This is a genomic window from Rubrivivax rivuli, from assembly GCF_004016505.1.
GTDB classification, from domain to species: Bacteria; Pseudomonadota; Gammaproteobacteria; order Burkholderiales; family Burkholderiaceae_C; genus Rubrivivax; species Rubrivivax rivuli.
The window spans coordinates 456,688-566,894 of sequence record NZ_SACR01000003.1; the positions used below are offsets into that span (position 1 = coordinate 456,688).

Sequence of the window (110,207 nt, forward strand, 5' to 3'; positions counted from 1 at the left end):
GATCGAGACCATCAACAAGATGAACCGCATCTCGCGCCAGCACCTGCAGGAATTCGGCTACGAGCCCGATGCCCCGACGCTGGCCGAGAAGATGGAGATCCCGGAAGACAAGATCCGCAAGATCATGAAGATCGCCAAGGAGCCGATCTCCATGGAAACGCCGATCGGCGACGACGACGATTCGCACCTGGGCGACTTCATCGAGGACACCAACAACACCGCGCCGATCGAGGCCGCGATGCAGGCCGGCCTGCGCGACGTGGTGAAGGACATCCTCGACAGCCTGACCCCGCGTGAAGCCAAGGTGCTGCGCATGCGCTTCGGCATCGAGATGAGCACCGACCACACACTGGAAGAGGTGGGCAAGCAGTTCGACGTGACGCGCGAGCGCATCCGCCAGATCGAGGCCAAGGCCATCCGCAAGCTCAAGCACCCGAGCCGCAGCGACAAGCTCCGCACCTACCTCGACAACCTGTAAACCGCAGCGCAGCGCACGGCCATGACGCGCATCTCGGACCGCACCGTGCTGTTTGCCGACCTGCGCGGCAGCACGGGCCTGTACGAGACCCTGGGCAATGCCGAGGCCACTTCGGTGGTGACGCATTGCGTCAACGCGCTGGGCGGGCCGGTGGCGGGCAATGGCGGCCATGTCGTCAAGACCTTGGGCGACGGCCTGATGGCGGTCTTCGACCACCCACCCGCTGCCGTGCAGGCCGCGCTGCAGATGCACGACGTGCTGGAAGGCATGGTCTCGCGCGGCAGCGAACGCGGCGCGTCGTCGGGCCTGCGCGGTTTGCGCCTGCAGGTGGCGGCGGCGCGCGGCGAAGTGGTGGAGATGGCCGGCGACTGTTTCGGCGACGCCGTGAACGTTGCCGCGCGCCTGCTCGACCACGCGGGTGACAACGAGACCCTCATCACCGCCGAGGTGATGGTGGGCCTGGCTCCCGAAATGAAGCTGCGCTTCCGCAACCTCGATCGCCTGGTCTTGCGCGGACGCGTCGAGCCCGTGCAGGTGCACGTGATGGGCGGCCGCCGCGGCGCGCTGGACGTCGCACCCACGCAGTTCGGTGACGTGACCGAGGTGCGCGAGCCCGACGGCCTGCGCCTGATGTGGGGCGGCCAGCACCGTGTCTTCGGCGCGGCGCAGATGCCCGTGGTGCTAGGCCGCAGCCCGCAGGTGGCCTTCTGCGTGGACGACGCGCGCGTCTCGCGCTCGCACGCGCGGCTTGATTGGCACAGCGGCAGCTTCCAGCTCACCGACCTGTCCTACAACGGCACCTATGTGCGCTTCAATGACGGCGAGATCGTCAGCCTGCGCCGCGGTGGCTGCACGCTGCACGGCAGCGGCAGCATCGGCCTGGGCGGCTCACCGTCCGACCCGGCCTCGGCCTGCGTGAGCTTCGACGTGCTGCGCCTGGCCGACACCCAACCGCAGCCCTTGCTGCCCTTGCGCTAGGCCACCACCGCCCATGCGCGTGCTCTACATCGACGACGACCGCATCAACAGCCTGCTGTTCGTTGAAGCCTGTCGTTTTGCCGGCGGCGTTGAAACCGAAACCGCGGCCAGCGGTGCCGAGGCGCTGGAACTCGTGCAGCGCTGGCGCCCCGACCTGCTGGTGGTCGACCTGCACCTGCCCGACACCAACGGCTACGCCCTGCTGCCCGCGCTGCGCGCGCAGTTGCAGGCGCCCACGCTGCCGGCCTTCCTGTGCACCGCCGACGAAACCGCGGTGGTGGCCGGGCCGGCGCAGGAAGCCGGCTTCGATGGCTGCTGGAGCAAGCCGGTCGACCTGCAATCCATCCTTGCCGAGTTGGCGCGCCGCGGCGGGCACAACGAGCACAGCGGCCTCGACCGGAACTGAGCACAGCCTGCATGAGTTTTCGCGAAGAACCCGGTTTCAGACACGGCCAGACCGCCCGCACCGCGGTGCTGCTGGTCAACCTGGGCACCCCCGACGCCCCCACCGCCCCCGCGCTGCGCCGCTACCTGGCCGAATTCCTCAGCGACCCGCGCGTCGTCGAGATCCCGAAGCTGGTGTGGTGGTTCATCCTGAACGGCTTCATCCTGCCCACGCGGCCGGCGGCCTCGGCCGCCAAGTACGCCAGCGTCTGGACGCCCGAGGGCTCGCCGCTGGCGGTGTGGACGCAGCGCCAGGCTGCGGGCCTGGCCGCCACGCTGCAGCAGGCCGGCCACCAGGTGCTGGTGAAACACGCCATGCGCTACGGCAACCCGTCCGTGGCCAGCGTGATGGACGAATTGCGCGCTGCCGGCGCCACGCGCGTGCTGGTGCTGCCGCTGTACCCGCAGTACGCCGCCGCCACCACCGCCAGCGTGGGCGATGCGGTGATGCGCTGGGCCCTGGCCGCGCGGCGCACGCCCGAGCTGCGCTTCGTCGGCGAGTACCACGCCGAGCCGGGCTACATCGAAGCGCTGGCGCAGCGCATCGAGGCGCACTGGGCCGAGCACGGCCGTGGCGAGAAGCTCGTGCTCAGCTTCCATGGCGTGCCCGAACGCTCGCTGCACCTGGGCGACCCCTACCACTGCCAGTGCCACGTCACGGCGCGCCATCTCGGGCAGCGCCTGGGCCTGGCGAAGGACCAGCTCGTCGTCACCTTCCAGAGCCGCTTCGGCAAGGCCAAGTGGCTGGAGCCCTACACCGAACCCACGCTCGTGGCCATGGCCGAGCAGGGCGTGAAGCGCGTCGACGTGGCCTGCCCCGGCTTCGTGGCCGACTGCCTGGAGACGCTGGAAGAGATCAACCAGGAAGCGCGCGAAGCCTTCCTGCACGCCGGCGGCGAGACCTTCCATTACGTGCCCTGCGTCAACGACTCGCCGGTGTTCGTGCAGGCGCTGGCCGACATCGCGCTGCGTCACCTGCAAGGCTGGCCCACGCGCGCTGCGGCTGGTGAGGCCGAGGCCCTGGCTGCGCAGCGCGAACGCGCGCTGGCCATGGGCGCCAAGCAGTAAGGAAGCCGGCGGCCTCAGGCCGAGAGCAGGCGAGCCCGGCGGAGTGCCCACAGGCGCCAGAGCCGGGGCAACAGCAGCAGCGCCACCACCAGCGCCAGCAGGGCCGCAGACACCGGCCGCTCGACGAAGACCGTCCAGCGCCCTTCCCCGATCGACAGCGCGTTGCGGAACTGCGCCTCGGCCATGGGCCCGAGGATCAGCCCGACGATCACCGGCGCCGTGGGGAAATCAAAGCGCCGCATCAGCACGCCCACCAGTCCCACGGCCAGCATGAGGAAGAGATCGAAGGTGCTCTGCCGCATGCCGTAGACGCCCACGGTGGCGAAGGTCAGGATGCCGGCGTACAGCGGCGCGCGCGGGATCTTCAGCAGCTTCACCCACAGGCCCACCAGCGGCAGGTTCAGCACCAGCAGCATCACGTTGCCGATGTAGAGGCTGGCGATCAGCGCCCACACCAGCGCCGAGCTGGTCTGGAAGAGCTGCGGGCCGGCGTTGATGCCGTAGTTCTGCAGCGCGCTCAGCAGGATGGCGGCCGTCACCGACGTGGGGATGCCCAGCGTGAGCAAGGGCACCAGCGTGGCGGTGACCGCCGCGTTGTTGGCGGCTTCGGGGCCAGCCACACCCTCGATGGCGCCGGTGGTGCCGAACTCCTCGGGGTGGGCGCTGAGCTTGCGCTCGACGCCGTAGCTGAGGAAGGTGGGGATCTCCGCGCCACCGGCCGGCAGCGTGCCGAAGGGAAAGCCGATGGCGGTGCCGCGCAGCCACGCGGGCCACGAGCGTTTCCACTCCAGCCGCGTCATGTGGGCGCGGCCGGCGCTGTTCAGCGAGGTCTGCGTGCGGCCTTCGTAGAGCGCCGTGTACAGGCACTCGCCCACCGCAAACAGGCCCACGGCGACGAGCACCACCTCGATGCCGTCCAGGAACTCGGGCACCCCGCCCGTGTAGCGCACCTGGGCACTGATCTGGTCCAGACCCACCAGGCCCAGCGCCAGGCCGATGAACAGCGCGCACAGGCCGCGCAGCGTGCTGCGGCCGAGCACCGCGCTCACCGCCGTGAAGGCCAGCAGCATCAGCAGGAAGTACTCGGGCGGGCCGAGTTGCACGGCCACGTCGGCCAGCAGCGGCGCGCACACCGTCACCAGCACGGTGGCGATGGTGCCGGCCACGAAGCTGCCGATGGCCGAGGTGGCCAGCGCCGCGCCGGCGCGGCCGCTCTTGGCCATCTTGAAACCTTCCAGCGCCGTGACCATGGTGCCGGTCTCGCCCGGCGTGTTCAGCAGGATGGAGGTGGTGCTGCCGCCGTACATCGCGCCGTAGTAGATGCCGGCGAAGAAGATCATGCTGGCCGTCGGCTCCACCTGTGCGGTGATGGGCAGCAGCATCGCCACCGTCACCGCCGGCCCCAGGCCGGGCAGCACGCCAATGGCCGTGCCCAAGGCACAGCCGACGAAGGCCCAGAGCAGGTTGACGGGCGTGGCGGCCGTGGCGAAGCCGCCGGCGAGCGATGTCCAGATGTCCATCAGAGCCACCCCGTGCCGCTGAGGCCCGGCAGGTTGATGCCCAGGCCCTTGGTGAACAACCAGTAGGCGGGCAGCGCGATGAGCAAGCCGGTGGCCGCGTCACGCACCAGCCCGCGCCCGCCGCCGTGCGGCCGGCCTTCGGCCCCGCGCAGGCCGCGCACGGCCAGCATGAAGCACAAGGTGCAACTCAGCGGAAAACCCAGCGTCGTCAGCAGCGCGGCGTTGGCGGCAATGCCGCCGGCCACCCAGGCCAGCGCCACCCAATCGCCCTGCGGCGCGCCCGAGGGCGGCTCCACATCACGCCAGCCGCCGTGCCGGGCCTCCCACAGCAACCAGGCGCCGCACAGCGCCAGCGCCGCGGCCACCACCCAGGGCAGGAAGTTCGGGCCCACGCCGGCATAGCCGGCCTGGCCCGGAATGCCCGTGGCGCCCCAGGCCAGCAGGCCCGACAGGGCCAGCGTGCCCAGGCCGATCAGGCTCTGGTGGCGGCGTGTGCTGCTCGGCGTGTCGCTCATGCCCGCCCCTGCCTCAGACCATGCCCGCCTTGACCATGGTGGCGCGCAGCGAGGCGAACTCGCGGTCGACGAACTCCTCGAAGGCCGCGCCCACCATCAAGGCCGGGGTCCAGCCGTTCTTGGCCACGGTCTCGGTCCAGGCCTTGCTGCGCGTGGCCTGGGTGACCATGTCGACGAGGCGCTTGCGCTGCTCGGCCGTGATGCCCGGGGCGCCGTACACGCCGCGCCAGTTGCCGATCTCGACGTTGAAGCCCTGCTCCTTCATCGTCGGCACGGCCAGGCCTGGCAGGCGTGCCGGCGAGGTAACGGCGATCGCCCGCATCTTGCCGCTCTCGATGTAGGGCTGGAACTCGCTGTAGCCGCTGCCGCCGACGCTGACGTTGTTGCCCAGGATGGCCGCCGTGGCCTCACCGCCCCCGCGGAAGGGCACGTAGTTGATCTTTGCGGCGTCCACGCCCACCTCGCGCGCCAGCATCGCCGCGGCCACGTGCTCGGTGGAGCCGCGCGAACCGCCGCCCCACTTCACGCTGCCCGGGTCGCGCTTGAGCTGCTCGACCACGTCCTTCATGGTCTTGAAGGGCGAGGCCGCGGGCACGACGAAGACGTTGTATTCGCTGGTCAGCCGCGCAATGGGCGTGGCCTGGCTCAGGCTCACCGGCGGCTTGCCGGTGATGATGCCGCCCAGCATCACCGCGCCCATCACCATCAGCGCGTTGCCGTCGCCCTTGCTGGCGTTGACGAACTGCGCCAGGCCGATGGCGCCGGCCGCGCCGCCCTTGTTCTCGTAGGTGATGGAGGCGGCCACGCCGGCGTCCTGCAGCGCGCGGCCGAGCGCGCGGCCGGTGATGTCCCAGCCGCCGCCGGGGTTGGCCGGCAGCATGATCTTCAGGTTGGCACTGGCCGTGCTGATGCCGGGCAGCGCCGCGCCGGCGCCCAGCGCCAGCAGGCTCTTGAGGAAGGTGTCGCGTTGCATCGAGAGTCTCCGCGTCGTGTTCAGAAGTTGTGCAGGATGCCGAGGTCGTAGCCGGTCTTGGCGCGGGCCGCCTTGCTGTCGTGGCCGGCGTTGGCGTAGATCATCGTGCGCTTGGACAGCGAGTGGTGGTAGCCCACGCCCAGCTTGTTGATCACGGTGCGGCCGTTGGTCTCGGCCTGGCCGTAGGCGGCCTTGATGATGCCGGCGCCGATGGGCAGGTCCAGGCCCAGCATCCAGCCCTTGGCCTTGAGGCCGGCGTTGGTCTTGCCGCTGCTGTAGCCGGCCGTGAGCTTGTGGCCGGCCAGGGTGTAGCCCACGCCCAGGCTCGTCATGGTGTCGCGCGCGCCGGCCGGGTCTTCGATGCCGCCGGCCACGAAGAAGCTGCCGCTGCGCCACGAGGCCGCCACGGAGGTGGCACGCTCCACGCCGCCGTTCTTGTCGCCCTCGGCCACCGAAGCCGCCAGGCTCACGCCGCCGAAGCTGATGTCGTAGCGCAGAGAGCCGTCGATGCGCACCTTGGTGATGCCGCCCACGCGCATCACGCCGTCACGCAGCTGCGCCACGGTGTCGCCGCCGAAGGGGTCGATCTGGTTCTGCACCAGCGAGAAGGCCGCCGTGTACTGGCGGCCCACGCCGACGCGCCCGAAGTCGCCCTGCAGGCCCACGTGCGAGTAGCCCTTCCAGAACTGCGCGCCGTCCTGCGTGCCGGTGTCGGGGAAGAAGCGGTGCTCCATGCCGAAGAAGGCCTTGAGGCCGCCGCCCAGGTCTTCCACGCCGCGGAAGCCCAGCCGGCTGTCGCCGCTGGTGGCCACTTCCTTGACGCTGCTGCCCACGGCCTTGCGCACGCCGGCGTCGAGCTTGCCGTAGACGGTGACGTTGGACTGCGCGTGCGCCAGGGGCATGGCGGCCAGGCAGGCGGTGGCGATGATGATGCGGGCTTTCATGGACTTGTCTCCTCGTGGGGTGGTGGGGCGGGAAGCTTGCGGCCCTCGCCACGGGGGCAGGGCCGTCTTCTGGGCCTTCATGCTCGACAGCGGCGCTGTCAATCGGCTGTCAGCGCGCCCCGTGGAAACCCGCCCACCCCTTGCGGCGCGCGCGCGGGCCACTAAGCTGCGCGCCCGCCCATGAAGATGCTGTTGATCGAGGACAACGCCGCGCTGCAGCTCTCGCTGCAACGCAGCTTCGAGCGCCGCGGCATGCACGTGGTGTGCTGCGGCGATGGCGCGCGCGCGCTCGACCGCTGGCTGGCCAGCGTGCCCGACGTGGTGGTGCTCGACCTCAGCCTGCCCGGCCGCGACGGGCTGCAGATCCTGGAGGCCGCGCGCCAGGCCGGGCTGGCGACGCCGGTGCTCATCCTCACTGCGCGCGGCACCGTGGGCGACCGCGTGCTCGGCCTCAACCTGGGCGCCGACGACTACCTGGCCAAGCCCTTCGACCTCGACGAACTGGAAGCCCGCGTGCGCGCCCTGGCCCGCCGCGCGCGCAGCAGCGAGGCCGCCGCCCCGGCGCCCGAGTTCTGCGGCCTGCGCTGCAGCCCTGACAGCGAGGCAATCACCTGGCACGGCACGCCGATGGAGCTGACCGCACGCGAAGCCGCGCTGCTGCGCGCGCTGCTCTCGCGGCCCGGCCAGGCCGTGGCCAAGGACAAGCTGGCCGAACACGTGTTCGCGGGTGATGCCAGCGTGCAACCCGACGCCATCGAGGTGGTGGTCTACCGGCTGCGCAAGAAGCTGCAGGGCACCGAGGCCGAACTCGTCACGCTGCGCGGCCTGGGCTACCTGCTGCGCCGAGGCGGCGGCCCCTCGACCGGCCCATGAGCGCGCCGCCCGGCCCGATGAAGAACACCGAGCTCTCGCTGCGGCGCTACCTGCTGCTGGGCATCCTGGTGCCGGTGCTGGGCTTCGTGCTGGTGGCCGGCGCGGGCCTGTACCGCGCGGCGCTGCAGGCCGCCGACCTGGCCTACGACCGCACGCTGCTGGCCACGGCCAAGATGATCGGCGAGCACCTGCAGCTGCGCGAAGGCAGCAGCGGCCTGCAGGTGCACGCCGAGGTGCCCTACAGCGCGCTGGAGGCCTTCGAGGCCGACAACCGCAGCCGGCTCTTCTACCGCGTGCTGGGGCCGCGGCAGGACACGGTCTCGGGTTTCGCCGAGATGCCGCTGCCCCGCCCCGACCGCAGCGGCCAGCCTGCGCCTTACGCCGCGCTGGTGCACTTCTACGACGAGATCTTTCAGGGCCAGCGGGTGCGCATGGCCGTGCTGCTGCAGCCGGTGGCCGGGCCGCAGGGCTACGGCATGGCCACCATCCAGGTGGCCGAGACGCTGGAGCTGCGCCACGCGCTGGCGCGCCAGCTGCTGCTCGACATGCTCGGACCGCAGGCCCTGCTGGTGCTGCTGATCGCCGGCGTGGTGGTGCTGGTGGTGCAGCGCGCCACGCGCCCGGTGCGCCAGCTCAGCCAGCAGTTGCAGGCCCGCGCCGAAACCGACCTCAGCCCCCTGCCCTCCACCGGCCTGCCGCGCGAGCTGCGCCCTGTGGTGGAAGCCAGCAACCAGCTGATGCACCGGCTCTCGCAGGTGCTGGAGCACCAGAAGCGCTTCGTGCGCGACGCCTCGCACCAGCTGCGCACGCCGCTGGCGGTGCTGAAGACGCAGCTGCAGTCGGCGCGGCGGGGCGATGTCGAGCCGCAGCAGGCCCTGCAGGAGCTGGAAGCCACGGTGGACGGCGCCACCACGCTGGCCAACCAGATGCTGGCGCTGGCCAAGGTGGAGCAGTTGCGTCAGCAGGGCCTGCGCTCGCCACTGCCGGTGCAGGCCTGGGACGAGATCGTGCGCGCGGTGGCGCTCGACGTCTCGCCGCTGATCGCCGACCGCGGGCTCGATTTCGGCCTGCACACCGAGGCCGCGCCGGTGCGCGCCCACGAGTGGGCGCTGCGGGAGCTGGTGCGCAACCTGCTGCACAACGCCGTGAAGCACAGCCCGGCCGGCGCCACGCTGGACGTGGCGCTTCAGGCCACCGGCGGCCAGGCCGTGCTGACGGTGGCCGATGCCGGTCCGGGGCTGGCGCCCGAGCGGCGCGAGCGCCTCTTCCAGCCCTTCGCGGCCGGCCTGGCGCAAGGCCCGGCGGCCGAAACCCAGGCCGGCTCGGGCCTGGGCCTGGCCATCTGCCAGGAGATCGTGGCCTCGCTGGGCGGCACGCTGGCGCTGAACAACCGGCCCGGCCGCGGCCTGGAGGCCGTGGTGCGCCTGCCGCAGGCCGCCCTGCCCTGAGGCACCGCTGCCCTGACAATGCCGGCCATGCCCGAGAAGCCGCCCCTGGAACGCCTGCGCCTGGACAAGTGGCTGTGGGCGGCCCGCCTCTACAAGACCCGCGCCCAGGCCGCCGAGGAAGCCGGCCTCGGCCGCATCAGCGTCAACGGGCAGCCGGCCAAGCCGGCGCGTGAGCTCAAGCCGGGCGATCTGCTCACCCTTCGTCAGGGCCCGGTGCTGCGCGAGCTGCAGGTGCTGGGGCTGAGCGCCGTGCGCGGCCCGGCGCCGGTGGCGCAGGCCCTCTATGCCGAAACGCCGCAGAGCGTGGCCGCCCGCGAGGCGGCCGCCGCCCGTCGCCGCATGGGCGTGGAGCCGGCCGATACCCTGGCCCACGGCCGCCCCACCAAGCGCGACCGCCGGCAGATCGCCGACTGGCAGCGCTGGAGCGTGAGCCTGGACGAGGGCCCCAGCCGCTCCTGAGCCCCCAACGGGGCCCTGCGGGGCCGTGGCGCTGGCCTTCCGCTGCGCCCATCCCGTACTTCACCGCAGGCCGGGGTCTTGAAACCCCGGCGGCCATCCCCACTGTCTACGCAGGCTTTCTTTCCACACCATGAACGAGACACCGAACCCCGCCGCCCACCCCGATGCCGCCGCCGCGGCCGCGCCTGAGACCCAGGCCGCCGCGCCCGCCCCGGCCCCGACGCTGGAAGAGCAGCTCGCCGCCCTGCAGGCCAAGCTGACCGAGGCCAACGACAGCTTCCTGCGCGCCAAGGCCGAGGCCGAGAACACGCGCCGCCGTGCCGAGGAAGAGGTGAGCAAGGCGCGCAAGTTCGCCGTCGAGGCCTTTGCCGAGAGCCTGCTGCCGGTGAAGGACAGCCTGGAAGCGGCCCTGGCCATCCAGAACGCCACCAACGAACAGCTGCTGGAAGGCACCAACGCCACGCTGCGCCAGCTGAGCGCGGCGCTGGAGCGCAACAAGGTGCTGGCCATCAACCCGCCGGCCGGCACCAAGTTCGACCCCCACCAGCACCAGGCCATCAGCGTGGTGCCGGCCGAGCAAGACGCCAACACGGTGGTGACGGTGCTGCAGCGCGGCTACCTGATCGCCGACCGCGTGCTGCGCCCGGCGCTGGTGACCGTGGCCGCGCCGAAGTAAGCGAATCCACAAGCCGGCCCCCTTGAAAGCCGGCGAGTTATCCACAACTCCAGAACAACCGAATTCCACTCTCTACGGAGCCAAAGACCATGGGCAAGATCATCGGCATCGACCTCGGCACCACGAACTCGTGCGTGGCCGTGATGGAAGGCAACACCACCAAGGTGATCGAGAACAGCGAAGGTGCGCGCACCACGCCGTCGATCATCGCGTACCAGGAAGACGGCGAGATCCTGGTCGGCGCCAGCGCCAAGCGCCAGAGCGTGACCAACCCGCGCAACACGCTGTATGCGGTCAAGCGCCTGATCGGCCGCAAGTTCACCGAGAAGGAAGTGCAGAAGGACATCGACCTGATGCCCTACACCATTGCCGCTGCCGACAACGGCGACGCCTGGGTGGAAGTGCGCGGCAAGAAGCTGGCGCCGCCCCAGGTCAGCGCCGAGATCCTGCGCAAGATGAAGAAGACCGCCGAGGACTACCTCGGTGAAGAGGTGACGGAAGCCGTCATCACGGTGCCGGCCTACTTCAACGACGCGCAGCGCCAGGCGACGAAAGACGCGGGCCGCATCGCGGGCCTGGAAGTCAAGCGCATCATCAACGAGCCCACCGCCGCGGCCCTGGCCTTCGGCCTGGACAAGCACGGCAAGGGCGACCGCAAGATCGCCGTCTTCGACCTGGGCGGCGGCACCTTCGACATCTCGATCATCGAGATCGCCGATGTCGACGGCGAGAAGCAGTTCGAGGTGCTCTCCACCAACGGAGACACCTTCCTGGGCGGCGAAGACTTCGACCAGCGCGTGATCGACTACATCGTCACCGAGTTCAAGAAGGAGCAAGGCGTCGACCTGACCAAGGACGTGCTGGCCCTGCAGCGCCTGAAGGAAGCCGCCGAGAAGGCCAAGATCGAGCTGTCGAATTCGACGCAGACCGACGTCAACCTGCCCTACATCACGGCCGACGCCTCGGGCCCCAAGCACCTGAACATCAAGCTCACGCGCGCCAAGCTGGAAAGCCTGGTGGACGAGTTGATCGCACGCACCATCGAGCCCTGCAAGATCGCCGTGAAGGACGCGGGCGTGAAGCTCAGCGACATCGACGACGTCATCCTGGTCGGCGGCATGACGCGCATGCCCAAGGTGCAGGAGAAGGTCAAGGAGTTCTTCGGGAAAGACCCGCGCAAGGACGTCAACCCCGACGAGGCTGTGGCCGTGGGCGCGGCCATCCAGGGCCAGGTGCTGGGCGGCGAGCGCAAGGACGTGCTGCTGCTCGACGTCACCCCGCTGAGCCTGGGCATTGAAACGCTCGGCGGCGTGATGACGAAGATGATCAAGAAGAACACGACCATCCCGACGAAGTTCAGCCAGACCTTCAGCACCGCCGACGACAACCAGCCGGCCGTGACCATCAAGGTCTTCCAGGGCGAGCGCGAGCTGGCCGCGGGCAACAAGAGCCTCGGCGAGTTCAACCTCGAGGGCATCCCGCCGGCTCCGCGCGGCTTGCCCCAGATCGAGGTGACCTTCGACATCGACGCCAACGGCATCCTGCACGTGGGCGCGAAGGACAAGGCCACCGGCAAGGAAAACAAGATCACCATCAAGGCGAACTCGGGCCTGAGCGAAGCCGAGATCGAGAAGATGGTGAAGGACGCCGAGAGCAACGCGGCCGAAGACGCCAAGAAGCTCGAACTGGTGCAGGCGCGCAACGCCGCCGACGGCATGGTGCACAGCGTCAAGAAGAGCCTGGCCGAGCACGGCGACAAACTCGACGCTGGCGAGAAAGAGAAGATCGAAGCGGCCGTGAAGGACGTGGAAGAGGCGCTCAAGGGCGAGGACAAGGCCGCCATCGAAGCCAAGACCGAGGCCCTGATGACGGCCAGCCAGAAACTGGGCGAGAAGGTCTACGCCGAGAGCCAGGCCGCAGCGGCGGCAGCGGGGGCAGGCGGTGCCGCTCCCGGTGGCGAAGCCCCGCAGCAGCCCGGCGCCAAGGCCGGCAAGCCGTCCGACGACGACGTGGTCGACGCCGACTTCAAGGAAGTCAAGAAGTGATGGCCCGTCAGGCCTGCGGGCCTGACGACCTGCCGCGCCGCGTTCGAGCGCCGGGCTACCGCCCGGCCCTCCACGCGGCGGTTTTGCTTCCACACCGCTGAGAACCTCGATGGCAAAGCGCGATTTCTACGACGTGCTGGGCGTTCCCAAGAACGCCAGCGACGACGACATCAAGAAGGCCTACCGCCGCCTGGCGGCCAAGCACCACCCCGACCGCCACCAGGGCGACGAGGCCAAGGCCGCGGAGGAGAAATTCAAGGAGGCCAAGGAGGCCTACGAGATGCTCTCCGACCCGCAGAAGCGGGCGGCCTACGACCAGCACGGCCACGCCGGCGTCGACCCCAGCATGGGCGGCCGTGGCGGGCCCGAGGGTTTCGGCGGCTTCGCCGAAGCCTTCGGCGACATCTTCGGCGACATCTTCGGCGGCGGCGGCCGGCGCGGCGGCGGGGGCCAGCAGGTCTACCGCGGCAACGACCTCAGCTACGCGATGGAGATCACGCTGGAGGAAGCCGCCTTCGGCAAGGAGACGCAGATCCGCGTGCCCAGCTGGGACACCTGCGACACCTGCAAGGGCAGCGGCGCCAAGCCGGGCACCAGCGCCAAGACCTGCACCACCTGCAACGGCGCCGGCACGGTGCACATGCGCCAGGGCTTCTTCAGCATCCAGCAGACCTGCCCGCATTGCCAGGGCAGCGGCAAGATCATTCCCGAGCCCTGCACCACCTGCAACGGCCAGGGCAAGATCAAGAAGCAGAAGACGCTGGAGGTGAAGATTCCCGCCGGCATCAACGAGGGCATGCGCATCCGCAGCGCCGGCAATGGCGAGCCCGGCACCAACGGCGGCCCGGCGGGCGACCTCTACATCGAGATCCGCGTCAAGCAGCACGAGATCTTCGAACGCGACGGCGACGATCTGCACTGCACCGTGCCCGTGGGCCTGACGACGGCGGCCCTGGGCGGCACCATCGAAGTGCCGGGCCTGGCCGGCAAGGCAGAGATCGAACTGCCCGAGGGCACCCAGCACGGCAAGACCTTCCGCCTGCGCGGCAAGGGCATCAAGGGCCTGCGCAGCAGCTACCCGGGCGACCTGTACTGCCACGTCAGCGTCGAGACACCGGTCAAGCTGACCGAGCACCAACGCAAGCTGCTGAAGGAACTGGACGACAGCTTCAAGAAGAGCGGCGACCGCCATTCGCCCAACTCGAAGAGCTGGACCGACAAGGTCAAGGACCTCTTCAAGTGAACCCGGCCCGGCCGACACGCCGGGCCCCAGCCTTCAGTTCGGAGGCCGCAGCGCCGATACCCAGGGGATGCCGTGTACTGCCCCCTGGATCCCGGCGCTGCGGCGCCTTCGGAGTGAAGCGCCATGATCGACCGCGACATCCACCTCGCGCGCGCCCTGCTCGTCGAGGGCAACCCGCTGCTGCGCAGCGTGGCCTCTTCGCAGCTGCGCGACACCGGCGTGGGGCATGTCACGGCCATCAACCGCGTGAAGGACGCGCGGCTGCTGCTGGAGCGCGAGAAGTTCGACATCGTGCTGTGCAACCGCGAGTTCGAGGACAGCGACTACTCGGGCCAGGACCTGCTGGACGAGCTGCGGCGCGAGAAGCTGCTGCCGCACAGCACGGTCTTCCTGATGGTCACCTCGCAGGCCAGCTACCACCACGTGGTGGAGGCGGCGGAATCGGCGCTGGACGGCTTTCTCATCCGCCCCTACACCGCCGCCGCGCTGGGCAGCAAGCTGCTGGAGGCGCGCAACCGCAAGCGTGAACTGGGCAGTGTGCTGAAGGCGCTGGACGCCGGTGAGTCCCAGGTCGCCCTGGTGCACGCCGTCAAGCGCTTCCAGGAAAAACAGCCCTACTGGACCTACTGCGGGCGCTTGGCCGCCGAACTGATGATGGGCCTGCAGCGGCCCGAAGACGCCAAGACACTGTTCGAGCACCTGGTCAAGGTCAAGCCCAACGCCACCTGGGCGCACCTGGGTGTGGCGCGCGCGCAGTCGACCTTGGGCGATGCCGCCGCGGCGCGCCGCACCGTGCAGGCCGCGCTGGCGCAAGACCCTGGCTCGGCCGACGCGCACGACCTGATGGGCCGGCTGCTGGTGGAGCAGTGCGACTTCGAGGCCGCACTCGGCGAGTACCGTGCGGCTGCCGAGCTGACACCCGGCTGCCTGCTGCGCAACCAGCATGCCGGCGCCCTGGCCTTCTACCAGGGCGAGGCCGAAGAGGCCTTGAAGTTCCTGGAGCGCACGCTGGGCATGGGGGCGCAGAGCAAGCTCTTCGATCCCTTGAGCCTGCTGCTGATCGCGATGCTGCGCTTCGACCGCGGCGACGCCACGCAGGTGGCCGCGATGCGCGAACAGCTGCGCCGCCACCGCGCACGCCAGCCCGAATCCACCCGGCTCGCGCGCTTCGAGAAAGCCGCCGAGGCGCTGACCGGGATGCTGAGCCCCCAGCCCGAGAACACCCTGCCCTTGCTGCGCGAGTTCCTGGCCGCTGCTGGCGAAGACGACTTCGACCTGGAGGCCGCCAACATCGCCTTGTCGCTGTGGGAGCGCGTGCCCGGCAACGTGCGCCCGGCCGCCGACCACGAGGCCCTGGTGGAGCGCGTCTCGCTGCGCTTCTGCGTCAGCAAGGCCGTGGGCGAGGTGCTGTGCGCCGCGGCCCGGCGCAGCGAAGTGGCCGTGCCCATCGTGCGGCGCTGCCAGGCGCAGCTGCTGGCGACCACCGAGCAGGCCATGGAAAAGGCCATGAAGGGCGAGCCCGCCCAGGCCGTGCAGATGCTGCTGGAACAGGGCGAGCAGACGCTCAACGCCAAGCTGCTGGAGATGGCGGCGCTGCTGGCCCGCAAGCACGCCGCCGTGCTGCCCGATGCCGCGGCCCTGGCCGCACGCGCCAGCGAGCTGGTGCGCCGCACCGGGCTCTCGGGCGGGCACATCGCCGGCATCCAGCGCTCGGGCCGCTCGCCCGGCGGGCTGCAGCTGCGCGGCAACACGCCGCAGGAAGCGCCCCCGCTGGTGGCGAGCGACGCCGCGGTCTGATCAGAACAACTGACCCTGCCCTGCCCAGGCTGCCGGCCGGCGGAAGCGGCTGAGATCGAGTTCCACCCGCCTGCGGCTCAGGCCCAGGCGCTGGCAGGCCTTGTGCAAGCGCTGGCGCAGCAGCTCGGCCCACAGGCCCTGCCCCGTCATGCGCGTGCCGAAGCGGGCGTCGTTGTCCTTGCCGCCGCGCATCTCGCGCACGCGGGCCATGATGCGTGCGGCGCGCTCGGGCACGTGCTGCTCCAGCCACTGCTGGAACAGCGGGTTCACCTCCCAGGGCAGGCGCAGCACGATGCTGAAGGCCGAGCTGGCGCCGGCATCGCGCGCGGCCTGCAGCACCTTCTCGAGCTCGGGCTCGTTCAGAAAGGGAATGACCGGCGACACACTCACGCCCACCGGGATGCCGGCGCGCGCCAGGGTTTCGATGGTGCGCAGCCTACGGTGCGGCGCCGCGGCGCGCGGCTCAAGCGCGCGGGCCAGCGCCGGGTCGAGCGTGGTGAGGGACACGTACACGGCCGCTAGCCGCTGCGCCGCCATGGGCCCGATGAGGTCGATGTCGCGCTCGATGAGGCTGCTCTTGGTGATGACGGAGAACGGGTGCTGCGCCTCGGACAGCACCTCGATCAGCGAGCGTGTGATGCGCAGCCGGCGCTCGGCCGGCTGGTAGGCGTCGGTGACCGAGCCGATGTTGAGCTGGCCCGGCGTGTAGCCACGCGCCGAGAGCGCCTCGCGCAGCTTCTCGGCGGCGTTGACCTTGGCGACGATGCGCGTCTCGAAGTCGAGCCCCGGCGAGAGGTTCAGGTAGCTGTGGCTGGGCCGCGCGTAGCAGTAGATGCAGCCGTGTTCACACCCGCGGTAGGGGTTGATGGAGAGGTCGAAGCCGATGTCGGGCGAATCGTTGCCCGAGAGGATGCCGCGCACGTTCTCCTCGATCAGCTGCGTGGCCGGCGCCAGGGTCTCTGCCTGCGCGGCCTGCTGCAGCGTGCCCCAGCCGTCGTCGAAATCGCTGCGGTTCTCGCTGCTGAAGCGGTGCTCCATCGCCCAGGCGGTGCCGCGGCCCTTCTGCACACCGGCGTCGGCGTGGCGGGGCACGAACATCAGGGTGGCGGCGGGGGGTGTGGGGCTGGCGGGCATACTGTCAATTTATACAGTATGCGTTCCCTTGGCAAGTACCCGGCCCGCGCCGGGCCGGCTCAGAACTTGAAAGCCAGGCGCAGACCGCCCCAGTGGCGGCCGCCCACGGTGATGGGCGCCGCGGCTTCCTTCATCACGATGAACTGGCCGCCGCCCATGTCGCGCCGGTAGGTCTGCAACAGGAAGGGCCGTGTGTTGCGGCCCGAGGCCAGGCCCGTGCGGTCGTTGAAGATGCGCCGGTTGCGGCTGTGCGCGGTGTTCCAGGCCACATCGCCGGGGCGCTGAGGCTGGTTGTACTGGCGGTTGTGGCAGGCGATGTAGCCGTTGCGGTCGGCCGCGATGCAGAAGACCACCTTGTCCGACAGGCTCAGCAGCTTCTCCTGCACCTGCGGGAACAGGCGCTCGGCCAGCGGCACGTACTTCGTCAGGTGCTGCTGGGGCTGCGAGCCGGCCACCGGCTGGTAGCGCTCGTCGAACAGGTCGTCCAGCGGCAGCGCACCCGTGCGCACGGCGTCTTCGAGCAACTGGCTGATCTGCGCGGCCGCCTGCTGCACGGCGCGGATGTAGGGCGTGTCTTCGGTCTCCACGCCGGTCTCGGCCGCGCCTTCGGCCAGCTCTTCGGAGATCTTCAGGAAGGTCTCGGTGCGGCCGAGCGCGGCGTCCAGGGCCTTGGTGGTCTGGCGCATCTCGCCTTCGATGCGGCCCATCTGGCCGCCGAGCCCGTCGCAGAGCTGCTGGCTCGCCTGGCTGGCCGCGTGGATGCGGTGCACGCCCTGGGTCACTTCGTCGATGGCGCGGTGCACCGCGCCGCCCTGCCCCTCGCCGCCCCCGGCGGCCGGATCGCGGCTGATCTCGCGCGCCAGCGCGGCAATGCGTGCATCGAGCCGGCCCACGGTGCCGGCGATCTGCTTGGATGAACTCTCCACCTGCGCCGCCAGGTCCTTCACGGCATCGGCCACCACGGCAAAGCCGCGGCCGGCTTCTCCGGCACGCTTGGCCTCCACGCTGGCGTTGAAAGCCACCAGGCGCGTCTGCAGCGCGATGCGGGTGATGTCGCCCGCGGCCTCGGACACCTGGCGCAGCGTGTCGACGATGCCGCCAACCTCGGTGCTCACGCCCTGCACCGCGTCACCCACGCGCGCCACGGCCTGCAGGCCCTGCTGGGTCTCGTGGTCGATGGCGGCCTGCGCCCGCACCACCTCTTGCAGCTGCTGCGCCAGCGCCTGCAGGGCCTGCGCCTGGCTGTTGGCGAGCTTGTGCGTGTCGTCGATGACGCCGCGCACCTCCGCGGCCTCGCGGCCCAGCGATGAAGCCTGGCGACCCAGCTGGCCGATGAAGCGGCCCGCGGCAGCAGCCTGCGCCGTCTCAGGCGCCAACGCGGGCTCGGGTCGGCCCGGGTCGGGCGCTGAGGCGCCCTTGAACGCTGCCTTGAACATCGGCCGGCCTCACCACTCGCGCAGCCGGGTACGCAGCCGGGCGATGCTCTGGCTGTGCAGCTGGCAGACGCGGCTTTCGGTCACGCCCAGCACGGCCGCGATCTCCTTGAGGTTCATGTCGTGCTCGTAGTACATGCTCATCACGTACTGCTCGCGCTCGGGCAGGTTCTTGATGGCCTCCACCAGGGCCTCGCGCATGCGCTGGTCCTGCATGCGCGCCAGCGGGTTGGCGCCGGCGTCGACCACGTGGCGGTCGAGGTAGTCGTCGTCGCCTTCGTCGCCGCTCATGTCTTCCAGGTAGATGAGCTGGGTGCCGCGCACCTTGCCCAGCAGCTCCTGGTACTCGGCCAGGCTCAGGCCCATCTCGCGGGCGATCTCGCCTTCGCTGGGCGCGCGGCCGTGGCGCTGTTCCAGCTTGTGCACGGCGGCTTCGATGCTGCGCTGGTGGCGGCGGTCGCCGCGGCTCATCCAGTCGTTGCCGCGCAGCTCGTCGAGCATGGCGCCGCGGATGCGCTGGGTGGCGAAAGTTTCGAACTGCACGCCCTGCGCGGCGTCGAAACGCGAGAGCGCGTCGCTCAGGCCGATCATGCCGACCTGGATCAGGTCGTCGAGTTCGACGTTCGCCGGCAGCTTGGCGATCATCTGGTGCGCGAGGCGGCGCACGAGGGGCTGGTACTGCTTGAGCAGGGCGCCAGCGTCGAGTTGTCCCTTGGCGGTGTACATGTGCATGCCTCTACGGATGTGCGGGGCGGTTCGGGATCTGTGCGGTGCGGGGCGCGCGCGCGGCCGGCGGCGGCGCCCCCGGCAAGGCCATCGGCGCTGACGGGCCCCAGGCGCCCAGCGCGCTGTCGTCCAGAGCCAGCTGCTCGGCCAGCAGCCGGGCCAGGGCCGCGTCGGCCGGCGCGCCGGGCTCGCCTGCGGGGTCGACCAGCGCGCTGTGGCGCAGCATCGCCCCCAGGAAGTTCTCGGCACAGCCACCCAGGCTGGCCGGGATGGTGGCGGCGCGCGGCGAGTTCGGCGGCGCGGCCAGCAGCAGGTCGTAGGTCATGAGCCCGCAGCGGTGCACCAGCAGCTTGGCGCTGGCGTAGGCGTGCTTCACGCTCTCGGGGTGGTCGGCGCCCAGCAGCACCGGGCGCGCGGCGCGGTGCTTGAGCAGCCGCGCCAGATCGGTGGCCTCGGCGTGCAGCAGCACGATCTCGGCTTGCGGGCAAGCCTGCTGCACCGCCTCGATGAAGGCGCCGGCCGAGCCGCGCGTGTCGACGAAGGCCGGCGGCATGCCGCGGGCGGGCAGGTAGGAAACGCGCGGCGCGATGGGCTCCACGCAGGCTGCGAGGTCCACGCCGGCCAGTTCGTGCGGCGGCGGCGCGGTGGTGGCGGCGTCCACCACCAGCACCTCGTGGCCCTGGGCGGCCAGCACCGCCGCCAGGCGGTCGAGCACCAGGCCGCTGAAAGCCACGTGCGGGTTGGCGGCCAGCGGCAGCACGTGGCGGCGGCGGCCGGCGAAGAGCCGGCGCAGGCCATCGGCCTGATCGAGCGGCATGCGGTCTGAAGGGGCGTAGAAGTCGCGCATCGCGGGGGTCGGCAGCGGCGGGTCTCAGACGTGCAGCGGCGCCACGGCGGCCGCCTTCGAGGCGGGCAGGCCCGCGAAGATCAGGTTGACGTCGTTGTCGTCCAGTTTCCAGGCGGCGCCGGCCTGGCTGCGCAGCGCGCGCTGCACCAGGGCGTTGGCGCTCAGACGGTGCCAGTCTTCGGGCACGCGCTGGCCGTTGGCCACGGCCAGCACCTTGAGCTTGTGGCGGATCATCGAATCGAGCGCCGGGCCGAGCTTCACGGCTTCGTCGAGCTTGCTCAGCACGATGCCGCGGCAGTTGTTGGCGGCGTAGGCGGCGAGCTGGTCTTCGATGGTCTCGCCCTGCGCGCTGGCGTTCACCACCAAGAGGCGCTGGATGGCGCGGTGAGAGAGCATGTCCAGCAGCTCGCGGGTGCGGCTGTCGCGCTGGGCCATGCCGGCGGTGTCGATCAGCACCATCTTCTTGGCGCTCAGCAGGTCGAGCAGGTCTTCCAGGCTGGCACGGTCGTGCGCGGTATGCACCGGCACGCCGAGGATGCGGCCGTAGGTGCGCAGCTGCTCGTGTGCGCCCACCCTGTAGGCGTCCAGCGTGATCAGGCCCAGGTTGGCGGCGCCGTGCCGCGTGGCGAAGGCCGCGGCCAGCTTGGCGGTGCTGGTGGTCTTGCCGACACCGGTGGCGCCGATGAGGGCGTAGATGCCGCCGGCTTCTTCCAGCGCGGGCTCGCGCTCGCCGGTGGGCAGGTTGCGCTCCAGCACCCCCGAGGCCCAGGCGAGTTCGTCGCCTTCGGCCGGCAGGCTCTCGACCAGCTTGCGGATGAGGGCCGGCGAGAAGCCGGTGTCCAGCAGGCGCTGGGCCAGCTGGGCCTGGCGCGGCTGGCGTTGCAGCTTCTCCATGAAGGCCAGGGCACCGAAACGCTGCTCGATGAGGCCGCGCATGCTGCGCAGCTCGTTCATCATGTCGCCGCGGTCGGTGGCCTTGGTGGCCAGCTCGGCGGCGGCCTGCGCCTGCAGCTGGATCTGCTCGCCGCGGGCCATGACACCGGGCATGGCCGGCAGCGGCGGTGTGGCGATGCCGCCCAGGCTGGGCAGGGCCGCGTGCGGCGTGTCGTGCATCGGCACCTCGTCGCGCAGCACCGGCAGTTCGCGGGGTGCTGCGGCGGCTGGGGCTTCCCGGCGCGCGGCGCGGTTGCGGGCGGCTTCGATGGGGGCCACGCTGGGCGGCAGCTGGGCGGGGCGCAGCGGCTCGGCGGCCGCGCTGGCAGCGCGCTCGGCGGCGAGCTCGGCCTCGCGGCGCTTGAGCATGCGCTGGCGCACGTAGTCCTGGAAGGACAGCGTGCTCATCTGCAGCTGTTCCACGTCTTGCTGCACGTCGGCGTCGAAGCTGGGCTCGTGGCGCTCATCTCGGCGCTCTTGCAGCGCGGCGCGCACGGCTTCGGCGCGGGCGTCCAGGCGGGGCTCCATGCGCGGGTCCACGCGGTCACGCAGGCGGCTGGCCGGTGCGGCGGGCTGGGCAGGTGCGCGCTGCACCGGCTGCGCCTGCACGCGTTCGGCCTGCTGCCCGACGCGCTCCAGTTGCTGCAGGCTCTCAGGCGCCATGGCCAGCACCTCCACGCCTTCGGCGCAGGGTTTGGTGGACATCACGACGGCGTCGTCGCCAAAGGCCTGCTTGACCAGGGCCAGGGCCTCGCGGGATGTGCGGGCCGTGAAGCGCTTCAAGTTCATGCCGTGCCTCCGATGATGGAACCGATGCGGATGGAATGCGTTTCAGGAATCTCGCTGTGCCCCAGCACCTTCAGGCGGGGGGCGGCGCGCTTGAGCAGGCGGGCCATGGGCGCGCGGATCAGGTCGGGCACCAGCAGGCAGGCCGGGTGGCCCAGGTCTTCCTGCTTGCGCGCGGTGTCGGCGGCGCTGCGGCTGAGCGTGTCGGCCACGCCGGGGTCGAGCGCCGCGCCGTGCGGGCTGCTCAGGGCCTGCGTGACCAGGCGCTCCAGCTCCGGATCCAGCGCGATGACGTCCAGCTCCTTCGTGGTGCCGTAGATCTGCTGCACGATGGCCGGGGCCAGGTGCACGCGGATGCGGCGGGCCAGTTCGCCTGGGTCGGTGACGGTGCTGGCGTGCTCGGCCAGGCATTCGACGATGGAGCGCATGTCGCGGATGTGCACACCCTCTTCCAGCAGGAGTTGCAGCACACGCTGCAGGGTGGCAATTCCGACCATCTTGGGCACGACATCCTCGATCAGTTTGGGGGCCAGTTTCGTCACGTGATCGACGAGTTGCTGGGTCTCCACCCGGCCCAGCAACTTCGCTGCTTGAACCTGCATCAAGTGTGAGAGATGGGTCGCCACGACGGTCGCGCAATCAACGACCGTAAACCCGGCCATTTGGGCCATCTCCTTGTGGCGCTCTTCGATCCACACCGCGGGCAGGCCGAAGGCCGGATCGGTGGTGCGCGTGCCGGGCAGCTGCTGCGTGGCACCGCCCGGGTTGATGGCCAGCAACATGCCCGGGAAGGCCTCGCCTTCACCCGCCACGGCGCCGCGCAGCGTCACGCGGTACATGCTGGGCTTGAGCTCGACGAGGTTGTCGCGGATGTGCACCGGCGGCGGCAGGAAGCCCACGTCCTGTGCGAACTTCTTGCGCACGCCCTTGATGCGCGCCAGCAGGTCGCCCTGGCGTGCCTTGTCCACCAGCGCGATGAGCCGGTAGCCCACCTCCAGGCCCAGGGTGTCCACGGGCGTGAGGTCGTCCCAGCTGGCCTCGGCGTTGGCCGGGGCCACCTCGGTGCTGGCGCTGCGCTCGGGCGCAGCGGCCGCCTTCTTGCGCTGCCGCATCAGCTGCCAGGCCAGCAGGCCCAGGCCCGCGGCCACGAGCAGGAAGACCAGGTGCGGCATGCCCGGGATCAGGCCCAGCAGCGCCACCACGCCGGCCGCCACGCCCAGGGCCTGCGGCGAATCGAAGACCTGGCCGCGGATCTGCGTGCCGATGTCCTGTTCCTTGCCCACGCGCGAGACCACCATCGCGCTGGCCACGCTGATCAGCAGCGCCGGGATCTGCGCCACCAGCGCGTCGCCCACGGCCAGCGTCACGTAGGCGCTGGCGGCCTGGCCAGCACTCATGTTGTGCATGGCAATGCCGATGACGAAGCCGCCGATCATCGTGATGAACAGGATCAGCAGGCCGGCCATGGCGTCGCCGCGCACGAACTTGCTGGCACCGTCCATGGAGCCGAAGAAGTCGGCTTCCTCGGCCACCTCGGCGCGGCGCTGGCGCGCCATCTTCTCGTCGATGAGGCCGGCGTTGAGGTCGGCGTCGATGGCCATCTGCTTGCCGGGCATGGCGTCCAGGGCGAACCGCGCGCCCACCTCGGCGATGCGCTCGGCGCCCTTGGTGACCACCACGAAGTTGATGACCACCAGGATGGCAAAGACGATCAGGCCGACGGCGAAGTTGCCGCCGATCAAGAAGTGACCGAAGGCCTCGATCACCTTGCCGGCCGCGCCGGTGCCGGTGTGGCCTTCCATCAGCACCACGCGGGTGGAGGCCACGTTCAGGCTCAGGCGCAGCAGCGTCGTCACCAGCAGCACCGTGGGCAGCGCCGCGAAGTCCAGCGGCTTGACCATCTGCGCGCTGACCATCATCACGACGATGGCCAGCGCGATGTTGAAGGTGAACAGCAGGTCCAGCGCGAAGGGCGGCAGCGGCAGCACCATCATGCCCAGCATCATCACGACGAAGGCGGGCAGCACCATGCCCTTGGCCACGGCGCTCTGCGCGGGGCCGAACCAGGTGTTCAGACGGGCCAGCATGGGGCTCACAGCTCAGGCTCCTGCTTGTTGAACTTGCGCGCCTTGGCGGCGGCGTAGGCGGGGTTCAGGGGGTCGAGTTCCGGCGGCACCTCGGGCGTGGGCGCCGCGGCGGCGGCCATGCGGCCGTGGGCGGCGGCGTCGCGCACCTGGTAGACCCAGGCCAGCACCTGCGCCACGGCGCTGAACAGGCGCGCCGGGATCTCCTGGTCGACCTCGGTGTGGGCGTACAGCGCCCGCGCCAGCGGCGGCGCCTGCAGCACGGGCACCTTGTGGTCCTTGGCGATGTCGCGGATCTTGAAGGCCAGCAGGTCGGCACCCTTGGCCACCACGCGCGGGGCGCCCATCTTCGATTCGTCGTACTTCAGCGCCACGGCGAAGTGGGTGGGGTTCATCACCACCAGGTCGGCTTCGGGCACGGCAGCGAGCATGCGGCGGCTGGCCAGCTCGCGCATCTTCATGCGCATGCGGCTCTTGAGCTCGGCATTGCCTTCGGTTTCCTTGTGCTCCTGCTTCAGTTCCTGCACGCTCATGCGCAGGCGGCGCGCCAGCATGAAGCGCTGCAGCGGCACGTCCACGATGGCAAACGCCGCCAACAGACCCACCATCATCAGCAGGCCATTGCGCATCAGCGTGCCGGCCGAGCCCAGCGCGGTGGCCAGCGGCTGCGCCAGCAGCGTGGCGTGCTCGTACCAGTGCATCCACAAGTAGACGCCGCCCAGCACGCCCAGCAGCAGCGAGAGGAAGCTGGCCTTCAGCGTCTGCGTCATCTGGTCGACCGAAAACACGCGTCCCAGGCCGCTGATGGGGTTGATCTTGTCGAACTTGGGCTCCAGCGCCTTCATCGAGAAGTTCCAGCCGCCGGCCAGGAGCCCGCTGGCCAGGGCCACCGCCGCCATCACGCCGAACAGCGGCACCAGCACCACCAGCATGGACAGCGTCTGCTCGCCCAGGCGTTCGAGCATGCGGCTGGGGTTCTGCACGTTGGCGGCATCGAAGCGCAGGCCCTGCGTGACCAGTTCGCTCATCCAGTTGCTGAGCACCGGCGCCAGCGCTGCCAGCAAGGCCACCGCACCGCCCAGGGCCGCGAAGTGGCCCAGATCGCGCGAGCGCGCCACCTGGCCTTCTTCGCGCGCTTTCTTCAGCTTGCGTTCTGTGGCAGGTAACTGGCGGTCTTGGTTGTCGTCGGACATGGCACGGTGCGCTCCACGATGGAGCCCAGCGATGGTGCCGCGCCGCCCCGCCGACTTGAGGGCGATAAGCGGGGGAAAGCCGAAGGTGTTCGCTGCACCGCAGCGCCCTCAATCAAGCCGTCTGCAGGCTGTGTGCAGAGGGCCTGAACCCAGGTGGCGGCGGCCGGCGCCACACTGCAGCCCGAAGACCCGTGAAAGAAAGCACGACCATGACCGAGCACCCTGCCCGCCTGCCCACCTACTTCATCTCGCACGGTGGCGGCCCCTGGCCCTGGATGGCCGAGATGGCCGAGCCCATGGCCACGCTGGCCGCATCGCTGCGCCGGGTGTCCGCCGAGGCCGCCGCCGGCGGCATGCTGCCGCGCGCGGTGCTGTGCATCTCGGGGCACTGGGAGGCGCCGGTCTTCACGGCGCAGGCCGCGGCACGGCCGGGCATGGTGTTCGACTACCACGGCTTCCCGGAGCACACCTACCGCATCCGCTACCCCGCCCCGGGCGCGCCGGCGCTGGCGCAGCGTGTGCAAGACCTGCTGCAGGGCGCCGGCATCGCCGCCGCGCAAGACACCGGGCGTGGCTACGACCACGGCACCTTCGCGCCGCTGGCGGTGATGTACCCGCAGGCCGAGGTGCCGGTGATCCAGTTGTCACTGAAGGCCGGCTACGACCCCGCTGAACACCTGGCGGCAGGCCGCGCCTTGGCACCGCTGCGCGACGAGGGCGTGCTCATCGTCGGCAGCGGCCTGAGCTTCCACAACCTGCGCCTGCGCGGGCCGGGTGCGCAGGCGCCCTCCGCCGCCTTCGACGCCTGGTTGCACGAAACGCTGGAAAGCGGCACGCCGGCCGAGCGCAGCGCGCGGCTGCTGCAATGGAGCCAGGCGCCGGCGGCACGCATCGCGCACCCGCAGGAAGACCACCTGCTGCCACTCATGGTGGCCCTGGGCTCCGCAGAAGGCGAAAAGGCCACCACCGTCTATCACGAGGTGATGGCCTGGACCGGCTGGACGGTCTCCAGCTGGAGGTTTGGGAGCCCCCAAGCTCGCTGACGCTCGCTACCCCCCGAGGGGGCCGTCCGCCTGCGGCCCGGCGAAGCCGGTTCCGTGGCGGGAAGCTTGGTCGCGGAGGGCGGCTGCCGGGGGTCAGAAGCCGAGGCTGGCGAGCAGGTCGTCGACCTCACCCTGGTTGGTGACCACGTCGGTGCGGCCTTCGGCGTTGACCACCGGGCCGTTGAGCACGTTGGGGTCGACCTTCTCGCGCTGATCGGGCGGCACCACGCTCACCAGCAGCTTCACGAGGCTGTCTTCCAGCTCGTTGGCCAGGGCCACCACCTTGGCCACCACCTGGCCGGTGAGGTCGTGGAAGTCCTGCGCCATCATGATGTCGGTGAGGTGGCCGTCGATGCGCGCGGTGCGCGCCTCCACGTCCTTCACGAAGTTCAGCACGGCGCCGCTGGCCACGGCCTTCACCGGGTTGGCCACGATGGCGTCGGCCATCTCGCGGGTGGCGGCACTGATGGCGGCGTGGTCGGCCTTGGCTTCGTCCACCGAATTCAGCACCTTGTCGGCGGCTGCGGCGGTCTTCTGGGCGATGTAGGTCAGGCGGCTGCGCGCGTCGGGGATGCCGTCGGTGGCGATCTGCAGCTTGGGCATCACGCCCAGTTGCTGCATGGTGTCGTGCAGAAGGCGCGTGATCGAGCCGATCTGCTGGAACACCTCGGGCGACACCGCCAGGGGTTCAGCAGCTTTCAGGGCCCCAATGTCTTCCATCTTCATGTGCTTGCTCCGGGCTTGCGGCGGTTGGTCAGGCGGTGGCCGCCAGCTTCTGCAGGATCTTCTGCACCTTCTCTTCCAGCGTCGCCTTCGTGAAAGGCTTGACGATGTAGCCGGCGGCGCCGCTTTGTGCCGCAAGCACGATGTCTTCCTTGCGTGCCTCGGCCGTGACCATCAGCACCGGGATGTGCTTCAGGCTCTCTTCGGCCTTCACGGCCTTCAACAGCTCGAAGCCGTTCATGTTCGGCATGTTGATGTCCGACACGACGAAGTCGTATTTCTGCGCCTTCAGCATGCCCAGGGCGACGGCGCCGTCCTCGGCCTCGTCGGCGTTGTTGCAGCCCATCTCCTTGAGCAGGCCGCGCACGATGCGGCGCATGGTGGAGAAGTCGTCGACGATGAGGAACTTCAGGTCGGTGGGCGTGCTCATGGGGCAGAACCTCGGCAGGGTGGAGTCTTGTGGGTTTATCGGAGGGCCGGCGTGGGACTTGAGGGCCCATTGGCACCGCTGCGCGAGGCATCGGGTTCGGCCGCAGCCGGTGCTTCTTCGGGCAGGCTCGGCGTGGTACGGAACAGCGCGTCTTCGGCCTCGCGCGTCATCACCACGATGCTGATGCGCCGGTTGGCCGGCGATGCCGGGTCTCGGCGGTCGAAGGGGTTGCTGGAGGCCAGGCCCTGCACGCGCAGCACGTGCTCTTCGGGCAGGCCGCCGGTGACGAGCTCGCGCCTTGACGCGTTGGCCCGGTCGGCGCTGAGTTCCCAGTTGCTGTAGCCGCGCTCGCTGCTGCCGAAAGGCAGGGCATCGGTGTGGCCCTCCAGCGTCAGGCGGTTGGGCACCTCGGCGAGGATGCCGCCGAGTTCGCGCAGCAACTCCCGCATCGCAGGCGCGACGCTGGCGCTGCCGCTGGGGAACATCGGCCGCCCCTCGGCGTCGACGATCTGGATGCGCAGGCCGTCGCGCGTCATCTCCAGCAGGATCTGCTTGCCCAGGCCTTCCAGCTTGGGGTTCGCGGCGATCTTCTTCTCGATCTTCTCTTTGAGGTTCTCGAGCCGCGCGATCTCGGCGCGCGTCTGCTCGGCCTTGAGCTGGTGGATGTTGACGGTGGCCCGCGTGGCCTCGATCTCGCCGCGCTTGACCTGGCCGGTGCTGCGCGTGAGGTCTTGCCCGCCGCCCTTGACGACGTGCGATGAGTCGCCCGAGCCGCTGCCACCGTTGAGCAGCGCCAGCTTCAGCGGCGAGCCGAAGTAGTCGGCGATGCCCTTCTTGTCGCCCTCGGTGGTGCTGCCCAGCAGCCACATCAACAGGAAGAAGGCCATCATGGCCGTCACGAAGTCGGCATAAGCGATCTTCCAAGCGCCGCCATGGGCCGCATGCCCACCCTTCTTGATGCGCTTGATGATGATCGGCTGGAGCTTCTTCGCATCACCAGCCATGACGGGCCTCCAGCAGCATCACTTCTTGCCCTTGACGTGGCTTTCCAGTTCCGCGAACGTGGGGCGAACCGTGCTCAGCAACACCTTGCGGCCGAACTCGATGGCCACCTGCGGCGCATAACCCTGCATGCTGGCCAGCAGCGTGGTCTTGATGCACTGCAGTTCTTTGCCGCCTTCCTCGACCTTCTGCTCCAGCAGGCCGGCCACGGGCTCGGCAAAGGCATAGGCCAGCAAGATGCCCAGGAAGGTACCGACCAGGGCCGAGCCGATCATCGCGCCCAGCACCGCGGGCGGCTGGCCCACGCTGCCCATGGTCTTCACCACGCCCAGCACGGCGGCCACGATGCCGAAGGCTGGCAGGCCGCCCGCGATGCGCTGGATGGCGGCCACCGGCGCGTGAGCTTCGTGGTGGTGGGTCTCGATCTCGCTGTCCATCAGCGATTCGATCTCGTGGGCGTTGAGGTTGCCCGAGACCATCATGCGCAGGTAGTCGGTGATGAACTCGGTGACGTGGTGGTCGTTGCCCACGCCGGGGTACTTCTGGAACAGCGGGCTGCTGTGCGGGTCTTCGACGTCCTTTTCGATGGACATCAGGCCTTCCTTGCGCGCCTTCTGCAGGATGTCGAACAGCAGCGCCAGCAGTTCCATGTAGCGCGCCTTGGTGTACTTGCTGCCCTTGAAGCAGCTCAGCGCACCGGCGATGGTGGCCTTGATCACCGTCATCTGGTTGTTCACCAGGAAGGCGCCCAGGGTCGCGCCGCCGATCATGGCCATTTCCCAAGGCAGCGCCTTGAGGATGGGGCCCATGTTGCCGCCGTGCGCGATGAACACGCCGAAGACGCAACCGAGCACGACGACCCAACCGATGATGACGAACATGTGGAGTGATCCGCGTGGCTTGCCGCCCAGGCACCAGGCCCACGGCGGTCTGCTGGTGTTATCGGCCGCCTGACGCCGGGATTGAGGGGGGCCGGCTGGGCGCCGGCACAGCCACCGGTGCCGGCACGGGCTGGTAGACCCAAACCGGCTTGCGGCCTTCGCCCTGCAGGCAGGCCACCGGCACCACACCAGGCACGGCGAACTCCAGGCTGACCAGCCATGCGCCAGGGGCCATTTCCGCCATGGCCTTGGCGTGGGCCCGCGCCATGCTCTCGGGGCGCTGGAAGAGGTAGACGAGATCGAAGTCGCACCACGGCACGGCCCACATGTCACCGCGCCGCACCTGCACACCGCGGCAGCGCCAACGGGTGGCCCAGGCGAGCAAGGGGCTCCATTCCACGCCGCTCAGCGCGGCCTGGGGCCAGAGGCAACGCAGGGCCACCAGGCCGTGGCCCAGGCCGCAGCCGGCGTCGTGCACTTTTCGAGGGGTGCCGACGACGCGCTCCAGGCCCTGCAGCGCGTCGGCTGGGGTGGGGAACAAGGGTGCGTCGCTCCAGGCGCGAAGCGGATAGACGGCAAGCACGGGCAGCAGCAGCAGCAACCACACCCACGACGGCAGGGTGCCGGCAGCCCCCAGCACCCAGGCCGAGAGGGGCAGCCCGGCCGCCGCGATGGCCTGGCGCCAGCGGCCGCCACAGCTCAGCGCCGCGGCGGTGCTGGCAGCCAGCGCCACCGCGAAAGCCAGCGCAGGCGGCAGCCCCACGGCTGCCAGACCCAGCCACAGCGCCCAGGCACCGCCCCACACCGCCACGGCGGGCAGCGGCCAGGGCAAGCGTCGCGCCCAGCCACGCGGCGCGAGCCGGGCCGGGGCCGCCGTTGCAGCGATGGGGGGCGTCGACGCAGGATTCATGCTGCGGACGAGTGTCGGTGGCAGCGCCGAGGGCCGGGCCCGGATAAGCGGGGTGCCGGCCGCCCTACTCTGCCGCCCGGCGAAAAAAAACGGGTCCCGAGGGACCCGTTGAAAGCACAGAAGACTGTGCCAGGAGGAGACGAACGAAAAACTGGGGAGATGCGGGATGGGACACCCAAACCGCCCCGATGGTTCCGGTATCGGCGCGCCGCGCGGGCACTTGACACGACGAGCGTGCACTTGTGCACGCACATGGCGAAGCTTCAGTGCGCGTGAGCGGCCTCGCCGCCCAGGCTGCCCGCCAGCTTGCCCTTGCCGGCACGCGCCGGCGGGTTGCACAGGCCACAGACGTAGTGGCGCGCGATCTCGTGCGGGTGGGTGACGAAGTGGCCGCCGCACTTGCTGCAGGCCGTCATCGTGAGCATGCCGTTGTCGACGAACTTCACCAGGCGCCAGGCGCGCGTGACGCTCAGCAGCGGCTCCAGGCCTTGCGCCTGCATCTGCTCCAGGTAGAGCTGGTAGGCCTTGATGACGGTGTCGATCTCATCGAGCGCGGCCGTCTTGTTCAGGTACTCGTGCATGTTCAGGAACAGGCTCGAGTGGATGTTGGGCTGCCAGGTCATGAACCAGTCGGTGGAAAACGGCAGCTGGCCCTTGCTGGGGCTCTTGCCCGCCACTTCCTTGTACAGGCGCAGCAGGCGCTCGTAGCTCAGGTCGGTTTCGCTCTCCAGCACCTGCAGGCGCGCGCCCAGGTTGATCAGCGTGACCGCACGCTCGATCTGCTTAGCTTCGGTGAGGATGCTCTTGCTGCGGGCCATGGTGTTTTCTCCGTCCTGTGGTGTCTGTCTTGGATCAAGTGCCTTGCACGGAACCGGCTCTGCCGGGCCGTCGCAAGAGCCCCCTCGGGGGGTGGCGAGCGATAGCGAGCCTGGGGGCTCCGTTACGCCGCCTCTTGATGGCGGCCGGCCATCAGGATGCTGGCGTGCAGGCGGCTCATGCCGTCGTTGGCGCTGCCCTTGCCGTGGTTGGTGAGGAGGTTCCACACCATGTCGTCGTCCATGCGGAAGCGGCACAGCAGCGTGTTGCCGGTGGCCACCTTCATCATCTGGGCGGGGGTCAGGCTGCCGATCAGCGCGGCGGTTTCTTCGCTCACGCCCAGGCGGAACAGGGCCTGCTCCTTGTCGGCACGCACCAGGCTCTGGGCGAGCATCAGGTACGAGAGGTTGGCTTCACGGATCTCGGCGAGGATCTGGTCGGTGTTCATGGTGCGGCTCCGGGGTTCGTCTTCGGTTCGTCGTGGTAGCTGGTGGAGGCCAGCCGATGAAACGAACTGTAGGAGTCGGAACTGGGATGCAACATCAGCCCATCTCCGTGGCTGGAGTCCCTGTTTTGCCAGCGGGCGTGTCAGGCAAATTCCTACAAAGCCCCCCGGCCCCGCCCAAAGCGCCGCCGGGCCGTGATGCAGATCACGGCCCGGCGGGCTGGGGGGTGGTTTTCAGCCACCGCGGGGGCGGCGGCTGTAGGGCGAGGAGCCCGCTGCCTACGCGCGCTCGATGGGCGTGGACTTGGATGACGCGCGCTCGATGCGCGTGGACGTGGGTTACGCGCGCTCGATGCGCGCGTAAGCCGAGTGGTTGTGGATGGACTCGAAGTTCTCGACATCCACGCGGTAGCGGCCGATGCGCGCATCGCTGTTCAGGCGCAGCGCGACATCACGCACGAGGTCCTCGACGAACTTCGGGTTCTCGTAGGCGCGCTCGGTGATCCACTTCTCGTCGGGCCGCTTCAGCATCGGCCAGATCTCGCTGCTGGCGCTGTCTTCGGCGAAGCGCACCAGCTCGTGCCAGGGCACGGGCTGCAGCAGTTCCACGCGCAGCGTCACCAGGCTGCGCTGGTTGTGCGCGCCGTAGTCGCTGATCTCCTTGCTGCAGGGGCACAGGCTCTTCACGGGCACGGCCACCTCGGCGTGCACCCGGGTGATGCCAGCACGGGTCTCGCTGATCCAGCGCCCCTGGTAGTCGAGCAGGCTCTGCAAGCCCGACACGGGCGCACGCTTGCGGATGAAGAAGCTGAAGGCCGCCTCGATGCGGCCCTCGTCTGCGCCCAGCTTGTCCAGCATGGCGGCGTGCTTGGCGCGCAGCGAGGCGGCGTCCAGCGGCTCGCCCGAGAGCGCCAGCGCATCCAGCCAGGCCACGAAGCGCGACATGTGCGTGCCCTTCTTCTCGGCCGGCAGCGCCACGTCCAGCGCCCACAGCGCGGCGGTCTGCTGCACGGCGCCGGCCACCTCGATGCTCAGCGGGTAGCGCACGTCCTTCACCCCCACCCGCTGGATGGCGAGGTGGCGGTCGTCACGCTCGCTTTGCGTGTCGGGGATGTGCAGGGCGTCGGTCATGTTCGTCATAAGGGGCGGAAGGATGACAGCTTTTCCGCACCCGCAGCGTCACGCGGTTGATACGCAGCATTCGCCGGCTTCGAAGGCGGCCTGCCCAGGCCGCGGCTGGGCTCGGCCTGGGTCCGCTTCAGGCGTTCACGGCGGCCAGCACCGGGCGCTGGCCATAACGCTGCACGATGGCAGCCTCGATGCCGGCAGCGTCCAGCCCGCACAGGGCCAGCAGCTTGGCGGGGTCGCCGTGTTCGGTGAAGACGTCGGGGATGCCCAGCACCAGCACGGGCACCGCCATGCCGGCAGCAGCCAGGCATTCCAGCACGGCACTGCCGGCGCCACCCATGACGCAGCCCTCTTCCACCGTCACCAGCGCGTCGTGCGTGCGGGCGAGTTCGAGCACGAGTTCGGTGTCCATGGGCTTGACGAAGCGCATGTCGGCCACGGTGGCGCCCAGTTTCTCGGCCACCTGCAGCGCGGGGTGCAGCAGCGTGCCGAAGGCCAGGATGGCCACCCGCTGGCCCAGGCGCGATTCGGCGGCCGTGCCGCCCGTGCGGCGCACCACGCCCTTGCCCCAGGGCCATTCCGCAAAGCCGGGCTGCACCGCCACGCCGGCACCCGCGCCGCGCGGGTAGCGCACGGCCACGGGGTGGTTCTGGCGGTAGGCGGTGGTCAGTGCGGTGCGGCACTCGTTTTCGTCGCTGGGCACGAGCATGCTGCAGTTGGGGATGCAGCGCACGTAGGCGATGTCGTACAGGCCCGCGTGCGTGGGGCCGTCGGCGCCGACGATGCCGGCACGGTCGAGGGCAAAAACCACCGGCAGGTTCTGCAGCGCCACGTCGTGGATCAACTGGTCGTAGCCGCGCTGCAGGAAGGTGCTGTAGATCGCCACCACGGGCTTCAGGCCCTCACAGGCCAGGCCGGCGGCGAAGGTCACGGCGTGCTGCTCGGCGATGCCGACATCGTGGTAACGCGCCGGGAAGCGCTTGTGGAACTCGACCATGCCCGAGCCCTCGCGCATCGCGGGCGTGATGCCCACGAGGCGCGGGTCGGCCTCGGCCATGTCGCAGAGCCAGGTGCCAAAGATGTTGGTGAAGGTGGGCTTGCCGCCGGGCTTGGCCGCGGGAAAACCTTCGTCCACATTGAACTTGGTGGAGGCCGCGTGGTACTTCACCGGGTCGGCTTCGGCCGGCTTGTAGCCGTAGCCCTTCTTGGTGACCACGTGCAGGAACTGCGGGCCCTTCTTGGCGCGAAGGTTCTCCAGCGTGGGGATCAGCGATTCGAGGTCGTGCCCGTCGATGGGACCGACGTAGTTGAAGCCGAACTCCTCGAAGATGGTGCCGGGCACGACCATGCCCTTGGCGTGCTCTTCGAAGCGACGCGCCAGCTCGAACAACGGCGGCGCGTTCTTCAGCACCGCCTTGGCGCCCTGGCGCGCAGCCTCGTAGAAGTTGCCGCTCATCAGGCGCGCGAGGTACTTGTTCAGAGCCCCCACCGGCGGGCTGATCGACATGTCGTTGTCGTTCAGGATCACCAGGATGTCGGCGTTCACGCCCGCGTGGCTGACACCGGCGTTGTTCAGCGCCTCGAAGGCCATGCCGGCGCTCATCGCGCCGTCGCCGATCACGGCCACGGCCTTGCGGTCTTCGCCTTTCAGCTTGCTGGCCAGCGCCATGCCCAGCGCGGCGCTGATGCTGGTGCTGCTGTGCGCGGTGCCGAAGGTGTCGTACTCGCTCTCGTCGCGCTTGGGGAATCCGGCCACACCGCCCAGTTGCCGCAGCGTGTGCATGCGCTCGCGACGGCCCGTCAGCACCTTGTGGGGGTAGGTCTGGTGGCCCACGTCCCAGACGATGCGGTCGTTGGGCGTGTTGAAGACGTAGTGCAGCGCCACGGTGAGCTCCACCGTGCCCAGGTTGCTGCCGAGGTGTCCGTTGCCGGTCTGGCTGACCGTGTGCAACACGAAGCTGCGCAGTTCGCGGGCCAGTTGCGGCAGTTCGGCGCGGCCCAGCCTGCGCACATCGGCCGGCGTGTGGATCTTGTCGAGCAAGGTCGTCATGTCAGTGTTCTCGCTCCACCACCTTGTCGGCCAGCACGGCCAGCAGGCCTGCGGCGGCGCCGAGTTCACTGCGCGCCAGCGCCGCATGCGCCTGCAGGCGCAGGGCCTCGGCGTGCTGGCGCGCGGCGGGCAGGCCCAGCAGCGAGACGTAGGTGGGTTTGTTGTGGTCCTGGTCCTTGCCGGCGGTCTTGCCCAGGGTTTCGGAAGCCTGGGTGACATCGAGGATGTCGTCCACCACCTGGAAGGCCAGGCCGATGGCGGCGCCGTAGTCGTTCAGAGCTGCCCAGGCCTGGGGCGTGCAGGCGCCGCAGGCCGCGCCCATCTGCACGCTGGCCTGCAGAAGCGCACCGGTCTTGCGGCGGTGCATGTCGCGCAGGGTGTCTTCGTCGAGCGCGCGGCCGATGCTGGCCAGGTCGATGGCCTGCCCACCGGCCATTCCGGCGTGCCCGGCCGAGCGGGCCAGCAGCGAGCACAAGCGTGCCTGCAGGGCCGGCGGCACCGCGGGTTCCGAGTCGGGGGTCAGCACCTCGAAGGCCAGCGCCTGCATCGCGTCGCCGGCCAGCATGGCCTGCGCTTCGCCGTACTTCACGTGCACCGTGGGCTTGCCGCGGCGCAGCACGTCGTTGTCCATGCAGGGCATGTCGTCGTGCACCAGGCTGTAGGCATGGATGAGTTCCACCGCCACACCAGCGCGCAAGGCCGCCGCACGTTCGCCGGCCACGGCTTCGCAGGCCGCCAGCACCAGCAGCGGCCGCAAACGCTTGCCGCCGTCGAGCACGCCGTAGCGCATGGCTTCACCCAGGCCGGCCGGGGCGCTGAGCGGCACCCAGGTCTCCAGCGCCGTCTCCACATCGGCCAGCTGGCGCCGGGCCCAGGCGTCGAAGCCGTCGGCTTGCAGCAGGGCGGCGCTCATGCGGCGGCCCATGGCTTGAGCTGGCCGTCTTCGAGCACCTTCACCTGCTCTTCCACGGCCTGCAGGCGGCCGCGGCAGAAGGCCAGCAGTTCGGTACCGCGGCGGTAACCGTCGAGCAACTCGTCCAGTGGCAGCTGCCCGCCTTCCATCTGCACCACCAGGCGATCGAGTTCGGCGAGCGCCAGCTCGTAGGTCGCAGGGGGCGTCTCGACGGACTGGGGGGCGGTGGCAGGGCTGCGCGACATTTCGGGTGATGAAATCAAGCAGAGGATTCTAGTCAAGCGACGGGGGCCGGAAACGCCGGGGTCGCGCCCGAGCAGGGCTGTCATGGGGCACGGCTAGAATCGCGCGCTCTTTGCTGGGTCGGCCCTTCCGCCGGCCCTTGTTGTTTTCGTTGCCGCTCGCGGGGCCACCGGGCGGCAGGGTCGATGTCCTTGACGAGGAGGATCCTTTCGGATCATGTCGGACCTGAGCATCAGTCTCGAAGCTCTTGAGCGCAGTCGCACTCAACTCTCGGTTTCCAGCTATTTCGATGAGAGCCTGTTCCGCCGCGAACTTGAACTCATCTTCCAGCACGCACCTCGCTACCTCGGGCACGAACTTGCCGTGCCGGAGGTCGGCGACCACCTGGCATTGGCCCAGGAAAGCGAAGGCCGGGCGCTGGTGCGCACCAAGGACGGGATCGAGCTGATCTCCAACGTCTGCCGCCACCGCCAGGCCATCATGCTCAAGGGCCGTGGCAACACCGGCCGCAACGTGGTGTGCCCGCTGCACCGTTGGACCTACGACCTGCACGGGGCGCTGGTCGGCGCGCCGCATTTCGACCACGACCCCTGCCTGAACCTGCGCAACTACCCTGTGCAGAGCTGGAACGGGCTGTTGTTCGAACACAACGGCCGCGCCGTCGCCACCGACCTGGCCGAGCTCGCCAGCACCGGCACGGCCGCCAAGCTCGACTTCAGCGGCTATGTCTTCGACCGTGCCCACCTCCACCAGTGCGACTACAACTGGAAGACCTTCATCGAGGTCTACCTGGAGGACTACCACGTCGGCCCCTTCCACCCCGGCTTGGGCCGCTTTGTGAGCTGCGAAGACCTGTCCTGGGAATTCGGCAAGCACCACTCGGTGCAGACCGTGGGCGTGAACAAGGCGCTGGCCAAGGCGGGCTCGCCCACCTACGAGCGCTGGCACCAGGCGGTGCTGAACTACCGCAATGGCGAGCCGCCGGCGCAAGGCGCCATCTGGCTGACCTACTACCCCACCGTGATGGTGGAGTGGTACCCGCACGTGCTGGTGGTGAGCACGCTGTTCCCGCAAGGGCCGCAGAAGACGCTGAACCTGGTGGAGTTCTTCTATCCCGAGGAGATCAGCGCCTTCGAACGCGAGTTCGTCGATGCCCAGCAGGCCGCCTACATGGAAACCTGCGTGGAGGACGACGAGATCGCCCTGCGCATGGACGCCGGCCGCAAGGCGCTGATGGAGCGTGGCGACGACGACGCCGGCCCCTACCAGAGCCCCATGGAAGACGGCATGCAGCACTTCCACGAGTGGTACCGCCGCGAGATGGGCCTGGAGCCGGGCCGCCGTTGAAGCGCCTTCGCGCGGTGCCGCCGGTGCGCGGGGCGCACCGGGCACCCCCGGGAGCCCGGGCATGAAGGTGTCGCCCCCGCTTTGCATGCTCGGGGCCTCGCTGCTGTTCGCGCTGATGGCGGCCTGCGTGAAGCTTGCATCGGTGCACTACGGCACCGGCGAGATCGTGCTCTACCGCTCGCTGATCGGCCTGGTGCTGATGGCGCTGGCGCTGCGCACGCGCGGCCTGACCTTGCGCACGCCCGTGCCGGGCATGCACTTCTGGCGCAGCGTGAGCGGTACGGTGGCGCTGGTGATGTGGTTCTACGCGGTCAGCGTGCTGCCGCTGGGCACGGCGATGACGCTGAACTACACGGCGCCGGTCTGGATCGCGCTGTTTCTCATCGGCGGCAGCGTCATGCTGGGCCAGGCCCAGGTGGACGGCCGGCTCGTTGCCACCGTGCTGGTGGGCTTTGCCGGCGTGGCGCTGGTGCTGCGCCCCACGCTGGAACCGCAGCAACTCTGGGGCGGGCTGGTCGGCCTGTTGTCGGGCGTGCTGTCTGCCGTGGCCTACCTGGGCGTGACGGCGCTGGGCCGTGCCGGCGAACCCAGCGAACGCGTGGTGCTGTACTTCTCGGCCACCGGCGTGCTGGCGGGTGCGGGCCTGGCGCTGCTGGAAGGCCCCTGGCACGCCCACAGCGTGCAGGGGCTGCTGCTGCTGGCGGCCATCGGCGCACTGGCCACCGGCGCGCAGTGGCTGATGACACGCGCCTATGCGGCCGGAGCCACGCTGGGCATCGCCACGTTGCAGTACTTGGGCATTGCCTACGCCTTCGTGCTGGGCGTGTGGCTCTTCGACGATCCGGTCACCACACAGGCACTGGCCGGCATGGCCCTCATCATCGGCGCCGGCGTGGCCGCCACGCTGCTGCGTGCCAGGCCGCAGCGCCCCGACGCCAACCCCACCGAAACCTGAAGCAGGAGCCCACCGCCATGGCGCACACCACGCTGATCTCCGCGACTGAACTGATGGCCTTGACGAACGGCCCAGCACCGCTGGTGCTGCTGGACTGCGGTTTCGACCTGGCCGACCCTGCGGCCGGTGAACGCGCCCACGCTGCAGGCCACCTGCCCGGCGCGCTGTACGTTCACCTCGACCGCGACCTCTCCGGCCCCAAGACCGGCCACAACGGCCGCCACCCGCTGCCGGCGCGCGAGGCGCTGGCCGCGCGCGCCGGCGCCTGGGGCGTGGCGCCGGGCGTGCAGGTGGTGGCCTACGACGCCCAGGGCGGCCCCTATGCCGCACGCGCCTGGTGGCTGCTGCGCTGGCTGGGCCACGCCGAGGTGGCGGTGCTGGATGGCGGCCCGGCCGCCTGGGCGGCTGCCGGCGGGGCCCTCAGCAAGGCGCACGCCGCGCAGCGGGCCGCGGCACCCTACCCTGCGCTCGCACCGGCCATGCCCGCGCTGGACGCCGATGCGCTGCTGGCGCGGCTGCCCGAGGTGGCCGCAGGCGGCCTGCGCCTCTTCGACGCGCGCGCCGCCGAGCGCTACCGCGGCGACGTGGAGCCGCTGGACCCCGTGGCCGGCCACATCCCTGGCGCCACGCTGCGTTTCTTCAAGGACAACCTCGGCCCCGACGGCCGCTTCAAGCCGGCCGCACTGCTGCGCGCCGAGTTCGAGGCCCTGGGCGGCGCCGACAGCAGCGCCGTGGTGCACCAGTGCGGCTCGGGCGTCACGGCCTGCCACAACCTGCTGGCCATGGCGCATGCGGGGCTCGGCACCTCCATGCTCTACCCGGGTTCGTGGAGCGAGTGGTGCAGCGACCCGGCCCGGCCCGTGGCCCGCGGCTGAAAGGGCGCACTGCAGCCGGGTCTTGAGGCGCATCAAGCCCTGTCGGCTCCGCGGGTGCACACTGCCTGCAGCGGCAGCGCCTTTGCTGATGTCCGCGCACAGGAGCACCACCATGTACCAGCGCATCCTCTTCCCCACCGACGGTTCCGACATCACGGCCAAGGCCCTGCAGACGGCTTTGGGCCTGGCCAAGCTCACCGGCGCCGAACTCTGCGTGCTGGCGGTGAAGGAGCCCTTCCCGTACAGCGCCATCTCCGAGATGCAGCCCATCCCGCCGCAGGAGTTCTTCGACACGCAGGAACGCATCGCCAGCGCCCGCGTCAAGACGGTGGCCGATGCCGCCGCGGCAGCGGGCGTCGGCAGCAAGGGCTACACGGTCGAGGCGCTGCACCCCTGGGAGGCCATCCTCGAACACGCCAAGGCCCAGGGCTGCGACCTCATCGTGATGGCCTCGCACGGCCGGCGCGGCATGAGCGCCCTGCTGCTGGGCAGCGAGACGCAGAAGGTGCTGACGCACAGCACGCTGCCGGTGCTGGTGGTCAGGTAGCGCGCTTCAGTGGGCGTGGCCGCTGTGGAGGCCGGCTGTGGCCAGCAGCACCAGACCCAGGCCGGCGCCCAGCCAGCCGATCTGCGTGAAGGTCTCGCCCCAGTTCAGCCGCTTCTGCAGCTGCGGCAGCAGGTCGGCAACGGCCACGTAGATGAAACTGCTGGAGGCCACCACCAGCATGTAGGGCAGGACCTCGTCCCAGGTGCCGACGAGGAAGTAGCCCAGCACCCCGCCCAGCACGGCCGCCAGGCCTGAGAGCGCGTTGAACAGCAGCGCCTTGCGGCGCGAGAAGCCGGCGTTGAGCAGCACGATGTAGTCGCCGGCCTCCTGCGGGATCTCGTGCGCCAGGATGGCCAGCGCCGTCACCACGCCCAGGGCGGGGTCGGCGATGAAGGCCACGGCGATGATCACGCCGTCGCAGAAGTTGTGCACCGAATCGCCCACCAGCACGCTCAGGCCGCCGCGACCGGCGCGTTCGGCATCGGTGTGGTGGTGGTGGTCGTGGCCGTCGCCGTCGTGGTGGTGGTCGTGGCGGTAGAGCTCGGCCTTTTCCAGCAGCCAGAAGAACAGCAGGCCGCCCAGCAGCGTGGCGAAGAGCACCTGCGGGTCGCGGCCCTCGAAGGCCTCGGGCAGCACGTGCAGCAGCGCCGTGCCCAGCAGCACGCCGGCCGACAGGCTGACCAGGCTCTTGACCAGGCGGCCGAGCACGGCCACGGTGAGCGAAGCCGCCACCACCACGGAAAGCAAGCTGCCGAAGGTGGTGGCCAGAACGATGTAGAGAAGCGTCATCAAGAAAACGGGCCGGCGTATGGCCGACCCTGTTGCCAACATCTTAGCCAGCGTGTCAAGCGCCGGCCCCGGCCTTCATGTTCAGCCGGCGGCTCGGCGGCTTCAGGCCACGCCTTGCGCCTCGAACCAGGCCAGTGCGCGCCGCCAGCCGTCGTCGGCCGCTTCCTTGCGGTAGCTGGGGCGGTAGTCGGCATGGAAGGCGTGCGGCGCCTCGGGGTAGACCACGAACCCGCTCTTCTTCGCGGCCGCGCCGCCGGCGGCCAAGGCCTTCTTCATCTGCTCCACGGTGTCCAGCGGGATGCCGGTGTCCTTTTCGCCATAGAGGCCCAGCACCGGGCCGTGCAGGCGCGCGGCCACGTCCACCGGGTGCACGGGCTGCAATGCGCTGGTCTGCCCCACCAGGCGGCCGTACCAGGCCACGCCGGCCTTCACGGTCGGCCGGCGCAGCGCGGTAAGCCGGCATCTTGAAGCCGTTCACGTCGATGGTGACCTGGCCGGCCACCAGGCCCTGGCTGTCGGTCGTCACGACGGTCTGCGCCGTCACCGGCAGCACGGCCGCCGCGAACCCGGTGCCGACGCCTCGGCCCACGAACTGGTGGCGGCCCAGGCCGTCGAGGGCGGTCTGTGCAGGCACGAGGGTGTGGAAGTCTCCCTTGAGCATGCGATGTCTCCTCGGTGGGGTGCGCACACCGGTGCGCTGCACCCCATTGTCCGTGAGGGCCCCGGGTACGATCGACGGCATGGAATCCCAAGTGAACCCGGCCGGCCCGCTGGCCGCCGTGGACATCGGCTCGAACAGCTTCCGCCTCGAGATCGGCCAGCTGCCCCACGGTCGCTACAAGCGCATCGACTACCTCAAGGAAACCGTCCGCCTGGGCGCCGGCCTCGACGGCAGCGGCATGCTCACCGAAGAGGCCCAGCAGCGCGGCCTGGCTTGCCTGCGGCGCTTCTCGGCGCGGCTGGCAGGCTTTGCGCCCGGCCAGGTGCGCGCCGTGGCGACGCAGACGCTGCGCGAGGCGCGCAACCGCAACGCCTTCCTGCTGCGTGCGCAAGAGGCCCTGGGCTTCCCCATCGAGGTCATCTCGGGCCGCGAGGAAGCGCGCCTGATCTACGCCGGCGTGGCGCGGCTGCAGCCCAGCGACGAACGGCGGCTCGTCATCGACATCGGCGGGCGCAGCACCGAGCTCATCCTCGGCCAGGGCAGCCAGCCGCTGGTGGCCGAGAGTTTTGGCGTGGGCTGCGTGAGCCTCTCCTTGCGCTATTTCCAAGACGGCCTGCTCACGCCGGCGGCCTTCCGCGCCGCGCAGGTGGCGGCGGGCGCCGAGCTGGAAGAGGCCCTGCAGCCCTTCGCGCGTGACAAGTGGGTGCAGGCGCTGGGCTCCTCGGGCACGGCGGGCGCGGTGTCGCAGCTGCTGCAGGCCTCGGGGCAGAGCGACGGGCGCATCACGCCGGCCGGGCTGCGCTGGTGCATCGAACGCTGCATCGAGGCCGGCCACATCGACAAGATCGAAGTGCCGGGCCTGAAGCCCGAGCGGCGCGCGGTGCTGCCGGGCGGCCTGGCCATCCTGTACACGCTGGCGGCGCAGTTCCAGATCGAGACGCTGTCGCCGGCCAAGGGCGCGCTGCGACAGGGCGTGGTCTTCGACCTGCACGAACGCCTGCTGGCGGCCCGCGGGCCGGCCGGCGGTGCCGCGCTGCGCGACCCGCGCGAGGCCTCGGTGCTGGAGTTGCAGCAGCGCTTCCGCGTCGACACCGCGCAGACCGCCCGCGTGGCCGCGCTGGCGCTCAAGCTCTTCGACGAGGTGATGCCCGACGTCGAGGTCGAGACCCGGCGCGAGCTCGGCTGGGCCTGCGCGCTGCACGAGATCGGGCTGATGGTTTCGCACCACGACCACCACCGTCACAGCGCCTACCTGCTGTCGAACGTCGACGCGCCGGGCTTCTCGCAGAGCCAGCAGCGTCGCATCGCCGACCTCGTGTTGGCGCAGCGCGGCGGCCTGCGCAAGATCGAGCCGCAGCTGAGCAGCGAGACCTTCGCCTGGCAGGTGCTGTGCCTGCGGCTGGCCGTGATCAAGACGCACGCCCGTGGCCCCATCGACCCGCAGGCCTTGGCGCTGCGCCCCTCAGGCCGCGATGCTCATCTCCACTTCACGCGCAAGTGGGCGGACTCACACCCGCGCACGCAGTTCCTGCTGCTGGAGGAAGCCAACACCTGGGCGCGCACCGGACCTCTGCGGCTGGTGCTGCCCACCTTCATCGACGCGGCCTAGAGAGGCGGGCCCTGCATCGCCAGCGAAGCTTCATTCGAAGTACTGCCAGACTGCCGTTCCCGCATTGCCAACGGGCGGCCCTCCCAGGATCACCAGCGAGCCATTGAAGGACTGCGCCGAGCTGGCATGACGGGGTTGCAGCGGTGGGGGCTCCTGCAGGGCCTTGAAGTTGACTCAGTCTGGAGCGAAGTAGACATCGTTCACGACGTTGACCTGGGTGCCCACGGACCCATCGGAAACATAGCAGCCTTGACTGCTGGCGACGACGGAGGCGTGCGTCCGCCCTGCGAACCCCAGTTGATCTGAGCGGAGCTGCCAGGTGACACCGTCACGCGATGACCACACGTCGGTCGCCTCGAAAACGGTCTCGCTGTAGAGGCTGCCAGCGGGCACGGCCTTCAAGCCGCCGCCCAAGAGGAAGATCTGTCCGTCCCAGACCAAGGAGCCATGGATCAGCCCACGTCCCGCCCACGGGGCCTGTGCCGTCTCGAGCCGCCAGACCCTGCCGTCAGCGCTTGACCAGACGTCGCGCGGCGCCTCGGCTTCGCACGGGGCGCCGATCTGGCACCACTGACCCCCGTTCCATGACTGACCAGCGTAGACGACGATCCTTCCGTTCAGCGATGCTGCGTTGGGCGTGTAGCGGCGGCCGAATGGCGCCGAGGGCTGTTCCAGATCCCAGGTGACGCCATCGCTCGATGACCAGACGTCCGCATACAGGTCTCCCCCGATGACCCAGAGGCGGCCGCCATGCACCAGCCAGGCCGACCCGTGCCGAGCCGGCCAGGGGGCATGGCCGAGAAACTCCCAATGGACCAGATCACGGGTTCGCCAGAATTCGTTGGTGACCGGTCCCCAAAGCCAACCGCCAAGCAGGTACAGCGAGCCGTTCAGCGCAAGAAGCCCGGCGCCGTCACGCGGTTGCCACGTTTGCGAGTTGGGTAGTTCCCGCCACTGGCCCGCGCGGAACAAGCCGACCTGCCGCAAACCCAGCCCCGGAATCAGCACTTCGGCCTTTTCTTCGCCGTATCGCAGATCGACATCGACCGCTTGAGCCAATGCTTCGGAAGGCGCGGCAAGCCCGAGTTTCAAGCCGACGGCTGACGCCGGACAATTGCGGGCAGCAACCACGTAGACCACCGTGCCGCTGTCGTGGACCGACAACTGATCGCAACCCGGGGCCGCGGCCCTCAAGACACGAACGGCAGGCGCGCTGGCAGCGCCAGCGGCTGTATCGATGCTCGACACCTCGTCGGGCCCTCCGCCGCCGCCGCACCCGGTCAACACCGAAGCGATGACCATCAAGCCATGCAGCCATGCGATGCGCACCGAGGTGTTGCTCTGCGGAGAAGCCATGGAGACCCATGCTAGGCAGCAGGCACCGAGATGAAGGTCGCATGTAGCCCTTGAACCGCCCCCAGTTCGCCGCGGACCTTCGGGCCCAGGCAAGACCGGCCCTCAACGGGCAGCGCGAGCATCGCTTGGCAGAGGGTCCGAGAGCCTCTTCCGGGCTCACTCTTCCAGCTCCGCGGCGAAGCCCTGGCCTGGACCCGCAGTGGCCCCCTCAGGCTGGTGCTGCCCGGCTAAAGCCAGGCTAGCGCCGCCACGGCGGCCCGTATCATCGCGCCCCCATGCGTGCCCTGTGGATCCGCGTCCTGCTGCTCGCCGTGTTCTTCAACACGGTGCTGGGCGTGCCCTTGCACGCCGCCGAGCACCTGCACGGCCTGCCAGGGCACGCACACACGCACGGCACTGAGCGCGAAGACGCGACGGTCGCCCATGCGCACACACACGAGCATGCAGACGCGCATGCCCACGGGCATGCCACCGACGGCGAAGCACCGCACGGCGCCCACGGCAGCTGCACCTGGTGCTCCAGCCACGCCCAACTCGCGGCGGCCCTGCTGGGGCCAGCGGGCCTGGCCCTGCCGGCCGCGCCGGCAGCCGCTGCACCCGTCATGCAGGCGGCCGAGGCCGGCCACGCATCAACACCGCGATGGCGCTACGCCGCGCGCGCACCACCCCCGGTGCAGTGACGACACCCGGCCCTTGCGGCCGGGCTTGAACTTCACCTCGAACCCGGCCCGCTGAGGCCGCGTTCGGTCTTGTCGTCCTGTCCCCGCCGCCTCACTTGCCGGCGGGGCCCACCTGGGTTTGCACCTCATGAACACCACCCCCGCGCTGGCCCCTTTGCCAGCCGCCCTGGCCTTTGCCTTTCTCGCCCTGACAGGCACCGCCAAGGCCCAGACCCCTGCGGCCTCAGCCACCCCCGCAGGCACCGCCGCTGTGGCGGGCAGCCCGGCCACGACCACCATCGAGGTGGTGGGGCGCCGCCAGTCGGGCGCGTACCACGCCGCTGAAGCCGCGGGCGCCAAGAGCGAGCTGCCGCTGCGCGAACTGCCGCAGTCGGTGCGCGTGGTCACGCGCCAGGCCATCGACGACCTGGGCGCCACCAAGCTCGACGACGTGCTCGATTACGTGGGCGGCGTCTCGCGCCAGAACAACTTTGGCGGGCTGTGGGACAACATCGCCATCCGCGGCCTGCCCGGCGACCAGAACGTCGGCATGGCCACGCTCTTCAACGGCCTGCCCAGCGGCCGCGGCTTCAACGCCCCGCGCGACCTGGCCGGCATCGAGCGCATCGAATTCCTGAAGGGCACGGCCGCCGCGCTGTACGGCAGCAGCGAGCCGGGCGGCACGCTCAACGTCGTCTCGAAGAAGCCGCTGTGGCAGGCCGGCCATGCCGCCGAGCTCTACCTGGGCAGCTTCAACATGCGCCGCGGCGCGCTGGACAGCAGCGGCCCGCTGGGCGAGAACGTGGCCTACCGGCTGAACGTGGCGGTGGAAAAGCGCGACTCGTTCCGCGATGTCGTCACCGCCTCGCGCGAGGTGGTGGCCCCGGCGCTGACCTGGCGCATCGGCGCCGACACCACGCTCGACTACCGCGGCGAAGCCCTGCGCCACCGCACGCCGCTGGACCGCGGCGTGGTGGCCGTGAACGGCCAGCTGGGCGCCATCCCGCGCAGCCGCTTCCTCGGTGAGCCGGCCGATGGCGATGTGACCGTGCGCAACCAGACGCACCAGCTCGTGCTGGCCCACAGCTTCAGCGAGGCCTGGCGCGGCCGCGTGGCGCTGTCTTACCGCGAGACCGACCTGCTGGGCTTCTCCACCGAGCCCACGGCGCTGCAGGCCAGCGGCCTGCTGACGCGCCAGCGCCGCTTCCGCGACTACAACTCCGACGACACCGCGCTGCAGGCCGAACTGCAGGCCAAACACCGCCTGGGCGGCACGGTGCACGAACTGCTGGTGGGCGTGGAGACCTACCGCTTCGAGATGGACAACGTGATGCTGCGCGCCAACCCCACGGCCACCAGCCCCTACGCCATCAACATCTTCGCGCCGGTCTATGGCCAGGCGCAGCCGGTGCCGCCGCTCAACCTCAGCACGCTGGAAGAACAGCGCAACACGGCCCTGTACCTGCAAGACGCCGTGACCCTGGCGCCGCAATGGCGCCTGGTGGCCGGTGTGCGCATGGACCGCTACCGCCAGAGCCTGCTGAACCGCCGCAACGGCACCATGCAGTTGCAGCAGCCCAGCGCCACCTCGCCGCGCCTGGGCCTGAGCTGGCTGCCGGCGCCGGCCTGGACGGTGTACGCCAACGCCGGACGCTCCTTCCGCGCCAACGTGGGCACCGACCGCAATGGCGCGAGCTTCGAGCCCGAAACCGGCCGCGCGCTGGAACTCGGCGCCAAGTGGGAAAGGCCGGGCCAGCGCCTGGGCGTGACCGCTGCGGTCTTCGACATCCGCAAGCGCAACGTGCTGAGCACCGACCCCGTGAACACCAGCTTCTCGGTGGCCACGGGCGAGATCACCAGCCGCGGCGCGGAGTTCGATCTCAGCGGCCAGCTCACGCCGCAGTGGCGCCTGAATGCCAACCTCGTCTACAACGAGGTGAAGATCTCGCGCGACAACACGGCCGCCCTGGTGGGCACGCGGCTGCTGAACACGCCCCGCGTCAACGGCAGCGTGCTGGCGGTGTACGAGGGCGAGATCAGCGGCCAGCGCTACGGCGTGGGCGGCGGCCTCACGCACGTGGGCAGCCGCGTCGGCCAGGCCGGCGACCCCAGCTTCCTGCTGCCGGCCTACACCACCGCCAAGCTGGTGGCGCACTGGCGGCTGAGCAGCACGCTGCGCCTGACGCTGGATGTCGACAACCTTTTCGACGAGACCTACTACACCAGCAGCTTCAGCCGCGTGTGGGTGACGCCGGGCACGGCGCGCAGCGCCACCTTGGGCGTGCAGGCGCGGTTCTGAGCGGGCCGCAGCGATGAAGCCCGAAGCCCAGAACGATGGCAGCGTGGTGCTGCTGGCCGAGAACGTGGTGGCCGGCTATGGCGCCCAGCCCGTGCTGCAGGGCCTGAACCTGCGGGTGCAGGCCGGCGAGATCTACGCCCTGCTCGGCGCCAACGGCGCCGGCAAGACGACGACGCTGAGCCTCTTCCTGGGTTTCCTGCAGCCCAGCGCCGGCCGCGTGCGTGTGCAGGGCGCCGACCCCGCGGCCGACGCCACCGCGGCCCGGCGCTGCCTGGCCTACATCCCCGAGAACGTGGCCTTGTACGAGCATCTCAGTGCCGAGGAGAACCTGGCCTACCTGCTGCAGCTGGCCGGGCAGGCGGCCCCGGCCGAAGCGCTGGCGCAGGCGCTCGGCGCGGCCGGCCTGGACCCGGCGGCGCACGGCCGCCGCGTGGGCGGCTTCTCCAAGGGCATGCGGCAGAAGGTGGCCATCGCGCTGGCGCTGGCGCGCCAGGTGCCCGCGCTGCTGCTGGACGAGCCCACCTCGGGCCTGGACCCGCAGGCCTGCGCCGAGTTCAACCGACTGCTGCGGCAACTGCGCCAGCGCGGCGTGGCGGTGCTGATGGTCACGCACGACCTGCTGGGCGTGGCCGAGGTGGCCGACCGCATCGGCTTCATCAGCGGCGGCCGGCTGCAGGACGAGGTGGCGGCGGCCGGCGAAACACGCTTCGATGTGCTGGCGCTGCACCGCCGGTACGCGGCACAAGCCACGCAGGCGACCGCGCCCGGAGTTCCTGCATGAACGCCGCCTTACTCATCGCCCGCAACATCGCCCGCGAAGAGCGGCGCTGGCTGCGCCGCGGCCGCGCGGCCCCGCTGGCGCTGGCGTTGTGGCTGCTGCTGGCCGCGGTGGCCGCCTTCACCGCGTGGGAGCAGCGGGCCAGCGCTGCCGCCGAGCGTGAACGGCACCAGCACCAGATGGACGAAGCCTTCGAGGCCCAGCCCGACCGCCACCCGCACCGCATGGTGCACTACGGCCACTTCGCCTTCCGGCCGCTGGAGGCGCTGGCCGCCTTCGACCCCGGCACCGACGCCTACACCGGCCACACGCTCTTCCTCGAAGGTCACCGCCAGAACAGCGCCAACTTCGGCGAGGTGCGGCAGTCGTCGCTGCTGCTGCGTTTCGGCCAGCTCACACCCGCCTTCGTGCTGCAGGTGCTGGCACCGCTGCTGCTGGTGTTCATCGGCCATGCCGCGGTGGCGCGCGAGCGCGAGGCCGGCACGCTGCGCGTGCTGCTGGCGCAAGGCCTCTCGGCGCGCACGCTGGTGGCCGGCAAGGCGCTGGCGCTGGGCAGCGTGGCGGCGCTGATGCTGCTGCCCGCCACCCTGGCGCTGGCGGCGATGGTGGCCTTCGGCGGCGCACCGGCGCTGCCGGCGCTGGGCCTGGCGCTGGGTTATGCGGTGGCGCTGGCGCTTTGGGTGCTGGTGGTGGTGGCCGTGTCGGCGCTGTGCCGGCGCGGGCGCGATGCGCTGCTGGTGCTGCTGGCGCTGTGGGTGGCGGTCGTGGTGGCGGTGCCGCGCGCGGCGTCGGAACTCGCCAGCACGCAGGCGCCCTTGCCCACGCGCGTGGAAACCGACATCACCATCAGCCGCGAACTGGCGGCCCTGGCCGACGCGCACAACGCCGGTGACGTGCGCCACGCGGCCTTCCGCCAGCGCACGCTGGCGCAGTACGGCGTGAGCCGCATCGAAGACCTGCCGCTGAACTACAAGGGCCTGGTGGCGATGGAGAGCGAGCGCCAGACCAGCGAGCTCTTCGTGCGCCATGGCAACGAAAGCTTTGCGCGCCAGGAAGCGCAGCAGGCCTGGGTGGACCGCTTCGCGGTGCTGAGCCCGGTGCTGGCGCTGCGGCGCCTCTCGATGGTGCTGGCCGGCACCGACCTGCAGGCCTACCGGCGCTTCATGGAAGGCGCCGAGGCCCACCGCTACCAGATGGTGCAGGCCCTCAACCGCCTGCAGGCCGAGCAGATGACGCTGGCCACCGACCGCTCCAGCCGCGACGACCGCATCAGCCGCGTGCACTGGCAGGGCATCGCCGGTTTCGAGCACCGGCCCGAGGCCACGGGCTCGAAGCTGCTGCGCGCATGGCCGGCCGCCGCCGCGCTGCTGGTCTGGCTGCTGGGCCTGGGCGGCCTGCTGCTGTGGGCCGCGCGCCGGCTCGGCCAGGGGCAGCCATGACGGCCTGGCACTTCGAGGCGCGGCTGCTGCTGCGCTCGCGCACGGCGGTGGCGGCGCTGCTGGTGCTGCTGCTCTTGTCGGCCCTGGCGGTGCTGGGCGGCCTGCGCGAGCAGGCGCGCCAGCAGGCCACGCTGGCCCGCGTGCTGGCGATGAACGCCGAAGAGCTGGCGACGCAATCGCGCCCGCACGCGCAAAAGGGCGACGCTGGGGCCGCGGCCTACTACAGCTTCCACGCCACCTGGGACCCGCCCGCGCCCGCCAGCTTCCTGGCGCAGGGCCTGCGCGACACCAGCCCGCAGGTGCTGCGCGTGCGCGCACTGGCACTGCAGGCGCAGCTGCACGAAGGCGAGACGCACAACCCCGAACTCGCGCTGCTGGGCCGGCTGGACTACGCCTTCGTGCTCGTCTACCTGGCGCCCTTGCTGCTGATCGTGCTGCTGTACGACCTGGTGAGCGGCGAACGCGCCGCCGGGCGCCTGGCCACGCTGGTGGCGTTGCCCGGCGGTGGCCGCGGCCTGTGGGCGCGCCGCGCCGGCTTGCGCGCCGGGCTGGCTTTCCTGGCGCTGGGGCTGCCCGTGCTGGCCGGTGCGCTGTGGCAAGGGCTGCCGGCTGGCGCGCTGGCGGCGGTGCTCGGCGCCACGGCGGCCTACGTCGCGGTGTGGGCGGGCCTGGCGCTGGCGGTGGCCGCCGGCCGCTGGCGCTCGGCCACCAACGCCGTGCTGCTGGTGAGCGCCTGGGCGCTGCTGACGCTGGTGCTGCCCAGCCTGGTGCAGGCCGCCATCACACGCGCGCTGCCGGTGACGCAGGGCGCCGAGCTGATGCTGGCGCAACGCCAGGCCGTGCATGGCGCCTGGGACGAGCCGCGCGAAGCGACGCTGCAACGCTTCTTCGTGAGCCATCCCGCGTGGCGCGACACCGCGCCGCTGCCCAAGGGCTTCCACTGGAAGTGGTACTACGCCTTCCAGCAGCTGGGCGACGAGAGCGTGGCCCCGCAGGTGGCGGCCTACCGCCAGGGCCTGCTGGCGCGCCAGCGGTGGACCGAACGTGCCGGCTGGCTGCTGCCCTCGGTGGCGCTGCAGACCGTGCTGCACCGCGTGGCGGGCACCGACCTGCCGGCGCAGCTGGCCTACCAAGATGCCGTGGCGCGTTTCCACCAGCGGCTGCGCGAGCAGCTCTACCCCTACCTCTTCACCGAACGACCCTTCGGCCCGCCAGACCTGGCGCAGCAGCCGCGTTTCGAGCCGGTGCTGCACGCGGCCCCCGTGCCGGTGCACCTGCCGCTGCTGGCCTTGCTGGGCGCGGCGCTGCTGGCGCTGGGCGGCTGGGGCCTGGGGCGGGCCACGCGGCCCTGAGAGCGCCTCAGACCAGCTCTGGCGACACCACGGCGTGCAGCACGACCTGCAGCACGCCGTCACGCTCACGCGCGCGCAGCCACCACACGGCGGCCTTGCGCACGGCCCAGGTCTGCGCCTGCCCCGAAAGCAGGTAAGCCGCCGCCAGCCCCAGCACGGGCTGGTGGCCCACCACGAGCACGGGCTCGCGCGCGTCGGGCCAGCGGGTGGCGTGCAGCAGGCCTTCCACGGTGCCGTCAGGTGCCAGTGCGGGCACTGTCTTGATCTTGCGGTCCAGCGCCGCGGCCGTCTGCTGCGCGCGGCGTGCCGGGCTCACCATCACGCGCGTGCTGGCGGGCAGCTGGCGGTTCAACCAGCCGGCCACGCGCTGGGCCTGGCGCTCGCCCTTGCTGGTGAGCGCACGGTCGAGGTCGTCCTGCACCTCGCGCATCTCCAGGGCTTCGGCATGGCGCCAGAGGATGAGGTCCATGCCGAACTTGTGGGGCTTCAACCCAGGCGCTGCATCAGCGCGCGCTGGGCGCTGGCGCCAGTTTCAGACACACGCTTGTAGCGCCCGCTACTGTCCAGCACCCAGGCATCGCGTTTGTCGTGCAGGTAGGGCACCAGGGCCTCGTCGATGATGCGCTGGCGCAGCGCGGCATCACGCACCGGCCAGGCGAGCTCGATGCGGCGGAACATGTTGCGGCTCATCCAGTCGGCGCTGCTGAGGTAGAGCACCTCGTCGTCTTCACCCTCGCCCCAGCGGAAGTACAGCACGCGCGTGTGTTCGAGGAAGCGGCCGATGACCGAACGCACGCGGATGTTCTCGGTGCGCCCGGGCACCCCCGGCGGCAGCATGCAGGCGCCGCGCACGATGAGGTCGATGCTGGCGCCGGCCATGCTGGCCTCGATCAAGGCGTGCATCAGCTGCGGATCGGTGAGCGCGTTGATCTTCACCACCACGCGCGCAGGCTTGCCGGCGCGCGCGGCTTCGGCCACCTGCGCGAGGTGCTTGACCATGCGCTTGTGCAGGCCGAAGGGCGCGGTCACCAGGTGCTTGGGCGGCTTCACCTGCGTCTGGCTGGCCAGTTGCAGGAACACCGCATCGGCATCGGCCGTGAGGCCAGGGTCGGCGGTGAGGTAGCCCAGGTCGGTGTACATGCGCGCGGTGCGCGGGTTGTAGTTGCCGGTGCTCAGGTGGGCGTAGCGGCGCAGGCGAGTCTGTGCCGGCTTGCTGCCACGCGCCGGGGCGGTGGTCTCGCGCCGCGTCACCAGCAGCATCTTGGCGTGCGTCTTCAGGCCCACGATGCCGTAGACCACCTGCGCACCCACGGCCTCCAGGCGCTCGGCCCAGTTGATGTTGGCCTCTTCGTCGAAGCGCGCTTTCAGCTCCACCACGGCCAGCACTTCCTTGCCGCGGCGCGCGGCTTCGATCAGCAGGTCCATCAGCACGCTCTGCGTGCCGGTGCGGTAGATGGTCTGCTTGATGGCCAGCACGTCGGGGTCGTGCACGGCCTCGCGCAGGAACTGCACCACGGGCTCGAAGCTCTCGAAGGGATGGTGCAGCAAAACGTCGCGCTGGCGCAGTTGCTCGAAGATGGGCCGGCCGTGCGGCAGGCGGCCGGCCGGCCAGCGCGGCTCGAACGGAGGGAAACGCAGCGCCGGGGCCTCGGCCTGGTCGATCAGCTGGTTCAGGCGCACCAGGTTCACCGGGCCGTTGACCTTGTAAAGCGCCACCTCGGGCAGGCTGAACTGCTCCAGCAAGAATGCCGTCAGTTCGTCGGGGCAGGTGTTCACCACCTCCAGGCGGATGGCCTGGCCGAAGTGCCGCAGCGTGAGGCCGCTGCGCAGCGCCTGGCGCAGGTTGGTGACGTCGTCTTCATCGACCTCGAGATCGGAATCGCGCGTCACGCGGAACTGCGAGAACGACTGCACCTGCCGCCCCGGGAACAGCGCCCCCAGGTGCGCGCGGATCACGCTGGTCAGCAGCACGAAGCCCTGGTAGCCCGGCGTCAGCGCTGCGGGCAGGCGGATCACGCGCGGCAGCACGCGCGGCACCTTCACGATGGCGATCTGGTTCTCACGCCCGAAAGCATCGCGCCCGCCCACCTTGGCGATGAAGTTCAGGCTCTTGTTGGCCACCAGCGGGAAGGGGTGGCTCGGGTCCAGGCTCAGCGGCACCAGCAGCGGGCGCACCTGCTGCTCGAAGAAGGTTTCCACCCAGGCGCGCTGCGCGGTGCTGCGCTGGGCGTGGTTCAGCACCACGATGCCCTGCGCTTCCAGCGCCGGCATCACCTCGTTGTTGAACAACGTGTACTGCTCGTCGATGAGTTCGTGCGCGGCCTGCGCCACCGCGGCCAGGTCGGCCTGGGTGATGCCGCTGCCGGGCTGGCGCACGGCCTCGATGTAGTCGGCCACGCGGACCTCGAAGAACTCGTCGAGGTTGCTGCTGACGATGGTGACGTAGCGCAGCCGCTCCAGCAGCGGCACGTCGTCGCGGCGCGCCTGCGCCAGCACGCGCCGGTTGAACTGCAGCAGCGAACGCTCGCGGTCCAGCAGGTTCAGCGCAGCGGTCTGCGCGGCCTTCTCGCGCAGCGCGCTGGTGCGGTCTTCGGCCAGCGCCACGGTCGGAGGCCGGCGCTGCGCCTGCGGGGCCTGGGGCTGTTGGGCGGGCGGGGGGCTGGTGTCACTCATGACCGGATAGTCTATGAACTTCCGATGACACGGCCGCGACATGCGGTGCATTCCATGACCATGCTCAAGTCCCTGAAGCCGCGGCGTCTGGCCGCTGCGCTCGCCCTGGCCCCCTTGGCGGCCACGTTGCTGGCCGTGACGACACCGGCCGCCTGGGCCCAGGCCCCCACCCTCACCGTCACCCCCGTGATGGAGAAGCTGCGCGGCCCCTGGGATCTGGCCTTCGCCCCCGGCGGCGCGATGCTGTACACCGAGAAGTGCCACGGCCTGTGGGTGCGCCTGCCCGACGGCAGCACGCGCCACCTCTGGGGCACCGAAGGCGCGGCGCTCGCCGCGCCCGACATCTTCTGCCAGGGCCAGAGCGGGGTGCACGGCGTGGCGGTGGACCCGGCCTTCGCGCAAGGCCAGCGTTTCGTCTACGTCTTCACCGCGAGCAACCTGCAGACCGACCCGCGTATCAACCGCGTCGTGCGCCTGCAGGTGGCCGCCGACTGGAAGACCGTGGGCCAGCGCACCGACATCGTGCCCGACATCGCCTTCAAGGACGCCCGCCGCGTGGGCGGCCCTGGCGCGCACAGCGGCGGCCGCATCCGCTTCGGGCCCGACGGCTACCTCTGGATCACCACCGGCGACAACCACGACCCCGGCCTGCCGCAAGACCCCAAGCGCCTGGGCGGCAAGGTGCTGCGCGTGGACCGCGACGGCAAGGCCGCGCCCGGCAACGGCGCGCCGGCGGGTTTCGATGCGCGCATCTACACCTACGGCCATCGCAACGTGCAGGGCATCGCCTTCCGCCCGGCGGGCCAGCCGAACGCCGGCCAGGCCTACACCTCGGAGCACGGGCCCAACCACAGCGACGAACTCACCGCGCTGGTGGCCGGCGGCAACGCCGGCTGGGACCCGCAGAACCGCCCCGACCTCAAGTGCAGCGACGGCTACTGCGGTTATTCAGGCAACCCCTTCACGATGCCGATGACCGACACGCAGCGTTTCCCGAAAGCCATGCTGCCGGCCTGGAACAACGAGCAGCGCTCGCAGGGCATGGGCCCGCTGGCCTTCCTGGAAGGTGCGCAGTGGAAAGGCTGGAACGGCAAGCTGGCCGTGGCGCTGATGCGCGACCAGCGCCTGGACATCGTCACGCTGGATGGGCCTGGGAAGGCTGCCAGCGTGGAAACCGCGGACCTGCCCAAGCTGCGCCTGCGCAGCATCGTCCCCGGGCCTGACGGCGCGCTGTGGGGCAGCACCGATGACGGACAGATCCTGAAGATCAGCCCGAAGTGAGCAGGCTCACACCGCCGGCAGATGCTGGCGGGATCGCACTCAAACCGCCAGCAGATGCTGGCGGTAGTGGATCAGCTCGTCGATGGACTCGTGGATGTCGGCCAGCGCCGTGTGCGCCTGGGCCTTCTTGAAGCCTTCCATCGCCGCCGGCTTCCAGCGCCGCGCCAGTTCCTTGAGCGTGCTGACGTCGAGGTTGCGGTAGTGGAAAAACGCTTCCAGCGCCGGCATGCCGCGCGCCAGGAAGCGGCGGTCCTGGCAGATGCTGTTGCCGCACATCGGGCTCTTGCCCTTGGGCACGTAGGTCTTCAGGAACTCGATCACTGCGGCTTCGGCTGCGGCTTCGTCGACGGTGGAATTGCGCACGCGCTCGGTCAGGCCGCTCTTGCCGTGCGTGCCTTTGTTCCAGTTGTCCATGCCGTCGAGCACGGCGTCGCTCTGGTGCACCGCGAAGACCGGCCCCTCGACGCGCACCGTCAGGTGCGGGTCGGTCACCACCACCGCGATCTCGATGATGCGGTCGCTGTCGGGCAAGAGGCCGGTCATCTCCAGGTCGATCCAGATCAGGTTCTGGTCGCTGAGCGCGAGGGTGGGAGCCAGGGAGGTCGTTTCGCTCATGGTGTCTTGCCGCGTGCAGGAAAGGCCGGATTCTCGCCCACGCCTACACTCGCGCCCCATGCATTCCGACCAAGTCACCCTGGCCTTCGCGGCGGCCCTGCTGCTCTCGCTGGCCGTCAAGCTGTGGCTGGCCACGCGGCAGATGCGCCACGTGGCCCAGCACCGCAACAGCGTGCCGGCGGCCTTCGTCGGCACCGTCACCTTGCAGGCCCATCAGAAGGCGGCCGACTACACGCTGGCCAAGGGCCGAATGGGGCTCTTCGCGACCGCCTTCTCCACCCTGGTGCTGCTGGGCTGGACGCTGCTGGGCGGGCTGGATGCGCTCAACCTCTGGCTCGTCGACCACCTGCTGCCCGTCAGCAACCCGCTGGTCTACCAACTGGCGCTGCTGGCCGCCTTCACGTTGATCGGCGCCCTGCTCGACCTGCCGCTGGAGGCCTACAGCACCTTCCGCGTCGAGCAGCGCTTCGGCTTCAACCGCATGACGCCCAAGCTCTGGCTGGCCGACCTGGCCAAGGGCGCGGCCGTGGGCGTGCTGATCGGCCTGCCGCTGGCGGCCGTCATCCTGTGGATCATGGGCGCCAGCGGTGGTCTGTGGTGGCTGTACGCGTGGGTCACCTGGGTGGGCTTCAACCTGGTGCTGATGGTGCTCTACCCCACCGTCATCGCGCCGATGTTCAACAAGTTCGAGCCGCTGCCGGATGAAGCCCTCAAGCAGCGCGTGCAGGCGCTGATGCAGCGCTGCGGCTTCGCCGCCAAGGGCCTGTTCGTGATGGACGGCAGCAAACGTTCGGCCCATGCCAACGCCTATTTCACGGGCCTGGGCGCGGCCAAGCGCGTGGTGTTTTTCGACACCCTGCTGCAGCGCCTGACGCCCGGCGAGGTGGAGGCCGTGCTCGCCCACGAGCTGGGCCACTTCAAGCACAAGCACGTGCTCAAGCGCATGGTGGGCATCTTCGCCTTCAGCCTGGCCGGCCTGGCCCTGCTGGGCTGGCTGGCGGGCCAGAGCAGCTTCTACGCCGGCCTGGGCGTGCAGCCCAACATCGCCGCGCCCAACGACGCGCTGGCGCTGCTGCTGTTCATGATGGCTTTGCCGCCCTTCACCTTCTTCATCTCGCCGCTGATGGCGCACTTCTCGCGCCGCGACGAGTTCCAGGCCGATGCCTACGCCACCGCACAGGCCGATGGCGCCCAGCTCGCCAGCGCGCTGCTGAAGCTGCACGAGGACAACGCTGCCACGCTGACGCCCGACCCGCTGTACGTGCGCTTCTACTACTCGCACCCGCCGGCTTCCGAAAGGCTGGCGGCGCTGCCGGCACCCGCGTCCAGCCACTCCCTTCCCGCACCTGCCTGAGCCCGCCATGACCGCCAACGCCACAAACCTGGCCGCCCTGCACTGCCAAGCCCTGGAAGGCCAGCCGCCCATGCCGGCGGCGCAGATCGACACCCACCTCGCCGCAGCCCCTGGCTGGGCCCTGGTGGACGGCGCCATCCAGAAGCGCTACGACTTCGCCGACTACCACCGCACCATGGCCTTCGTGAACGCCGTGGCCTGGGTGGCGCACGTCGAAGACCACCACCCTGACCTGCTGGTCTCGTACAACCGCTGCACGGTGCGCTTCAACACCCACTCGGTGGGCGGCATCTCCATCAACGACTTCATCTGCGCCGCCAAGCTGGACGCGCTGCAGCCTTGACGCAGGCCGCCCACCCACCGGGCCTGGTGGTGGCCGCCCACGGCCGCCAGGTGATGGTGGAAACGCCGGCAGGACAGCGTGTGCTGTGCCTGACGCGCGGCAAGAAGAGCGAGCTGGTGGTGGGCGACCGCGTGCGCTGGTCCACCACCGGCGACGGCGGCGTCATCGACAGCCTGGTCGAGCGCCGCAACCTGCTCTTCCGCCAGGACGAGTGGCGCACCAAGTCCTTCGCGGCCAACCTCGACCTGCTGCTCATCCTGGTGGCGCCCGAGCCGGTGTTCAGCGAATCACAGCTCACGCGCGCGCTCATCGCCGCCGCAGCGGCCGACATCCCGGTGTGCATCGGCCTGAACAAGACCGACCTGCCGGGCGCACCCGTCGCGCGCGAGCGCCTCGCGCCTTACCGTGCGATGGGCACGCCCGTCATCGAGCTGGCCCTCAAGCGCGAGCCCGAGGCCGCGCGCGCCACGCTGGCGCCGCTGCTGGCCGGCCGCACGACGCTGGTGCTGGGCCCCAGTGGCATGGGCAAAAGCACGCTGATCAACCTGCTGGTGCCGCAGGCCGAGGCCCAGGTGGGCGAGATCTCGCAGGCGCTGAACACGGGGCGCCACACGACCACGAGCACACGCTGGTACTGGCTGGATGGCGCCGAAACGGTGGATGAGACCGGCGCCGCCCCTCGCGCCGCGCTCATCGATTCACCCGGCTTCCAGGAATTCGGCCTGCGCCAGGTGGCGCCCGAGCAGTTGGCGGGCCTGATGCCCGACTACGCCGCGGCGCTGGGCCACTGCCGCTTCCACAACTGCAGCCACCTGCACGAACCCGGCTGCGGCGTGCGCGAAGCCGCCGCGCGTGGCGAGATCAGCCCGACGCGGCAGCGCATCTACGCCGAATTGTTCGAAGAGTTGTCTCAGAAGCGCTGGTGAGCGCAGGGCTCACCCGCCTGGGCTCAGCCGACCACGTGCGCCAGCGTCAGCAAGGCCACCAGCAGCATCCACAGCACCACCGAGCGCCACACCAGGCCCACCACGCTGTGCAGGTGGCCCGCCTGGGCGGGCGCGCCCGAGGTGGAGCCTTGTGCATCGGCCATGCGCGCATCGCCGCCGGCGTTGAAGGTCTTGCTGCGGTCGGGCGTGACGCCCGGGGCCGCGGCGCCGCCCAGCTGCACCCCCACCGCGCCAGCGGCGGCAGCCAGGATCACGCCCTCGTTCGGGTGCTGCCAGAGCGTGGCGTCACGCCGCCAGCTGGCCGCGGCTTCCTCGAAGTTGCCGACGACGGCGAAACCGAAGGCCGTCAGCCGTGCCGGCACGTGGTCGATCAGGCCGAAGAGGCGCTGGCTCAGGGCCAGCAGGCCGTCGTTGCCGGGCGCGTCCAGGCTGCGGTGGCGGTAGCTCCAGTAGCGCGTGGAGAACTCGGCCATGCGGTAGAGCACCGCGCCCATGGGCCCGAAACCCAGCGCCGAGAACAGCACGAACCAGAAGAAGACGCCGAAGACATGGCGGTGCGCGGCCAGCAGCGCGTGTTCGATGACGTGGCGCAGCACCTCGGTGCGCGGCAGCTCGCTGGCGTCGAGATGGCGCCACTCGGCCAACAGGCGGCGCGCCTCGTTTTCGTCGCCGCGCTCCAAGGCGTCGCGGATGTCGGTGAAGTAATGGCTGAACTGGCGGAAGCCCAGTGTCAGGTAGAGCAGCGCCACATCGAAGGCCAGCGCCAGCAGCAGGCTGTAGTGGCTGATGAGCAGGTGCACCGCACCCACCAGCACCGCCGGCACCAGCACCGAGACGCACCAGACCACCCAGCGGTGGTGGGGCTGGCCCGCATCGAAGTTGCGGCCGGTCCAGCGCACCCAGCCCATCAGGGTTTCGTGCACCCAGTTGTCGCGCGGCAGCGGCTTGAGCTGTTCGATCAGCAGCGCAAACAGGACGGCGAAGAAACTCATCGCGGCGGATGATAGGGGCAGCTTTGGCGGGTCTGTCCCGGCATGCGATCAGGCGCTGAGAAAGCGGTACAGGTTGCGCAGCATCGCGGCCGTGGCGCCCCAGATGAAGTACTCGCGCGGCTGGCCGTCGGGGCCCACACCGGGCCAGGGCATGGACAGGAACTGGCGCGCCTCTTCCTCATGGGTGAAGAGGTGGCGGCGGTGGTGGGCGGGGTTCATCAGCCAGGCCAGCGGCACCTCGAAAGCCTCAGCCACCTCGAAGCTGTCCAGCGCCACCGTGTAGGGCGCGCGCACCAACGCGATGACGGGCGTGACCACGAAGCTGGTCACCGTGGTGTAGGTGGGCAGGCGGCCGATGACTTCCACCTCGTGGCGGGCCAGGCCCACCTCTTCTTCGGCCTCGCGCAACGCGGTGGCCTCGGGGCTGCCGTCTTCGGGTTCGCTGCGGCCACCGGGGAAGCTGATCTGCCCGGCATGGTCGCGCAGGTGTTCGGTGCGGCGTGTCAGCAGCACGTGCAGGCCGTCGTCGTCGCCCGTGGCCGGGCGCTGCACCAGCGGTACCAGCACCGCCGCGTGGGCCGGTTCGCGGCCGCTGAAGGGGCGGCCATCACCCGTGAACTCGGGCTGCCAGACGGGCTGAGCGGCGAAGTGCTGGCGCAGGGCGGCAGCACGCAGGCGGGCGGCCGGCACGGGCGGCAGGTGGGCGTCGACGCCCACCACGGGCACCGCACGCGGGTCGAGGATGCGCGGGCGGCTCATGCCAGCCCCTGGCGACACGCGCGGGGCGCAGGCCGCACGGCAGCGGCCTGGAATGAAAAAGGCCGCCCGGAGGCGGCCTTCGTCGGCAGCACCCGGGTCCGGGCGCTGGGGCTCATCCGGCGAGCTTTTCCTTGATGCGCGCCGACTTGCCGCTGCGCTGGCGCAGGTAGTACAGCTTGGCACGGCGCACGTCGCCGCGGCGCTTGACTTCGATGCTGGCGATCAGCGGGCTGTAGGTCTGGAAGGTGCGCTCCACGCCTTCACCGCTGGAGATCTTGCGCACGATGAAGCTGCTGTTCAGGCCGCGGTTGCGCTTGGCGATGACCACGCCTTCGTAGGCCTGCACGCGCTTGCGGGTGCCTTCAACGACGTTCACGTTGACGATCACGGTGTCGCCAGGGGCGAAAGCCGGGATGGTCTTGTTCAGGCGAGCAATTTCTTCCTGCTCGAGGACGGCAATCAGGTTCAAGGTTTTCTCCGAAGTGATCGTGTCGCGGGCTGTTGCGGAATTGTTCGCCGGGCTGGTGGCTGTGAGGCCAGGGCCCGGGCGGTGGCCCGGCAGAGGATCGAAAAGCCTTTGATTATAGCCCGAGCTGGGACAGGAAGCGTTCGTCCTGCTTGCTCAGGCGCCCGGCGGCGCGTGCTGCCGTGATCAATTCAGGCCTGCGGCGCGCCGTGGCCTCCAGCGAACGTTCACGCCGCCAGCGCGCGATGTCACCGTGGTGGCCCGAGAGCAGCACCGCCGGCACAGCCTGCGCCTGACCCTCGATCTGCAGCACCTCGGGGCGGCTGAAGTGCGGGCCTTCGAGCAGACCGTCGGAAAAGCTGTCCTGCTGGTGCGAGGGCGCGGCGAGCACGCCCTCCTGCAGGCGCGCCACGGCGTCCAGCAGCGCGAGCGCCGGCAGTTCGCCGCCAGACAGGACGAAGTCGCCCAGGCTGATCTCGTGCGTGACGTGGGCGTCGAGCAGGCGCTGGTCGATGCCCTCGTAACGGCCGCACAGCAGCACGGCGCCAGGGCCCTGTGCGAAGTCCTGCACCAGCGCCTGGTCGAGGCGGCGGCCGGTGGGCGTGAAGTGCACCACCGCGGGCCGTGCCTGTTCGCGGTCAGCCGCCACGGCCTGCAACGCGCGCTGCAGCGGCTCGGCCAGCATGACCATGCCGGGGCCGCCGCCGTAGGGGCGGTCGTCGACACGGCGGTAGTTGTCGTCGGCGAAATCGCGCAGCTGCCACAGGCGCACGTCGACCTGGCGGCTCTCGTAGGCTCGGCGCGTGATGCCGTGCTGGAGGTGGGGTGCGAAGAGCTCCGGGAAGAGCGTGATGACGTCGAAGCGCATCGTGCGGGCCGCAGGCGGCTTCAGGCGCAGTCAGGCGGCGTCGGCGTCGGGCTCGAAATCCCAGTCGACGCCGATGCGCTTGGCGCCGAGGTCGACGCCATCCACGTAGGCCTCGACGAAAGGAATCAGCACTTCCTCGGCCGTGGCATCGGCGGGCTGGATGCGCAGCACGCAGTGCGGGCCGGTCTCGATCAGGCCCACCACCTCGCCCAGGGCGGTGCCCGCGCGGTTGTGCACCTGAAGGCCGATGAGATCGACCCAGTAGAACTCGCCCTCGTCGGGCGTGGGGAAGCTGGAGCGCGCGATCAACACGGTGGCGCCCTTCAGCGCCTCAGCCGCGTTGCGGTCGTCCATGTCGTGCACGGTGGCCACGACACCGTCACCGTGCTCTTTGGCGGTGGCGATGCGCAGCAGCGTCGGGAAGGCGCCGGCCCCGGGCCGCGGCCCCTCGGGCGGGCGCAGGAACCAACGCTTGGAGGAAAACAGCGCCTGGGGATCGGCGGCGAAGGGCTTGACCCGGATGCCGCCCTTGATGCCCCAGGCGCCCATGACACGGCCCACTTCCACCGCATCGGCGGGCACGGACGGCGTGTCCGTGTCGCCCAGCGCGCGGGGGGCCGTGCTCATGGTGCAGGCTGAAGGGCCCTCAGGCCGCCTTCTTGGCCTGGTCGACCAGGCGCGCCACGGTGGGCGACAGCTGGGCACCGACGCCGACCCAGTGGGTCACGCGGTCCATGGCCACACGCAGGGGCTGCTCGGCGCCCGAGGCGACGGGGTTGTAGAAGCCCACGCGCTCGATGAAGCGGCCGTCACGGCGCTCACGGCTGTCGGCCACGACGATGTTGAAGAACGGGCGCTTCTTGGCGCCGCCACGAGCCAGTCGGATCACGACCATGTGATATTTCCTTGGGAACAGTGTTCGGCGAACACGCCACGGGAGACACACCGGGCAGGGCCACCTGGGTGGCCGACAAGCTCTTCGAACCCTGTTCGAGTAGCCGCCGACCGCGGCCGGCACCGTAGATACGCCGCCCGTGTTCCCACGTGCGACCGGCGCCGAAAACCGCGCATTATAAACTGCCCGGCTGCCCTGTTGAGCGATGTTGCCCAGGGCCTGCCCCAACGCCCTGCCCTCCCAGCCTGCCCCATGCCCGCGCGCTACCGTTCCAAGACCCTCGCCACCTGGCTGGCCCTGCTGCTGGGCACGCTGGGCGTGCACCGCTTCTACCTGCACGGCATGAAAGACCTGCTCGGCTGGCTGCACCCCTGGCCCACGCTGCTGGGCCTGGCCGGCCTGGTGCGCCTGCAGAACCTGGGGCAGGACGACCGGACGGCCTGGCTGCTGATCCCGGTGTTCGGGCTGATGTTCTCGGTGGCCATGCTGACGGCCATCGTCTATGCGCTGACGCCCGACGAGCAGTGGGACGCCCGCCGCAACCCGGGCCAGCCCGGCCGCAACACCCGCTGGGGCCCGGTGCTCGCCGCCATCCTGGCGCTGCTGCTGGGGGGCGGTGTGCTGATGGGCACCATCGCCTACGGCGGACAGAAGTTCTTCGAGTGGCAGATGGGGGTCTGAGGTCCAGCCGGCCCGCTCCCCCCTGCCCCCCAGACCCCTCAGAACAGCAGCATGCTCAGGGCGTAGCAAAGCGCCGCGATCAGGGCCGTGGCTGGGATGGTGACGATCCAGGCCATCACGATGTGCCCCGCCAGCCCCCAGCGCACCGCCGACGCGTTGCGCACCGAGCCGACGCCGAAGATGGCGCCGGTGATGGTGTGGGTGGTGCTCACGGGCACGCCCAGGCCCGTGGCCACGAAGAGGGTGATGGCCCCGCCCGTCTCGGCGCAGAAGCCGCCCACGGGCTTGAGCTTGGTGATGCGCTGGCCCATGGTCTTGACGATGCGCCAGCCGCCGAACATCGTGCCCAGGCCGATGGCGATGTAGCAGCTCCAGATCACCCAGGTCGGCGGCAGCTTGTCGCTGGCCTGGCTGTAGCCGGCCGCGATGAGCAGCAGCCAGACGATGCCGATGGTTTTCTGCGCGTCGTTGCCGCCGTGACCCAGCGAGTAGAGCCCCGCCGACACCAACTGCAGCCGTCTGAACACGTTGTCGACCTTGATGGGTGACATTCGCAGGCAGATCCACGACACCGCCACCATCAGCAGCGAGCCGAGCAGGAACCCCATCATCGGCGAGATGAAGATGAAGGCCACCGTCTTCAGCACGCCCGCCCACACCAGCGGCCCGGTGCCGGCCTTGGCCAGCGTCGCGCCGACGATGCCGCCGATCAGCGCGTGCGAGCTGCTCGAAGGAATGCCGTACCACCAGGTGATGAGGTTCCAGGCGATGGCGCCGACCAAGGCGCCGAAGACGACGTGCTGGTCGACGATGCCAGGGTCGACGATGCCTTTGCCCACGGTGGCGGCCACCTTGAGCTGGAAGAAGAAGATGGCGATGACGTTGAAGAAGGCTGCGAAGGCCACCGCCTGCCCCGGCTTGAGCACGCCGGTGGAGACCACGGTCGCAATGGAGTTGGCCGCGTCGTGGAAGCCGTTCATGAAGTCGAACAGCAGCGCCAGCACCACGAGCATCACCACCACCCAGAACGCCATTGGGACGGTCTGCACGGTTTCCATGGCCGAGCCTCAGCTGTTCTCGAGCACGATGCCTTCGACGAGGTTCGCGACGTCTTCGCAGCGGTCGGAAATCGATTCGAGGTGCTCGTACACGGCCTTGAGCTTGATGAGCTGACGGGTGTCGGGCTCCTCGCGGAAGAGGCGCGACATGGCCGCACGCATCACGCGGTCGGCATCGGATTCGAGTTGATCGATCTCCTCGCAGGTCTTCAGCACCGATTCGGCGACCTCGGCTTCCTTCAATCGCGGCAGCAGCGCCAGCACGCCCTGCACACGTTCACAGCAGCGCACCGAGATTTCCGACAAACGCAGCACGTCGTCGCTGAGCGTCTGCAAGTCGTAGAGCGACATCACCTCGCTGGTGTCCTGCAGCAGGTCGAGCACGTCGTCCATGCTGTTGATCAGGCGGTGGATGTGGTCGCGGTCCAGCGGCGTGATGAAGCTGCGGTGCAGCAGGCGGTGCACCTCGGCCGTCACCTTGTCGGCGGCACGTTCGCTGGCTCCCACGGCCTGGGCGTGCTTGTCGCGCTCGGCGGGGTCGCCATACACCTGCACCATGGCCAGGAAAGACCGCGCGCCCTCGGCGATGTGCGTGCCGTGTTCGTTGAAGAGTGCGAAGAAGTTGCCTTCCCGCGGCAAGAACCTGCCAAAGACCATGCTCGCTCCGAAAGGCGCACGGGCCTTCGGCAGGCCTCGTCACGCAATAGTCACAAAATTGTCACGGGCATTCTAGGACGGGGTCCAGAGCGTCTCGGGCAAGCGCTGCAAGGCTTGGTCGGCCACGTGCGGCAGCCAGGCCTGCAAGGCCCCCAGTTGCGGGTGCTGTTGGGCGGGGCAGAGTTCGAGCAAGGGCGCCAGCACGAAGTGGCGCAGGTGCAGCCGCGGGTGGGGCAGCGTGAGCTCAGGGGTGCACAGCACCGTGTCGCCGTGCAGCAGCAGGTCGAGGTCGAGCGTGCGCGGGGCGTTGCGGTAGGGCCGCTCGCGGCCGTGCTGCTGCTCGATGGCCTGCAGCGCCTGCAGCAGCGCGTTGGGCGCCAGCGCAGTCTCCACGCAGGCCACGGCGTTCAGGAAGTCGGGGCCCTGCGCCTCCACGGGCGCGCTGCGGTACAGGCCCGAGACCTGCAGCAGGCGGGTCTCGGGCAGTGCCGCCAAGGCCGTGACGGCCGCACGCAGCGTGGCACGGGCGTCCCCCAGGTTGGCGCCCAGGCCGATGCAGGCCCGAACGCGGGGGCTCATGTCGCGGGCGGGCCGCCCTCACCGCCCCCGGCGGGCCGGCCGCCACCCGGGCGGCGGCGCCGGCGGCGGCGCTTGCGCGGTGCGGCGCTGGCTTCGCCGGGGCAGGGGCTGTCCCCATCGTCGGCGTCGTCGTCGGCGTCGTCTTCGCCGTCACCCGGCTCGGCGGCCGGCGCCGTGCCGGCACGGGGGGCCTCGCCGCCGCGGGCCGGCACGCGCTTGGCCCCCCGCGCGGCGGGCTTCACGTCGCGCAGCAGGGCTTCGCGGTCTTCGTCGTTGCCGAGGTGGAAGTCTTCCCACCAGTCGGCCAGTTCCTGTGGCACCTCGCCGCAGTCGGCGCGCAGGCGCAGGAAGTCGTAGCCCGCGCGGAAGCGTGGCTGGGCCACGAGCGAGGCCGCCCCGCTGGGCGTGCGGCGCTCGAAGCGCGGCTGCATCAGCCAGACCTCGCGCATGTCGGCGGCCAGCTTGCCGCGGCCGGAGATGTCGCCGATGCGCGCGTCGAACACCGCGTCGATGGCCTGCTGCAGCGCCGGCACCGGCGGCTCGCCCGCGGCGCGCAGCGTGGCCCAGCGTTCCTGCACGTCGTGCCACAGCATGCAGGCCAGCATGTAGCTGGGCACCACGCTGCGGTTCTCGGCGACGCGGGTGTCGGTGTCCTGCAGCGCCTGGCGCACGAACTTCTCGCGCACCGGGTTGGGCTGTGCCGGCGCCAGCGCGGCATCGAGCACCGGGAAGATGTTCAGGCTGCCGCCGATCAAGCCGAACTTGCGCAGTTGCTCCACGCTGGCCAGCGCGTGGCCGGTCTGCATCAGCTTCACCATCTCGTCGAAGAGGCGCGAAATGGGCACGTTGCTGAGCAGCGGCGCGGCCTTCGCGATGGGCTTGAGCGTGGCCGGCTCGAGCGCAAAACCCAGCTTGGCCGCGAAGCGCACCACGCGGATGATGCGCACCGGGTCTTCGCGGTAGCGCGTGGCCGGGTCGCCGATCATGCGCAGCAGCCGCGCCCGCACGTCGGCCAGGCCGCCGTGGTAGTCGACCACGGTCTGCGTGACCGGGTCGTAGTACATCGCGTTGATGGTGAAGTCGCGCCGCGCGGCGTCTTCGATCTGCGGGCCCCAGACGTTGTCGCGCAGCACGCGGCCGCTGGCGTCCACCACGTGCTTCTTGTCGGCGATTTCGCTCTTGGCAGTTTTTTCGTTGCCGGCCACGGCGTCGGTGGCGGCCGGGTCCATGTAGGCGCGGAAGGTGCTCACCTCGATGGTTTCGTGCTCGCGCCCGCGGCCGAAGACCACGTGCACCAGCCGGAAGCGCCGGCCGATGATGAAGGCACGGCGGAACAGCGACTTCACCTGCTCGGGCGTGGCGTCGGTGGCGACGTCGAAGTCTTTCGGGCGCAGGCCCACCAGCAGGTCGCGCACGGCGCCGCCGACGATGTACGCCTCGAAGCCGGCGTCCTTCAGCGTCTTCACGACGCGCACGGCATTGGCGTCGAGCAGTTGCGGGTCGATGCGGTGCTCGCTGGCCGAGATCTCGGTACGCTGGCCCAGCGGGATGGCCGGCGTGGCCGGTGCCGCGGCGGGCGGGGCCGCGGTGCCCGGCGTCTCGCCCTGGCCCAGCAGGCGCTGGATGAATTTCTTGATCATGGGAAGAGCTTCAAAACAGGCCAGCCGCGCTCTTGCGCGATGCGCTCGAGCGCGGGGCCGGGGTTGGTGGCCACGGGGGCGCTGACGTGCTCGAGCAGCGGCAGGTCGTTGGTGGAATCGCTGTAGAAGGTGCAGCGCTCGAAATCGGCCAGACGCTGCCCGCGGGCTGCCAGCCAGGCCTCGACGCGTGTGATCTTGCCTTCGCGGAAGGACGGCACGCCTTCGATGCGACCCGTGACGCGGCCGCTGGCGTCGCGCTGCAGCGTGGTGGCGATGAGTTCGTCCACACCGAAGAGCCGGGCGATGGGCCGCGTGACGAAGTCGTTGGTGGCCGTCACCACCGCCAGCAGGTCACCGGCCTCGCGATGGCGCTGCACGAGGTCCAGGGCCTGCGGGTGCAGCATGGGGCGGATGACGATCTCGATGAAGCGTTCCGTCGTGCGCTGCAGTTCGGCCGGGCTGCGGTCGCGCCACGCCGAGGTGGCGAAATCGACGTAGGCGTCGATGTCGAGCCGACCCTGCAGGTAGTCTTCGTAGAAGCCGTCGTTGCGGCGGCGGAAGGTCGCGGCGTCGGCCCAGCCCAGCGTGATCAGGAACTCGCCAAAGGCGTGATCGCTGTCCTTCGGGATCAGCGTGCCGTCGAGGTCGAAGAGCGTCAGGTTCATGCCGCGCGCACCTCGTCGGCGTCGGCCGCACCGCCGGGCTGTTCCGCCAGCATGCGGCGCAGCAGCGGCACGGTCAGGCGCCGGCCTTCGGCGAGCGCGAAGGTGTCGAGCCGGTCGAAGAGCTTCATGAGGTGCCCGAGGTCGCGCGGGAAATGCGTCAAGAGGTGGTCCATCAGTTCGTCGGGCAGCAGGATGCCGCGGCGGTCGCCCTCGCGGCGCAGCGCGGCGCGGGTTTCGGCATCGCTGAGCGGCTGCAGTGCGAACACGTGGCCCCAGGCCAGGCGCGTGCGCAGGTCGTCGCGCAGCGGCAGGTCCACCGGCGGCAGGCGCCCGGCGGCGGCCACCTGCACGGTGTGGGTGGTGGCGTCGATGAAGAGCGCGAAGGCGGCCTGCTGAGCGGCGGGCGACAAGGCCTCGCAACGGTCGATGACCACGAGCGCCCAATCGGGCTGCAGCGTCCAGGGCAGGGGCTCTTCGGCATCGAACCAGCCCACGCGCTGGCCCTCGGCCTGGCAGCGCGCGGCCAGGCCACGCAGCAGGTGCGTCTTGCCCGTGCCGGAGGCGCCCCAGAGGTAGACCGGGGCCGAGGGCAGCGCGAGCGCCTGCAGGTGGTGCAAGGCCGCGGCATTGCCGCCCGGCAGAAAGTTGTGCAGGTCGGGTGCGGGCGCGGGGCCGATGGGCAGCGGAATCTGCTTCATGGGCGGCGGCAGGGCGTCAATGGGCACGGCGTCGCCGTGCCGGATCGGCGGCCGCGAGGGGACCGCGCGCCGTGTCCGTGCGCAGGGCCTCGCCCGTGGCGAGGGCGCGGGCCGCTTCGTCATGCAGGCCCAGGCGCGCCAGAACGAGGGCCAGGTCCTGGTACTCGGACCAGGCGCTCGGCAGCACCAGCACCAGGCGGCGCTGCACCGCCAGCCAGCGCGGCAGGTCGCCAGCCTGGCGGTGGATCTCGCGCAGGTTGCGCAGCAGCCGCGCCAGCATCTCGCGCGCACTGGCGGCCTGCAGCCAGGCGGCCAGCGTCGGTGCACCCAGGCCCATCTCCGGCGCGCGGCGAAAGGGCAGCAGCCGCTCTTCCAGCGCCTGGCGCGTGAGCGACTGACCGGTGAAGGGGTCGATCACCACCTCACCACCGGCGACCGCCAGCTTGACGAGGAAGTGCCCGGGGAAAGACACGCCCTGCACCGCCAGCCCCAGAGGCCGCGCGATCTCGATGTACAGCAGCGCCAGCGTCAGCGGGATGCCGCGCCGCGTGCGCAGCACCTCGGGCAGCAGGCTGTTGCGCGGGTCGTGGTAATCGTTGACGTTGCCGGCGAAGCCGAGTTCGTGGAAGAAGTACTGGTTCAGCAGGCGCAGCCGCTGCAGCGGGGCCGCATCGGCCGGCACACGCCGGCACAGGCGCTCGGCCAGGGTGTCCACCTCGGCCAGCGCGGCCTGCACGTCCAGACCGGGCATCTCGTCCTGGGCCACGGCGATGGCGGCCTCCAGCAGCGGCAGGCTGTCATCGTCTGCCACCAGCGCGGCGAAGAATTCGAGCGCGCTGGGCGCTGCAAACTGCACGGGCGGGGGCAGGGGCAAGGACATCCGCTGCAGTTTAGGTCAGCCGCGGCGCATGAATTGCCGCGGGCGCAGCCCGCAGACGGCCAGCACGCCGAAGTACAGCAGCGCCACGCCGCCCAGCACCGCGGCCACCGCCGCCACGCGCAGCGCCCATTGCGCCTGCAGGCCCACCCAGTCGACGCCGAAGGCGGCTGCGGCCAATGCACCGCCCAGCACCGCATTGGCCAGCAGCACCTTGGCCGCAAAGCCCAGCCAGCCCGGCTGTGGCCGGTAGGTGCCCGCGCGCAGCAGGCCGCCCAGCAGCAGACCGGCGTTGACCAGGGCTCCGAGCCCGATGCTCAGCGCCAGCCCGGCATGGCCCAGCCAGGGCACGAGCACCACGTTCAGCGCCTGCGTGGCCACCAGCACGCCGATGGCGATCTTCACGGGCGTTCGCACGTCCTGCCGCGCGAAGAAGGCCGGCGCCAGCACCTTGATGGCCACCAGCCCGAGCAGGCCCACCCCGTAGCCGCGCAACGCCAGCACCGTCATCGCCACGTCTTCGGCGCGGAAGGCGCCGTAGTGGAAGAGCACCGCCACCAGCGCCTGTGGAAAGATCAGGAGCGCCAGCGCGCTGGGCAAGGCCAGCAGCAGCACCAGGCGCAAGCCCCAGTCGACCATGCCCGAGAAGGCGGCGGTGTCCTGCCGCGCCTGCGCCGCCGAAAGCTGCGGCAGCAGCACCACGCCCATGGCCACGCCCAGCAGCGCGGTCGGGAACTCCATCAGCCGGTCGGCATAGGTCAGCCAGGACACCGCACCCACCGCCACGTGCGAGGCGATCTGCGTGTTGATCAGCAGCGAGAGCTGGGCGACGGACACGCCCAGCAGCGCCGGCGCCATCTGCTGCAGCACCCGCTTCACACCCGGGTGCCGCCAGGCCGCGGCGATGCGCGCCGGCGTGAGGCCGATGCGCGGGAGGCAGCCCACGCGCGCGAGCGCCGGCACCTGCACCGCCGCCTGCAAGAGCCCGCCGGCCATCACGCCCAGGGCCAGGGCCAGCACGGGGTCGTGGCCCCATCGCGGCATCAGCGGCGACAGCCACCACGCGGCGGCGATGACGCTCAGGTTCAGCAGCACCGGCGTGATCGCCGGCACGACGAACTGCTTCCAGGTGTTGAGGATGGCCGCGGCCAGCGCCACCAGCGACATGAAGCCGATGTAGGGGAACATCCAGCGCGTGAGCAGCACCGCGGTGTCGAAACGCTCCAGGCCCGAGCCCATCATCCACACCAGCACGGGCGCGCCGGCCACCCCGACCACGCAAGTCGCAAGCAGCACCCAGACCAGAACGGTGGCGACCGCGTCGACCAGCAAGCGTGTGGGCGCGTCGCCCTCGGTGGCGCGCGTGGCTGCCAGCAGGGGCACGAAGGCCTGCGAGAAGGCGCCCTCGGCGAAAAGCCGCCGAAACAGGTTGGGAATGCGGAAGGCGACGTTGAAGGCGTCGGTGACAGCGCTGGCGCCAAAGGTGGCGGCCACGAGCTGCTCGCGCACCAGGCCCGTGATGCGCGAGATCAGCGTCATCAACGAAACGGTGGAGGCGGCCTTGAGCAGGTTCACAAGGGGCGCGAGTATAGAGAGCCCGGCGGAGTTGCTACCGCAACTCGGCGTCTGCATGCTATACTCGACAGTCTTTGCACCTTCCCGACCAGTTCGAAAGCTGAATCTCAAGCATGGCCACTTCGTCCAAAGCCAAGAAGAAAACCGTTCGCCTCGCCTCGGGCCGCAAGCGCGCCCGCCAGGACGTGAAGCTGAACGCCGCCAACACCTCGCTGCGCTCGCGCTTCCGCACCGTCGTCAAGAACGTGCAGAAGGCCGTGCTGGGTGGCGACAAGGCCAAGGCCACCGACACCTTCAAGACCGCCCAGAGCGTCATCGACTCGGTCGCTGACAAGGGCATCTTCCACAAGAACAAGGCTGCTCGCCTGAAGAGCCGTCTGGCCGCCAAGGTCAAGGCGCTGGCGCTCGCCGCCTGACGAACCGGTCAACCAGGTGCAAGAACAAGGGCCCGCAACAGCGGGCCCTTTGTTTTTTCTGCGGTGCTTGGTCCCGGCTGCGACGCTCAGCCACCGCTGGTGTCGGGGGTCGTTTCGCTCACGCGCAGATGGTTGTCGCGCGCGAAGTTCATGACGAAGTCCCAGGCCATCGGCTCGATGCCCTGCAGCGCCTCGCTGACGATCACGCACTTCACGCCGTCCACCACCTGCGGCACGCAGTAGGGCGAATAGCCGATGTAGGCGGCGATGCCGCCGGCGCCGCCGCCGGGTCTGAAGCAGGACATCGCCCCGGCCAAGCGCTCGGCCCAGTCGCTGGGCCGGAAGGTGCGGCCCTCGAGGGTCAGGCCCTGGATGGTGAACTGGCGGGGTTTTTGGAGGCTCATCGGGGGCGGCCGGCCTTGGGGGCCCGCCGGGTTCAAGCGCAGGCGCCTGGGCGGCCCGTGCAAGGCCCGCATTGTGCCTTGGGTTTGTTGCGTCGCAGCATCCATGCCGGGGCCTCGCGCCCGAAGTGACACGCGGGCCTGCCTGTGCATCGACGCGCCAGGGCCCGCCTTTAGAATTCGCAGCGCCGGAGCGTGACGGAAACGTCAGCCCCGGCGTTTTGTTCTGGGGCCCGGAAGGAACGACGATGAACGCACCCGAGACCGCGCTGGCCAACACGCTGGCCGCCGCCCAAGCCACCCCTGCCGCCACGGCGCCCGCGCGCCCGATGCCGCACGTGCTGAACACCTACGGCCGCCTGCCCATCGCGCTGTCGCACGGCCAGGGCTGCTGGGTGTGGGACACCCAGGGCAAGCGCTACCTCGATGGGCTGGGCGGCATCGCCGTCAACACCCTGGGCCACAACCACCCCCAGCTGGTGCCGGCCCTGCAGCACCAGCTGACGCAGCTGATCCACTGCAGCAACTACTACGAGATCCCGCTGCAGGAGCAACTGGCGAAGAAGCTGTGCGAGATCTCGGGCCTGGCCGGCGCCTTCTTCTGCAACAGCGGCCTGGAGGCCAACGAGGCGGCGCTGAAGATCGCGCGCAAGTACGGCCACGACAAGGGCATCGAGAAGCCCGAGGTCATCGTCTACGAGAAGGCCTTCCACGGCCGCAGCATCGCCACGCTCTCGGCCACCGGCAACCCGAAGGTGCAGGCCGGCTTCGGCCCGCTGGTGGAGGGCTTCGTGCGCGTGCCGCTGAACGACCTGGCCGCGGTGGAAGCCGTGGCCCAGAACAACCCGAACGTCGTGGCCGTGTTCCTGGAGACCATCCAGGGCGAAGGTGGCGTGAACCCCGCACGCTGGGAGTACCTGCAAGGCCTGCGCCGCCTGTGCGACGCGCAGGGCTGGCTGCTGATGCTGGACGAAGTGCAGTGCGGCATCGGCCGCACCGGCAAGTGGTTCGCGCACCAGTGGGCCGGCATCCAGCCCGACGTGATGCCGCTGGCCAAGGGGCTGGGTTCGGGCGTGCCCATCGGCGCCGTGGTCTGCGGGCCACGCGCGCTGAACGTGCTGGGCCCGGGCAACCACGGCACCACCTTCGGCGGCAACCCGCTGGCCATGCGGGCCGGCGTGGAAACGCTGCGCATCTGCGAAGAAGAAGGCCTGCTGGCCAACGCCGCCACCGTGGGCCTGCTGCTGCGTGAAGGCCTGCAGCGTGAACTGGGCCACCTGAGCGGCGTGAAGGAGATCCGTGGCGCGGGCTTGATGATCGGCATCGAACTCGACCGCCCCTGCGGCGTGCTGCTGGGCCGCGCGGCCGAGGCCGGCCTGCTGCTCAGCGTGACGGCCGACAAGGTCATCCGCATCGTGCCGCCGCTCATCCTCACGGCCGAAGAGGCGGCGCAGATCGTCGTCATCCTCGCGCCCCTGGTGCAGGCCTTCCTGGCCGAAACGGCGTGAAGAAGGGCTGCGCGTGAAACCCGGTCATTCGCTGATGCGCCACTACCTGCAGTTCAAGGACCTGCGTGCCGAGGAGTACGGCTACCTTTTCGAGCGCGCCAAGATCATCAAGACGCGCTTCAAGAACTACGAGAAGTACCAGCCGCTCGTCGACCGCACGCTGGCGATGATCTTCGAGAAGGCCAGCACGCGCACGCGCGTGAGCTTCGAGGCCGGCATGTACCAGATGGGCGGCTCGGTGGTGAACCTCACCAGCGGCGACAGCCAGTTCGGCCGCGACGAGCCGGTGGAAGACGCCGCACGCGTGATCAGCCGCATGGTCGACATCGTGATGATCCGCACCTTCGAGCAGGCGAAGATCGAGCGCTTCGCCGCCAACTCGCGCGTGCCGGTCATCAACGGGCTGACCAACGAGTACCACCCCTGCCAGATCCTGGCCGACGTGTTCACCTTCCAGGAACACCGCGGCTCCATCCAGGGCAAGGTGGTGGCCTGGGTGGGCGATGGCAACAACATGGCCAACACCTGGCTGCAGGCGGCCGACATCCTGGGCTTCACGCTGCACGTCAGCACGCCCAGTGGCTACGAGCTGGACGCGCGCCTGTCGACGCTGGCCAACCCCGGCTGCCTGAAGGTGTTCAAGAGCCCGGCCGCGGCCTGCGCCGGCGCGCACCTCGTCACCACCGACGTGTGGACGAGCATGGGCTACGAGGCCGAGAACGCCGCGCGCCAGGCGGCTTTCGCCGACTGGTGCGTCGACACGCAGATGATGCAGCTGGCCCAGCCCGACGCTCTCTTCATGCACTGCCTGCCCGCGCACCGTGGGGAAGAGGTGGCCGCCGAGGTCATCGACGGCCCGCAGAGCGTGGTGTGGGACGAAGCCGAGAACCGCATGCACGTGCAGAAGGCCTTGATGGAGTACCTGCTGCTGGGCCGCATCGGCTGAAGGCTTCCCGATGGCCGGCGCCCACGACCCCGACCTGCTGCGCCTGGCCGCCGACACCTCGGCCGACCTGGCCGACGAAGCGGCGCTGCGCCGCATCTACAGCACCGGCCCGGGGCCGACTTCGCTGCAGAAGGTGGCCGACCACGTGCACGCGCTGTACCGGCCCTACATCGAAGCCTCGCCTTTCGCCGTGCTGGCCACATTCGGGCCCGAGGGCCTGGACACCTCGCCACGCGGCGACGCCCCCGGCTTCGTGACGGTGGCCGACGCGCACACCCTGCTGCTGCCCGACCGGCGCGGCAACCAGCGCATCGACAGCCTGCGCAACATCGCGCGCGACCCGCGCGTCGCCCTGCTCTTCCTCATTCCCGGCGTGGGCGAGGCGTTGCGCGTCAACGGCACGGCGCGCATCAGCGCGCTGCCGGCACTGTGCGAACGTTTCGCGGTGCAGGGCCAGCTGCCGGCCTCGGTGCTGGTGATCCAGGTGCGCAGCGTGTTCTTCCAGTGCGCGCGCGCCCTCAAGCGCTCGGGCCTCTGGAACCCGGCCACGCACGTGCAGGCGGGTACGCTGCCCTCGCCCGGCGCCATCCTGCAGTGCCTCAGCGAGGCGGCCATCGACGGCGCCGCCTACGACGGCGCGCTGCAGGCGCGCCAGGCCGCCACGCTGTACTGACGGCGCGGCGCCTCAGCTGCGCACGAAGGCCGTGACCAGCGGCTCGTCGCCCACCTGCCGGCTGCAGTGGCCGTGCAACTGCGGGTCGAAGGTGGCGCCCTCGGGCAGGGTGTCGGCCGAGTAGAAGTGGTCGCCGGGCCTGAAGACGCGCTTGCTGCCGTCCTGCAGGCCGATCTCCATCGCCCCGCCCAGCACGAACAGCCACTGCGGCTTCTCGGTGCAATGGAAATCGCTGCGGAAGCCCACCGGGCTCATGCGCAACTGCAGCCCGCCGCTGGGCATCAGCGCCGACAGGCGCGCCTGCGGCTTGCCTTCGGTCAACGGAATCGCCTGCTCGCGGAAACGCGCGCGGCCGTCGGTGTCGGTGTAAAGAATGACCTGGGTGAATTCCATGGGGCGGGGCCTGCGTGACGCAAAGCCTGCATGGTGCATCATCGCCGCCGCTCTCCACTCCACGGCTGCTCTTCATGACCCAGACCGCACTCGTCACCGGCGCCGGCAGCGGCATCGGCCAGGCCTGCGCCACCGCGCTCTTGCGTGAGGGCTGGCAGGTCGTCTTCGTCGGCCGGCGCGAGCACACCTTGCAGGCCGCCATCGCCGCCGCCGGCGCTGCGGGCCTGGACACCACGAAGGCCACCGCCCTGCCCTGCGACGTGGCAAACCCCGCGGCCGTGCGCCGGCTCTTCGACACCGTTGCGCAGCGCTTCGGCCGCCTGGATCTGCTCTTCAACAACGCCGGCATCATGCTGCCCGGCACCCTGCCCGACGCCTACAGCGACGAGGCCTGGCAGCAGGCCGTCGACATCAACCTCAACGGCGCCTTCTACTGCCTAAGCAACGCCTTCCGGCTGATGCGCACGCAGCAGCCCATGGGCGGCCGCATCATCAACAACGGCAGCATCTCGGCGCACGCGCCGCGCCCGGGCAGCATGGCCTACACGGCCACCAAACACGCCATCACGGGGCTGACCAAGGCCGCCTCGCTGGACGGCCGCGCCTTCGACATCGCCGTGGGCCAGATCGACATCGGCAACGTGGCCAGCGACATGACGGCGCGCATGGCCGTGGGCGTGCCGCAGCCCGACGGCAGCGTGCGGCCCGAAGCCCGCATGGACCTGCAGTCGGTGGTGGACACCTTCCTGGCCATGGTGCGCCTGCCGCCCACGGCCAACGTGCTGTTCATGACCGTGATGGCCACCAAGATGCCTTTCGTCGGCCGCGGCTGACGCTTCCCCCGACTGCCACCCTCGCCCCATGAAACTGCTGCGCCACGGCCCCAAGGGGCAAGAACGACCCGCCCTGCTCGACGCCGAAGGCCGCCTGCGCTGCCTGCACGCGCTGCTGGGCGACATCACCCCCGCCACGCTGGCACCCGCGGCCCTCGCCGCGCTGGCGCGCATCGATGTGCAGAGCCTGCCCGAGGTGCCGCCCGGCCGCCTGGCCGTGCCCTGGACGGGCATGGGCAAGTTCGTCGCCATCGGCCTGAACTACGCCGACCACGCCGCCGAATCGGGTCTGCCGGTGCCCAAGGAGCCCATCGTCTTCATGAAGACGCCGAGCTGCGCGGTGGGCGCCGAGCACGCCGTGGTGCTGCCGCAAGGTTCGGTCAAGACCGACTGGGAGGTGGAACTGGGCGTGGTGATCGGCACCCGCGCGCGCTACGTCAGCGAAGCCCAGGCGCTGCAGCACGTGGCCGGCTACTGCGTCGTCAACGACATCTCCGAGCGCGAGTTCCAGCTCGAGCGGGGTGGCCAATGGGACAAGGGCAAGGGCTGCGACACCTTCGGCCCCATCGGCCCCTGGCTCGTGACCGCCGACGAGGTGGGCGACCCGCAGCGGCTGGCCATGTGGCTCGATGTCAATGGCCGCCGCTGCCAGACCGGCAACACGGCCACGATGATCTTCGGCGTGGCGCAGATCGTCAGCTACCTCAGCCGCTTCATGACCCTGGAGCCTGGCGACCTCATCACCACGGGCACGCCACCGGGCGTGGGCATGGGCATGAAGCCGGCGCCGATGTACCTGCGCCCGGGCGACGTGATGACCCTGGGCATCGACAAGCTCGGCCAGCAGCGGCAGGCGGTCCACGCCTGGGACCCGGCGCTCATCGACACCTGACACGACAACGCCCGGGCCGCGGCGTACGCGCCGGGCGAGGCCTGGGCTATGCTCCCCGGCACCCCGGAGGGAACGAGGAAATCCATGAAGAAGCCCACCCTGCAGACCTTGCGTGCCTGGATCGCCCTGTGTGCCCCGGCCCTGGCACTGGCGCTTGCCGGATTGGCCGCCAGCACGGCGGCCTCAGCCCAGACGCCACCCGCCGGTGGTGACCTGCCGGTCGGTGCCGTCACCAGCACGGCAGCCGCCGGCAAGGCCGATGTCGCCCCGGTCATGCGCCCGCCGGCGGTGGACACGCTGGCCACCATCCGCCGGCGCGGCGTGCTGCGCGTGGGCGTGATCACGGTGGAACCCATGGTCATGCGCAGCGCCAGCGGCGAGCTCAGCGGCTACAGCATCGACCTCATGCGCCGCATGGCGCAAGAGATGGGCGTGGCGGTCGAGTTCATCGAGACCAAGTCGCTGTTCATGATGCAGGAGCTGCTCGACGGCCGCTTCGACCTGCTGGCCACCGGCCTGTGGATGACGACCGAGCGCGCGATGATCATCAACTTCAGCGAGCCCACGGCCAGCGAAGGCGTGCACCTCGTGGCCAACAAGGCCCGCGCCGGCAAGCGCCTGCAGTTGGCCGACTACAACCAGCCCGAGGTCAAGATCGCCGTCTACTCGAACACCGCACAAGAGAAGCTGGCACGGCGCGTCTTCCCGAAGGCACAGGTGGTGCGGGTGGATGGCAACGAGTTGCTGCCCGTGATCCAGGGCGCGGTGCATGCCGCCCTCGTGCCCACGCTGGCGCCGGCATCGCTGCTGACGCGTGCCCCGGAAAAGCTCTTCCTGCCGCGCGGCGAGCAAGCCGTGAGCCACACCCCGGTGGCGCTGGGCCTGCGCAAGGGCGACCCCGATTTCCTGAACTTCCTCAACACCTGGCTCAGCCTGCGCCGGGGTGAAGGCTGGCTGGAAGAGCGCGCCGCCTTCTGGGCCGCCCAGGCCCCGCAAACCCCCCAGGCTCGCTGAGGCCGCGCGCTGGCGGCCTCTGCTCAGTGCAAGAGCGGCGAGGGGCTGGCGTTGCGGTCGTAGGCTTCGAAGAGCCGCATTGCCGTGCTGCGCAGGCGCTCGTCGCTGCTGGTGTGGGCAGTGGCCAGGCACTGGTAGGCATAGGCCGTGTCCACGCACATGCGCGGCAGGTCCACCTCCCAGCCCTCGTAGTTCATCAGGCGCCGAAAGCGCGCCATCTCGAGGATGGGCATCGCCAGCACCGGGGCCAGCGCGGCGGTGACGGGGTGCGGGTCCTGCAGGAGGCTGTCAGGGCGGGCTTCGGGCTGCGGCATCGCGGTCTCCGTTGCCGGCACGGGCCGGCGTGTGCACCGATGCTCGCAGCGCGCGGCGCGGCGGAACCGCCGAACAAGGCCCCCAAGCACGCCCAGTTCCAGGGCTTGCTTGCGGGCCGACCGCTCAGGTCTTGGGCAGGGTCACGCCTCGCTGACCCTGGTATTTGCCGCCCCTGTCCTTGTAGCTGGTCTCGCAGACCTCGTCGCTCTCGAAGAACAGCACCTGGGCGCAGCCTTCTCCGGCGTAGATCTTGGCCGGCAGCGGCGTGGTGTTGCTGAACTCCAGCGTCACGTAGCCTTCCCACTCGGGCTCGAAGGGCGTGACGTTGACGATGATGCCGCAGCGCGCGTAGGTGCTCTTGCCCAGGCAGATGGTCAGCACGTTGCGCGGAATGCGGAAGTACTCCACCGTGCGTGCCAGCGCGAAGCTGTTGGGCGGGATGATGCAGACATCGCTCTCGATGTCGACGAAGCTCTTCTCGTCGAAGTTCTTCGGGTCCACCACCGTGCTGTAGATGTTGGTGAAGACCTTGAATTCGGGCGCGCAGCGGATGTCGTAGCCGTAGCTGCTGGTGCCGTAGCTCACGATGCGTGAGCCGTCGGCCGCCTGGCGCACCTGCCCGGGCTCGAAGGGCTCGATCATCCCGTGCTGTTCGGCCATGCGCCGTATCCACCTGTCGCTCTTGATCGTCATGCGCGTCCCGGGTTGTGCCAAGCTGGCCGGATTCTAGGAGGCTGCGCTAGCATCCCCGCCTTGCAAGGAGCACGTACATGGCCACCCCGTTTCGCAGCGCCACCGACCTCTTGTCGCAATACGCCGAGTACCACCGCGACCGGCGCAACATCGCGACGCACTTCGTCGGCGTGCCCATGATCATGTTCGGCGCGCTGGTGCTGCTGTCGCGGCCGGCCTTCGAACTGGGCGGCGTGACGCTCACACCCGCCTGGCTGCTGCTGCTGCTGGTGATCGTGTGGACGCTCAGTCGCGGCGCCGCGGCCCTCGGCCTGGTGACAGCCACGGTCTGGCTCGTGCTCTCGTGGCTGGCGCACCGTGTTGAAGGCGGCACGGGCACCTGGCTGGCGTGGGGCGCGGGCTTCTTCGTCGTGGGCTGGGTCATCCAGTTCGTCGGCCACTACTACGAGGGTCGCAAGCCCGCCTTCGTCGACGACCTCGTGGGCCTCTTCGTCGCGCCGATGTTCGTGCTGCTGGAGATGCTGGCCCCCGCGGGCTTCTTCCGCAGCCTGATGGCCGAGGTGGAGCGCCGCGCCGGCCCCACCGTGCTGCGCGACCTGGCCCACCCCGCCACACGATGAGCTTGCCGCTGCCGGGTCCGGTGCTCGTGATGGGCGCCGGCTCGGTGGGCTGCTACATCGGCGGCCAGCTGCTGGGTGCGGGCGCCGATGTGCACTTCGTTGCCCGCCCGCGGGTGCTGCAGGCCCTGCGGGAACACGGACTGACCGTCACCGACCTGGACGGCGGCCGTGCCCACATGCCGGCCACCGCACTGCAGGTGCACGGCAGCGTCCCGGCGGGGCTGGTGCCCGCACTGGTGCTTTTGTGCGTGAAAACCGGCGCCACGGCACAGGCCGCCGCCGAGCTGGCTGCCGCCGTGCCGGCCGGCACGCCGGTGCTCTCGCTGCAGAACGGAGTAGCCAACGCCGAAGTGGGCGCCGCAGCAGCGCCGACCCTGGCCTGGCTGCCCGGCATGGTGCCCTTCAACATCGCCGAACTGGGCCCCGGGCACTTCCACCGCGGCACCACCGGGCCGCTGGCGGCGCAGGCCGCACCGGCCCTGCAGCCCTGGGTGGCGGTGTTCCAGGCCGCCGGCCTGCGCCTGAAGCTGCACGACGACCTGCGCCCGGTGCAGTGGGGCAAGCTGCTGCTGAACCTGAACAACCCGGTCAATGCGCTCTCGGGCCTGCCGCTGCGCGCTGAACTGCTGGACCGCGATTGCCGCGTGGTCTTCGCCACGCTGCAGCAGGAAGCGCTGGCCGCGCTGCGGGCCGCCGGCATCACACCAGCGCAGATGACGGCGCTGCGGCCAGAGCGCCTGCCGCTGGTGCTGCGGCTGCCGAACTGGCTGTTCACGCGCGTGGCATCGCGCATGCTGCGCATCGACGAGAAGGCGCGCAGCAGCATGGCCGACGACCTGGCCCTGCGCAGGCCCACCGAAGTGGACGCGATCTGCGGTGCCGTGGTGCGCCTGGCGCAGGCGCACGGCCTGCAGGCGCCGCGCTGCTCGCAGATGGTGTCGCTGCTCAGCGTGCCCGAACCGGTGCCGCTGGGGGGCCGCGGCCTGCGGCGCGCGCTGGGGCTCTGACCCCGCGCGCTCAGCGCAGGCCTGAGGCCGCGTCGGCGCCCTGCCAGGGCAGCTCACCGCGAAGGAACTGCGTCGCCTCGGGCGGCAGGGTGTCGGTGAAGAAGCGCTGCACGGGCAGGTCCACCACCAGCCGCCCCGCTTCCATGTAGGCCACGCGAGTGGCCAGGCGCTTGGCCTGGCCGAGGTTGTGCGTGCTCATCACCACCGTCGTGCCTTCGGCGGCGATCTCGTCCACCAGCGCCTCCACTTCGCGCTTGGCGCTGGGGTCGAGGTGGGCGGTGGGCTCGTCGAGCATCAGCACCTGCGGGCGCAGCGCCCAGGCGCGTGCGATGGCCAGGCGCTGCTGCTGCCCGCCTGAGAGCGCGTTCGCGGGCCGATCGGCCAGGCCCTGCAGGCCCACGCGCTGCAGCGCCTGCACACAGCGGCGCTGGCGCTCTGCGCGCGGCACGCCGCGCAGCCACAGGCCCAGGCGCACATTGGCCTGCGCCGACAGGCTGAGCATGAAGGGCTTCTGGAAGACCATGGCCAGCGTCGGCGCGGCCTGCCCCGGCAGGCTGTGCAGCACCCGCCGCCCTGCGGTGCAAGGCACCAGGCCGTGCAGCGCCCGCAGCAGCGTCGTCTTGCCCGAGCCGTTGGCGCCCACCAGCAGCAGGCGTTCGCCCTGGCTGAGTTGCAGGTTCAGCGGATGCAAGGCCTGCACCGGCCCGAAGCGGACAGCCGCGCCCTGCAGCGAGATCAGCAGCGGTGGCACCGCCGGCCGGCTCATGCCAGGGCCTCCGGCCCGCGCAACGCCGAACCACCCCGCCACTGCAGCGCCCCGATGACGAGGTTGACCACGCCCACGACCGCCAACAGCACCAGCCCAAGGGCCAGCGCCAATGGCAGGTCGCCCTTGCTGGTTTCCAGCGCGATGGCGGTGGTCATCACGCGGGTCACGCCGTCGATGTTGCCGCCGACGATCATCACCGCCCCCACCTCGGCGATGGCTCGGCCGAAGGCCGTGAGCAGCACCGTCAGCACGCCCATGCGCGTGTGCAGCAGCATCAGCGCGGCGGCCTGCAGCGGCGTGGCGCCCAGCGAGCGCAACTGGTCGCCGCCCTGGGCCATGGCTTCCAGCACCAGGCGCCGTGCCAGCGCGGCGATCAGCGGCACCACGAGGATGCTCTGCGCAATGACCATGGCCGTGGGCGTGAACAGGATGCCCCAATGGCCCAGCGGCCCGGCGCGCGAAAGCAGCAGATACACGCCCAGCCCCACCACCACCGAAGGCAGCGCCAGCAGCGTGTTCAACGCCCACACCAGCACCGTGTGGCCCGGCACGCGCGCCACCGCCAGCCAGGCCCCGAGCAGCAGGCCGAACACCGCGCCCACGGCGCAAGCCAGGCCGCTGACCTGCAGCGACAACGCCACGATGCGCAGCAAGGCCGCGTCCAGGCCCAGGATGAGCTGGGCGGCAAGCTGCAGGCTGTCGGAGACGGTGTTCATGGAGGGGCGGTGACGCCGCAAGCAAAGCGCGCGATTCTGCCGTCAGCATCCGGGCTGGCCGATAGGCACGGGCTTGCATAGGAGCGGCAGGCATCGCCCCCACCGCAGGCAGAATTGACGGCTCCGCCTCGGGGCCGTTGGCCCGCCACGCTTTCCGCTGCACCCATCGCATGTCCGACACCCGCACCGAACTCGGCGTTTCGCCCCTGATGGCGGGCGACCGCAACCTCAGCGTCGACGAAGCGCGCGCCGCCATCGCGGCAGCGCTTCAGCCGATCACCGCGCACGAGACCGTGCCCCTGATGGAGGCCCTGGGCCGGGTGCTGGCGGCCGACCTGCTCTCGCCCATCGACGTGCCAGCGCACGACAACTCGGCCATGGACGGCTACGCCTTCGCCGGCAGCGCGCTGCAGCCGGGCGCACCCACCACGCTGCGCTCGGTGGGCACGCTCTTCGCCGGCGCGCCCTGGGCGGGCGAGGTGGGCGCGGGCGAATGCCTGCGCATCATGACGGGCGCCGTCATGCCCACCGGCCTGGACACCGTGGTGCCGCTGGAACTGTGCCGCGTGCAGACGGAGCCCGAAGGCGACCTCGTGCACATCGAGCCCGGCGTCATCCGCCCTGGCGAGAACCGCCGCCACCGCGGCGAAGACCTGGCCTTGGGCAAGCCCGCGCTGCGCGCCGGCCGCATGCTGAAGCCGGCCGACCTGGGCCTGGTGGCCTCGCTCGGCATCGGCGAACTGAGCGTGGTGCGCCGCCTGCGCGTGGCGCTGTTCTCCACCGGCGATGAACTGCGCACGCTGGGCCAGGCGCTGGAGCCCGGCTGCATCTACGACAGCAACCGCTACAGCCTGATGGCGGCGCTGCAGCGCCTGGGCCTGGAGGTGCTGGACCTGGGCCTGGTGCGCGACGAGCCCGAGGCCTTGCGGGCGACGCTGAACCGCGCCATGGCCGAAGCCGACGTGGTGCTCACCAGCGGCGGCGTGAGCATGGGCGATGCCGACCACACGCGTGCCGTGCTGGCCCAGTTGGGCGAGGTGGCGTTCTGGAAGGTGGCCATGCGCCCCGGCCGACCCTTTGCGTTCGGCCCCCTCAAGCGCGGACCCGATGAGCCGCCTTGCTGGCTGTTTGCGCTGCCCGGCAACCCGGTGGCCGCGCTCGTCACCTTCTACAGCTTTGCGCGTGAAGCCCTGCTGCAGCTGGCCGGCGCCACGCCGCAGCCGCTGGCGGTGCTGCAGGCCCGATGCACCACGGCGCTGCGCAAGCGGCCAGGGCGCACCGAGTTCCAACGCGGCATCGTCGAGCACGGCCCCGAGGGTTGGCAGGTGAGGCTGGCGGGCTCGCAAGGTGCGGGCATCCTGCGCAGCATGAGCGAGGCGAACTGCCTCGTGGTGCTGGGCCACGAGCAGGGCTCGGTGGCCGAGGGCGGGCTGGTGGACGTCTGGCTGTTCGACGGCCTGGTTTGAATTCTGGCGGTGCGCACCCGGCGCACCGGCCACTCAGTCGGACTGCGCGACCACCCGCACCGGGGCGCGCTGCGGCTCGGGCTCGGAATCGAAGCGCTCGAAGCCCGAGTAGCACAGGAAGTGCCGGTTGGCGGCGCGGCCGAAGAGCGTCATGCCCAGTCGCGTGGCCAGTTCATGGCCCATGGCAGTGACGCCATTGCGCGAGACGACGATGGGCACGCCCATCTGCGCCGCCTTCATCACCATCTCGCTGGTGAGCCGGCCCGTCGTGTAGAAGGCCTTGTCGGCGCCACCGATGCCGTGCAGGCCCATCCAGCCAGCGATGGTGTCGATGGCGTTGTGGCGGCCCACGTCTTCCACGAAGTAGAGCTTCTCGCAGCCGCCACCTGGCTGCAGTCCGAAGAGGGCACAGCCGTGCACCGAGCCGGCCTTGCGGTGGATGCTGTCCTGCTGGCGCATCGTCTCCAGCATGCGGTGCAGCGTGCTCTGGCGAATGCGTGCCGTGGCCGCGCTGGGCAGGCGCACGGTGTCCAGTTGCGTCATCGCGTCGCCGAAGACCGTGCCTTGGCCACAGCCGGTGGTGACCACGCGCTGCGCAGTCTTGGCTTCGATCTCGCTGACACCCGCGTGCGTGCGCACGGCTGCGGCGCCCACGTCCCAGTCGACGGTGATCGACTCGACCTCCTGCACGCGCTCGATCAAGCGCTGGTTGCGCAGGTAGCCCAGCACCAGCAGTTCGGGGCAGGCACCCAGCGTCATCAGCGTGACAAGTTCGCGCTTGTCAATGAAGACGGTCAGCGGCCGCTCGGCGGGGATGTGGATGCTGCGGCGCTCGCCGTACTCGTCGAGGATGGTGATCTCGCGCAGCAGCTCGCACTGCGCGGCCGTGAGACGCGGCGCCCCGGCCACCGGCAGCAGCGCCGTCACGGCGGCTGCTGGCGGGGCTTCAGGGCTCGATGCGCTCGCGGCCACGGGCCGGGCCTTACTTCTTGGCAGCCGGCGCGGCAGGCGCAGCCGGGGCCGCAGGCGCGGCAGCCGTCACGGCTGCAGGGGCGGCGCCAGGGGCGGCGGCCGGCGCGGGCGGTGTGTAGACGAAGGGGCCGGGGTCGGCGCAAGGCGGCGTGGCGGTGGCGGGCTTGGTTTCCTTGCCGGCCTTCTTGGCCTGCTCGTAGTAGGTCTTGGCCACACGCTCCATCGAAAGACAGAGCTTGTAGCCGTCCACCTTGCCGGTGTGCGCCGTCTTGGCGGCAGCCTCGGCCGCCTTGGCCTTGGCTTCGTCGCTCAAGGGCGGCAGCTTGGCCTGGGCGGCCACCGACAAGAGGGCCAGCGCGGCGCCGGCGAGGAACAGGTTCTTCTTCATGGGAGTCATCGTCCTTCTAGCGTCAGTCGGCGTGGCCCGAGGCGGGCGCGCCCAGCGGCGCAGCCTGGCCCGAGCGCTGGGCCGGGATGCGGCCGGCGCGCACGTCGTCGTACCACAGGCGGTGATGTTCCTTGGCCCAGCCTTCGTCCACGTAGCCGGTGCGCATGGCGCTGTAGGCGCCCTTCATGCCGATGGTGCCCATGTAGATGTGGCCGAGGAACATGGCCATCATCAGCACGCCAGCCACCGCGTGCACCATGTGCGCGATCTGCATGTCGCTGCGCAGGTAGGCCATGCCGGGCACGAGCATGTTCAGCACCAGGCCCGAGGCCACGACGATGAAGCCCAGCACCAGCACGCCGCCCCAGAAGACGATCTTCTCGCCAGCGTTGAAGCGGTGCGAGGGCACCTCTTCCGCGCCGAAGAGGCCGCCGGCGCTCTTGATCCACTTCCAGTCGTCGGCCGAAGGCCAGTTGTCCTTGATGAAGGTGACGAGCACGATCACCAGCGACACCGCGAACAGCGGCCCCGCGAAGTTGTGCAGGTTCTTCAGCGCGTAGGTCAGCCAGCCGAAGAGCGTGCCCCCCAGGATGGGCAGCAGGAAGAACTTGCCCCAGGCCATGATCACGCCCGAGACGGCCAGCGCCACGAAGGCGATCGCGTTGGTCCAGTGGGCGGCGCGCTCCAGCGGCGTGAAGCGCTCGATCTTGCGCCCGGTGTCGGGCTCGTGCCCGCCCAGCGTGCCCTTGGCCCGGTAGAACAGACCCATGGCCACCACCACGATGAGCAGCAGCGAACCGCCGTAGGGCAGGATCCACTGGTTGCGCACCTGGCGCCAGGCTTCGCCGGCGGTGGTGAACTTGGAGCCGGGGTACTGCACGAAAGGCTGGATGAGCACACCCTTCTCGGCACCGGGCAGCGAAGTCAGACCCCCCGTTTCTCGCACGGCACGCCACACCGGCGCGTTGTTGCCGGGCTGGGACTTGTTGCGCTCGGCGTTGCTCTCGTCGGCACGCGGCTCGGCCGGTGCCACGAAGCCGGCCGGCGGGCCGTTCTTGGCTGCCGGGGCCTCGGCGGCAGGCGCCGCCGGCGCCTGGGCCGGGGCGGCTTGCTGCGCCTGCACCGGGCCCAGAGCGGCCACCGCCAGTGCCAAGCCGCCGAGCAGGATTCGGATCGATGTCGTCATGGGGTCTCCCCGTGTCGCAGAGCGCGCAGGCTCAGGGTGCGCTGGCGCGGCTATACTCGTTCTGGCCGTTCTGGGCGCGCGTGCTGAGCTGGCGCTCCCAGGCCTTCGAATCGCCCTCTTTCCACGTGCCGGCGGTGTTGGAACTGTTCGCCGTGGCGTAGGGGGCCTGGTCGCTCTTGCGCTGGCCCGAGGTCTGCGGCTTCTCGGTGCAGGCCGACAGGGCCACAGCGGCCGCCAGAGCGGCCACGCTCATCCAGGCAGCCCTCATGACTTGGTCCCGGTGCTCTGCGCACCGCCCGTGGGTTTGCCGTAGGCCGTGCCCCAGCCCCAGACCTCGCTGCCCTTGCCGCGCGTCAGCACGCGGGTGCGGAAGATATCGGCCACGACATCGCCGTCGCCACCCAGCAGGGCCTTGGTGCTGCACATCTCGGCGCAGGCCGGCAGCTTGCCTTCGGCCAGGCGGTTGCGGCCGTACTTCTCGTTCTCGGCGGCGCTGGTGTTCTCTTCCGGGCCACCGGCGCAGAAGGTGCACTTATCCATCTTGCCGCGCAGGCCGAAGGTGCCGTTGGTGGGGAACTGCGGCGCGCCGAAGGGGCAGGCGTAGCTGCAGTAGCCGCAGCCGATGCAGGTGTCCTTGTCGTGCAGCACCACGCCTTGTTCGGTGCGGTAGAAGCAGTCGACCGGGCACACGGCCATGCAGGGCGCGTCGCTGCAGTGCATGCAGGCCACCGAGATGCTGCGCTCGCCGGGCAGGCCGTCGTTGAGGGTGACCACGCGGCGGCGGTTCACGCCCCAGGGCACGTCGTTCTCGGCTTTGCACGCGGTGACGCAGCCGTTGCACTCGATGCAACGCTCGGCGTCGCAGATGAACTTCATTCTTGCCATGTTCTGAACTCCAGTAGATCGATGGTCGTCAGGCGGGGGTCTTCAAGCCGCCCGCTCAGGCCGTGGCCTTCTCGATCTGGCACACCGTGGTCTTGGTCTCTTGCATCATCGTGACGCTGTCGTAGCCGTAGGTCGTGGCCGTGTTGACGGCCTCGCCGCGCACGACCGGCGCCGAGCCTTCGGGGTAGTAGGGCTTCAGGTCGACACCGCCCCAGCGCCCCGAGAAGTGGAAGGGCAGGAACACGGTCTCGGCGTCCACACGCTCGGTCACCAGCGCCTTCACGCGGATGCCCTGGAAGCCGGCCACACCTTCCATCGGCGGCGTCTTCACCCAGACGTAGTCGCCGTTGCGGATGCCGCGGTCGTTGGCCGCACGCGGGTTCAGCTCGACGAACATGTCCTGCTGCAGTTCGGCCAGCCACTTGTTCGAGCGCGTCTCCTCGCCGCCGCCCTCGTACTCCACCAGGCGGCCGCTGGTCATGATCAGCGGGTACTTCTTGCCGACGTCCTTGTTGGCGTCCTGCACGGTCTTGTAGAGCGTGGGCAGGCGCCAGAAGGCCTTGCGGTCGTCGTGCGTCGGGTACTTGGCCACCAGGTCGGGGCGGTTGCTGTACAGCGGCTCGCGGTGCTTCGGGATCGGATCGGGGAAGTTCCACACCACGGCGCGTGCCTTCGCGTTGCCGAAGGGGTGGCAGCCGTGCACCTGCATGGCCACGCGGATGATGCCGCCCGAGGGGTCGGTCTTCCAGTTCTTGCCTTCGGCGGCTTTCTGCTCCGCTTCGGTGAGGTCGCCCCACCAGCCCAGCTTCTTCAGCAGCAGGTGGTCGAACTCGGGGTAGCCGGTGGTCAGGTCGGCGCCCTTGCTGTGCGAACCATCGGCAGCCAGCAGGCTGACACCGTCGCGCTCCACGCCGAAGTTCGCGCGGAAGTTGCCGCCGCCTTCCATCACGTGCACGCTGGTGTCGTAGAGGTTGGGGCTGCCCGGGTGCTTCATCTCGGGCGTGCCGTAGCACGGCCAGGGCAGGCCGAAGTACTCGCCGTCGAGCTTGTAGCCGGTTTCCTTGTCGATGCCGCCCTTGGCCTTCAGCGTCTTCACATCGAAGACGTGCATGTTGCGCATGTGGGCCTTCAGGCGCTCGGGGCTGTGGCCGCTGTAGCCGATGGTCCAGACGCTCTTGTTGATTTCGCGCAGGATGGACTCGGTCTCGGGCTCTTCCATGCCGCCCTTGCCCTTGACCATCTTGAAGTTCTTGACCAGCTCGTTCTTGAAGCCGAGCTTCTCGGCCAGCTGCGTCATGATCATGTGGTCGGTGCGGCTCTCCCACAGCGGCTCGATGACCTTCTCACGCCACTGGATGCTGCGGTTCGAGGCGGTGATGGAGCCGCTGGTCTCGAACTGCGTGGTGGTGGGCAGCAGGTAGACCTCGCGCTTGGCGTTCAGGTCTTCGGCCTTGCCCGGCATGGCCGCCATGGCGGCGGTGGCACTGGGGAAGGGGTCGACCACGACGAGCAGGTCGAGCTTGTCCATCGCGCGCTTCATTTCCAGGCCGCGCGTCTGCGAGTTCGGCGCATGGCCCCAGAAGAACAGGCCCCGCAGGTTGCTTTCCTGGTCGATGAGCTCGTTCTTCTCGAGCACACCGTCGACCCAGCGCGACACGGTCATGCCGCTCTTGGTCATCATGCCGGGCGCGTACTGCTTCTTGATCCACTCGAAGTCCACGCCCCAGGTGGCCGCGAAGTGCTTCCACGAACCTTCGGCCAAGCCGTAGTAGCCGGGAAGGCTGTCGGGATTGGGGCCCACGTCGGTGGCGCCCTGCACGTTGTCGTGGCCGCGGAAGATGTTGGTGCCGCCGCCGCTCTTGCCCACGTTGCCCAGCACCAGCTGCAGCAGGCAGGACGTGCGCACCACGGCGTTGCCGGTGGTGTGCTGCGTCTGGCCCATGCACCACACGATGGTGCTGGGGCGGTTCTCGCTCATGATCTTGGCCACCTTGTAGGTGGTGGCCTCGTCCACGCCACAGGCTTCCTTGACCTTGTCAGGGGCCCACTGGGCCAGCACTTCCTCGCGGACCTTCTCCATGCCGTAGACACGGTCCTCGATGTACTTCTTGTCTTCCCAGCCGTTCTTGAAGATGTGCCACATCACGCCGTACATGAACGGGATGTCGCCGCCCGAGCGCAGGCGCACGTATTCGTCGGCCTTGGCCGCCGTGCGCGTGAAGCGCGGGTCGACCACGATCATCTTGCAGCCGGTTTCCTTGGCATGCAGCATGTGCAGCATGCTCACCGGGTGGGCTTCAGCGGCGTTGCTACCGATGTACATCGCCGCCTTGGCGTTCTGCATGTCGTTGTAGCTGTTGGTCATGGCGCCGTAGCCCCAGGTGTTCGCAACGCCAGCCACCGTGGTGCTGTGGCAGATGCGGGCCTGGTGGTCGGTGTTGTTCGTGCCCCAGAAGCTGACGAACTTGCGCAGCAGGTAGGCCTGCTCGTTGTTGAACTTCGACGAGCCGATGAAGAACATCGAATCGGGGCCGCTCTGCTGGCGCAGCTCTTTCATCTTGGCCGCGATGCCGTTCAGCGCCTCGTCCCAGGTGATGCGCACGTACTTGTTGCCCACCAGCTTCATCGGGTACTTCAGGCGGAACTCACCGTGGCCGTGCTCGCGCAGGGCCGCGCCCTTGGCGCAGTGCGCACCCAGGTTGATGGGGCTGTCGAACACCGGCTCCTGGCGCACCCAGACGCCGTTCTCCACGACTGCGTCCACAGCGCAGCCCACCGAGCAGTGGCCGCAGATGGTGCGCTTGACTTCCACCTTCTTGGCGCCGCCCTCGGCCGGTTTGGCATCAGAGGCCTGGGCCTTCTTCACCAAGGTGAGTTGCGAGACGGCGATGCCGGCGCCCACGCCCAGGCCACTGCGGCGCAGGAAGGCGCGGCGGTCCATGGTGGGGATGGCGCGCGACACACCGCGGGCCAGGGTGGACACCAGGCGCGACGAGGCGGCGCCGGTGGCTTGGGACTTGCGAGTCAACAACATGGGGCTGTCCTTGATGAGGGCCAGGAACTCGGGGGCCAGGGTCAGACGCGGGCGGTCTGGTAGTAGCGCTTGATGTGTTCGGTGACGCGGTAGACGCCGTCCTTCTCGGCGGCGGCCGCGGCCTGCACTTCGGCCGGCGCCTCGCTCTTCACCGCGGGCAGCACAGCCGCCACGGCAGCCAGGGCGCCCACACCACCAGCCCCGGCGAACATGCGCCGGCGCGTGAGGGTGGAACTGTCGGGGGAGGTGGTGTCGGGCTTGGTGCTCATGGGTCTCTCCTGCGGGGGCGCGCCTATGCGGACGCATGCATAGCTACCCCGGTATTACCCTGGCTGGCAGGCGTGGCTTCAATCCGTGTCCACCCGAGGGTGATGCGACAAGTTGTCGCAAGGTCTGTCAGCTTCGAGAAAGCCATGCCGGCGGCACCGCGAACCCGGGTCTTCCACGGCGCACCGCTGCCAACGCGGACCTAGAATCCGCGGCCTTTCGGCAGGCCCGCAGGGTCCGCCGCCCCCAGCCCAGACGCATCGCCATGGACGCCCAGCCCACCCTTCACGTGGCCGTGCAGATCGACCGCCAGCACCAGCCCAACCGCTGGGAAGACTGGCGTTTCCGCGTGGTGGACGTGCTGCTCGACGAAGGCCAGTTCGGCAGCACGCCGCGCCTGCTGCGAGATGACGGCAAGACCGCCAGCTTCCTGTTCCCGCAGATGCCGGTGCGCCTGCACCGCGACGAGGCCGAGGGCTATTACCTGAACCTGAGTTCGGGCACCCCGGTGTGGTTCGTGATGTGGCGGCGGCAGGACGGCGAAGGCGCCGCGGCACCCACGGCGACGCCGCTGTTCGTGACCGTCTCGTACCACGAGGCCGGGCGCCTGCTCGATGCGCAGGAGCAGGTGGACAACATCCCGCTGCCGCCCGAAGTGCAGGCCGCGCTGCAGGCCTACACCGACGAGCACTACCGCCCCGAGCCGCGCAAGCGCCGCCGGCCGCAGAGCTTCATCGCCCCGGGCGAGCGCGCGGCCGGCGACGGCCCGCCCAGCGAGTAGACCCGCCATGGCCGACGAAGCCGACAGCAACTTCTTCAGCCGCTGGTCGCGGCGCAAGGTGGCGGTGCGTGAAGGCCTGCCGGTGCCGCCGATGCCCGAAGCGCCACCGCCCGCGCTTGCCCGCCAGGCCGCACCTGCGCCTGCGGCCGTGGCGCTGCCGGCCGGCGCGGCCACCGCCGATGCCGCACCGCCAGCCCCGCAGCCACCGCCGCCTCCGCCAGCCCCCACACTGGCCGACGTGGCCGAGCTCACGCCGCAATCCGACTACACCCGCTTCGTGGCCCAGGGCGTCACGCCCGAGGTGAAGAACGCGGCGCTGAAGAAGCTGTTCACCGACCCGCACTTCAACGTGATGGACGGGCTGGACATCTACATCGACGACTACGGCAAGCCCGACCCCCTGCCCGCCGGCATGCTGCGCCAGATGGTGCAGTCGCAGGCGCTGCGGCTGTTCGCCGACGAAGACGAGGCTGCCGCCAAGGCCCAAGCCGAAGCGCAGGCCCCACTTGCAGCGGCGGCCCCGCACGCCCTGTCCCACGCCACCGAAGCCGACGCCGCGCCCAGCGCCACCCTGGCCGAGGCCGACCCCACCCCAACTGCTGCCGCCGATGAAGACACTGCTGTGCAACTGCAACCAGACGATGACGCTGGACGCGCCGGCCCTGAGCCAGGCGCTGGCCAAGACGCCGGGCGCCAGCACTGAGGGGCTGGAGACCGTCCACACCCTGCTGTGCCGGCGCGAGGCAGGTGCTTTTCAACGCGCGGCCAAGGCCACCGGTGCCAGCGGCGATGAACTGCTGGTGGCCTGCACCCAGGAGAGCCGCCTCTTCCTGGAACTGAACGACGAGACCGAAGGCGCGGCGCGGGTCACCGAACGGCCCATCCACTTCGTCAACCTGCGCGAGACCGGCGGCTGGGGCGCCGACGGCGGCAGCGCCATGGCCAAGATGGCCGCGCTGATCGCGGCGGCGCAACTGCCCGCGCCCGAGCCGGTGCCCACCGTCACCTACCGCTCGCAAGGCCGCTGCCTCGTCATCGGGCCGGCGGCTGCGGCGGAAGAAGCAGCGGCTCTGCTGGAAGACAAGCTCGATGTCAGCGTGCTGGTCAGCGGCGGCGCGGCGGCGTCCACCCCCATCGGCCAGCGCCACGCACGCGCCACCAGCAACGGCCGCGTCACCTCGCTGCGCGGCTGGCTCGGCAACTTCGAGGTGCAGTGGGAAAGCGGCAACCCCATCGACCTGGACATCTGCACGCGCTGCAACGCCTGCGTGATGGCCTGCCCCGAAGGCGCGATCGGGATGGACTACCAGGTCAACCTCGACGCCTGCACCAAGCACCGCGATTGCGTTCGCGTCTGCGATGCCGCCGGCGCCATCGATTTCAGCCGCGAGCCCATCGCGCACGAAGAGAACTTCGACCTCGTGCTCGACCTGCGCGCCGAGCCCGCCTACACGCAGCACCAGCCGCCGCAGGGCTACTTCTCCGTGCCCGGCGCCACCGATGCACGCGCCCTGCAGGCTGCCGTGCTGAAGCTGCGTGAGCTGACCGGCGAGTTCGAGAAACCCAAGTTCTTCAAATACACGCACAAGCTCTGCGCGCACAGCCGTAACGAGCAGACCGGCTGCACGGCCTGCATCGACGTCTGCAGCACCAAGGCCATCCGCAGCGACGCCTCACGCAAGGGCAAGACCAAAGGCGAGTTGGCCGGTGGCGTGATCGTCGAGCCCTACCTCTGCGTGGGCTGCGGCGCCTGCAGCACGGTGTGCCCCAGCGGCGCCATGGCCTTCGCCTACCCCGGCACGGTGGACCAGGGCCGGCGCCTGCGCACCCTGCTCACCGCCTACGCGCACGCCGGCGGGCCGGCGAAGAACGGCCCGGCCGCGCTGCTGCTGCACAGCGAAGGCGCCGGCGCGCGCCAGATCGAGGCCCTGGGCCGCGCCACGCGTGCGCCGCGCAAGCTGGCGCTGCAAGGCGTGCCCGCCCGCGTGCTGCCGGTGGCGCTGTGGCACACCGCCAGCGTGGGCCTGGACTTGTGGCTCACCGCGATCGCCCAGGGCGCGAGCCAGGTGTGGGTGCTGCTCACCGAAGAAGAGGCGCCTGAGTACCGCCAGGCGCTGCGCGAGCAGATGGACGTGGCGCAGGCCGTGCTGACCGGCCTGGGCTACAGCGGCACGCACTTCGCGCTGATCGAAGCCGCCGACCTGCCCGCGCTGGACGCTGCGCTGCGCCAGCCGCCCGCCACCACCGTCAAGCGCGCCGCGGCCTACGCCGCGCAGGCCGAGAAGCGCGCCACGCTGGAACTCGCCATCGACCACCTGCTGGCCCAGGCCCCGCAGCCGGTTGACGAAGTGCCGCTGCCCGCGGCCGGCGCGCCCTTCGGCACGCTGCAGGTCAACGCCGACAAGTGCACGCTGTGCCTGAGCTGCGTCAGCGCCTGCCCCGAGGCCGCGCTGGCCGACAACCCCGAAGCGCCGCAGCTGCGCTTCATCGAGAAGAACTGCGTGCAGTGCGGCCTGTGCGCCACCACCTGCCCCGAAGACGCCATCACGCTGCAGCCGCGGCTGTGGCTGGCCGATGGCGGCAAGGCGCGCAAGAACGCGCGTGTCATCGCCGAAGCGAAGCCCTGGGTCTGCGTGAAATGCAGCAAGCCCTTTGGCACGGTGCGCGCCATCGAGAACATGATCAGCAAGCTCTCGGGCCACGCCGCCTTCCAGGGCGCCGCGGTCGAGCGCCTGAAGATGTGCAGCGACTGCCGCGTGGTGGACATGTACAGCAACCCCAACGAAGTGCGCATCACCGACCTATGAGCACCGCCCACGTCAACTTCGCCCCTGCCGGCGACACCGAAGAACTCGAACGCGCCGAGCTCTACGGCCTGCTCGCCCGCCTGTGGCTGGCGCCGCCCGATGCGGCGCTGCTGGAGCAGTTCCGCGTGGCCGTGACGCAGGCGCCCGAAAGCGGTGCCTTCCTCGAAGGCCCGTGGGAAGCGCTGGTCGCCGCCTTCCGCAGCACCACGCCGGACGCCGCGGCCGACGAGCACAACGCGCTCTTCCACGGCGTGGGCAAGCCCGAAGTCTTTGCCTACGGCTCCTACTACCTGGCTGGCTACCTGAACGAGAAACCGCTCGCCGCACTGCGCACCGACCTGGCCGCGCTGGGCCTCACGCGCGAAGAAGGCGCGCTGGAGACCGAAGACCACATCAGCTACGTGCTGGAGGTGATGCGCTATCTCATCGCCGGCGACGACGTGGCCGTGTGCAACCTGGAGCAGCAGCGCCGCTTCTTCCGCACGCACCTGCAGCCCTGGGTGGCGCAGCTGTGCGAGGCCGTCATCAACCACCCGCGCGCCCGCACCTGGGCCGCGGTGGCCGTGTTCACACGCGAGTTCATCGCGGTGGAGACGCAGGCCTTCGACATGCTGGAGCTCTGATGAGCAGCTTGCCCGCCAAAATCGACCCGCAAGACATCACCGGCCTGGTGCTCGCCGGCGGCCGGGGCAGCCGCATGGGTGGTGTCGACAAAGGCCTGCAGAACTTCCGCGGCCTGCCGCTGGCGATGAACGCGCTGCTGCGCCTGCAGTTGCAGGTGGGCCACGTGCTCATCAATGCCAACCGCAACCTGGCGGCGTATGAATCGATGGGCGTGCCGGTGTGGCCAGACCCCATCGGTGACTTCGCCGGTCCGCTGGCGGGCTGGCTGGCCGGGCTGGAGCGCTGCGAGACGCCCTACCTCGTGACCGTGCCCTGCGACACGCCGAACTTCCCCACCGACCTGGTGGAAAAGCTCGCCGCTGCGCTGGTGGCCGAAGGCGCCGACATCGCGATGGCCGCCACGCAGGAGGACGGCCAGGTGCAGGTGCAGCCGGTGTTCTGCCTGCTCAAGACCGAGCTGATGGAGAGCCTCGTGGCCTACCTGCATGCCGGCCAGGCCAAGATCGACCGCTGGACGGCGCAGCACCGCTGCACGACGGTGGTGTTCGATGACGCGGCGGCCTTTGCCAACGCGAACACGGTGCAGGAACTGGCGCAGTTGCAGGCCTGAGCGCAGGCTGCGGCAGCGCGCGGGCAGCCGCCCTCAGCGCGCTGCGAGGCGGAACGAGGCCACCGCCGAGACGAGCTGCTGCGCCTGCTGGCGCAGGCTGTCGGCGGCCGCGGCGCCCTGCTCCACCAGCGCCGCGTTCTGCTGCGTCACCTGGTCCATCTGGCTGACGGCCTGGCCCACCTGCGCCACGCCCTGCGCCTGCTCGGAGCTGGCGCTGGTGATCTCGGCCACCACGTCGGAAACGCGCTGCACCGCGGTGACGATGTCTTCCATGCGCTCACCGGCCTGGGCCACCAGTTGCGTGCCCTGGCCCACGCGCTCCACGCTGGTGTCGATAAGCGACTTGATCTCGCGCGCCGCCTCGGCGCTGCGCTGGGACAGCACACGCACCTCGCCCGCCACCACCGCAAAGCCGCGGCCCTGCTCGCCGGCGCGCGCAGCCTCCACGGCCGCGTTCAGCGCCAGGATGTTGGTCTGGAAGGCGATGCCGTCGATGGTGCCGACGATCTCGGCAATGCGGCGGCTGCTGTCCTCGATGCCCCGCATCGTCTCCACCACCTGGCCCACCACCTCACCACCCTGCCGCGCCACCGTGCTGGCACCGGCCGCCAGCTGGTTGGCCTGGCGGGCGTTATCGGCGTTCTGCTGCACCGTGGTGCTCAGTTGCTCCATCGAAGCGGCAGTCTGCTGCAGCGAGCTGGCCTGCTCTTCGGTGCGCTGGCTCAGGTCGGCATTGCCCTGCGCGATCTCGGAACTGGCCGTGGCCACGCTTTCGGCATTGCCCCGCACGCTGCCCACCACCTGCACCAGCTGGTTCTGCATGCGCTGCAGGCCGGCGAGCAGGCGGCCGATCTCGTCGGCCCCGTCCACCGCGATGGCGCCGGTGAGGTCTCCCTCGGCCACGCGGCCCACGGCCTGGGTGGCGGCGTCCACCCGGCGCAGGGTGTTGCGCAGGATGGCGGTGGCCAGTCCCACCGTGACCAGCACCGCCAGCACGGCCAGGCCCAGCAGGGTCCACAAGGCCGTGCGGGCCTGGCCCTCGGCGGCCTCGGCGTTGGCCCTCACGAGCTTGTCGATGCGCGCAGTGAAGGCGCTGATGCTGTCTTCCGCCTGCTTGCGCGAGCGCTGCACCGTCACGTCGAGCTGCATGGCCTCTTCAAGGCGCTCGGCCTGCAGCGCGGCGATCACCTTCTCGACATCGGCTTCGTAGCGCGTCTGCTGGGCATCGATGGTATCGACATCGGTGCCGATGGAGCGGTACAACGCGGCCACGGCCGGGTCGGTGTCGTCGGCAGCGGCGGCGACCAGCGCCCGGATCTCCTGGAAGTCGGCTTCGCTGCCCTTCTTGAGATCGCGGAACTGGCGCACGCCGTCCTGCAGCCACTGCGCGCCCTCGGCAGAGCCGGCACGCTGTGCCCAGCCAGCGCGCAGCAGGCGCTGGTACTCGATGTCCTGGTCCATCAGGTTGCCGTCGATGCGCGCCACGATCACGGCCATGGGCATGTCTTCGCGCGCCATGTCGGCCAGCTCTTGCGCTTGGTCGCGGATGGTCACCAGCGCCAGGCTGCTGACCGCCACCAGCGCCCCCACCGACAACGCGAAAGCCCCACCCAACTTGCGGGCCAACGACACGGAACTCAGCGGCATGATGACTCCAGAAATGAGGGGGCTGACTGCGGGAGGTGCCGGCAGACGCTGTTTCGTGGGGAACGAGCGTCACCAGTCCGCATGGACCGGCAGACCCGCTGCAACCCATGCAGCTCTGTTTTCGGCGCTCGCTTCGCGGGGTTCAGGGGCCGTGGCGGGTTGCCGGGCTCATAAATGCGCGCTTCGGCGGTCCGCGTGAAGGATCACACGCTGGCGCCGGCTGGCACGGGCGCCTGCAGCCGCCCCTGCCCGCCGCCAAAGCTGCCCTGCACCGGCGCCACGCCGCCCGCGCGCAGCCGCACCGCGCAGTACTTGAACTCCGGGATCTCGGCCACCGGGTCCAGCGCCGGGTTCGTCAGGCGGTTGATGGCCGCCTCGAACCAGCAGAAGGCCACGAACACCGCGCCCGGCGGCGTGCCTTCGTCGGCGCGGGCGTAGAGGCTCACCTCGCCGCGGCGCGATTGCAGCGTCACCAGCCCGCCCGGCACCACGCCCAGGGCCGCCAGGTCCTGCGGGTGCAGCAGGGCCACCGGGTCGGGTTCCAGTGCGTCGAGCACGCCGCTGCGGCGCGTCATGCTGCCGGTATGCCAGTGCTCCAGCTGCCGGCCGGTGATGAGCACCTGCGGGTACTCGGCATCGGGCCGCTCGTCAGCCGGGATCAGCTGCGCCGGCACGAACAGCGCCTTGCCGCCGGGCCGGGGGAAGTGGTCGGTGAAGACCACGCGTTCGCCCGGCGCTTGGGCATCGGTGCAGGGGTAGGTGACCGCGCCTTCGCGCTGCAGCCGCGCCCAGCTCAGGCCCTGCAGCGTGGGCATGAGCTGGCGCATCTCGTCGAAGACGCGGCCGGCGGCGGCGTCGCAGTCGGTGGGCGTGGCGCCGTAGGCGCGCCAGTCCAGCCCCAGGTGCCCGGCCATCGCAGTCAGGATCCAGAGGTCTTGCCGCGCCTGCCCCGGCAGGCCCAGCGCGCGGCGGCCCAGTTGCACCAGGCGGTCGGTGTTGGTGAAGCTGCCGGTCTTCTCAGCAAAGGCGCTGGCCGGCAGCACCACGTCGGCGAGGCACGCCGTTTCGGTGAGGAAGAGGTCCTGCACCACCAGCATGTCCAGCTGGGCCATCGCCTCGCGGGCGTGGGTGGCGTCGGGGTCGCTCATCGCGGGGTTCTCGCCCATCACGTACAGGCCCTTCAGGCGGCCTGCCTCGGCGGCCCGCATGACTTCCACCACCGTCAGTCCCTTCTCGGCGTCCAGCGCCTCGGGCGCCACGCCCCACAGCGCAGCCGCGGCGGCGCGCGCGGCGGGGTCGCCCACCGGGTGGTAGTCGGGGTACATCATGGGGATCAAGCCCGCGTCGCTCGCGCCCTGCACGTTGTTCTGCCCGCGCAGCGGGTGCAGGCCGGTGCCGGGGCGGCCGATCTGCCCCGTCATCAGCGCCAGCGCGATGAGGCAGCGTGCGTTGTCGGTGCCGTGCACGTGCTGGCTGACGCCCATGCCCCACAGGATCATGCTGCCGCGGCTCTTCGCATACAGGCGCGCCACGGTGCGCACGGTCTCCGGTGCGATGCCGGTGACGGCCGCCATGGCCTCGGGGCTGAAGCCGCGCAGGTTCTCGGCGAAGGCCTCGAAGCCCTCGGTGCGTTCGGCGATGAAACGCGTGTCGGTCAGGCCCTCTTCGACGATCACGTGCATCAGCGAGTTCAGCAGCGCCACGTCGGTGTCAGGCCTGAAGGCCAAGTGGTGCGCGGCGTGGCGGCACAGCTCGCTGCGGCGCGGGTCCATCACCACCAGCTGCGTGCCCTGTTTCACCGCGTTCTTGATCCAGGTGGCGGCCACTGGGTGGTTCACCACCGGGTTGGCGCCGATGACGATCACCACCTCGGCCTGCATCACGTCCATCACCGGGTTGCTGACGGCGCCGGAGCCTATGCCCTCCAGCAGCGCGGCCACGCTGCTGGCGTGGCACAGGCGGGTGCAGTGGTCGACGTTGTTGCTGCCGAAGCCCAGGCGCACCAACTTCTGGAAGAGGTAGGCCTCCTCGTTGCTGCCCTTGGCGCTGCCGAAGCCGGCCAGGGCCCGCGGGCCGTGGGTGTTGCGCAGATGGCGCAGCGTGCCGCCGGCCAGCGCGAGCGCCTCTTCCCAGCTGGCCTCGCGGAACTGCGCGCGCGCCGAGGCGGGGTCGGTGGCGGCGCGGGGGTCTTTGGGCGCGTCGGCGCGGCGGATCAAGGGCACCGTCAGGCGCTGCGGGTGGCGCGCATAGTCGAAGCCGTAGCGGCCCTTCACGCACAGCCGGCCTTCGTTGGCAGGGCCGCCGCGGCCTTCCACGTGCAGGATCTGGTCGTCCTTGACGTGGTAGCTCACCTGGCAGCCCACGCCGCAATAGGGGCAGAGGCTGTCCACCACCCGGTCGGCCGCTTGCAGCGCCACGCCGCCGGCCGGCGCCAGCGCGCCGGTGGGGCAGGCCTGCACGCACTCACCGCAGCCCACGCAGCTGCTGCTGCCCAGGGCGTCGCCCATGTCGAAGACGATCTGCGCCGCCGCGCCGCGGTGGGCCAGGCCGATGACCTCGTTGACCTGCTCGTCGCGGCAGGCACGCACGCAGCGTGTGCACTGGATGCAGGCGTCCAGGTTCACGGCGATGGCGGGGTGGCTGGTGTCGCTGCGTGGGCGTTCGGCCGCGGGCTTGGGCGTGAAGCGCGAGCCTGCCACGCCGAGCTTCTGCGCCCAGGCCAGCAGTTCGTTGTCGGCCTTGTGCGGGGCCGCGGGCGCATCGGCCAGCAGCAGTTCCAGCACCAGGCGCTGCGCGCTCTGCGCGCGCGGGCTGGCGGTCTGCACCACCAGGCCCGGCGTGGCCACGCGGCAGCAAGAGGCCGCCAGCGTGCGTTCGCCCTGCACTTCCACCACGCAGGCGCGGCAGTTGCCCTCGGGCGCCTGGCCTTCGCGGTGGCACAGGTGGGGCACCTGGATGCCGAGTTCCTTTGCCAGCGCCCACAGCGTCTGGCCGGGGCGGGCCAGCACCTGGCGCCCGTCGATCTGCACGGGCACGGTCGGTGCGCTCAAGGCGCTTTCGGATTCACGGCTGAAGGCGTTCATCGCGCCAGCTCCTGCGGGAAGTGGCGCAGCACGCTGTCGAAGGCATTCGGCGCGGCCTGGCCCAGGCCGCAGATGCTGGCTTCGCGCATCACGCTGCCGAGTTCGGCCAACAGTTCGGCGGGCCAGGCCTCGCCGGCCATCAGGCGGCTGGCCTGCGTGGTGCCCGCACGGCAGGGTGTGCACTGGCCGCAGCTTTCGTGTTCGAAAAAGCGCATGACGTTGCGCGCGGCATCCACCGCGCGGTCGGTGTGGCCCAGCACGATGACGGCGGCGCTGCCGATGAAGGCGCCATGCGGCTGCAGGGTGTCGAAGTCCATGGGCACGTCGGCCAGTGCCGCGGGCAGGATGCCGCCGCTGGCCCCGCCCGGCAGGTAGCCGTAGAGCGTGTGGCCTTCGGCCATGCCGCCGCAGTACTCGTCGATCAACTCGAGCAGCGTGATGCCGGCCGGCGCCAGCTTGACGCCGGGCTTGCGCACGCGGCCGCTGACCGAGAAGCTGCGCAGCCCGCGCCGACCGTGGCGGCCGTGGGCGGTGTAGGCCTCGGGGCCTTCGGCCAGCAGTCGCGCCACCCAGTACAGCGTCTCGCCGTTGTGCACCAGCGTCGGCCGGCCGAAGAGGCCTCGCTCGGCCACGTAGGGCGGGCGCAGGCGCGGCAGGCCGCGGCGGCCTTCGATGGATTCGAGCATCGCCGACTCTTCGCCGCAGATGTAGGCGCCAGCGCCGCGGCGCAGCTCGATGGGCGGCAGCGGCGGCAACACGCCGGCAGCGCTGGCCGCCTGCAGCGCGGCGAGTTCACGCTGCAGCATCGCCCGCAGGCCGTGGTACTCATCGCGAAGGTAAACGGTGACGCCCGCCACGCCCACGGCCCAGGCGGCGATCAGCAGGCCTTCCAGGAAGCGGTGCGGTTCGCTTTCGAGCATGCACCGGTCTTTGAAGGTGCCGGGCTCGCCTTCGTCGAGGTTCACCGCCATCAGCCGTGGCGCGGGCTGGGCGCGCACCAGGCGCCACTTGCGCCCGGCCGGGAAACCCGCGCCGCCCAGGCCGCGCAGGCCGCCGTTTTCCAGCAGCGTGATGACCTCGTCTGGCTGGCGGTCGCCGGCCGCGCAGCCGGCCCACAGCGCGTAGCCCCCACGGGCGCGGTAGGCGGTGAAGTCTTGCTGCGCGGTGAAGTCGTCAAGGCGCAGGCCGTCCTGCAGCGCAGGTTGCGCGGCGGCCTGCACGGCTTCGGCCGTGGCCTGCGCCACGGGCCGGTGGTGCACCACGGCCACGGGCGCGGTGTCGCAGCGGCCCACGCAAGGCGCGGGGATCACGCGCACCTCTGGGCCCAGCAGGGAAGGCAGGCGCGCCAGCAGTTCGCGCGCGCCGGCCATCTCACACGCCAGGCTGTCGCACACGCGCACGGTGAGCGCAGGTGCAGCCGGTACGCGGCCCTCCGCGTCTTCGCGCACGATGTCGAAGTGGTGGTAGAAGCTCGCGACCTCGTAGACCTCGGCCTGCGACAGCCGCATCAGCGCGGCCAGTGCCGCCAGGTGCGGCGTGGCGAGCTGGCCGAAGTGGTCTTGCAGCGTGTGCAGGTGCTCGATGAGCAACTCGCGCCGGTGTGGCCCGGGGCCGATCAGCGCGGCCACCGCGTCACGGTGCTGCGGGTCCACCACGCGGCCCTTGGGCGCCTGGCGGCGGCGCTGGCGTTGCGCCTCGGTGGAGACTTCGGCACCCGAGGCAGGCACCGGCACGATGGGGATGACAACAGCGTTCATGGTCTGCGGCGGATCATTCCGACACCGCAGCGGGCTGTCCAATGGCTTTGATGAACCGCGCCATTCACGGCGCTGATCGATGCCCCTCAGGGCCCCTCAGGCCTGCACGGTGCCCGAGGACAGCGGCCCCGTGTGCGCGGCCGCCTCGGCCAGCCACGCCGGGTCTAACGCCAGGGCCAGCGCGGCCTGCAGCGCACGCGAAGCCGGATGGCCGCGCGCCGTCATGAAGCCGATGGGCGTGCGCAACACGGGCGCGGTGAGCGGCCGCGCTTCCAGGCCCGCATGGGCGGCCAGCGTGTCCACCAGCGCACCCGGCAGCACCGCCGCCAGCGGGCCGCTGTGCACCGCCACCAGCAGGGCCATCACCGAATTGGTTTCCAGCGCCGGCACCACCGCCAGCCCCTGGCCGCGGAACACCTGCTCCAGGATCACGCGGTTGTGCATCTCCGGGCCCAGCAGCGCCAGCGGGCGCGCGGCGGCCTCGGGCCAGGTGATGGGCACGCCGAAGCGCAGGCCCGGGCCCGAGGTCTCGCCCACTGCCACGCGCTGCAGCAGGTGGTAGTGCTCCAGCACCTGGGGCCAGGCCTGCAGGCGATCACCGGGAAGGTCGGCCAGGCGGTCGGTGTAGCCGAGCGCGAGGTCCAGCGTCAGCCGCTCCAGGCCCGATTCCAGCTCTTGCGACGACAAAGATCGCAACTGCGGCACCAGGCCCGGGTGGCGCTCGATCAGCCGCGCCGCAAAACGTGCCGCAATCGGCTCGGCCGTGGGCACGCTGCCGATGACGAGGCGCCCGCGCGGCTGCGCGGCGCTGCCGGCCAGCTCTTGCGTCAGCCGCTCTTGCTCGTGCAGCACGCGCCGGGCGGTGGCCAGCACCTGCTCGCCTTCGGCCGTGAGGCCTTCGTACTGGCGACCGCGGCGCACGATGGGCACGCCGAAGTGCGACTCCAGCGAGCGCAGCGCATTGCTCAGCGCCGGCTGCGTGATGTGGCAGGCCGTGGCGGCGCGGCCGAAGTGGCGGTGCTGCTCCAGCGCGGCGAGGTAGCGGTAGGCGTCGAAGAGGTTCACGGCCCGTGCATTAGACCAGCCGTCCAGCAGGCCGCCGCGCTCCGGAGCACGCGCCGCGCCCGAGGGCCCCGCTGCCTAGAATTCGCGCCCATGGAAGCCCGCCCCGCCCCGGCCGAAGACTGGCCCAACGCCACCGTGCTGGTGGTCGACGACGAACCCGGCATGCGCAACTTCCTGCTCAAGACGCTGGCGCCGCGCGTGGGCCAGGTGCTGGGCGCAGGGTCGGCCGAAGAGGCCGAGGCGCTGCTGCAGAAGCACCGCTGCGACCTGCTGATCCTCGACATCACGCTGCCCGGCAAGAACGGCATCGAGTTGCTGAAGGCCCTGCGCGAGCAAGGCAATGCGTGTGAGGTGGTGCTGATCACGGCCTTCGCCGATCTCGACACCGCCATCGAGGCGCTGCGCGCCGGCGCAGGCGATTTCCTGCTCAAGCCTTTCCGCACGGCGCAGGTGCTCGGCGCGGTGCGCCAGGGCCTGGAGCGCGCGCGCCTGAAGCGCGAGAACTGGGTGCTGCGCCGCAGCCTGCACCGCCACACGCCGCCAGCCGATGGCCTGGTGGGGCGCAGCATCGTCATCAAGGGCCTGCAGGCCGCGCTGCAGCGTGTCGCCGCGGTGGACAGCACCGTGCTCCTGACCGGCGCCTCCGGCACCGGCAAGGAACTCGCGGCGCAGGCCCTGCACCGGTTGGGCAGCGGGCCTGATGCGCCTTTCGTGCCGGTGAACTGCGCGGCCATCTCGCCCATGCAGATCGAGGCCGAACTGTTCGGCAGCCCCGGGCGCGACGGCCTCTTCGTCTACGCGCAGGGCGGCACGCTCTTCCTCGACGAGATCGGCGAGATGCCGCTGCCGATGCAGGCCACGCTGCTGCGTGCGCTCGAGACGCGTTCCATCCGGCCCGTGGGCAGCCAGCAGGAGATTCCCCTGCAACTGCGCATCGTCGCCGCCACCAACCGGCCGCTGCGCAGCGAGGTGGAGGCCGGCCTCTTCCGCGCCGACCTCTACTACCGCCTGCAGGTGGTGGAGCTGAAGCTGCCGCCGCTGGCCGCGCACAAGGAAGACATCCCCGACCTGGTGGCGCACTTCATCGCCACGCTGGCGCCGCGCCTGGGCGTGCCGCCCATCGCCGTGAGCGATGACGAGATGCGCTACCTGCAGCAGTACGACTGGCCGGGCAATGTGCGCGAGCTGCGCAACCTCATCGAACGCTCGCTCATCGTCGGCGCGCTCAACGTCTCGGCGCTGTACCAGAGCCTCTCGCGCACGCACGGCGAGCCGGCACGCCTGGCGCCAGGCGACATCACCGATCTGCACACGCTGGAGAAGCGCCACATCCTGGCCGTGCTGGACAGCGTGGACGGCGACAAGACCCGTGCGGCGCAGTTGCTGGGCATCTCGCGCCGCACGCTGGAACGCCGCTGCGCGGAGTGGACCCCGGCGTGACCACGCCCACGGGCGCCCGTGCCGGCCGCGCGCTGCAGCCGGGCTGGTTCGCGCGCCTGAGCATCCGCAACAAGCTGCTGGCGCTGACGCTGCTGCCGCTGCTGGGCGTGCTGCCGCTCCTGGGCGCGGGGCTGCTGTGGTGGACCGACACCGCCATCGACGCGCTGCTGCGCACCAAGGTGCGCGCCGACCTCGCGGTGGCCCACGGCTACTTCGAGCGTGTGCTGGCCGAGGTGGGCGGCAGCGTGGGTGCGGCGGCCGAGTCGCAGGCGCTGGCTCGTGCGCTGCGCTCCCCGGCCGAGCTGCAGGCGCTGCTGCTGCGCTACGAGCGCCGCGAGCGGCTCGACTTCCTGCGCGTGCTGCCGCCCGACCCCACGCGGGCCGACAGCACCAGCGTGGAGGTGCTGGCGCCCGAGCAGCAAGGCCTGCTGAGCCCGGCGCTGCGCGAGCGCGTGGCCGTGCCGCTGCTGGACACGCGCAACGCCGCACCCACGGCCCGTGCCGTGGAAGACCGCGCCATGCTGCTGCTGGCCACGCGCGCGGTGCGCAACGACGCCGGTGAGCTCATCGGGCACCTGCAAGGCGGCGTGCTGCTCAACCGCAACCTGCCCTTCATCGACCACATCAACGAGATCGTCTACCCAGCGGGCTCGCTGCCCTTCGCCGACTGGGGCAGCAAGGGCACGGCCACGCTCTTCCTCGACGACGTGCGCATCAGCACCAACGTGCGGCTGTTCGGCGGCGTGGCCGAAGAGCGCGCCATCGGCACCCGTGTGTCGCAGAGCGTGCGTGCGGCCGTGCTGGGCCAGGGCCAGATGTGGCTGGACCGTGCCTTCGTCGTGCAGGACTGGTACGTCTCGGCCTACCTGCCCCTGGCTGACGGGCAAGGCCGGCGCGTGGGCATGCTCTATGTGGGCGTGCTGGAGCGGCCCTTCGTGCTGCTGAAGTACGCCGCGCTGGCCAGCATCGGCGTGCTTTTCTTCGGCGTGATGATCGTCGCGGCCTTCGTCAGCCTGCGCTGGGCGCGCGGCATCTTTCACCCGCTGGAGCGGATGGAAGCCACCATGCAGTGCGTGGAGGGCGGCGATCTGGGCGCGCGCGTGGGCGCGGTGGCCAACGCCGACGAGGTGGGCCGCCTGGCGCAGCACCTGGACGAGCTGCTGGCCACCATCGAAGACAACACGCGCCGACTGCAGGGCTGGAACGCCGAGCTCGACGCCAAGGTGGCCGAGCGCACGGCCGCGCTGCAGGCCGCGCAGCGCCAGCTGGTGCAGGCCGAGAAACTGGCCACCGTGGGGCAGCTGACGGCCAGCATTGCACACGAGGTGAACAACCCCATCGCGGTGATCCAGGGCAACCTCGATCTGCTGCGCGAGCTGCTGGGCGCCGAGGCCGCTTCTCGCGTGGCGCCCGAGCTCAAGCTGGTGGACGCGCAGATCGAGCGCATGCGCCTCATCGTGACGCGGCTGCTGCAGTTTGCGCGGCCGGGCGAGTTCGCGGGCTACGTGGAAGCCGTGGACACCGCACGCCTGCTCGACGATTGCCTGGTGCTGGCCGGGCACCAGATCTCGCGCGCCGGCGTGCAGGTGGAGCGCGACTTCCGCGCCACGCGCCAGCCGCCCATCAATGCGCAGGAGTTGCAGCAGGTGCTGGTGAACCTGATCGTCAATGCGCTGCAGGCCCTGCCAAGCGGCGGCACGCTGCATCTGGCCACGGCCGACGGCGGCACGGCCGAGGCGCCAGTGGTCGTGATCACGGTGGCCGACAACGGCCCGGGTCTCGCCCCTGAGTTGCTGGCGCAGCTGTTCCAGCCCTTCGTCACGCGCCGGCAAGAAGGCACGGGCCTCGGGCTGTGGATCAGCCGCGAGATCGTCGAACGCTACGGTGGCACGCTGGAAGCCGCGAACGCGCCCCAGAAAGACGACGGCGCCCCGGGGGGCGCCGTGTTCACGGTGAGGCTGAAGGCCGAGGGCTGATCAGACCGCCATCAAGCCGCAGCAGGCGTGCGGATCAGGTGGTCGAAGGCGCTGAGCGCGGCCTTGGCTCCCTCGCCCGCGGCGATGATGATCTGCTTGAACGGCACCGTCGTCGCGTCACCCGCGGCGTAGACGCCCGGCACGTTGGTGGCGCCCTTGGCGTCGACGATGATCTCGCCGTAGCGGCTCAACTCCACCGTGCCCTTGAGGAACTCGGTGTTGGGCACCAGGCCGATCTGCACGAAAACGCCGGCCAGCGGCAGGCGGTGTTCGCTGCCATCGGCACGGTTCTTGAACACCAGGCCGTCGACCTTCTGGCCATCGCCGGTGATCTCGGTGGTCTGCGCGTTGGTGTAGATCTGCACGTTGGGCAGGCTCTTGAGCTTGTTCACCAGCACGGCGTCGGCCTTGAGCTGGTCGGCGAACTCCACCACCGTCACGTGCTCCACCACGCCGGCCAGGTCGATGGCCGCTTCCACGCCCGAGTTGCCGCCGCCGATGACGGCCACCTTCTTGCCCTTGAACAGCGGGCCGTCGCAGTGCGGGCAGTAGGCCACGCCCTTGTTGCGGTACTCGGCCTCGCCGGGCACGTTGACGTTCTTCCAGCGCGCACCGGTGCTGAGGATGACGCTGCGGCCCTGCAGCACCGCGCCGTTGTCCAGCGTGACGGCGATGGTGCCCCCGGGCTGCGCCGCGGGTTCCAGCTTGGCCACGCGCTGGCCGTTCATGATGTCCACGTCATAGGCCTTGGCATGGGCTTCCAGCGCGGCGGCGAACTTCGGGCCTTGGGTTTCCAGCACGGAGATGTAGTTCTCGATGCCCAGGGTGTCGAGCGTCTGGCCGCCGAAGCGCTCGGCCACGATGCCGGTCTTGATGCCCTTGCGCGCGGCGTACACGGCCGCGGCCGCGCCGGCGGGGCCGCCGCCGACGATCAGCACGTCGAAGGTGTCTTTCTTGGAGAGCTTGGCCGCATCGCGCGCGGCGCTGCCGGTGTCCACCTTCTTCAGGATCTCGGCAATCTCCATGCGGCCGTTGCCGAAGGGCTGGCCGTTGAGGAAGACGCTGGGCACGGCCATGATCTGCCGCTGCTCCACCTCGTCCTGGAAAAGGCCGCCGTCCACGGCCACGTGCCGAACGCGCGGGTTCAGTACTGCCATCAGGTTGAGCGCCTGCACGACATCGGGGCAGTTGTGGCAGGTCAGGCTCATGTAGGTCTCGAAGACGAAGTCGCCTTCCAGCGACTTGATCTGCTCGATGACATCGGCCTCCACCTTGGGCGGGTGGCCACCGGCCTGCAGCAGCGCCAGCACCAGCGAGGTGAACTCGTGACCCATGGGGATGGCCGCGAAGCGCACGCCCATGTCGGCGCCCTGGCGCGTGATCTGGAACGAGGGGCGGCGGGCGTCACTGCCGTCGAAGCGGGCGGTGACTTTGTCATTGAGCGCCGCGATCTCGGTGATCAGCTCACGCATCTCGGCCGAGGCCGGGCGGTCATCGAGGCTGGCGATCAGCTCGATGGGGTGCTGCAGGCGCTCGAGGTAGGCCTTGAGCTGCGCTTGGATGTTGCTGTCGAGCATGGCGGCGTCCTGAGAAATCGGTGGTTCAGAAACGGCTCCGCCGGCCCGGCAGGGCCGGCGGAGCATGGGCAGGAACAAGGCTCACCACCCAATCAAGGGCCTTGCGCGGAACCGGCTTCGCCGGGCCGCTGCAAGAGCCTCCTCGGGGGGTGGCGAGCGCTAGCGAGCCTGGGGGCTCGTCAGATCTTGCCGACGAGGTCGAGCGAGGGGGTGAGGGTCTTGGCGCCTTCGTTCCACTTGGCCGGGCACACCTGGCCGGGGTTGGCGGCGGTGTACTGGGCGGCCTTGAGCTTGCGCACGGTTTCCTTCACGTCACGGGCGATCTCGTTGCTGTGGATTTCGGCCGTCTTGATCACGCCATCAGGGTTGATCACGAAGGTGCCGCGCAGCGCCAGGCCTTCTTCCGGAATATGCACGCCGAAGGCGTTGGTCAGCGTGTGGGTGGGGTCGCCCACCAGCGGGAACTTGGCCTTGCCGACGGCCGGGCTGGTTTCGTGCCACACCTTGTGCGAGAAGTGCGTGTCGGTGGTGACGATGTAGACCTCGGTCTTGAGCTTCTGGAACTCGGCGTAGTGCTCGGCCGCGTCTTCGATCTCGGTCGGGCAGTTGAAGGTGAAGGCGGCCGGCATGAAGATCAGCACCGACCACTGGCCCTTCAGGCTCTGCTCGGTGACTTCGATGAACTTGCCGTTGTGGAAGGCCTGGGTCTTGAAGGGCTGGACTTGGGTGTTGATCAGGGACATGCGAAGTGCTCCGTTGGGGTTGTAGAGAGGAGGGAAAACACTGAACAGACAAGATTCTGGCCCCAGGCGGGCATGCAGCGGATTGATTGATGGAATAAGCCCCATCGTTTTTGGCTATTGAGCTGCCACCTGGCCATGAAAAAGCCGCCCCGGGGGGCGGCTGGCGGCAGGGCGTGCAGGCTGCGGCCCGCTCAGGTGCCCTTGCTCACCGAGATGGTCGGGAACCTGGACGAAAAGTCCTTGGCCTTGGCGGCCACCTTCACGGCGACCTGGCGGGCCACGGCCTTGTAGATGGCGGCGATCTCGCCCTCGGGGTCGGCCACCACGGTGGGGCGGCCGGCGTCGGCCTGTTCGCGGATGCTCAGGTTCAGCGGCAGTGCGCCCAGGTAGCCCACGTTGTACTCGGCGGCCATCTTCTTGCCGCCATCGGCGCCGAAGATGTGCTCGGTGTGGCCGCAGTTCGGGCAGCAGTACACGGCCATGTTCTCGACGATGCCCAGGATGGGCACGCCCACCTTTTCGAACATCTTCAGGCCCTTCTTCGCGTCGAGCAGCGCGATGTCCTGCGGGGTGGTGACGATCACCGCGCCTGTCAGGGGCACACGCTGGCTCAGCGTGAGCGCGATGTCGCCGGTACCGGGCGGCATGTCGACCAGCAGGTAGTCGATGTCGCGCCAGTTGGTCTGGTTCAGCAGCTGGTCGAGCGCCTGCGTCGCCATGGGGCCGCGCCAGATCATGGCCTGGTCGGGCTCGATCAGGAAGCCGATGCTCATGACCTGCACGCCGTAGTTCTCCAGCGGCTCGATGCGCTTGCCGTCTTCGCTCTCGGGGCGGCCGCTGATGCCCATCATCATGGGCTGGCTGGGGCCGTAGATGTCGGCGTCCAGGATGCCGACGCTGGCCCCCTCGGCGGCCAGGGCCAGCGCCAGGTTCACGGTGGTGGTGCTCTTGCCCACGCCGCCCTTGCCCGAGGCCACGGCGATGATGTTCTTCACCTTGGGCAGCAGCGCCACGCCGCGCTGCACGGCGTGGCTGACGATGCGGGTGACGATCTCCACGCTGACGTTCTGCACGCCCGGCACGGTGCGCGCCGCGGCGATGAGCGCCTTGCGCAGGGCCGGGTGCTGGCTTTTGGCCGGGTAGCCCAGTTCCACCTGGAAGGCGATGTCGCCCTCTTCGATCCGCAGGTTCTTCAGCGCCTTGCTGCTGACGAAATCCTTGCCCGTGTGGGCGTCGACGACGGTCTTGAGCGCGTCGAGCAGCGCGCTTTCCTGGACGGTGGCGGTCATGGCAGGGGGCTGCGAGCAGCCTGTTTGGGATGGGAGGCCGGGGAGTCTAGCGGCCCGGGCGGGCCCGCCCGGCGCAAGGGTGTTGCGACGCCGGGACCGGCTACTCCACGCGTCGCACGCGCGGCGCCTTGTTCGCGCCCTCGATCTCCAGCACAAAGCCTCCCAGCAGGGCTCGGCGCACCGTGACCTTGGCGTCGGTGAGCGCGTAGACGCCCTGGCTGTCGTCGACCACCTGCCACACCTGCCCGTTGGCCAGGCGGATGCGCGTGCGCGGGCCCCAGCCTTCGAAGAAGCCGGGGATGCTGCTTTGCAGGGCCTGAGGCTCGTCACGGCGCTCTTGCCCGAAGTTCGGCGCGGCAACGGATGCGGCGGGCGCCACCCGTGCCGGTGCGCGGGCATCCCCCATCACCTTCGATGCAGGCGCCGGCGTTGCCAGGGCGCTCCCTGGCAGCGGCAGTGCGTCGTAGCAGGCCAGCCTTGCGGCGGTGTCGGTCACGGCGCGGCAGGTGGCCAGGTCGCGGCCCTGGGCGGCCGGGGCGAAGAACAGCGCGACGCCCATCAGGGCCGCGGCGCAGGCAGTGGGTGCGGTCATGCCCGCGATGATGCCCCCTCCTAGAATCGAGGGATGACCCGCAAGCTCTTCGTCACCACCGCCCTGCCCTACGCGAACGCCGGCTTCCACATCGGCCACATGATGGAATACATCCAGGCCGACACCTGGGTGCGCCTGCAGCGCATGGCCGGCCACGAGGTGCACTTCGTCTGCGCCGACGACGCGCACGGCGCGCCCATCATGATCGCCGCCGAGAAGGCCGGCCTCACGCCACAGCAGTTCGTGGCGCAGATCGCCGCCGGCCGGCCGCAGTACCTGGACGGCTTCCACATCCGCTTCGACAACTGGCACAGCACCGACGCGCCCGAGAACCACGAACTCGCGCAGGACATCTACCGCGCGCTGCGCGCCAACGGGCTGATCGAGGTGCGCGCCGTCGAGCAGTTCTTCGACCCCGCCAAGGGCATGTTCCTGCCCGACCGCTTCATCAAGGGCGAGTGCCCAAAGTGCGGCGCGCAAGACCAGTACGGCGACAACTGCGAAGTCTGCGGCGCCGTCTACCAGCCCACCGAGCTGAAGAACCCGCGCTCGGCGCTGACCGGCGCCACGCCCGAACTGCGCACCAGCGAGCACTTCTTCTTCAAGTTGAGCGACCCGCGCTGCGTGGAGTTTCTCGAAGGCTGGACGCAGAGCGGCCGCCTGCAGCCCGAGGTGGCCAACAAGGTGCGCGAGTGGTTCGCGCGTGACGAAGCCGGGAAAGTGGGCCTGGGCGACTGGGACATCAGCCGCGACGCGCCCTACTTCGGCATCGAGATCCCCGACGCCCCGGGCAAGTACTTCTACGTCTGGCTGGATGCGCCCGTGGGCTACCTGGCCTCGCTGAAGAACCTCTTCGGCAAGCTGGGCCTGGACATGGACAGCTACCTCGCCGACCCCGCGGTGGAGCAGGTGCACTTCATCGGCAAGGACATCGTCACCTTCCACACGCTGTTCTGGCCGGCGATGCTGAAGTTCAGCGGCCGCAAGGTGCCCGACCACGTCTACGTGCACGGCCACCTCACGGTGAGCGGCGCGAAGATGAGCAAGAGCCGCGGCACAGGCATCAGCCCGCTGAAGTACCTGGAGCTGGGCCTGAACCCGGAGTGGCTGCGCTACTACATCGCTGCCAAGCTCAACGCCCGCGTGGAAGACCTCGACTTCAACCCCGAGGATTTCATCGCCCGCGTCAACAGCGACCTGGTCGGCAAGTACATCAACATCGCCAGCCGCGCCGCGGGTTTCCTGCACAAGCGCTTCGCGGGCAAGCTCAGCGCCGACCTGGGCGTGGAAGGCCGCGTGCTGCTGGACGGCCTGCGCGCCCACAGCGCCACCGTCTACACCCACTTCGACGA

The 110,207-nt window shown here is 70.2% G+C and carries 107 protein-coding genes and 1 pseudogene (2 of these 108 only partly in view); 45 read left to right on the plus strand and 63 right to left on the minus strand.

The window, feature by feature from the left end:
- The 4 genes in view from rpoD to hemH are tightly spaced (at most 21 nt apart) and all read left to right on the plus strand, a layout consistent with a single transcriptional unit that may run on beyond the window.
- A protein-coding gene (gene rpoD, locus EOE66_RS10530) for an RNA polymerase sigma factor RpoD (protein ID WP_128228641.1) crosses the window boundary here: on the plus strand, positions 1-478 show its 3' end. The gene continues 1,865 nt to the left of window position 1, outside the view; 478 of the gene's 2,343 nt are visible here — the last part of the coding sequence; its start codon lies off the left edge, out of view; its stop codon occupies positions 476-478.
- Positions 479-499: 21 nt separating this feature from the next.
- Entirely contained in the window at positions 500-1,456 is a 957-nt protein-coding gene (locus EOE66_RS10535) for an adenylate/guanylate cyclase domain-containing protein (protein ID WP_128228642.1), read from the plus strand.
- 13 nt (positions 1,457-1,469) lie between these two features.
- On the plus strand, positions 1,470-1,862 hold the full coding sequence (locus EOE66_RS10540) for a response regulator (RefSeq protein ID WP_128228643.1): 393 nt from the start codon (positions 1,470-1,472) through the stop codon (positions 1,860-1,862).
- An 11-nt stretch (positions 1,863-1,873) separates the two neighbouring features.
- A complete protein-coding gene (gene hemH / locus EOE66_RS10545) occupies positions 1,874-2,968 on the plus strand; it encodes a ferrochelatase (protein ID WP_128228644.1) in 1,095 nt (364 codons plus the stop codon).
- Positions 2,969-2,982: 14 nt separating this feature from the next.
- On the opposite strand, the gene EOE66_RS10550 is transcribed toward hemH, so the two are convergent.
- From EOE66_RS10550 to EOE66_RS10565, 4 genes are read right to left on the minus strand one after another with little or no spacing between them, the layout of a single operon-like run.
- On the minus strand, positions 2,983-4,488 hold the full coding sequence (locus EOE66_RS10550; protein WP_128228645.1) for a tripartite tricarboxylate transporter permease: 1,506 nt from the start codon (positions 4,486-4,488) through the stop codon (positions 2,983-2,985).
- On the minus strand, positions 4,488-5,003 hold the full coding sequence (locus EOE66_RS10555; protein WP_128228646.1) for a tripartite tricarboxylate transporter TctB family protein: 516 nt from the start codon (positions 5,001-5,003) through the stop codon (positions 4,488-4,490). The genes EOE66_RS10550 and EOE66_RS10555 overlap by 1 nt, the downstream gene beginning before the upstream one ends.
- A gap of 13 nt (positions 5,004-5,016) precedes the next feature.
- Positions 5,017-5,976 carry a Bug family tripartite tricarboxylate transporter substrate binding protein gene (locus EOE66_RS10560; RefSeq protein ID WP_128228647.1) on the minus strand — a complete coding sequence of 320 codons (960 nt, stop codon included), beginning with the start codon at positions 5,974-5,976 and terminating at the stop codon, positions 5,017-5,019.
- Positions 5,977-5,996: 20 nt separating this feature from the next.
- Positions 5,997-6,920 carry a porin gene (locus EOE66_RS10565; RefSeq protein WP_164885071.1) on the minus strand — a complete coding sequence of 308 codons (924 nt, stop codon included), beginning with the start codon at positions 6,918-6,920 and terminating at the stop codon, positions 5,997-5,999.
- Positions 6,921-7,100: 180 nt separating this feature from the next.
- Between EOE66_RS10565 and EOE66_RS10570 the strand changes: the two genes are divergently transcribed.
- From EOE66_RS10570 to EOE66_RS10600, 7 genes are all read left to right on the plus strand, one after another.
- Positions 7,101-7,793 carry a response regulator transcription factor gene (locus tag EOE66_RS10570; RefSeq protein ID WP_128228649.1) on the plus strand — a complete coding sequence of 231 codons (693 nt, stop codon included), beginning with the start codon at positions 7,101-7,103 and terminating at the stop codon, positions 7,791-7,793.
- On the plus strand, positions 7,790-9,241 hold the full coding sequence (locus EOE66_RS10575) for a sensor histidine kinase (protein ID WP_245478991.1): 1,452 nt from the start codon (positions 7,790-7,792) through the stop codon (positions 9,239-9,241). The genes EOE66_RS10570 and EOE66_RS10575 overlap by 4 nt, the downstream gene beginning before the upstream one ends.
- A gap of 27 nt (positions 9,242-9,268) precedes the next feature.
- Positions 9,269-9,700, plus strand: a complete 432-nt coding sequence (locus EOE66_RS10580; protein ID WP_128228650.1) for an RNA-binding S4 domain-containing protein — start codon at positions 9,269-9,271, stop codon at positions 9,698-9,700.
- A gap of 130 nt (positions 9,701-9,830) precedes the next feature.
- Positions 9,831-10,376: a nucleotide exchange factor GrpE gene (gene grpE / locus EOE66_RS10585; RefSeq protein ID WP_128228651.1), complete on the plus strand. Its 546-nt coding sequence runs from the start codon at positions 9,831-9,833 to the stop codon at positions 10,374-10,376.
- Positions 10,377-10,438: 62 nt separating this feature from the next.
- On the plus strand, positions 10,439-12,421 hold the full coding sequence (gene dnaK, locus EOE66_RS10590) for a molecular chaperone DnaK (protein ID WP_259376397.1): 1,983 nt from the start codon (positions 10,439-10,441) through the stop codon (positions 12,419-12,421).
- Between the two features lie 109 nt (positions 12,422-12,530).
- On the plus strand, positions 12,531-13,664 hold the full coding sequence (dnaJ, locus tag EOE66_RS10595; protein WP_128228653.1) for a molecular chaperone DnaJ: 1,134 nt from the start codon (positions 12,531-12,533) through the stop codon (positions 13,662-13,664).
- A 123-nt stretch (positions 13,665-13,787) separates the two neighbouring features.
- Positions 13,788-15,461, plus strand: coding sequence for a response regulator (locus tag EOE66_RS10600; protein WP_128228654.1), 1,674 nt, complete (start codon positions 13,788-13,790; stop codon positions 15,459-15,461).
- Here EOE66_RS10600 and EOE66_RS10605 read toward each other — a convergent pair whose 3' ends face one another.
- The 7 genes from EOE66_RS10605 to flhB all read right to left on the minus strand — a co-directional run bounded on the left by EOE66_RS10605 (position 15,462) and on the right by flhB (position 24,597).
- A complete protein-coding gene (locus EOE66_RS10605; RefSeq protein ID WP_375137473.1) occupies positions 15,462-16,595 on the minus strand; it encodes a PA0069 family radical SAM protein in 1,134 nt (377 codons plus the stop codon).
- A gap of 59 nt (positions 16,596-16,654) precedes the next feature.
- Entirely contained in the window at positions 16,655-18,031 is a 1,377-nt protein-coding gene (locus EOE66_RS10610) for a methyl-accepting chemotaxis protein (protein WP_128228655.1), read from the minus strand.
- A 9-nt stretch (positions 18,032-18,040) separates the two neighbouring features.
- Positions 18,041-18,754 carry an RNA polymerase sigma factor FliA gene (locus EOE66_RS10615; RefSeq protein WP_128228992.1) on the minus strand — a complete coding sequence of 238 codons (714 nt, stop codon included), beginning with the start codon at positions 18,752-18,754 and terminating at the stop codon, positions 18,041-18,043.
- 10 nt (positions 18,755-18,764) lie between these two features.
- A complete protein-coding gene (locus EOE66_RS10620; protein ID WP_128228656.1) occupies positions 18,765-19,601 on the minus strand; it encodes a MinD/ParA family ATP-binding protein in 837 nt (278 codons plus the stop codon).
- 24 nt (positions 19,602-19,625) lie between these two features.
- Positions 19,626-21,323, minus strand: coding sequence for a flagellar biosynthesis GTPase FlhF (flhF, locus tag EOE66_RS10625; RefSeq protein ID WP_128228657.1), 1,698 nt, complete (start codon positions 21,321-21,323; stop codon positions 19,626-19,628).
- Entirely contained in the window at positions 21,320-23,350 is a 2,031-nt protein-coding gene (gene flhA, locus EOE66_RS10630) for a flagellar biosynthesis protein FlhA (RefSeq protein WP_375137476.1), read from the minus strand. Before flhA ends, flhF begins: the two co-directional genes overlap by 4 nt.
- A gap of 62 nt (positions 23,351-23,412) precedes the next feature.
- Complete coding sequence (gene flhB, locus EOE66_RS10635; protein WP_128228659.1) at positions 23,413-24,597, minus strand: flagellar biosynthesis protein FlhB; 1,185 nt, start codon at positions 24,595-24,597, stop codon at positions 23,413-23,415.
- 209 nt (positions 24,598-24,806) lie between these two features.
- Between flhB and EOE66_RS10640 the strand changes: the two genes are divergently transcribed.
- Positions 24,807-25,640 carry a DODA-type extradiol aromatic ring-opening family dioxygenase gene (locus EOE66_RS10640; RefSeq protein ID WP_128228660.1) on the plus strand — a complete coding sequence of 278 codons (834 nt, stop codon included), beginning with the start codon at positions 24,807-24,809 and terminating at the stop codon, positions 25,638-25,640.
- 93 nt (positions 25,641-25,733) lie between these two features.
- Here the strand turns inward: EOE66_RS10640 and EOE66_RS10645 are convergent, their stop codons facing one another.
- From EOE66_RS10645 to xseB, 11 genes are all read right to left on the minus strand, one after another.
- The gene (locus EOE66_RS10645; RefSeq protein WP_128228661.1) at positions 25,734-26,366 is read right to left on the minus strand and encodes a protein phosphatase CheZ; all 633 of its coding nucleotides are present in this window, start codon (positions 26,364-26,366) and stop codon (positions 25,734-25,736) included.
- A 28-nt stretch (positions 26,367-26,394) separates the two neighbouring features.
- Entirely contained in the window at positions 26,395-26,793 is a 399-nt protein-coding gene (gene cheY, locus EOE66_RS10650; RefSeq protein ID WP_128228662.1) for a chemotaxis response regulator CheY, read from the minus strand.
- Between the two features lie 35 nt (positions 26,794-26,828).
- Positions 26,829-27,797, minus strand: a complete 969-nt coding sequence (motB, locus tag EOE66_RS10655) for a flagellar motor protein MotB (protein ID WP_128228663.1) — start codon at positions 27,795-27,797, stop codon at positions 26,829-26,831.
- 18 nt (positions 27,798-27,815) lie between these two features.
- The gene (gene motA, locus EOE66_RS10660; RefSeq protein WP_128228664.1) at positions 27,816-28,676 is read right to left on the minus strand and encodes a flagellar motor stator protein MotA; all 861 of its coding nucleotides are present in this window, start codon (positions 28,674-28,676) and stop codon (positions 27,816-27,818) included.
- A gap of 58 nt (positions 28,677-28,734) precedes the next feature.
- A complete protein-coding gene (locus EOE66_RS10665) occupies positions 28,735-29,586 on the minus strand; it encodes a class I SAM-dependent methyltransferase (protein WP_245478992.1) in 852 nt (283 codons plus the stop codon).
- Positions 29,587-29,849: 263 nt separating this feature from the next.
- Complete coding sequence (gene flhC / locus EOE66_RS10670; protein ID WP_128228665.1) at positions 29,850-30,404, minus strand: flagellar transcriptional regulator FlhC; 555 nt, start codon at positions 30,402-30,404, stop codon at positions 29,850-29,852.
- Between the two features lie 122 nt (positions 30,405-30,526).
- Positions 30,527-30,850: a flagellar transcriptional regulator FlhD gene (flhD, locus tag EOE66_RS10675; RefSeq protein ID WP_128228666.1), complete on the minus strand. Its 324-nt coding sequence runs from the start codon at positions 30,848-30,850 to the stop codon at positions 30,527-30,529.
- Between the two features lie 336 nt (positions 30,851-31,186).
- On the minus strand, positions 31,187-31,987 hold the full coding sequence (folE2, locus tag EOE66_RS10680; protein ID WP_128228667.1) for a GTP cyclohydrolase FolE2: 801 nt from the start codon (positions 31,985-31,987) through the stop codon (positions 31,187-31,189).
- Between the two features lie 118 nt (positions 31,988-32,105).
- Complete coding sequence (gene dxs / locus EOE66_RS10685) at positions 32,106-34,025, minus strand: 1-deoxy-D-xylulose-5-phosphate synthase (protein ID WP_128228668.1); 1,920 nt, start codon at positions 34,023-34,025, stop codon at positions 32,106-32,108.
- Between the two features lies 1 nt (position 34,026).
- Positions 34,027-34,938: a polyprenyl synthetase family protein gene (locus EOE66_RS10690; protein ID WP_128228669.1), complete on the minus strand. Its 912-nt coding sequence runs from the start codon at positions 34,936-34,938 to the stop codon at positions 34,027-34,029.
- Positions 34,935-35,183, minus strand: coding sequence for an exodeoxyribonuclease VII small subunit (gene xseB, locus EOE66_RS10695; RefSeq protein ID WP_128228670.1), 249 nt, complete (start codon positions 35,181-35,183; stop codon positions 34,935-34,937). The genes EOE66_RS10690 and xseB overlap by 4 nt, the downstream gene beginning before the upstream one ends.
- Before the next feature lie 214 nt (positions 35,184-35,397).
- Between xseB and EOE66_RS10700 the strand changes: the two genes are divergently transcribed.
- From EOE66_RS10700 to EOE66_RS10715, 4 genes are all read left to right on the plus strand, one after another.
- Positions 35,398-36,528 carry an aromatic ring-hydroxylating oxygenase subunit alpha gene (locus tag EOE66_RS10700; RefSeq protein ID WP_128228671.1) on the plus strand — a complete coding sequence of 377 codons (1,131 nt, stop codon included), beginning with the start codon at positions 35,398-35,400 and terminating at the stop codon, positions 36,526-36,528.
- Positions 36,529-36,589: 61 nt separating this feature from the next.
- Complete coding sequence (locus EOE66_RS10705) at positions 36,590-37,483, plus strand: DMT family transporter (protein ID WP_245478993.1); 894 nt, start codon at positions 36,590-36,592, stop codon at positions 37,481-37,483.
- A 17-nt stretch (positions 37,484-37,500) separates the two neighbouring features.
- A complete protein-coding gene (locus EOE66_RS10710) occupies positions 37,501-38,358 on the plus strand; it encodes a sulfurtransferase (protein WP_128228672.1) in 858 nt (285 codons plus the stop codon).
- A gap of 112 nt (positions 38,359-38,470) precedes the next feature.
- Entirely contained in the window at positions 38,471-38,905 is a 435-nt protein-coding gene (locus EOE66_RS10715; RefSeq protein WP_128228673.1) for a universal stress protein, read from the plus strand.
- Positions 38,906-38,911: 6 nt separating this feature from the next.
- Here the strand turns inward: EOE66_RS10715 and EOE66_RS10720 are convergent, their stop codons facing one another.
- Complete coding sequence (locus EOE66_RS10720) at positions 38,912-39,694, minus strand: ZIP family metal transporter (protein ID WP_128228674.1); 783 nt, start codon at positions 39,692-39,694, stop codon at positions 38,912-38,914.
- Between the two features lie 102 nt (positions 39,695-39,796).
- Positions 39,797-40,355 (minus strand): annotated as a pseudogene (locus EOE66_RS10725) (dienelactone hydrolase family protein).
- Positions 40,356-40,434: 79 nt separating this feature from the next.
- Between EOE66_RS10725 and EOE66_RS10730 the strand changes: the two are divergent.
- Entirely contained in the window at positions 40,435-41,964 is a 1,530-nt protein-coding gene (locus EOE66_RS10730; protein WP_128228675.1) for a Ppx/GppA phosphatase family protein, read from the plus strand.
- 174 nt (positions 41,965-42,138) lie between these two features.
- Here EOE66_RS10730 and EOE66_RS10735 read toward each other — a convergent pair whose 3' ends face one another.
- Positions 42,139-43,320, minus strand: a complete 1,182-nt coding sequence (locus tag EOE66_RS10735) for a Kelch repeat-containing protein (RefSeq protein ID WP_128228676.1) — start codon at positions 43,318-43,320, stop codon at positions 42,139-42,141.
- A gap of 275 nt (positions 43,321-43,595) precedes the next feature.
- On the opposite strand from EOE66_RS10735, the gene EOE66_RS10740 reads away from it, so the two are divergent.
- The 5 genes from EOE66_RS10740 (at position 43,596) to EOE66_RS10760 (ending at position 49,847) form a co-directional block, all read left to right on the plus strand.
- Positions 43,596-44,000: a DUF2946 family protein gene (locus EOE66_RS10740; protein WP_128228677.1), complete on the plus strand. Its 405-nt coding sequence runs from the start codon at positions 43,596-43,598 to the stop codon at positions 43,998-44,000.
- A 127-nt stretch (positions 44,001-44,127) separates the two neighbouring features.
- Positions 44,128-46,278: a TonB-dependent siderophore receptor gene (locus tag EOE66_RS10745; RefSeq protein ID WP_128228678.1), complete on the plus strand. Its 2,151-nt coding sequence runs from the start codon at positions 44,128-44,130 to the stop codon at positions 46,276-46,278.
- A gap of 13 nt (positions 46,279-46,291) precedes the next feature.
- Positions 46,292-47,059, plus strand: a complete 768-nt coding sequence (locus tag EOE66_RS10750) for an ABC transporter ATP-binding protein (RefSeq protein ID WP_128228679.1) — start codon at positions 46,292-46,294, stop codon at positions 47,057-47,059.
- Positions 47,056-48,495: an ABC transporter permease gene (locus EOE66_RS10755; protein ID WP_128228680.1), complete on the plus strand. Its 1,440-nt coding sequence runs from the start codon at positions 47,056-47,058 to the stop codon at positions 48,493-48,495. The genes EOE66_RS10750 and EOE66_RS10755 overlap by 4 nt, the downstream gene beginning before the upstream one ends.
- On the plus strand, positions 48,492-49,847 hold the full coding sequence (locus EOE66_RS10760; RefSeq protein WP_128228681.1) for a DUF3526 domain-containing protein: 1,356 nt from the start codon (positions 48,492-48,494) through the stop codon (positions 49,845-49,847). The genes EOE66_RS10755 and EOE66_RS10760 overlap by 4 nt, the downstream gene beginning before the upstream one ends.
- 7 nt (positions 49,848-49,854) lie before the next feature.
- Here the strand turns inward: EOE66_RS10760 and sixA are convergent, their stop codons facing one another.
- Both sixA and ppk1 read right to left on the minus strand, forming a co-directional pair.
- The gene (sixA, locus tag EOE66_RS10765) at positions 49,855-50,316 is read right to left on the minus strand and encodes a phosphohistidine phosphatase SixA (protein WP_128228994.1); all 462 of its coding nucleotides are present in this window, start codon (positions 50,314-50,316) and stop codon (positions 49,855-49,857) included.
- A 17-nt stretch (positions 50,317-50,333) separates the two neighbouring features.
- Complete coding sequence (gene ppk1, locus EOE66_RS10770; protein WP_128228682.1) at positions 50,334-52,520, minus strand: polyphosphate kinase 1; 2,187 nt, start codon at positions 52,518-52,520, stop codon at positions 50,334-50,336.
- A 60-nt stretch (positions 52,521-52,580) separates the two neighbouring features.
- Between ppk1 and EOE66_RS10775 the strand changes: the two genes are divergently transcribed.
- A complete protein-coding gene (locus tag EOE66_RS10775) occupies positions 52,581-53,801 on the plus strand; it encodes a PQQ-dependent sugar dehydrogenase (protein ID WP_245478994.1) in 1,221 nt (406 codons plus the stop codon).
- A 39-nt stretch (positions 53,802-53,840) separates the two neighbouring features.
- Here the strand turns inward: EOE66_RS10775 and orn are convergent, their stop codons facing one another.
- Positions 53,841-54,416, minus strand: coding sequence for an oligoribonuclease (orn, locus tag EOE66_RS10780; RefSeq protein ID WP_128228684.1), 576 nt, complete (start codon positions 54,414-54,416; stop codon positions 53,841-53,843).
- A 58-nt stretch (positions 54,417-54,474) separates the two neighbouring features.
- On the opposite strand from orn, the gene EOE66_RS10785 reads away from it, so the two are divergent.
- The 3 genes from EOE66_RS10785 to rsgA are packed head-to-tail and all read left to right on the plus strand — an operon-like array spanning position 54,475 to position 57,039.
- Positions 54,475-55,770, plus strand: a complete 1,296-nt coding sequence (locus EOE66_RS10785) for a M48 family metallopeptidase (RefSeq protein WP_128228685.1) — start codon at positions 54,475-54,477, stop codon at positions 55,768-55,770.
- A 7-nt stretch (positions 55,771-55,777) separates the two neighbouring features.
- Positions 55,778-56,113, plus strand: a complete 336-nt coding sequence (locus tag EOE66_RS10790; RefSeq protein ID WP_128228686.1) for a 4a-hydroxytetrahydrobiopterin dehydratase — start codon at positions 55,778-55,780, stop codon at positions 56,111-56,113.
- Between the two features lie 53 nt (positions 56,114-56,166).
- The gene (gene rsgA / locus EOE66_RS10795) at positions 56,167-57,039 is read left to right on the plus strand and encodes a ribosome small subunit-dependent GTPase A (RefSeq protein ID WP_128228995.1); all 873 of its coding nucleotides are present in this window, start codon (positions 56,167-56,169) and stop codon (positions 57,037-57,039) included.
- A gap of 23 nt (positions 57,040-57,062) precedes the next feature.
- Here the strand turns inward: rsgA and EOE66_RS10800 are convergent, their stop codons facing one another.
- The 6 genes from EOE66_RS10800 to rpsP form a co-directional block, all read right to left on the minus strand.
- Positions 57,063-58,052 carry a CobD/CbiB family protein gene (locus tag EOE66_RS10800; protein WP_128228687.1) on the minus strand — a complete coding sequence of 330 codons (990 nt, stop codon included), beginning with the start codon at positions 58,050-58,052 and terminating at the stop codon, positions 57,063-57,065.
- Between the two features lie 48 nt (positions 58,053-58,100).
- Positions 58,101-58,811: a CoA pyrophosphatase gene (locus EOE66_RS10805; protein WP_128228688.1), complete on the minus strand. Its 711-nt coding sequence runs from the start codon at positions 58,809-58,811 to the stop codon at positions 58,101-58,103.
- Positions 58,812-58,923: 112 nt separating this feature from the next.
- Positions 58,924-59,280: a 50S ribosomal protein L19 gene (gene rplS / locus EOE66_RS10810; RefSeq protein WP_128228689.1), complete on the minus strand. Its 357-nt coding sequence runs from the start codon at positions 59,278-59,280 to the stop codon at positions 58,924-58,926.
- A 112-nt stretch (positions 59,281-59,392) separates the two neighbouring features.
- Positions 59,393-60,145, minus strand: coding sequence for a tRNA (guanosine(37)-N1)-methyltransferase TrmD (gene trmD, locus EOE66_RS10815; protein ID WP_128228690.1), 753 nt, complete (start codon positions 60,143-60,145; stop codon positions 59,393-59,395).
- A 30-nt stretch (positions 60,146-60,175) separates the two neighbouring features.
- Positions 60,176-60,772, minus strand: a complete 597-nt coding sequence (gene rimM / locus EOE66_RS10820) for a ribosome maturation factor RimM (protein ID WP_128228691.1) — start codon at positions 60,770-60,772, stop codon at positions 60,176-60,178.
- A 19-nt stretch (positions 60,773-60,791) separates the two neighbouring features.
- Positions 60,792-61,040 carry a 30S ribosomal protein S16 gene (gene rpsP / locus EOE66_RS10825; protein WP_128228692.1) on the minus strand — a complete coding sequence of 83 codons (249 nt, stop codon included), beginning with the start codon at positions 61,038-61,040 and terminating at the stop codon, positions 60,792-60,794.
- 252 nt (positions 61,041-61,292) lie between these two features.
- Here rpsP and EOE66_RS10830 point away from each other — a divergent pair, with 252 nt between their 5' ends.
- Positions 61,293-61,721: an NINE protein gene (locus EOE66_RS10830; RefSeq protein WP_128228693.1), complete on the plus strand. Its 429-nt coding sequence runs from the start codon at positions 61,293-61,295 to the stop codon at positions 61,719-61,721.
- A gap of 38 nt (positions 61,722-61,759) precedes the next feature.
- Here the strand turns inward: EOE66_RS10830 and EOE66_RS10835 are convergent, their stop codons facing one another.
- The 8 genes from EOE66_RS10835 to murJ all read right to left on the minus strand — a co-directional run bounded on the left by EOE66_RS10835 (position 61,760) and on the right by murJ (position 69,470).
- Positions 61,760-62,779: an inorganic phosphate transporter gene (locus EOE66_RS10835; protein ID WP_128228694.1), complete on the minus strand. Its 1,020-nt coding sequence runs from the start codon at positions 62,777-62,779 to the stop codon at positions 61,760-61,762.
- Positions 62,780-62,788: 9 nt separating this feature from the next.
- Entirely contained in the window at positions 62,789-63,436 is a 648-nt protein-coding gene (locus EOE66_RS10840; protein WP_128228695.1) for a DUF47 domain-containing protein, read from the minus strand.
- Between the two features lie 72 nt (positions 63,437-63,508).
- Positions 63,509-64,015 (minus strand): 2-amino-4-hydroxy-6-hydroxymethyldihydropteridine diphosphokinase, encoded by a 507-nt coding sequence (gene folK, locus EOE66_RS10845; protein WP_128228696.1) that lies wholly within the window; start codon positions 64,013-64,015, stop codon positions 63,509-63,511.
- A complete protein-coding gene (gene pcnB / locus EOE66_RS10850) occupies positions 64,012-65,655 on the minus strand; it encodes a polynucleotide adenylyltransferase PcnB (protein WP_128228697.1) in 1,644 nt (547 codons plus the stop codon). The genes folK and pcnB overlap by 4 nt, the downstream gene beginning before the upstream one ends.
- Complete coding sequence (locus EOE66_RS10855) at positions 65,652-66,320, minus strand: histidinol-phosphatase (RefSeq protein WP_128228698.1); 669 nt, start codon at positions 66,318-66,320, stop codon at positions 65,652-65,654. Before EOE66_RS10855 ends, pcnB begins: the two co-directional genes overlap by 4 nt.
- Complete coding sequence (hda, locus tag EOE66_RS10860; protein ID WP_128228699.1) at positions 66,317-67,018, minus strand: DnaA regulatory inactivator Hda; 702 nt, start codon at positions 67,016-67,018, stop codon at positions 66,317-66,319. Before hda ends, EOE66_RS10855 begins: the two co-directional genes overlap by 4 nt.
- Before the next feature lie 16 nt (positions 67,019-67,034).
- Entirely contained in the window at positions 67,035-67,898 is an 864-nt protein-coding gene (locus tag EOE66_RS10865; protein WP_245478995.1) for a SirB1 family protein, read from the minus strand.
- 15 nt (positions 67,899-67,913) lie between these two features.
- Positions 67,914-69,470 carry a murein biosynthesis integral membrane protein MurJ gene (murJ, locus tag EOE66_RS10870; protein ID WP_128228700.1) on the minus strand — a complete coding sequence of 519 codons (1,557 nt, stop codon included), beginning with the start codon at positions 69,468-69,470 and terminating at the stop codon, positions 67,914-67,916.
- A 113-nt stretch (positions 69,471-69,583) separates the two neighbouring features.
- On the opposite strand from murJ, the gene rpsT reads away from it, so the two are divergent.
- Positions 69,584-69,886, plus strand: coding sequence for a 30S ribosomal protein S20 (rpsT, locus tag EOE66_RS10875; RefSeq protein WP_128228701.1), 303 nt, complete (start codon positions 69,584-69,586; stop codon positions 69,884-69,886).
- Between the two features lie 86 nt (positions 69,887-69,972).
- On the opposite strand, the gene EOE66_RS10880 is transcribed toward rpsT, so the two are convergent.
- A complete protein-coding gene (locus tag EOE66_RS10880) occupies positions 69,973-70,290 on the minus strand; it encodes a DUF3579 domain-containing protein (RefSeq protein ID WP_128228702.1) in 318 nt (105 codons plus the stop codon).
- Between the two features lie 326 nt (positions 70,291-70,616).
- Between EOE66_RS10880 and EOE66_RS10885 the strand changes: the two genes are divergently transcribed.
- Genes EOE66_RS10885 through EOE66_RS10895 form a run of 3 tightly spaced genes read left to right on the plus strand, consistent with a single transcriptional unit; the run spans position 70,617 to position 73,414 of the window.
- Positions 70,617-71,795: an aspartate aminotransferase family protein gene (locus EOE66_RS10885; protein WP_205702685.1), complete on the plus strand. Its 1,179-nt coding sequence runs from the start codon at positions 70,617-70,619 to the stop codon at positions 71,793-71,795.
- A 34-nt stretch (positions 71,796-71,829) separates the two neighbouring features.
- Positions 71,830-72,741: an ornithine carbamoyltransferase gene (gene argF / locus EOE66_RS10890; RefSeq protein ID WP_205702686.1), complete on the plus strand. Its 912-nt coding sequence runs from the start codon at positions 71,830-71,832 to the stop codon at positions 72,739-72,741.
- A gap of 43 nt (positions 72,742-72,784) precedes the next feature.
- Positions 72,785-73,414, plus strand: a complete 630-nt coding sequence (locus EOE66_RS10895; protein WP_205702687.1) for a pyridoxamine 5'-phosphate oxidase family protein — start codon at positions 72,785-72,787, stop codon at positions 73,412-73,414.
- A 12-nt stretch (positions 73,415-73,426) separates the two neighbouring features.
- Here the strand turns inward: EOE66_RS10895 and EOE66_RS10900 are convergent, their stop codons facing one another.
- Positions 73,427-73,807: a cupin domain-containing protein gene (locus EOE66_RS10900; RefSeq protein ID WP_128228706.1), complete on the minus strand. Its 381-nt coding sequence runs from the start codon at positions 73,805-73,807 to the stop codon at positions 73,427-73,429.
- A gap of 74 nt (positions 73,808-73,881) precedes the next feature.
- Here EOE66_RS10900 and EOE66_RS10905 point away from each other — a divergent pair, with 74 nt between their 5' ends.
- The 3 genes from EOE66_RS10905 (at position 73,882) to EOE66_RS10915 (ending at position 76,546) form a co-directional block, all read left to right on the plus strand.
- Positions 73,882-74,640 (plus strand): SDR family oxidoreductase, encoded by a 759-nt coding sequence (locus tag EOE66_RS10905; RefSeq protein WP_128228707.1) that lies wholly within the window; start codon positions 73,882-73,884, stop codon positions 74,638-74,640.
- A gap of 28 nt (positions 74,641-74,668) precedes the next feature.
- Entirely contained in the window at positions 74,669-75,532 is an 864-nt protein-coding gene (locus EOE66_RS10910; protein WP_128228708.1) for a fumarylacetoacetate hydrolase family protein, read from the plus strand.
- A gap of 84 nt (positions 75,533-75,616) precedes the next feature.
- Positions 75,617-76,546: a transporter substrate-binding domain-containing protein gene (locus EOE66_RS10915; protein ID WP_164885072.1), complete on the plus strand. Its 930-nt coding sequence runs from the start codon at positions 75,617-75,619 to the stop codon at positions 76,544-76,546.
- A gap of 23 nt (positions 76,547-76,569) precedes the next feature.
- On the opposite strand, the gene EOE66_RS10920 is transcribed toward EOE66_RS10915, so the two are convergent.
- Both EOE66_RS10920 and dcd read right to left on the minus strand, forming a co-directional pair.
- Positions 76,570-76,860 carry a hypothetical protein gene (locus EOE66_RS10920; protein WP_128228710.1) on the minus strand — a complete coding sequence of 97 codons (291 nt, stop codon included), beginning with the start codon at positions 76,858-76,860 and terminating at the stop codon, positions 76,570-76,572.
- Between the two features lie 124 nt (positions 76,861-76,984).
- Entirely contained in the window at positions 76,985-77,554 is a 570-nt protein-coding gene (gene dcd / locus EOE66_RS10925) for a dCTP deaminase (RefSeq protein WP_128228711.1), read from the minus strand.
- A gap of 77 nt (positions 77,555-77,631) precedes the next feature.
- On the opposite strand from dcd, the gene EOE66_RS10930 reads away from it, so the two are divergent.
- Entirely contained in the window at positions 77,632-78,174 is a 543-nt protein-coding gene (locus tag EOE66_RS10930) for an Mpo1 family 2-hydroxy fatty acid dioxygenase (protein ID WP_128228712.1), read from the plus strand.
- Positions 78,171-79,181 carry a 2-dehydropantoate 2-reductase gene (locus EOE66_RS10935; protein WP_128228713.1) on the plus strand — a complete coding sequence of 337 codons (1,011 nt, stop codon included), beginning with the start codon at positions 78,171-78,173 and terminating at the stop codon, positions 79,179-79,181. Before EOE66_RS10930 ends, EOE66_RS10935 begins: the two co-directional genes overlap by 4 nt.
- A gap of 10 nt (positions 79,182-79,191) precedes the next feature.
- On the opposite strand, the gene EOE66_RS10940 is transcribed toward EOE66_RS10935, so the two are convergent.
- Both EOE66_RS10940 and EOE66_RS10945 read right to left on the minus strand, forming a co-directional pair.
- Entirely contained in the window at positions 79,192-79,947 is a 756-nt protein-coding gene (locus EOE66_RS10940) for an ABC transporter ATP-binding protein (protein WP_128228714.1), read from the minus strand.
- Positions 79,944-80,666 (minus strand): ABC transporter permease, encoded by a 723-nt coding sequence (locus EOE66_RS10945; RefSeq protein WP_128228715.1) that lies wholly within the window; start codon positions 80,664-80,666, stop codon positions 79,944-79,946. The genes EOE66_RS10940 and EOE66_RS10945 overlap by 4 nt, the downstream gene beginning before the upstream one ends.
- A 170-nt stretch (positions 80,667-80,836) precedes the next feature.
- Between EOE66_RS10945 and moeA the strand changes: the two genes are divergently transcribed.
- Positions 80,837-82,132: a molybdopterin molybdotransferase MoeA gene (moeA, locus tag EOE66_RS10950; RefSeq protein ID WP_128228716.1), complete on the plus strand. Its 1,296-nt coding sequence runs from the start codon at positions 80,837-80,839 to the stop codon at positions 82,130-82,132.
- Between the two features lie 33 nt (positions 82,133-82,165).
- On the opposite strand, the gene EOE66_RS10955 is transcribed toward moeA, so the two are convergent.
- From EOE66_RS10955 to EOE66_RS10985, 7 genes are read right to left on the minus strand one after another with little or no spacing between them, the layout of a single operon-like run.
- Positions 82,166-83,059 carry a formate dehydrogenase accessory sulfurtransferase FdhD gene (locus EOE66_RS10955; protein ID WP_128228997.1) on the minus strand — a complete coding sequence of 298 codons (894 nt, stop codon included), beginning with the start codon at positions 83,057-83,059 and terminating at the stop codon, positions 82,166-82,168.
- Positions 83,060-83,114: 55 nt separating this feature from the next.
- Positions 83,115-83,492: a hypothetical protein gene (locus EOE66_RS10960; protein WP_128228717.1), complete on the minus strand. Its 378-nt coding sequence runs from the start codon at positions 83,490-83,492 to the stop codon at positions 83,115-83,117.
- Between the two features lie 22 nt (positions 83,493-83,514).
- Positions 83,515-84,678, minus strand: a complete 1,164-nt coding sequence (locus tag EOE66_RS10965; RefSeq protein ID WP_128228718.1) for a formate dehydrogenase subunit gamma — start codon at positions 84,676-84,678, stop codon at positions 83,515-83,517.
- A gap of 31 nt (positions 84,679-84,709) precedes the next feature.
- On the minus strand, positions 84,710-84,946 hold the full coding sequence (locus tag EOE66_RS10970) for a hypothetical protein (RefSeq protein WP_128228719.1): 237 nt from the start codon (positions 84,944-84,946) through the stop codon (positions 84,710-84,712).
- On the minus strand, positions 84,943-85,563 hold the full coding sequence (gene fdh3B, locus EOE66_RS10975; protein WP_128228720.1) for a formate dehydrogenase FDH3 subunit beta: 621 nt from the start codon (positions 85,561-85,563) through the stop codon (positions 84,943-84,945). The genes EOE66_RS10970 and fdh3B overlap by 4 nt, the downstream gene beginning before the upstream one ends.
- A gap of 55 nt (positions 85,564-85,618) precedes the next feature.
- Positions 85,619-88,597, minus strand: a complete 2,979-nt coding sequence (locus EOE66_RS10980; RefSeq protein WP_128228721.1) for a formate dehydrogenase subunit alpha — start codon at positions 88,595-88,597, stop codon at positions 85,619-85,621.
- 41 nt (positions 88,598-88,638) lie between these two features.
- On the minus strand, positions 88,639-88,866 hold the full coding sequence (locus EOE66_RS10985; protein ID WP_128228722.1) for a formate dehydrogenase: 228 nt from the start codon (positions 88,864-88,866) through the stop codon (positions 88,639-88,641).
- 263 nt (positions 88,867-89,129) lie between these two features.
- On the opposite strand from EOE66_RS10985, the gene EOE66_RS10990 reads away from it, so the two are divergent.
- Genes EOE66_RS10990 through mobA form a run of 5 tightly spaced genes read left to right on the plus strand, consistent with a single transcriptional unit; the run spans position 89,130 to position 93,686 of the window.
- A complete protein-coding gene (locus EOE66_RS10990) occupies positions 89,130-89,645 on the plus strand; it encodes a DUF3305 domain-containing protein (RefSeq protein ID WP_128228723.1) in 516 nt (171 codons plus the stop codon).
- A gap of 7 nt (positions 89,646-89,652) precedes the next feature.
- Entirely contained in the window at positions 89,653-90,348 is a 696-nt protein-coding gene (locus EOE66_RS10995) for a DUF3306 domain-containing protein (protein WP_128228724.1), read from the plus strand.
- Positions 90,254-92,452, plus strand: a complete 2,199-nt coding sequence (locus EOE66_RS11000; RefSeq protein WP_164885073.1) for a 4Fe-4S dicluster domain-containing protein — start codon at positions 90,254-90,256, stop codon at positions 92,450-92,452. The genes EOE66_RS10995 and EOE66_RS11000 overlap by 95 nt, the downstream gene beginning before the upstream one ends.
- Positions 92,449-93,075, plus strand: coding sequence for a TorD/DmsD family molecular chaperone (locus tag EOE66_RS11005; RefSeq protein WP_128228725.1), 627 nt, complete (start codon positions 92,449-92,451; stop codon positions 93,073-93,075). The genes EOE66_RS11000 and EOE66_RS11005 overlap by 4 nt, the downstream gene beginning before the upstream one ends.
- Positions 93,075-93,686 carry a molybdenum cofactor guanylyltransferase MobA gene (gene mobA, locus EOE66_RS11010; RefSeq protein ID WP_128228726.1) on the plus strand — a complete coding sequence of 204 codons (612 nt, stop codon included), beginning with the start codon at positions 93,075-93,077 and terminating at the stop codon, positions 93,684-93,686. The genes EOE66_RS11005 and mobA overlap by 1 nt, the downstream gene beginning before the upstream one ends.
- Before the next feature lie 33 nt (positions 93,687-93,719).
- Here the strand turns inward: mobA and EOE66_RS22375 are convergent, their stop codons facing one another.
- The 4 genes from EOE66_RS22375 to EOE66_RS11030 form a co-directional block, all read right to left on the minus strand.
- A complete protein-coding gene (locus EOE66_RS22375; RefSeq protein WP_310733106.1) occupies positions 93,720-95,333 on the minus strand; it encodes a methyl-accepting chemotaxis protein in 1,614 nt (537 codons plus the stop codon).
- A gap of 203 nt (positions 95,334-95,536) precedes the next feature.
- Positions 95,537-98,416 (minus strand): formate dehydrogenase subunit alpha, encoded by a 2,880-nt coding sequence (gene fdhF, locus EOE66_RS11020; protein WP_128228727.1) that lies wholly within the window; start codon positions 98,414-98,416, stop codon positions 95,537-95,539.
- Positions 98,413-100,173 (minus strand): NADH-ubiquinone oxidoreductase-F iron-sulfur binding region domain-containing protein, encoded by a 1,761-nt coding sequence (locus tag EOE66_RS11025; protein WP_128228728.1) that lies wholly within the window; start codon positions 100,171-100,173, stop codon positions 98,413-98,415. Before EOE66_RS11025 ends, fdhF begins: the two co-directional genes overlap by 4 nt.
- A gap of 96 nt (positions 100,174-100,269) precedes the next feature.
- On the minus strand, positions 100,270-101,238 hold the full coding sequence (locus tag EOE66_RS11030) for a LysR family transcriptional regulator (protein ID WP_128228729.1): 969 nt from the start codon (positions 101,236-101,238) through the stop codon (positions 100,270-100,272).
- A 90-nt stretch (positions 101,239-101,328) separates the two neighbouring features.
- Between EOE66_RS11030 and EOE66_RS11035 the strand changes: the two genes are divergently transcribed.
- Both EOE66_RS11035 and EOE66_RS11040 read left to right on the plus strand, forming a co-directional pair.
- On the plus strand, positions 101,329-102,678 hold the full coding sequence (locus tag EOE66_RS11035; RefSeq protein ID WP_128228730.1) for a sigma-54-dependent transcriptional regulator: 1,350 nt from the start codon (positions 101,329-101,331) through the stop codon (positions 102,676-102,678).
- Complete coding sequence (locus EOE66_RS11040) at positions 102,675-104,654, plus strand: sensor histidine kinase (RefSeq protein ID WP_245478996.1); 1,980 nt, start codon at positions 102,675-102,677, stop codon at positions 104,652-104,654. Before EOE66_RS11035 ends, EOE66_RS11040 begins: the two co-directional genes overlap by 4 nt.
- Positions 104,655-104,665: 11 nt before the next feature.
- On the opposite strand, the gene ahpF is transcribed toward EOE66_RS11040, so the two are convergent.
- The 4 genes from ahpF to EOE66_RS11060 all read right to left on the minus strand — a co-directional run bounded on the left by ahpF (position 104,666) and on the right by EOE66_RS11060 (position 108,855).
- Positions 104,666-106,231, minus strand: a complete 1,566-nt coding sequence (ahpF, locus tag EOE66_RS11045; RefSeq protein ID WP_128228731.1) for an alkyl hydroperoxide reductase subunit F — start codon at positions 106,229-106,231, stop codon at positions 104,666-104,668.
- A 179-nt stretch (positions 106,232-106,410) separates the two neighbouring features.
- On the minus strand, positions 106,411-106,974 hold the full coding sequence (gene ahpC / locus EOE66_RS11050; RefSeq protein ID WP_128228732.1) for an alkyl hydroperoxide reductase subunit C: 564 nt from the start codon (positions 106,972-106,974) through the stop codon (positions 106,411-106,413).
- A gap of 191 nt (positions 106,975-107,165) precedes the next feature.
- Positions 107,166-108,263 (minus strand): iron-sulfur cluster carrier protein ApbC, encoded by a 1,098-nt coding sequence (gene apbC, locus EOE66_RS11055; protein WP_128228733.1) that lies wholly within the window; start codon positions 108,261-108,263, stop codon positions 107,166-107,168.
- Positions 108,264-108,363: 100 nt separating this feature from the next.
- Positions 108,364-108,855: a hypothetical protein gene (locus EOE66_RS11060; protein WP_128228734.1), complete on the minus strand. Its 492-nt coding sequence runs from the start codon at positions 108,853-108,855 to the stop codon at positions 108,364-108,366.
- 33 nt (positions 108,856-108,888) lie between these two features.
- On the opposite strand from EOE66_RS11060, the gene metG reads away from it, so the two are divergent.
- Positions 108,889-110,207 carry the 5' portion of a methionine--tRNA ligase gene (gene metG, locus EOE66_RS11065; RefSeq protein WP_128228735.1) on the plus strand. Its footprint extends 730 nt past the window's final position, so only the first 1,319 of its 2,049 coding nucleotides appear in the window; its start codon is at positions 108,889-108,891; its stop codon lies beyond the right edge, outside the window.

Excerpts from the sequence above, each read along its gene's own strand:
- EOE66_RS10565 (WP_164885071.1), bottom strand. The coding sequence starts at position 6,920 with ATGAAAGCCCGCATCATCATCGCCACCGCCTGCCTGGCCGCCATGCCC.
- fdhF (WP_128228727.1), bottom strand. The coding sequence starts at position 98,416 with ATGAACGCCTTCAGCCGTGAATCCGAAAGCGCCTTGAGCGCACCGACC.
- motA (WP_128228664.1), bottom strand. The coding sequence starts at position 28,676 with ATGTTCGTCATCATCGGTTGGGTCGTCGTGCTCGGTTGCGTCTTCGGC.
- EOE66_RS10720 (WP_128228674.1), bottom strand. The coding sequence starts at position 39,694 with ATGACGCTTCTCTACATCGTTCTGGCCACCACCTTCGGCAGCTTGCTT.
- EOE66_RS10930 (WP_128228712.1), top strand. The coding sequence starts at position 77,632 with ATGGCCACCCCGTTTCGCAGCGCCACCGACCTCTTGTCGCAATACGCC.
- argF (WP_205702686.1), top strand. The coding sequence starts at position 71,830 with ATGCGCCACTACCTGCAGTTCAAGGACCTGCGTGCCGAGGAGTACGGC.
- motB (WP_128228663.1), bottom strand. The coding sequence starts at position 27,797 with ATGGCTGGTGATGCGAAGAAGCTCCAGCCGATCATCATCAAGCGCATC.
- flhA (WP_375137476.1), bottom strand. The coding sequence starts at position 23,350 with ATGGTGCTGCCCGCCTTCGTCGTGATGATGCTGGGCATGATGGTGCTG.
- EOE66_RS10705 (WP_245478993.1), top strand. The coding sequence starts at position 36,590 with ATGAAGGTGTCGCCCCCGCTTTGCATGCTCGGGGCCTCGCTGCTGTTC.
- EOE66_RS10575 (WP_245478991.1), top strand. The coding sequence starts at position 7,790 with ATGAGCGCGCCGCCCGGCCCGATGAAGAACACCGAGCTCTCGCTGCGG.
- EOE66_RS10750 (WP_128228679.1), top strand. The coding sequence starts at position 46,292 with ATGAAGCCCGAAGCCCAGAACGATGGCAGCGTGGTGCTGCTGGCCGAG.
- pcnB (WP_128228697.1), bottom strand. The coding sequence starts at position 65,655 with ATGATCAAGAAATTCATCCAGCGCCTGCTGGGCCAGGGCGAGACGCCG.
- EOE66_RS10535 (WP_128228642.1), top strand. The coding sequence starts at position 500 with ATGACGCGCATCTCGGACCGCACCGTGCTGTTTGCCGACCTGCGCGGC.
- EOE66_RS10645 (WP_128228661.1), bottom strand. The coding sequence starts at position 26,366 with ATGAAGATGGAAGACATTGGGGCCCTGAAAGCTGCTGAACCCCTGGCG.
- trmD (WP_128228690.1), bottom strand. The coding sequence starts at position 60,145 with ATGCGCTTCGACGTCATCACGCTCTTCCCGGAGCTCTTCGCACCCCAC.
- EOE66_RS11060 (WP_128228734.1), bottom strand. The coding sequence starts at position 108,855 with ATGACCGCACCCACTGCCTGCGCCGCGGCCCTGATGGGCGTCGCGCTG.
- dxs (WP_128228668.1), bottom strand. The coding sequence starts at position 34,025 with ATGACGACCTTGCTCGACAAGATCCACACGCCGGCCGATGTGCGCAGG.
- EOE66_RS10730 (WP_128228675.1), top strand. The coding sequence starts at position 40,435 with ATGGAATCCCAAGTGAACCCGGCCGGCCCGCTGGCCGCCGTGGACATC.
- EOE66_RS10710 (WP_128228672.1), top strand. The coding sequence starts at position 37,501 with ATGGCGCACACCACGCTGATCTCCGCGACTGAACTGATGGCCTTGACG.
- EOE66_RS10560 (WP_128228647.1), bottom strand. The coding sequence starts at position 5,976 with ATGCAACGCGACACCTTCCTCAAGAGCCTGCTGGCGCTGGGCGCCGGC.
- EOE66_RS10785 (WP_128228685.1), top strand. The coding sequence starts at position 54,475 with ATGCATTCCGACCAAGTCACCCTGGCCTTCGCGGCGGCCCTGCTGCTC.
- rimM (WP_128228691.1), bottom strand. The coding sequence starts at position 60,772 with ATGAGCACGGCCCCCCGCGCGCTGGGCGACACGGACACGCCGTCCGTG.
- folK (WP_128228696.1), bottom strand. The coding sequence starts at position 64,015 with ATGAGCCCCCGCGTTCGGGCCTGCATCGGCCTGGGCGCCAACCTGGGG.
- EOE66_RS10715 (WP_128228673.1), top strand. The coding sequence starts at position 38,471 with ATGTACCAGCGCATCCTCTTCCCCACCGACGGTTCCGACATCACGGCC.
- EOE66_RS10540 (WP_128228643.1), top strand. The coding sequence starts at position 1,470 with ATGCGCGTGCTCTACATCGACGACGACCGCATCAACAGCCTGCTGTTC.
- EOE66_RS10605 (WP_375137473.1), bottom strand. The coding sequence starts at position 16,595 with ATGCCCGCCAGCCCCACACCCCCCGCCGCCACCCTGATGTTCGTGCCC.
- apbC (WP_128228733.1), bottom strand. The coding sequence starts at position 108,263 with ATGACCGCCACCGTCCAGGAAAGCGCGCTGCTCGACGCGCTCAAGACC.
- EOE66_RS10990 (WP_128228723.1), top strand. The coding sequence starts at position 89,130 with ATGGACGCCCAGCCCACCCTTCACGTGGCCGTGCAGATCGACCGCCAG.
- dcd (WP_128228711.1), bottom strand. The coding sequence starts at position 77,554 with ATGACGATCAAGAGCGACAGGTGGATACGGCGCATGGCCGAACAGCAC.
- EOE66_RS10620 (WP_128228656.1), bottom strand. The coding sequence starts at position 19,601 with ATGCGCGACTTCTACGCCCCTTCAGACCGCATGCCGCTCGATCAGGCC.
- EOE66_RS10755 (WP_128228680.1), top strand. The coding sequence starts at position 47,056 with ATGAACGCCGCCTTACTCATCGCCCGCAACATCGCCCGCGAAGAGCGG.
- EOE66_RS11035 (WP_128228730.1), top strand. The coding sequence starts at position 101,329 with ATGGAAGCCCGCCCCGCCCCGGCCGAAGACTGGCCCAACGCCACCGTG.
- flhF (WP_128228657.1), bottom strand. The coding sequence starts at position 21,323 with ATGAACTTGAAGCGCTTCACGGCCCGCACATCCCGCGAGGCCCTGGCC.
- xseB (WP_128228670.1), bottom strand. The coding sequence starts at position 35,183 with ATGTCGCGCAGCCCTGCCACCGCCCCCCAGTCCGTCGAGACGCCCCCT.
- EOE66_RS10745 (WP_128228678.1), top strand. The coding sequence starts at position 44,128 with ATGAACACCACCCCCGCGCTGGCCCCTTTGCCAGCCGCCCTGGCCTTT.
- hemH (WP_128228644.1), top strand. The coding sequence starts at position 1,874 with ATGAGTTTTCGCGAAGAACCCGGTTTCAGACACGGCCAGACCGCCCGC.
- EOE66_RS10580 (WP_128228650.1), top strand. The coding sequence starts at position 9,269 with ATGCCCGAGAAGCCGCCCCTGGAACGCCTGCGCCTGGACAAGTGGCTG.
- EOE66_RS10840 (WP_128228695.1), bottom strand. The coding sequence starts at position 63,436 with ATGGTCTTTGGCAGGTTCTTGCCGCGGGAAGGCAACTTCTTCGCACTC.
- EOE66_RS10900 (WP_128228706.1), bottom strand. The coding sequence starts at position 73,807 with ATGGAATTCACCCAGGTCATTCTTTACACCGACACCGACGGCCGCGCG.
- cheY (WP_128228662.1), bottom strand. The coding sequence starts at position 26,793 with ATGAGCACGCCCACCGACCTGAAGTTCCTCATCGTCGACGACTTCTCC.
- EOE66_RS10640 (WP_128228660.1), top strand. The coding sequence starts at position 24,807 with ATGACCGAGCACCCTGCCCGCCTGCCCACCTACTTCATCTCGCACGGT.
- EOE66_RS10910 (WP_128228708.1), top strand. The coding sequence starts at position 74,669 with ATGAAACTGCTGCGCCACGGCCCCAAGGGGCAAGAACGACCCGCCCTG.
- ahpF (WP_128228731.1), bottom strand. The coding sequence starts at position 106,231 with ATGCTCGACAGCAACATCCAAGCGCAGCTCAAGGCCTACCTCGAGCGC.
- mobA (WP_128228726.1), top strand. The coding sequence starts at position 93,075 with ATGAGCAGCTTGCCCGCCAAAATCGACCCGCAAGACATCACCGGCCTG.
- rsgA (WP_128228995.1), top strand. The coding sequence starts at position 56,167 with ATGGTGGAAACGCCGGCAGGACAGCGTGTGCTGTGCCTGACGCGCGGC.
- EOE66_RS10775 (WP_245478994.1), top strand. The coding sequence starts at position 52,581 with ATGCTCAAGTCCCTGAAGCCGCGGCGTCTGGCCGCTGCGCTCGCCCTG.
- flhD (WP_128228666.1), bottom strand. The coding sequence starts at position 30,850 with ATGAACACCGACCAGATCCTCGCCGAGATCCGTGAAGCCAACCTCTCG.
- EOE66_RS10920 (WP_128228710.1), bottom strand. The coding sequence starts at position 76,860 with ATGCCGCAGCCCGAAGCCCGCCCTGACAGCCTCCTGCAGGACCCGCAC.
- EOE66_RS10760 (WP_128228681.1), top strand. The coding sequence starts at position 48,492 with ATGACGGCCTGGCACTTCGAGGCGCGGCTGCTGCTGCGCTCGCGCACG.
- EOE66_RS10550 (WP_128228645.1), bottom strand. The coding sequence starts at position 4,488 with ATGGACATCTGGACATCGCTCGCCGGCGGCTTCGCCACGGCCGCCACG.
- EOE66_RS10570 (WP_128228649.1), top strand. The coding sequence starts at position 7,101 with ATGAAGATGCTGTTGATCGAGGACAACGCCGCGCTGCAGCTCTCGCTG.
- EOE66_RS10740 (WP_128228677.1), top strand. The coding sequence starts at position 43,596 with ATGCGTGCCCTGTGGATCCGCGTCCTGCTGCTCGCCGTGTTCTTCAAC.
- EOE66_RS11025 (WP_128228728.1), bottom strand. The coding sequence starts at position 100,173 with ATGAACGCTGTTGTCATCCCCATCGTGCCGGTGCCTGCCTCGGGTGCC.
- EOE66_RS10965 (WP_128228718.1), bottom strand. The coding sequence starts at position 84,678 with ATGACGACATCGATCCGAATCCTGCTCGGCGGCTTGGCACTGGCGGTG.
- EOE66_RS10835 (WP_128228694.1), bottom strand. The coding sequence starts at position 62,779 with ATGGAAACCGTGCAGACCGTCCCAATGGCGTTCTGGGTGGTGGTGATG.
- rpsP (WP_128228692.1), bottom strand. The coding sequence starts at position 61,040 with ATGGTCGTGATCCGACTGGCTCGTGGCGGCGCCAAGAAGCGCCCGTTC.
- EOE66_RS10600 (WP_128228654.1), top strand. The coding sequence starts at position 13,788 with ATGATCGACCGCGACATCCACCTCGCGCGCGCCCTGCTCGTCGAGGGC.
- EOE66_RS10915 (WP_164885072.1), top strand. The coding sequence starts at position 75,617 with ATGAAGAAGCCCACCCTGCAGACCTTGCGTGCCTGGATCGCCCTGTGT.
- EOE66_RS10830 (WP_128228693.1), top strand. The coding sequence starts at position 61,293 with ATGCCCGCGCGCTACCGTTCCAAGACCCTCGCCACCTGGCTGGCCCTG.
- EOE66_RS10610 (WP_128228655.1), bottom strand. The coding sequence starts at position 18,031 with ATGTTCAAGGCAGCGTTCAAGGGCGCCTCAGCGCCCGACCCGGGCCGA.
- EOE66_RS10700 (WP_128228671.1), top strand. The coding sequence starts at position 35,398 with ATGTCGGACCTGAGCATCAGTCTCGAAGCTCTTGAGCGCAGTCGCACT.
- ahpC (WP_128228732.1), bottom strand. The coding sequence starts at position 106,974 with ATGTCCCTGATCAACACCCAAGTCCAGCCCTTCAAGACCCAGGCCTTC.
- EOE66_RS10555 (WP_128228646.1), bottom strand. The coding sequence starts at position 5,003 with ATGAGCGACACGCCGAGCAGCACACGCCGCCACCAGAGCCTGATCGGC.
- EOE66_RS22375 (WP_310733106.1), bottom strand. The coding sequence starts at position 95,333 with ATGCCGCTGAGTTCCGTGTCGTTGGCCCGCAAGTTGGGTGGGGCTTTC.
- EOE66_RS11000 (WP_164885073.1), top strand. The coding sequence starts at position 90,254 with ATGAAGACACTGCTGTGCAACTGCAACCAGACGATGACGCTGGACGCG.
- EOE66_RS10995 (WP_128228724.1), top strand. The coding sequence starts at position 89,653 with ATGGCCGACGAAGCCGACAGCAACTTCTTCAGCCGCTGGTCGCGGCGC.
- ppk1 (WP_128228682.1), bottom strand. The coding sequence starts at position 52,520 with ATGAGTGACACCAGCCCCCCGCCCGCCCAACAGCCCCAGGCCCCGCAG.
- EOE66_RS10690 (WP_128228669.1), bottom strand. The coding sequence starts at position 34,938 with ATGAGCGCCGCCCTGCTGCAAGCCGACGGCTTCGACGCCTGGGCCCGG.
- flhC (WP_128228665.1), bottom strand. The coding sequence starts at position 30,404 with ATGGCCCGCAGCAAGAGCATCCTCACCGAAGCTAAGCAGATCGAGCGT.
- rpsT (WP_128228701.1), top strand. The coding sequence starts at position 69,584 with ATGGCCACTTCGTCCAAAGCCAAGAAGAAAACCGTTCGCCTCGCCTCG.
- grpE (WP_128228651.1), top strand. The coding sequence starts at position 9,831 with ATGAACGAGACACCGAACCCCGCCGCCCACCCCGATGCCGCCGCCGCG.
- sixA (WP_128228994.1), bottom strand. The coding sequence starts at position 50,316 with ATGGACCTCATCCTCTGGCGCCATGCCGAAGCCCTGGAGATGCGCGAG.
- folE2 (WP_128228667.1), bottom strand. The coding sequence starts at position 31,987 with ATGACGAACATGACCGACGCCCTGCACATCCCCGACACGCAAAGCGAG.
- flhB (WP_128228659.1), bottom strand. The coding sequence starts at position 24,597 with ATGTCCGACGACAACCAAGACCGCCAGTTACCTGCCACAGAACGCAAG.
- EOE66_RS10615 (WP_128228992.1), bottom strand. The coding sequence starts at position 18,754 with ATGTACACCGCCAAGGGACAACTCGACGCTGGCGCCCTGCTCAAGCAG.
- EOE66_RS10865 (WP_245478995.1), bottom strand. The coding sequence starts at position 67,898 with ATGTCCTTGCCCCTGCCCCCGCCCGTGCAGTTTGCAGCGCCCAGCGCG.
- hda (WP_128228699.1), bottom strand. The coding sequence starts at position 67,018 with ATGAAGCAGATTCCGCTGCCCATCGGCCCCGCGCCCGCACCCGACCTG.
- dnaJ (WP_128228653.1), top strand. The coding sequence starts at position 12,531 with ATGGCAAAGCGCGATTTCTACGACGTGCTGGGCGTTCCCAAGAACGCC.
- EOE66_RS10980 (WP_128228721.1), bottom strand. The coding sequence starts at position 88,597 with ATGTTGTTGACTCGCAAGTCCCAAGCCACCGGCGCCGCCTCGTCGCGC.
- EOE66_RS10855 (WP_128228698.1), bottom strand. The coding sequence starts at position 66,320 with ATGAACCTGACGCTCTTCGACCTCGACGGCACGCTGATCCCGAAGGAC.
- EOE66_RS10800 (WP_128228687.1), bottom strand. The coding sequence starts at position 58,052 with ATGAGTTTCTTCGCCGTCCTGTTTGCGCTGCTGATCGAACAGCTCAAG.
- EOE66_RS10665 (WP_245478992.1), bottom strand. The coding sequence starts at position 29,586 with ATGAATCCTGCGTCGACGCCCCCCATCGCTGCAACGGCGGCCCCGGCC.
- EOE66_RS10790 (WP_128228686.1), top strand. The coding sequence starts at position 55,778 with ATGACCGCCAACGCCACAAACCTGGCCGCCCTGCACTGCCAAGCCCTG.
- EOE66_RS10960 (WP_128228717.1), bottom strand. The coding sequence starts at position 83,492 with ATGAAGAAGAACCTGTTCCTCGCCGGCGCCGCGCTGGCCCTCTTGTCG.
- EOE66_RS10940 (WP_128228714.1), bottom strand. The coding sequence starts at position 79,947 with ATGAGCCGGCCGGCGGTGCCACCGCTGCTGATCTCGCTGCAGGGCGCG.
- EOE66_RS10935 (WP_128228713.1), top strand. The coding sequence starts at position 78,171 with ATGAGCTTGCCGCTGCCGGGTCCGGTGCTCGTGATGGGCGCCGGCTCG.
- EOE66_RS10985 (WP_128228722.1), bottom strand. The coding sequence starts at position 88,866 with ATGAGCACCAAGCCCGACACCACCTCCCCCGACAGTTCCACCCTCACG.
- EOE66_RS10970 (WP_128228719.1), bottom strand. The coding sequence starts at position 84,946 with ATGAGGGCTGCCTGGATGAGCGTGGCCGCTCTGGCGGCCGCTGTGGCC.
- EOE66_RS10905 (WP_128228707.1), top strand. The coding sequence starts at position 73,882 with ATGACCCAGACCGCACTCGTCACCGGCGCCGGCAGCGGCATCGGCCAG.
- fdh3B (WP_128228720.1), bottom strand. The coding sequence starts at position 85,563 with ATGGCAAGAATGAAGTTCATCTGCGACGCCGAGCGTTGCATCGAGTGC.
- EOE66_RS10805 (WP_128228688.1), bottom strand. The coding sequence starts at position 58,811 with ATGAGCCGCCCGCGCATCCTCGACCCGCGTGCGGTGCCCGTGGTGGGC.
- EOE66_RS11005 (WP_128228725.1), top strand. The coding sequence starts at position 92,449 with ATGAGCACCGCCCACGTCAACTTCGCCCCTGCCGGCGACACCGAAGAA.
- EOE66_RS10885 (WP_205702685.1), top strand. The coding sequence starts at position 70,617 with ATGCCGCACGTGCTGAACACCTACGGCCGCCTGCCCATCGCGCTGTCG.
- moeA (WP_128228716.1), top strand. The coding sequence starts at position 80,837 with ATGTCCGACACCCGCACCGAACTCGGCGTTTCGCCCCTGATGGCGGGC.
- orn (WP_128228684.1), bottom strand. The coding sequence starts at position 54,416 with ATGAGCGAAACGACCTCCCTGGCTCCCACCCTCGCGCTCAGCGACCAG.
- EOE66_RS10880 (WP_128228702.1), bottom strand. The coding sequence starts at position 70,290 with ATGAGCCTCCAAAAACCCCGCCAGTTCACCATCCAGGGCCTGACCCTC.
- EOE66_RS10735 (WP_128228676.1), bottom strand. The coding sequence starts at position 43,320 with ATGGCTTCTCCGCAGAGCAACACCTCGGTGCGCATCGCATGGCTGCAT.
- EOE66_RS10945 (WP_128228715.1), bottom strand. The coding sequence starts at position 80,666 with ATGAACACCGTCTCCGACAGCCTGCAGCTTGCCGCCCAGCTCATCCTG.